Origin of the sequence: Pseudoxanthomonas sp. USHLN014, assembly GCF_037153335.1 — a bacterium.
Lineage (GTDB): Bacteria > Pseudomonadota > Gammaproteobacteria > Xanthomonadales > Xanthomonadaceae > Pseudoxanthomonas_A > Pseudoxanthomonas_A winnipegensis.
On sequence record NZ_JBBCKO010000002.1, the window covers coordinates 570448 to 681560 of the forward strand.

106 protein-coding genes, 1 tRNA gene and 1 pseudogene (2 of these 108 only partly in view) are annotated in these 111113 nt (G+C 70.4%); 43 read left to right on the forward strand and 65 right to left on the reverse strand.

The window, feature by feature from the left end:
* The 7 genes from WFQ05_RS06435 to WFQ05_RS06465 form a co-directional block, all read left to right on the forward strand.
* Positions 1 to 1090: the 3' portion of a cytochrome c gene (locus WFQ05_RS06435; protein WP_337053150.1), read on the forward strand. It extends 143 nt beyond the left edge of the window; the window shows 1090 of its 1233 coding nt (coding positions 144-1233); the start codon falls outside the window, past its left edge; it ends in the stop codon at positions 1088 to 1090.
* Positions 1091 to 1384: 294 nt separating this feature from the next.
* Positions 1385 to 2563, forward strand: coding sequence for a porin (locus WFQ05_RS06440; RefSeq protein WP_337053151.1), 1179 nt, complete (start codon positions 1385 to 1387; stop codon positions 2561 to 2563).
* A gap of 110 nt (positions 2564 to 2673) precedes the next feature.
* Positions 2674 to 3126, forward strand: a complete 453-nt coding sequence (gene azu / locus WFQ05_RS06445) for an azurin (protein ID WP_130532263.1) — start codon at positions 2674 to 2676, stop codon at positions 3124 to 3126.
* Between the two features lie 122 nt (positions 3127 to 3248).
* Entirely contained in the window at positions 3249 to 4277 is a 1029-nt protein-coding gene (gene adhP, locus WFQ05_RS06450; RefSeq protein ID WP_130532262.1) for an alcohol dehydrogenase AdhP, read from the forward strand.
* Positions 4278 to 4462: 185 nt separating this feature from the next.
* Positions 4463 to 6601, forward strand: coding sequence for a TonB-dependent receptor (locus tag WFQ05_RS06455; RefSeq protein WP_337053152.1), 2139 nt, complete (start codon positions 4463 to 4465; stop codon positions 6599 to 6601).
* A 32-nt stretch (positions 6602 to 6633) separates the two neighbouring features.
* Positions 6634 to 7005 (forward strand): DUF779 domain-containing protein, encoded by a 372-nt coding sequence (locus WFQ05_RS06460; protein ID WP_337053153.1) that lies wholly within the window; start codon positions 6634 to 6636, stop codon positions 7003 to 7005.
* A 432-nt stretch (positions 7006 to 7437) separates the two neighbouring features.
* Positions 7438 to 7596 carry a hypothetical protein gene (locus tag WFQ05_RS06465; RefSeq protein WP_337053154.1) on the forward strand — a complete coding sequence of 53 codons (159 nt, stop codon included), beginning with the start codon at positions 7438 to 7440 and terminating at the stop codon, positions 7594 to 7596.
* Positions 7597 to 7811: 215 nt separating this feature from the next.
* On the opposite strand, the gene WFQ05_RS06470 is transcribed toward WFQ05_RS06465, so the two are convergent.
* Positions 7812 to 8015: a hypothetical protein gene (locus tag WFQ05_RS06470; RefSeq protein WP_337053156.1), complete on the reverse strand. Its 204-nt coding sequence runs from the start codon at positions 8013 to 8015 to the stop codon at positions 7812 to 7814.
* Between the two features lie 13 nt (positions 8016 to 8028).
* Complete coding sequence (locus WFQ05_RS06475; protein ID WP_130532259.1) at positions 8029 to 8331, reverse strand: YciI-like protein; 303 nt, start codon at positions 8329 to 8331, stop codon at positions 8029 to 8031.
* 243 nt (positions 8332 to 8574) lie between these two features.
* Between WFQ05_RS06475 and WFQ05_RS06480 the strand changes: the two genes are divergently transcribed.
* Entirely contained in the window at positions 8575 to 9777 is a 1203-nt protein-coding gene (locus WFQ05_RS06480) for an amino acid aminotransferase (protein WP_130524103.1), read from the forward strand.
* A gap of 515 nt (positions 9778 to 10292) precedes the next feature.
* Here the strand turns inward: WFQ05_RS06480 and dld are convergent.
* The 5 genes from dld to WFQ05_RS06505 form a co-directional block, all read right to left on the reverse strand.
* Positions 10293 to 11984, reverse strand: a complete 1692-nt coding sequence (dld, locus tag WFQ05_RS06485) for a D-lactate dehydrogenase (RefSeq protein WP_337053159.1) — start codon at positions 11982 to 11984, stop codon at positions 10293 to 10295.
* Positions 11981 to 13144, reverse strand: a complete 1164-nt coding sequence (gene lldD / locus WFQ05_RS06490; RefSeq protein WP_337053160.1) for an FMN-dependent L-lactate dehydrogenase LldD — start codon at positions 13142 to 13144, stop codon at positions 11981 to 11983. The genes dld and lldD overlap by 4 nt, the downstream gene beginning before the upstream one ends.
* On the reverse strand, positions 13141 to 13956 hold the full coding sequence (gene lldR / locus WFQ05_RS06495; protein WP_337053162.1) for a transcriptional regulator LldR: 816 nt from the start codon (positions 13954 to 13956) through the stop codon (positions 13141 to 13143). The genes lldD and lldR overlap by 4 nt, the downstream gene beginning before the upstream one ends.
* 182 nt (positions 13957 to 14138) lie before the next feature.
* On the reverse strand, positions 14139 to 14714 hold the full coding sequence (locus WFQ05_RS06500) for an isoprenylcysteine carboxylmethyltransferase family protein (RefSeq protein WP_337053164.1): 576 nt from the start codon (positions 14712 to 14714) through the stop codon (positions 14139 to 14141).
* An 18-nt stretch (positions 14715 to 14732) separates the two neighbouring features.
* Positions 14733 to 15431, reverse strand: coding sequence for a CPBP family intramembrane glutamic endopeptidase (locus tag WFQ05_RS06505; protein WP_337053165.1), 699 nt, complete (start codon positions 15429 to 15431; stop codon positions 14733 to 14735).
* Between the two features lie 63 nt (positions 15432 to 15494).
* Between WFQ05_RS06505 and WFQ05_RS06510 the strand changes: the two genes are divergently transcribed.
* The 6 genes from WFQ05_RS06510 to WFQ05_RS06535 all read left to right on the forward strand — a co-directional run bounded on the left by WFQ05_RS06510 (position 15495) and on the right by WFQ05_RS06535 (position 21496).
* Positions 15495 to 16685 carry a histidine kinase gene (locus WFQ05_RS06510; RefSeq protein ID WP_337053166.1) on the forward strand — a complete coding sequence of 397 codons (1191 nt, stop codon included), beginning with the start codon at positions 15495 to 15497 and terminating at the stop codon, positions 16683 to 16685.
* Positions 16682 to 17323, forward strand: a complete 642-nt coding sequence (locus tag WFQ05_RS06515) for a response regulator transcription factor (RefSeq protein WP_337053167.1) — start codon at positions 16682 to 16684, stop codon at positions 17321 to 17323. The genes WFQ05_RS06510 and WFQ05_RS06515 overlap by 4 nt, the downstream gene beginning before the upstream one ends.
* A 308-nt stretch (positions 17324 to 17631) precedes the next feature.
* Positions 17632 to 18633, forward strand: a complete 1002-nt coding sequence (locus tag WFQ05_RS06520) for a class 1 fructose-bisphosphatase (protein ID WP_130524111.1) — start codon at positions 17632 to 17634, stop codon at positions 18631 to 18633.
* Positions 18634 to 18746: 113 nt separating this feature from the next.
* Positions 18747 to 20339, forward strand: a complete 1593-nt coding sequence (locus WFQ05_RS06525) for an APC family permease (protein ID WP_337053168.1) — start codon at positions 18747 to 18749, stop codon at positions 20337 to 20339.
* Between the two features lie 20 nt (positions 20340 to 20359).
* Positions 20360 to 21058, forward strand: coding sequence for a 2OG-Fe(II) oxygenase (locus WFQ05_RS06530; protein WP_130524113.1), 699 nt, complete (start codon positions 20360 to 20362; stop codon positions 21056 to 21058).
* Between the two features lie 66 nt (positions 21059 to 21124).
* Positions 21125 to 21496 (forward strand): hypothetical protein, encoded by a 372-nt coding sequence (locus WFQ05_RS06535; RefSeq protein ID WP_337053169.1) that lies wholly within the window; start codon positions 21125 to 21127, stop codon positions 21494 to 21496.
* A 3-nt stretch (positions 21497 to 21499) separates the two neighbouring features.
* Here WFQ05_RS06535 and WFQ05_RS06540 read toward each other — a convergent pair whose 3' ends face one another.
* Complete coding sequence (locus tag WFQ05_RS06540) at positions 21500 to 21931, reverse strand: Lrp/AsnC family transcriptional regulator (protein ID WP_130524115.1); 432 nt, start codon at positions 21929 to 21931, stop codon at positions 21500 to 21502.
* 153 nt (positions 21932 to 22084) lie between these two features.
* On the opposite strand from WFQ05_RS06540, the gene WFQ05_RS06545 reads away from it, so the two are divergent.
* Positions 22085 to 22915, forward strand: a complete 831-nt coding sequence (locus WFQ05_RS06545) for a dimethylarginine dimethylaminohydrolase family protein (protein WP_337053170.1) — start codon at positions 22085 to 22087, stop codon at positions 22913 to 22915.
* Between the two features lie 115 nt (positions 22916 to 23030).
* Positions 23031 to 23417 (forward strand): BON domain-containing protein, encoded by a 387-nt coding sequence (locus WFQ05_RS06550; RefSeq protein ID WP_130520400.1) that lies wholly within the window; start codon positions 23031 to 23033, stop codon positions 23415 to 23417.
* An 88-nt stretch (positions 23418 to 23505) separates the two neighbouring features.
* Here the strand turns inward: WFQ05_RS06550 and WFQ05_RS06555 are convergent, their stop codons facing one another.
* Positions 23506 to 24426, reverse strand: coding sequence for a DMT family transporter (locus WFQ05_RS06555; protein WP_337053171.1), 921 nt, complete (start codon positions 24424 to 24426; stop codon positions 23506 to 23508).
* Between the two features lie 65 nt (positions 24427 to 24491).
* Here WFQ05_RS06555 and WFQ05_RS06560 point away from each other — a divergent pair, with 65 nt between their 5' ends.
* Complete coding sequence (locus WFQ05_RS06560) at positions 24492 to 25418, forward strand: LysR family transcriptional regulator (RefSeq protein ID WP_286575972.1); 927 nt, start codon at positions 24492 to 24494, stop codon at positions 25416 to 25418.
* Between the two features lie 165 nt (positions 25419 to 25583).
* Here the strand turns inward: WFQ05_RS06560 and WFQ05_RS06565 are convergent, their stop codons facing one another.
* The 17 genes from WFQ05_RS06565 to WFQ05_RS06645 form a co-directional block, all read right to left on the reverse strand.
* Positions 25584 to 26717 (reverse strand): porin, encoded by a 1134-nt coding sequence (locus tag WFQ05_RS06565; RefSeq protein WP_130524120.1) that lies wholly within the window; start codon positions 26715 to 26717, stop codon positions 25584 to 25586.
* A 233-nt stretch (positions 26718 to 26950) separates the two neighbouring features.
* On the reverse strand, positions 26951 to 29161 hold the full coding sequence (locus tag WFQ05_RS06570; RefSeq protein ID WP_337053172.1) for a helix-turn-helix domain-containing protein: 2211 nt from the start codon (positions 29159 to 29161) through the stop codon (positions 26951 to 26953).
* 29 nt (positions 29162 to 29190) lie between these two features.
* Positions 29191 to 31668 (reverse strand): pyruvate, phosphate dikinase, encoded by a 2478-nt coding sequence (locus WFQ05_RS06575; protein ID WP_337053173.1) that lies wholly within the window; start codon positions 31666 to 31668, stop codon positions 29191 to 29193.
* Entirely contained in the window at positions 31661 to 32269 is a 609-nt protein-coding gene (locus WFQ05_RS06580) for a hypothetical protein (protein WP_337053174.1), read from the reverse strand. Before WFQ05_RS06580 ends, WFQ05_RS06575 begins: the two co-directional genes overlap by 8 nt.
* A gap of 4 nt (positions 32270 to 32273) precedes the next feature.
* Positions 32274 to 33683, reverse strand: coding sequence for a hypothetical protein (locus tag WFQ05_RS06585; protein ID WP_130524123.1), 1410 nt, complete (start codon positions 33681 to 33683; stop codon positions 32274 to 32276).
* Between the two features lie 31 nt (positions 33684 to 33714).
* The gene (locus WFQ05_RS06590; protein ID WP_130524124.1) at positions 33715 to 34128 is read right to left on the reverse strand and encodes a PEP-utilizing enzyme; all 414 of its coding nucleotides are present in this window, start codon (positions 34126 to 34128) and stop codon (positions 33715 to 33717) included.
* Between the two features lie 52 nt (positions 34129 to 34180).
* Positions 34181 to 34981 carry an HAD family hydrolase gene (locus WFQ05_RS06595; protein WP_337053175.1) on the reverse strand — a complete coding sequence of 267 codons (801 nt, stop codon included), beginning with the start codon at positions 34979 to 34981 and terminating at the stop codon, positions 34181 to 34183.
* A gap of 21 nt (positions 34982 to 35002) precedes the next feature.
* A complete protein-coding gene (locus WFQ05_RS06600; protein WP_130532243.1) occupies positions 35003 to 36001 on the reverse strand; it encodes a hypothetical protein in 999 nt (332 codons plus the stop codon).
* A 384-nt stretch (positions 36002 to 36385) separates the two neighbouring features.
* Positions 36386 to 37024, reverse strand: a complete 639-nt coding sequence (locus WFQ05_RS06605; protein WP_130532242.1) for a 3-oxoacid CoA-transferase subunit B — start codon at positions 37022 to 37024, stop codon at positions 36386 to 36388.
* Positions 37025 to 37026: 2 nt separating this feature from the next.
* Positions 37027 to 37731 (reverse strand): CoA transferase subunit A, encoded by a 705-nt coding sequence (locus tag WFQ05_RS06610; protein WP_337053176.1) that lies wholly within the window; start codon positions 37729 to 37731, stop codon positions 37027 to 37029.
* On the reverse strand, positions 37731 to 38573 hold the full coding sequence (locus tag WFQ05_RS06615) for a CoA ester lyase (protein ID WP_337053177.1): 843 nt from the start codon (positions 38571 to 38573) through the stop codon (positions 37731 to 37733). The genes WFQ05_RS06610 and WFQ05_RS06615 overlap by 1 nt, the downstream gene beginning before the upstream one ends.
* Positions 38570 to 39034, reverse strand: coding sequence for a MaoC family dehydratase (locus WFQ05_RS06620; RefSeq protein ID WP_337053179.1), 465 nt, complete (start codon positions 39032 to 39034; stop codon positions 38570 to 38572). The genes WFQ05_RS06615 and WFQ05_RS06620 overlap by 4 nt, the downstream gene beginning before the upstream one ends.
* Positions 39031 to 40902 carry a biotin carboxylase N-terminal domain-containing protein gene (locus WFQ05_RS06625; RefSeq protein ID WP_337053180.1) on the reverse strand — a complete coding sequence of 624 codons (1872 nt, stop codon included), beginning with the start codon at positions 40900 to 40902 and terminating at the stop codon, positions 39031 to 39033. The genes WFQ05_RS06620 and WFQ05_RS06625 overlap by 4 nt, the downstream gene beginning before the upstream one ends.
* Before the next feature lie 16 nt (positions 40903 to 40918).
* Positions 40919 to 42514 carry a carboxyl transferase domain-containing protein gene (locus WFQ05_RS06630; protein ID WP_205954943.1) on the reverse strand — a complete coding sequence of 532 codons (1596 nt, stop codon included), beginning with the start codon at positions 42512 to 42514 and terminating at the stop codon, positions 40919 to 40921.
* Between the two features lie 125 nt (positions 42515 to 42639).
* The gene (locus tag WFQ05_RS06635; RefSeq protein ID WP_337053182.1) at positions 42640 to 44094 is read right to left on the reverse strand and encodes an aldehyde dehydrogenase family protein; all 1455 of its coding nucleotides are present in this window, start codon (positions 44092 to 44094) and stop codon (positions 42640 to 42642) included.
* A 48-nt stretch (positions 44095 to 44142) separates the two neighbouring features.
* Complete coding sequence (locus WFQ05_RS06640; RefSeq protein ID WP_337053183.1) at positions 44143 to 45642, reverse strand: AMP-binding protein; 1500 nt, start codon at positions 45640 to 45642, stop codon at positions 44143 to 44145.
* 5 nt (positions 45643 to 45647) lie between these two features.
* On the reverse strand, positions 45648 to 46760 hold the full coding sequence (locus tag WFQ05_RS06645) for an NAD(P)-dependent alcohol dehydrogenase (protein ID WP_337053184.1): 1113 nt from the start codon (positions 46758 to 46760) through the stop codon (positions 45648 to 45650).
* 188 nt (positions 46761 to 46948) lie between these two features.
* Between WFQ05_RS06645 and cls the strand changes: the two genes are divergently transcribed.
* The 3 genes from cls to WFQ05_RS06660 all read left to right on the forward strand — a co-directional run bounded on the left by cls (position 46949) and on the right by WFQ05_RS06660 (position 49511).
* The gene (gene cls, locus WFQ05_RS06650; protein WP_337053185.1) at positions 46949 to 48403 is read left to right on the forward strand and encodes a cardiolipin synthase; all 1455 of its coding nucleotides are present in this window, start codon (positions 46949 to 46951) and stop codon (positions 48401 to 48403) included.
* Positions 48404 to 48475: 72 nt separating this feature from the next.
* Positions 48476 to 48745: a hypothetical protein gene (locus tag WFQ05_RS06655; RefSeq protein WP_337053187.1), complete on the forward strand. Its 270-nt coding sequence runs from the start codon at positions 48476 to 48478 to the stop codon at positions 48743 to 48745.
* On the forward strand, positions 48735 to 49511 hold the full coding sequence (locus tag WFQ05_RS06660; RefSeq protein WP_130524136.1) for a pyridoxine 5'-phosphate synthase: 777 nt from the start codon (positions 48735 to 48737) through the stop codon (positions 49509 to 49511). The genes WFQ05_RS06655 and WFQ05_RS06660 overlap by 11 nt, the downstream gene beginning before the upstream one ends.
* A gap of 128 nt (positions 49512 to 49639) precedes the next feature.
* Here the strand turns inward: WFQ05_RS06660 and WFQ05_RS06665 are convergent, their stop codons facing one another.
* The 16 genes from WFQ05_RS06665 to dnaA form a co-directional block, all read right to left on the reverse strand.
* Positions 49640 to 49858 (reverse strand): hypothetical protein, encoded by a 219-nt coding sequence (locus WFQ05_RS06665; RefSeq protein ID WP_337053188.1) that lies wholly within the window; start codon positions 49856 to 49858, stop codon positions 49640 to 49642.
* A 147-nt stretch (positions 49859 to 50005) separates the two neighbouring features.
* Positions 50006 to 50128, reverse strand: coding sequence for a hypothetical protein (locus tag WFQ05_RS06670; RefSeq protein ID WP_268960389.1), 123 nt, complete (start codon positions 50126 to 50128; stop codon positions 50006 to 50008).
* Between the two features lie 33 nt (positions 50129 to 50161).
* Entirely contained in the window at positions 50162 to 50968 is an 807-nt protein-coding gene (locus WFQ05_RS06675) for a MetQ/NlpA family ABC transporter substrate-binding protein (protein ID WP_337053190.1), read from the reverse strand.
* Positions 50969 to 50996: 28 nt separating this feature from the next.
* A complete protein-coding gene (locus WFQ05_RS06680; RefSeq protein ID WP_235872797.1) occupies positions 50997 to 51686 on the reverse strand; it encodes a methionine ABC transporter permease in 690 nt (229 codons plus the stop codon).
* Positions 51683 to 52789, reverse strand: a complete 1107-nt coding sequence (locus WFQ05_RS06685) for an ATP-binding cassette domain-containing protein (RefSeq protein ID WP_337053191.1) — start codon at positions 52787 to 52789, stop codon at positions 51683 to 51685. The genes WFQ05_RS06680 and WFQ05_RS06685 overlap by 4 nt, the downstream gene beginning before the upstream one ends.
* A 130-nt stretch (positions 52790 to 52919) precedes the next feature.
* Positions 52920 to 53330: a biopolymer transporter ExbD gene (locus WFQ05_RS06690; RefSeq protein WP_130520376.1), complete on the reverse strand. Its 411-nt coding sequence runs from the start codon at positions 53328 to 53330 to the stop codon at positions 52920 to 52922.
* Positions 53331 to 53333: 3 nt separating this feature from the next.
* Entirely contained in the window at positions 53334 to 53765 is a 432-nt protein-coding gene (locus tag WFQ05_RS06695; protein ID WP_130520374.1) for a biopolymer transporter ExbD, read from the reverse strand.
* A gap of 43 nt (positions 53766 to 53808) precedes the next feature.
* Positions 53809 to 54564, reverse strand: coding sequence for a TonB-system energizer ExbB (exbB, locus tag WFQ05_RS06700; RefSeq protein WP_130524139.1), 756 nt, complete (start codon positions 54562 to 54564; stop codon positions 53809 to 53811).
* Between the two features lie 69 nt (positions 54565 to 54633).
* Positions 54634 to 55194: an energy transducer TonB gene (locus tag WFQ05_RS06705; RefSeq protein WP_171044570.1), complete on the reverse strand. Its 561-nt coding sequence runs from the start codon at positions 55192 to 55194 to the stop codon at positions 54634 to 54636.
* Between the two features lie 275 nt (positions 55195 to 55469).
* Positions 55470 to 56663, reverse strand: a complete 1194-nt coding sequence (locus WFQ05_RS06710; RefSeq protein WP_130520367.1) for a tetratricopeptide repeat protein — start codon at positions 56661 to 56663, stop codon at positions 55470 to 55472.
* A 148-nt stretch (positions 56664 to 56811) separates the two neighbouring features.
* A complete protein-coding gene (locus WFQ05_RS06715) occupies positions 56812 to 57603 on the reverse strand; it encodes a M48 family metallopeptidase (protein WP_205954243.1) in 792 nt (263 codons plus the stop codon).
* Between the two features lie 73 nt (positions 57604 to 57676).
* A complete protein-coding gene (locus WFQ05_RS06720) occupies positions 57677 to 58534 on the reverse strand; it encodes a type II CAAX endopeptidase family protein (RefSeq protein ID WP_337053194.1) in 858 nt (285 codons plus the stop codon).
* Positions 58535 to 58538: 4 nt separating this feature from the next.
* On the reverse strand, positions 58539 to 61007 hold the full coding sequence (gene gyrB, locus WFQ05_RS06725) for a DNA topoisomerase (ATP-hydrolyzing) subunit B (RefSeq protein ID WP_130561321.1): 2469 nt from the start codon (positions 61005 to 61007) through the stop codon (positions 58539 to 58541).
* A gap of 118 nt (positions 61008 to 61125) precedes the next feature.
* Entirely contained in the window at positions 61126 to 62208 is a 1083-nt protein-coding gene (recF, locus tag WFQ05_RS06730) for a DNA replication/repair protein RecF (RefSeq protein ID WP_337053195.1), read from the reverse strand.
* 76 nt (positions 62209 to 62284) lie between these two features.
* Positions 62285 to 63388, reverse strand: a complete 1104-nt coding sequence (gene dnaN / locus WFQ05_RS06735) for a DNA polymerase III subunit beta (RefSeq protein ID WP_130520359.1) — start codon at positions 63386 to 63388, stop codon at positions 62285 to 62287.
* A 288-nt stretch (positions 63389 to 63676) separates the two neighbouring features.
* A complete protein-coding gene (gene dnaA / locus WFQ05_RS06740; protein WP_130520358.1) occupies positions 63677 to 65017 on the reverse strand; it encodes a chromosomal replication initiator protein DnaA in 1341 nt (446 codons plus the stop codon).
* Positions 65018 to 65239: 222 nt separating this feature from the next.
* On the opposite strand from dnaA, the gene rpmH reads away from it, so the two are divergent.
* From rpmH to WFQ05_RS06765, 5 genes are all read left to right on the forward strand, one after another.
* A complete protein-coding gene (gene rpmH / locus WFQ05_RS06745) occupies positions 65240 to 65380 on the forward strand; it encodes a 50S ribosomal protein L34 (RefSeq protein WP_014162171.1) in 141 nt (46 codons plus the stop codon).
* A 93-nt stretch (positions 65381 to 65473) separates the two neighbouring features.
* The gene (gene rnpA / locus WFQ05_RS06750; protein WP_130520356.1) at positions 65474 to 65914 is read left to right on the forward strand and encodes a ribonuclease P protein component; all 441 of its coding nucleotides are present in this window, start codon (positions 65474 to 65476) and stop codon (positions 65912 to 65914) included.
* A 14-nt stretch (positions 65915 to 65928) separates the two neighbouring features.
* A complete protein-coding gene (yidC, locus tag WFQ05_RS06755; protein ID WP_337053196.1) occupies positions 65929 to 67686 on the forward strand; it encodes a membrane protein insertase YidC in 1758 nt (585 codons plus the stop codon).
* Between the two features lie 622 nt (positions 67687 to 68308).
* A complete protein-coding gene (gene mnmE / locus WFQ05_RS06760) occupies positions 68309 to 69658 on the forward strand; it encodes a tRNA uridine-5-carboxymethylaminomethyl(34) synthesis GTPase MnmE (RefSeq protein ID WP_337053197.1) in 1350 nt (449 codons plus the stop codon).
* A gap of 86 nt (positions 69659 to 69744) precedes the next feature.
* Complete coding sequence (locus WFQ05_RS06765) at positions 69745 to 70782, forward strand: energy transducer TonB (RefSeq protein ID WP_337053198.1); 1038 nt, start codon at positions 69745 to 69747, stop codon at positions 70780 to 70782.
* Positions 70783 to 70850: 68 nt separating this feature from the next.
* Here WFQ05_RS06765 and WFQ05_RS06770 read toward each other — a convergent pair whose 3' ends face one another.
* The 6 genes from WFQ05_RS06770 to WFQ05_RS06795 form a co-directional block, all read right to left on the reverse strand.
* Positions 70851 to 72032: an ABC transporter permease gene (locus WFQ05_RS06770; RefSeq protein WP_337053199.1), complete on the reverse strand. Its 1182-nt coding sequence runs from the start codon at positions 72030 to 72032 to the stop codon at positions 70851 to 70853.
* On the reverse strand, positions 72029 to 72775 hold the full coding sequence (locus WFQ05_RS06775) for an ATP-binding cassette domain-containing protein (RefSeq protein ID WP_130520347.1): 747 nt from the start codon (positions 72773 to 72775) through the stop codon (positions 72029 to 72031). Before WFQ05_RS06775 ends, WFQ05_RS06770 begins: the two co-directional genes overlap by 4 nt.
* On the reverse strand, positions 72772 to 74232 hold the full coding sequence (locus WFQ05_RS06780; RefSeq protein ID WP_131660223.1) for an alpha/beta hydrolase: 1461 nt from the start codon (positions 74230 to 74232) through the stop codon (positions 72772 to 72774). The genes WFQ05_RS06775 and WFQ05_RS06780 overlap by 4 nt, the downstream gene beginning before the upstream one ends.
* 88 nt (positions 74233 to 74320) lie before the next feature.
* Complete coding sequence (locus tag WFQ05_RS06785) at positions 74321 to 74515, reverse strand: helix-turn-helix transcriptional regulator (RefSeq protein ID WP_130534184.1); 195 nt, start codon at positions 74513 to 74515, stop codon at positions 74321 to 74323.
* The gene (locus WFQ05_RS06790) at positions 74512 to 75153 is read right to left on the reverse strand and encodes a hypothetical protein (RefSeq protein WP_130520341.1); all 642 of its coding nucleotides are present in this window, start codon (positions 75151 to 75153) and stop codon (positions 74512 to 74514) included. Before WFQ05_RS06790 ends, WFQ05_RS06785 begins: the two co-directional genes overlap by 4 nt.
* Positions 75154 to 75307: 154 nt before the next feature.
* The gene (locus tag WFQ05_RS06795) at positions 75308 to 76006 is read right to left on the reverse strand and encodes a ferredoxin--NADP reductase (protein ID WP_337053263.1); all 699 of its coding nucleotides are present in this window, start codon (positions 76004 to 76006) and stop codon (positions 75308 to 75310) included.
* Positions 76007 to 76145: 139 nt separating this feature from the next.
* Between WFQ05_RS06795 and WFQ05_RS06800 the strand changes: the two genes are divergently transcribed.
* The 5 genes from WFQ05_RS06800 to WFQ05_RS06820 all read left to right on the forward strand — a co-directional run bounded on the left by WFQ05_RS06800 (position 76146) and on the right by WFQ05_RS06820 (position 80688).
* Positions 76146 to 77114, forward strand: a complete 969-nt coding sequence (locus tag WFQ05_RS06800; RefSeq protein ID WP_130520337.1) for an ABC transporter ATP-binding protein — start codon at positions 76146 to 76148, stop codon at positions 77112 to 77114.
* A complete protein-coding gene (locus tag WFQ05_RS06805; protein ID WP_337053200.1) occupies positions 77111 to 77917 on the forward strand; it encodes an ABC transporter permease in 807 nt (268 codons plus the stop codon). The genes WFQ05_RS06800 and WFQ05_RS06805 overlap by 4 nt, the downstream gene beginning before the upstream one ends.
* Before the next feature lie 103 nt (positions 77918 to 78020).
* The gene (locus tag WFQ05_RS06810; protein ID WP_337053201.1) at positions 78021 to 79055 is read left to right on the forward strand and encodes an OmpA family protein; all 1035 of its coding nucleotides are present in this window, start codon (positions 78021 to 78023) and stop codon (positions 79053 to 79055) included.
* Positions 79056 to 79164: 109 nt separating this feature from the next.
* Entirely contained in the window at positions 79165 to 80100 is a 936-nt protein-coding gene (gene panE, locus WFQ05_RS06815; RefSeq protein ID WP_337053202.1) for a 2-dehydropantoate 2-reductase, read from the forward strand.
* A 69-nt stretch (positions 80101 to 80169) separates the two neighbouring features.
* Positions 80170 to 80688 (forward strand): hypothetical protein, encoded by a 519-nt coding sequence (locus WFQ05_RS06820; protein WP_337053203.1) that lies wholly within the window; start codon positions 80170 to 80172, stop codon positions 80686 to 80688.
* Here the strand turns inward: WFQ05_RS06820 and WFQ05_RS06825 are convergent.
* Complete coding sequence (locus WFQ05_RS06825; RefSeq protein WP_337053204.1) at positions 80685 to 81485, reverse strand: TatD family hydrolase; 801 nt, start codon at positions 81483 to 81485, stop codon at positions 80685 to 80687. The genes WFQ05_RS06820 and WFQ05_RS06825 overlap by 4 nt on opposite strands.
* 70 nt (positions 81486 to 81555) lie before the next feature.
* On the opposite strand from WFQ05_RS06825, the gene hrpB reads away from it, so the two are divergent.
* Complete coding sequence (hrpB, locus tag WFQ05_RS06830; protein WP_337053205.1) at positions 81556 to 84060, forward strand: ATP-dependent helicase HrpB; 2505 nt, start codon at positions 81556 to 81558, stop codon at positions 84058 to 84060.
* A 269-nt stretch (positions 84061 to 84329) separates the two neighbouring features.
* Positions 84330 to 84749, forward strand: a complete 420-nt coding sequence (locus tag WFQ05_RS06835; protein ID WP_337053206.1) for a hypothetical protein — start codon at positions 84330 to 84332, stop codon at positions 84747 to 84749.
* A 116-nt stretch (positions 84750 to 84865) separates the two neighbouring features.
* Here WFQ05_RS06835 and WFQ05_RS06840 read toward each other — a convergent pair whose 3' ends face one another.
* From WFQ05_RS06840 to WFQ05_RS06850, 3 genes are all read right to left on the reverse strand, one after another.
* On the reverse strand, positions 84866 to 85408 hold the full coding sequence (locus tag WFQ05_RS06840) for a pseudouridine synthase (RefSeq protein WP_337053207.1): 543 nt from the start codon (positions 85406 to 85408) through the stop codon (positions 84866 to 84868).
* An 84-nt stretch (positions 85409 to 85492) separates the two neighbouring features.
* Complete coding sequence (locus tag WFQ05_RS06845) at positions 85493 to 85747, reverse strand: DUF2164 domain-containing protein (RefSeq protein WP_130524155.1); 255 nt, start codon at positions 85745 to 85747, stop codon at positions 85493 to 85495.
* Between the two features lie 3 nt (positions 85748 to 85750).
* Positions 85751 to 86578 carry a methyltransferase gene (locus tag WFQ05_RS06850; RefSeq protein ID WP_337053208.1) on the reverse strand — a complete coding sequence of 276 codons (828 nt, stop codon included), beginning with the start codon at positions 86576 to 86578 and terminating at the stop codon, positions 85751 to 85753.
* Positions 86579 to 86717: 139 nt separating this feature from the next.
* Between WFQ05_RS06850 and WFQ05_RS06855 the strand changes: the two genes are divergently transcribed.
* From WFQ05_RS06855 to WFQ05_RS06880, 6 genes are all read left to right on the forward strand, one after another.
* Positions 86718 to 87674 (forward strand): aldo/keto reductase, encoded by a 957-nt coding sequence (locus WFQ05_RS06855; RefSeq protein WP_337053209.1) that lies wholly within the window; start codon positions 86718 to 86720, stop codon positions 87672 to 87674.
* 124 nt (positions 87675 to 87798) lie between these two features.
* Positions 87799 to 87957, forward strand: a complete 159-nt coding sequence (locus WFQ05_RS06860; protein WP_165394622.1) for a hypothetical protein — start codon at positions 87799 to 87801, stop codon at positions 87955 to 87957.
* 328 nt (positions 87958 to 88285) lie between these two features.
* The gene (gene bglX, locus WFQ05_RS06865; RefSeq protein WP_337053210.1) at positions 88286 to 90472 is read left to right on the forward strand and encodes a beta-glucosidase BglX; all 2187 of its coding nucleotides are present in this window, start codon (positions 88286 to 88288) and stop codon (positions 90470 to 90472) included.
* Between the two features lie 756 nt (positions 90473 to 91228).
* A tRNA-OTHER gene (locus WFQ05_RS06870) sits at positions 91229 to 91299 on the forward strand.
* A gap of 460 nt (positions 91300 to 91759) precedes the next feature.
* Positions 91760 to 92881 carry a slipin family protein gene (locus tag WFQ05_RS06875; protein ID WP_130520315.1) on the forward strand — a complete coding sequence of 374 codons (1122 nt, stop codon included), beginning with the start codon at positions 91760 to 91762 and terminating at the stop codon, positions 92879 to 92881.
* Between the two features lie 66 nt (positions 92882 to 92947).
* Positions 92948 to 94162, forward strand: coding sequence for an RtcB family protein (locus WFQ05_RS06880; protein WP_337053211.1), 1215 nt, complete (start codon positions 92948 to 92950; stop codon positions 94160 to 94162).
* Between the two features lie 91 nt (positions 94163 to 94253).
* Here the strand turns inward: WFQ05_RS06880 and WFQ05_RS06885 are convergent, their stop codons facing one another.
* The 4 genes from WFQ05_RS06885 to WFQ05_RS06900 form a co-directional block, all read right to left on the reverse strand.
* Complete coding sequence (locus WFQ05_RS06885) at positions 94254 to 94988, reverse strand: DUF4850 domain-containing protein (RefSeq protein WP_337053212.1); 735 nt, start codon at positions 94986 to 94988, stop codon at positions 94254 to 94256.
* Positions 94989 to 95065: 77 nt separating this feature from the next.
* The gene (locus WFQ05_RS06890) at positions 95066 to 95761 is read right to left on the reverse strand and encodes an alpha/beta fold hydrolase (RefSeq protein WP_337053213.1); all 696 of its coding nucleotides are present in this window, start codon (positions 95759 to 95761) and stop codon (positions 95066 to 95068) included.
* A complete protein-coding gene (locus tag WFQ05_RS06895; RefSeq protein WP_337053214.1) occupies positions 95758 to 96381 on the reverse strand; it encodes a flavin reductase family protein in 624 nt (207 codons plus the stop codon). The genes WFQ05_RS06890 and WFQ05_RS06895 overlap by 4 nt, the downstream gene beginning before the upstream one ends.
* Positions 96382 to 96465: 84 nt before the next feature.
* On the reverse strand, positions 96466 to 96738 hold the full coding sequence (locus tag WFQ05_RS06900) for a metal/formaldehyde-sensitive transcriptional repressor (protein ID WP_130520305.1): 273 nt from the start codon (positions 96736 to 96738) through the stop codon (positions 96466 to 96468).
* A gap of 54 nt (positions 96739 to 96792) precedes the next feature.
* Here WFQ05_RS06900 and dmeF point away from each other — a divergent pair, with 54 nt between their 5' ends.
* On the forward strand, positions 96793 to 97770 hold the full coding sequence (gene dmeF / locus WFQ05_RS06905; RefSeq protein ID WP_337053215.1) for a CDF family Co(II)/Ni(II) efflux transporter DmeF: 978 nt from the start codon (positions 96793 to 96795) through the stop codon (positions 97768 to 97770).
* Positions 97771 to 97930: 160 nt separating this feature from the next.
* Here the strand turns inward: dmeF and WFQ05_RS06910 are convergent, their stop codons facing one another.
* Both WFQ05_RS06910 and WFQ05_RS06915 read right to left on the reverse strand, forming a co-directional pair.
* Positions 97931 to 98677, reverse strand: a complete 747-nt coding sequence (locus WFQ05_RS06910) for an anti-sigma factor (RefSeq protein ID WP_130534167.1) — start codon at positions 98675 to 98677, stop codon at positions 97931 to 97933.
* A complete protein-coding gene (locus WFQ05_RS06915) occupies positions 98674 to 99201 on the reverse strand; it encodes an RNA polymerase sigma factor (RefSeq protein WP_337053216.1) in 528 nt (175 codons plus the stop codon). The genes WFQ05_RS06910 and WFQ05_RS06915 overlap by 4 nt, the downstream gene beginning before the upstream one ends.
* Positions 99202 to 99566: 365 nt before the next feature.
* On the opposite strand from WFQ05_RS06915, the pseudogene WFQ05_RS06920 reads away from it, so the two are divergent.
* Together WFQ05_RS06920 and WFQ05_RS06925 are read left to right on the forward strand one after the other, a co-directional pair.
* Positions 99567 to 100653: pseudogene (locus WFQ05_RS06920) on the forward strand (catalase family peroxidase).
* Positions 100650 to 101186, forward strand: a complete 537-nt coding sequence (locus tag WFQ05_RS06925; RefSeq protein ID WP_130532205.1) for a cytochrome b — start codon at positions 100650 to 100652, stop codon at positions 101184 to 101186. Before WFQ05_RS06920 ends, WFQ05_RS06925 begins: the two are co-directional and overlap by 4 nt.
* Before the next feature lie 209 nt (positions 101187 to 101395).
* Here the strand turns inward: WFQ05_RS06925 and queF are convergent, their stop codons facing one another.
* From queF to WFQ05_RS06945, 4 genes are all read right to left on the reverse strand, one after another.
* Positions 101396 to 102214 carry an NADPH-dependent 7-cyano-7-deazaguanine reductase QueF gene (gene queF, locus WFQ05_RS06930; protein WP_337053217.1) on the reverse strand — a complete coding sequence of 273 codons (819 nt, stop codon included), beginning with the start codon at positions 102212 to 102214 and terminating at the stop codon, positions 101396 to 101398.
* A gap of 256 nt (positions 102215 to 102470) precedes the next feature.
* Complete coding sequence (locus tag WFQ05_RS06935; RefSeq protein WP_337053218.1) at positions 102471 to 103463, reverse strand: aldo/keto reductase; 993 nt, start codon at positions 103461 to 103463, stop codon at positions 102471 to 102473.
* A gap of 175 nt (positions 103464 to 103638) precedes the next feature.
* Positions 103639 to 104676 (reverse strand): aldo/keto reductase, encoded by a 1038-nt coding sequence (locus tag WFQ05_RS06940; protein WP_337053219.1) that lies wholly within the window; start codon positions 104674 to 104676, stop codon positions 103639 to 103641.
* A gap of 33 nt (positions 104677 to 104709) precedes the next feature.
* Positions 104710 to 105789 (reverse strand): aldo/keto reductase, encoded by a 1080-nt coding sequence (locus tag WFQ05_RS06945; protein ID WP_337053221.1) that lies wholly within the window; start codon positions 105787 to 105789, stop codon positions 104710 to 104712.
* 96 nt (positions 105790 to 105885) lie between these two features.
* Here WFQ05_RS06945 and WFQ05_RS06950 point away from each other — a divergent pair, with 96 nt between their 5' ends.
* Complete coding sequence (locus WFQ05_RS06950; RefSeq protein WP_130524174.1) at positions 105886 to 106794, forward strand: LysR family transcriptional regulator; 909 nt, start codon at positions 105886 to 105888, stop codon at positions 106792 to 106794.
* A 31-nt stretch (positions 106795 to 106825) separates the two neighbouring features.
* Here WFQ05_RS06950 and WFQ05_RS06955 read toward each other — a convergent pair whose 3' ends face one another.
* Complete coding sequence (locus tag WFQ05_RS06955) at positions 106826 to 108046, reverse strand: serine hydrolase domain-containing protein (protein ID WP_337053222.1); 1221 nt, start codon at positions 108044 to 108046, stop codon at positions 106826 to 106828.
* A 163-nt stretch (positions 108047 to 108209) separates the two neighbouring features.
* Between WFQ05_RS06955 and WFQ05_RS06960 the strand changes: the two genes are divergently transcribed.
* A complete protein-coding gene (locus WFQ05_RS06960; RefSeq protein WP_130560879.1) occupies positions 108210 to 109544 on the forward strand; it encodes an APC family permease in 1335 nt (444 codons plus the stop codon).
* Between the two features lie 33 nt (positions 109545 to 109577).
* On the opposite strand, the gene WFQ05_RS06965 is transcribed toward WFQ05_RS06960, so the two are convergent.
* Both WFQ05_RS06965 and purU read right to left on the reverse strand, forming a co-directional pair.
* Positions 109578 to 110333, reverse strand: coding sequence for a glutathione S-transferase family protein (locus WFQ05_RS06965; protein ID WP_130532193.1), 756 nt, complete (start codon positions 110331 to 110333; stop codon positions 109578 to 109580).
* A gap of 296 nt (positions 110334 to 110629) precedes the next feature.
* A protein-coding gene (gene purU / locus WFQ05_RS06970) for a formyltetrahydrofolate deformylase (protein ID WP_130524177.1) crosses the window boundary here: on the reverse strand, positions 110630 to 111113 show its 3' portion. Its footprint extends 368 nt past the window's final position; only the last 484 of its 852 coding nucleotides appear in the window; the start codon falls outside the window, past its right edge — the gene reads right to left on this strand; the stop codon is at positions 110630 to 110632.

The following is a 111113-nucleotide window of genomic DNA, read 5'->3' on the forward strand; positions in this document are numbered from 1 at the left end:
CGCGGCCGTGGCCAAGCAGCAGAAGACCACCTTGTCGGTGCACGAGTTCGACGGCACCGGCGATGACGACGAAGGCTTCGACCTGAAGGAGTTCAACAAGCTGGCGGCCAAGGACTGCCAGCTGGTGCTCGGCTTCCCGGTCGATGCCAGCGCCTCGGGCGTGCCCGAGGGCCTCAAGGCCACCGCCGCCTACGGGCGCACTGGCTTCGTGCTGGTCACCCCGCACGGCAGCCAGGCCCGCTCGCTGGCCACGCTGCCGGCGGGCAGCCCGGTCGCGGTGACCTACCAGACCACGCCCAACCTGTACTTCGCCGATTACCCGAAGCTGCAGGCCGACGTGCACCTGACCAACGACGACGCCATCGAGGCGCTGGAGCAGCACAAGGTCGGTGCGGCCATGCTGTGGCGTCCGGCGGTGGTCGGCTGGCTGAGCGCGCACAAGGACGCCGCGCCGTTCGACTACGCCGAGCTGGACGAGCCGCATGCGCGCTGGAACCTGGTGGCCTTGTACGACCCGGCCAACGCCGCGGCCGCGCAGGCCTTCGAGGCCAGCGTCGCCACGCTCGGCGCCGACGGCACGCTGGGCAGGCTGCTGGATCCCTACGCGGTGCTGGCCACGCCACAAGGCAACGGCAAGGCGCAGGCCAACGCGACCACGCAGGCGATGTTCAGGCGCGGCGCGCAGTTGGCCTGGAATGGCGCCGGCCCAGGCCCCGCGGCGGCCGCTACGGCCGCGGCCGGCGATGCGCCCAAGCTGTTCACCGCCGCGCAGGCCGACAAGGGCAAGCAGGAATACGCCGACAACTGCGCGCTGTGCCACGGCGACACGCTGGGCGGCCGCGCCGGCCCGGCGCTGAAGGGCAAGCACTTCGCCAACCCGGCGGCGGGCTTCCACGTGGGCGACATCTTCACCATCGTCTCGCAGAACATGCCCGCCACCCAGCCGGCCAGCCTGGACCATGACACCTACGCCAACATCATGGCCTTCATCCTGCAGGAGAACGGCTACCCGGCCGGCGACAAGCCGCTGACCTTCGACGAGGCCAAGGCCTCCAAGGAGCCGCTGGTCTACCGCGGCAACGAGCCGTAAGCGCAACGCCGCCGCGACGGCCATCCCGTCGCGGCGGTCGCCTCACCGCCCCGTCGACGGCGCTCCCCGCGCTCCGTCGATCCCCGGCCCTGCGCCGGGCGAGCCGGGCAACGTCCGATCCCGACGGACGCACGCCACGCAGCACCCAGGCAGCCCGCACGACGCCAACGGCGACGTGCGCCAGCCGCCGCTTTGCCTGACGCCCGCTCGCCCTGCGGCCGTGCGCCAGGTCCAACCGACGCCGGCCGCGGCATCGACCGGCCCAACGACGTGCATCCCGGGGAGGGAACTGACATGAGCAAGCAAGCACACGCCCGCCAACACCGCCATCGCCACCTGCCGCTGCGCCTGCTGTCGGCCGGCCTGCTGGTGGCCGCGCTGCCGGCCGCCCAGGCGGTGGAGATGACCGCTGGCGACTGGAAGATCGATGTGGGCGGTTACATCAACGCGTACTACACCTCGGTCAGCTGCGGCAGTGAGACCGTCGGCGGCCTGGCACTGGCCGGCCGCGCGCTGGGCTGCGGCGGCGAATCCAGCCGCACCACGATCGGCAACGGCCTGCTGCCCAACGCGCTGGTGACCAAGTTCTCCACCGAGCAGGAGGGCTACCAGCTCGGCGGCACGATCGGGATCATGGCCCACACCGCCACCGACAGCGCCATCGACGCCAACAGCGGCGTGGACGTGCGCCAGGCCTTCTTCACCATCGGCAACGACCGGATCGGCAGCTTCAAGCTGGGCCGCGACTACGGCGTGTTCGGCTCCAACGCGATCCTGAGCGACATGACGCTGATGGGCGTGGGCGCGCCGGTGCAGGCGACCCAGCGCGGCCGCGTCTCGCTGGGCCATATCGGCGCCGGCTACACCTACCTGGGCAACTACGGCCAGATCGCCTGGACCTCGCCAGCGGCCGGCGGCTTCAGCGCCACCGTCGCGGTGGTGAGCCCGGTCGGCAACAACGGCGCCTACGAGGCCAAGTCGGTGCCGCAGGTGCAGGCGCAGCTGCTGTGGAAGAACGACAACTTCAAGGCCTGGGTCGGCGCCAAGACCCAGCGCTTCTACAACCGCCTGGACGAGGACGATCAGTTCACCATGCGCGGCTTCGAGGCCGGCGCCGCGGTGACGGCCGGGCGCTTCGGCGGGCTGGTCAACGTCCAGACCGGCACCGGCCTGGGCATCCTGGCCGATGGCGACCAGCAGGACACCAAGTCCACCAACTGGCTGGCGCAGGGCACCTTCGGCCTGACCGACAAGGTCAAGCTGGGCGCCAACTACGGCATCAGCCGCAACCGCGACCAGACGCCCGGCACCGGCGGGCTGAAGTCCAACGCCAATGCGACGCTGGGCGTGTACTGGCAGCTCACCAAGGCGGTGACGCTGGCCCTGGAGGGCGGGCGCACCCGTTCGGAAGCCTTCGACGGCACCACCGTGGACATGAACGGCGGTTCGGTCGGCGGCATCATCTTCTTCTAGCGTTCCACCCCACGCCGTGCGCATCCGCGGGGGGTGCGTGCGGCGTGGGTCCTACCGAGCGCAAGCCGCTCCATCCCCGCTTCCCCCGCACGACACGAGGACCCAACCCGATGCGCAAGCTGATCCCCACCCTGCTGTTGCTGTGCCTGGCCTGCCTAGCCCCGACCGCGTTCGCCAAGACCTGCAACGTCGCCATCAGCGGCGACGATGCGATGAAGTTCGACAAGACCGAGATCCGGATCGACGCGGCCTGCACCCAGGTGAGCGTGACCCTGACCCACACCGGCAAGCTGGCCGCCAACGTGATGGGCCACGACTGGGTGCTGGCCAAGACCGCCGACATGGCCGGCATCGATGCCGATGGCATGAAGGCCGGCATGGCCGCCGGGTTCATCAAGGCCGGCGACGAGCGCGTGATCGCCCACACCAAGGTGATCGGCGGCGGTCAGCGCGACACGGTGACCTTCTCCACGTCCAAGCTGACCAAGGGCGGCGACTACAGCTTCTTCTGCTCCTTCCCGGGCCACTCCACGCTGATGAAGGGCAAGTTCGTCTTCGGCTGAGCCGCGTTGCATGCACCAGGGTCGGGAATTGTCCGGTCGGGGAATTGACCGGGATCAAGGCGGGGGCCGATGCGTCGGCCTAGCCTGCGGCTGGAGACACCCCCACAGGAGCTGTGAATCCCATGAACAAGACGATGAAAGCCGCCGTGGTCCGCGCGTTCGGCCAGCCGCTGGCGATCGAGGAAGTGGCCGTGCCGCGGCCCAGGGCCGGCGATCTGCTGGTCAAGATCGAAGCCTGCGGCGTGTGCCACACCGACCTGCACGCGGCCGAGGGCGACTGGCCGGTCAAGCCCAACCCGCCCTTCATCCCCGGCCACGAGGGCGTGGGCCACGTCGTGGCCGTCGGCGAGGGCGTCACCCACGTCAAGGAAGGCGACCGCGTCGGCATCCCGTGGCTGTACTCGGCCTGCGGCCACTGCGAGCACTGCCTGGGCGGCTGGGAGACGCTGTGCGAGGCGCAGCAGAACACCGGCTACTCGGTCAACGGCGGCTTCGCCGAATACGCGTTGGCCAACGCCGGCTATGTCGGCCATCTGCCGAAGAACGTCGGCTTCGTCGAGGTCGCGCCGATCCTGTGCGCCGGCGTCACCGTGTACAAGGGCCTGAAGGTCACCGACACCCGGCCCGGCAACTGGGTGGTGATCTCCGGCATCGGCGGCCTGGGTCACATGGCGGTGCAGTACGCCAAGGCGATGGGGCTGAACGTGGCCGCGGTGGACGTGGACGACGCCAAGCTGGCGCTGGCCACGCGCCTGGGCGCGACGGTGACGGTCAACGCGCGCACCACCGATCCGGTGGCGTACCTGAAGAAGGAGATCGGCGGCGCGCACGGCGCACTGGTCACGGCGGTCTCGCCGAAGGCCTTCGAGCAGGCCATCGGCATGGTCCGCCGCGGCGGCACGGTCTCGCTCAACGGCCTGCCGCCGGGCCAGTTCCCGCTGGACATCTTCGGCATGGTGCTCAACGGGGTGACCGTGCGCGGCTCCATCGTCGGAACGCGCCTGGACCTGCAGGAGTCGCTGGAGTTCGCCCAGGCCGGCAAGGTCGCCGCGACGGTGACCACCGACACGCTGGACAACATCAACGCGGTGTTCGCCAGGATGCACGCCGGCCAGATCGAAGGCCGGGTGGTGCTGGACATGGCGGCATAACAGGCCATGCTTGCGCACCACGCGCGCCTGCCGGGATCCGCGTCGCGCACGCGGATCTTCACCCTTGCGGTGGACCGGCGTGTTCTCCTTGTCGCGTGCGCCCGGCCTGCCGACGCACGCGCCACCCGCGCAGCCCGAGGCTGCGCGGTGCGCCTTCTTTCCTTCCCCATGATGCCTTGACGTTGATGACCCGTTTTCGCCCGACTTCGCTGCACGCGGCCTGCCTGGCCGCGCTGTCCGCCTCCGCCCCTGCCCTGGCCGACGAGCCCGCCGCGCCAACCGATGCGCTCACCCTGGATCGCATCGTGGTGACCACGCGCCTGGAGCGCGTCCCGGCCTTCCGCGTGCCCGCGTCGGTGTCGAGCATCGACCTGGGCGAAGGCGGCCACAACGACGTCAACCTGTCCGACGAGCTGCAGGGCGTGCCCGGCATCCTGGCGCGCGACCGGCAGAACTACGCCCAGGACACGCAGCTGTCGGTGCGCGGCTTCGGCGCGCGCACCACCTTCGGCGTGCGCGGCATCCGCCTGTATGCCGACGGTATCCCGGCGGCGATGCCCGACGGCCAGGGCCAGGTCTCGCACTTCAACCTGCTCGGCGGCGGCCGCGTGGACGTGCTGCGCGGGCCGTTCTCGGCGCTGTACGGCAATTCCTCCGGCGGGGTGATCCAGCTGTGGAGCGCCGCGCCGACCCAGGCGCCCGAGCTCACGGTGCAGACCACCTATGGCCGCGACGACAGCTGGACCGCCGGCGCCCGCGTGCGCGGCACCGCCGGCGCGGTGGGCTACAACGTGGCCGTGCAGCGCTTCATGACCGACGGCTATCGCCAGCACAGCGCGGCAGACCGCGATTCGGGCAATGCCAAGTTCACCTTCGATCTGGGCGGCGCCGGCACGCTGGACCTGGTCGGCAACGCCTTCCGCAGCGATGCGCAGGATCCGCTGGGCCTGACCAAGGCGCAGGTCGACGCCGACCGCACCCAGGCCACGCCGCAGGCCGATCAGTACGACACCCGCAAGTCGGTGCAGCAGAACCAGCTTGGCGCGCTCTACACCCTGCCGCTGAGCGCGCAGCAGACCGTACGCGTGTCCGCCTGGGGCGGCAACCGCAAGGTGGTGCAGTACCAGTCCATTCCCGCCGCGACCCAGACCAATCCCCTGCAGGCCGGCGGCGTGATCGACCTGGACAGCGACTACGGCGGCACCGACGGGCGCTGGTCGTGGCAGGGCGAGGCGGCCGGGCGGCCGCTCGAGTTCACCGCCGGCACCAATTTCGAGAAGCAGCGCCAGCAGCGGCGCGGCTACGAGAACTTCGTCGGCAGCACGCTGGGCGTGCGCGGCCGGCTGCGCCGCAACGAGCGCGATGTGGTCGAGAACTTCGACCAGTACGCGCAGGCGTACTGGGAATTCGTGCCGCGCCTGTCGCTGCTGGCCGGCCTGCGCCATAGCCAGGTGCGCTTCTCCTCGCGCGACTTCTACATCACCGCCGGCAACCCGGACGACAGCGGCCGGCGCACCTATTCGGAGACCACGCCGGTGGCCGGCCTGAGCTTCGCCGCGCGCGAGGACCTGAGCCTGTACGTGTCGGCCGGGCGCGGCTTCGAGACGCCGACCTTCAACGAGATCGGCTACCGCGCCGATGGCGGCGCGGGGCTGGCCTTCGACCTGCAGCCCTCGATCAGCCGCAATGTCGAGCTGGGCGCCAAGTGGCATGCCCAGTCCGGCGCGCATGCCGAGCTGGCGCTGTTCCGCGCCAACACCGACGACGAGCTGGCCGTGGCCCGCAACGTCGGCGGCCGCAGCAGCTATCGCAACGTCGGCAGCGCGCGCCGCCAGGGCGTGGAGCTGAGCGCCGGCCTGCCGCTGGCGCAGGACTGGTCGCTGGACCTGGCCTATACCTATCTGGACGCCACCTTCCGCGACAGCTTCCCGATCTGCACCGCCGCCGGCTGCAACAACCCCACCACCCTGGTGGCCGCAGGCACGCGTATCCCCGGCACCTCGCGCAACCAGCTCAACGCGACCCTGGGCTGGCGCCACGGCGACTGGAGCGCGCAGCTGGACGGCGAAGGCGTGGGCGATGTCACCGTCAACGACGCCGGCACCGCGCGCGCGCCGGGGTACTTCCTGGTCGGGCTCGAGGCCGGCTATCGCTGGCGCTACGCCAGCGGCGCGCTGAAGGGCTTCGTGCGCGTGGACAATGCGCTGGACCAGCGCTACATCGGCTCGGTCATCGTCAACGAAGGCAATGGCCGCTACTACGAACCCGGCCCGGGCCGCGGCGTCATGGTCGGCGCACGCTGGACCTGGGGCGGCGACGGCTGATCGCCCCCCACCCAACCCATCAGGAGCCCGTCATGGACACCCGCCAGGTCATCGCCACCCTGCCCGCCCTGCAGCTGATCGAGCGGCTGCGGGGCCGCCACGGCCCGGTGCTGTTCCACCAGTCCGGCGGCTGCTGCGACGGCTCCTCGCCGATGTGCTACCCGGTCGACGACTTCATCGTCGGCGACCGCGACGTGCGTCTGGGCGAGATCGGCGGGGCGGATTTCTATATCAGCCCCTCGCAGTTCGAATACTGGAAGCACACCCAGCTGATCATCGATGTGGTGCCCGGGCGCGGCGGGATGTTCTCGCTGGACAACGGCGAAGGGGTGCGCTTCCTGGTGCGCTCGCGCCTGTTCGCGGATGAGGAGTTCGAGGCATTGCAGGCGGAGGGGAAGGTTTAGGTTCTGCCTGCTTTTTCGCGTAGGGGGGCAGCAAGCCCGCACGCGTGGGGTTTTTTTAGGGCAAGCGCTTTCGTGCCGCTTCGCGGCCCGACCTACTTTTCTTTGCTTGTGCAAAGAAAAGTAGGCAAAAGAAGCGCTTTTCCACAGACGAATGTCTGGTCAAGCACACCCCGGGTGGCACGCCCGCTTCGCGGGTCCGCTGCGGAGCGAGGGATTTTCCAAGGGGACATCCTGTCCCCTCGGAAAACGCCGCACATCCCTGTGCGGCGCCCCCGTATCAAGTCCGGGGCAGGCTCTACGGGTCTTGTCCTCGCCCCTCCGCCGTGCCTTACGGGGGGGTTTGAAGCCGCCAGCAAAAGCGAGGAGCGAACAGCAACGTCCCTGGATTCCCGCGTTCGCGGGAATGACGATCTGAAAGGATTGCTTCGGCTGTTGCTTCAGCTGTTGCTGTTGCTGTTGCTGTTGCTGTTGCTGTTGCTGTTGCTGTTGCTGTTGCTGTTGCTCGAGAGCTTGCGCTTCGCTCCACCTGTCCGAGCCGTAAAGCACGCCGAGCACCGCAGCGAAGCAGGGCCGAAGAGGCGCCCTGTTTGAGCGAAGCGAGTTTGGGCGCCGGGCCCTGCTTTGCGAGGAGCACAGGGGACCGACGCGTAGCGTCGGCGTGCGTCCGGCGAGAAGCGGTTTTGGCTACTTTTGACAAGACAAAAGTAGCTCGCGCCCGTAGGCGCGAAAGCCTTTGCATCAAGCGCGCCGCAGGCGCGTGCCCCTAAAACTCAAAACGCTGAAGGCATGTGCGCCCAAGCACGCCCTCAGAACCGCACAAAGTACGGCACCCCCATCAACACCACCCCCATCACGAACGTCACCCAAGCGCTATCCACAAACCACGTGAACACCCCCAGCGCCAAGCCACACAACGCCGGCACCAGCGCCCGCTGCCGCACCCCATACACCAGATAGCCGCTTCCGATCGCGCCGAACAGCAACCCCCACACCAGATTCGCGGTGTCCATGGCGCGCGCGCCGCTAGCCGAGCGGCACGCGATGCGCCGCGTCGGCGCCGACCACCGTGGTCCACGGCCTCACCGTCCAGCTCGCGACGATGCCCTCGACCACGTAGGGATCGCCTTCGGCGAAACGCCGCGCGGCACTGTCGTCCTCGCCCTGGAACAGCAGCAGCGCCGACTCGGGCGGATCGCCGACCGCGCCGCCCAGCACCAGCTCCCCGCGCGCCACCGCCTGGCGCGCATAGGCCAGATGGGCGGCCCGATGCAGCGGGCGGCGCTGCAGGTAGTCCGCGGCGGTCTGGTAGAACAGCAGGAAGTGCATGGGCGGCTCCGGCGGGGCGGGCGCCCAGTGTGGTCTCCGGCCAGGCCGGCTTCAATCGCGCCGCGCGGCTGAATGGTGTCGCCCGCAACCACCGCAGGATGGGACAAACCCGCGCCGTTGCGCGCTCTGCGCTTGCCCGCGCCTGCTACGATTGGCGCCCTTTCGCGCGCCGGGGGCCATCGCCGCCGGCACGCGGAACGCGCCGCGTCGCGCCCCCTTCCTCCCGCCATGTCGAGTCACGCCGTGTCTTCTTTTGCATCCGTTGAACAGGTCCCGGGCGATCCCATCCTGGGCCTGACCGAGGCCTACAACCACGATCCCCGCCCGGGCAAGGTCAATCTGGGCGTGGGCATCTACTACGACGAAACCGGCCGCATCCCGCTGCTCAAGGCCGTGGCCAAGGTCGAGGAAGCCCTGGCGCTGGAAGCCAAGCCGCGCGGCTACCTGCCGATCGACGGCCTGCCGGCCTACACCCAGGCCACCCGCGAGCTGCTGTTCGGCAAGGATTCGCCGCTGTTGGCCGCCGGCCGCGTGGCCACCACCCAGACCGTCGGCGGCAGCGGTGCGCTGCGCGTGGGCGCCGAGACCCTGCGCAAGCTGCTGCCGCACGCCACCCTGGCGCTGAGCAAGCCCTCGTGGGAGAACCACCGCGCCGTGTTCGAGGCCGCCGGCTTCGAGGTCGGCGAGTACACCTATTTCGACGCGGCCACCCACGGGGTGGACTTCGCCGGCATGCTCGCCGACCTGAAGGCGCTCAAGCCCAAGACCACCGTGCTGCTGCACGCGTGCTGCCACAACCCCACCGGCGCCGACCTCACCGTCGAGCAGTGGAAGCAGGTGGCGCAGGTGTTGAAGGACGGCGACCTGTTCCCCTTCATCGACCTGGCCTACCAGGGCTTCGACAAGGGCATCCGCGAGGACTCGGCCGCGCTGCAGGTGATCGTCGACGCCGGCATCAGCGACTTCATCGTCGCCAGCTCGTATTCCAAGTCGTTCTCGCTGTATGGCGAGCGCGTGGGCGCGCTGTCGATCGTGGCGGCCACCGCCGAGCAGGCCAAGGCCGTCCAGTCGCACGTCAAGCGCATCATCCGCACCATCTACTCCAGCCCGTCCACGCACGGCGCCGCCCTGGTGGCCGGCGTGCTGAACAACCCGGAGCTGCGCGCGGAGTGGGAAGACGAGCTGACCGCCATGCGCGAGCGCATCCATTCGCTGCGCGCGGGCCTGGTGCAGAAGCTGGCCGACGCCGGCGCCGGCGACTTCGGCTTCATCTCCAAGCAGGCCGGCATGTTCAGCTACTCGGGCCTGACCAAGGACCAGGTGGACCGCCTGCGCGAGGAACACGCCATCTACGCCATCGGCTCCGGCCGCATCTGCGTGGCCGCGCTCAACGCCGGCAACCTGGAGCGCGTCGCCCAGGCCATCGCCCAGGTTGTTAAGGGCTAGTCGTGCGTGGGTGGGGCGAGGAGTGAGGAGTGAGGAGTGAGCGGATGTCTCACTTCTCACCTCTCACTCACCGTCATTCCCGCGAAAGCGGGAATCCATGGACGTTAGCTGCCGCTTGAAAGGCACTGGGTTCCCGCGTTCGCGGGAATGACGGGGTTGAGCATCGCGCTTGGATGTCGGAAGCGAGCTCAGTCAGGAAGCGGGCGCCGAGTGGGAAGGTGCGCGCACGCGGGGCGCTTGCTCGCTCTTTTGCAATCTCAGCGCCACCTGCCCAGTGCCGCCTCGGAGCTCACCATCGTCGTTACCGCGAAAGCGGGAACCCAGGGACTTTCGCGCCGAAGCGCCAACGTCCATGGATTCCCGCGTTCGCGGGAATGGCGGCGTTGGGCATCGTGTTTGAATGTCGGAAGCAGGCGCTGAGGCGCGGAAGGCCACGCAGATTCGCGCACACGCGGCTCCTGCTCACTCCTCTCCACTCACTCCTCCCTTCAGCCCCCGCCCATCTCCGCCTACCCCTACACCCACCCGCGCCCTCGCGGCGTCTGGCCGATGCCGGGGTTGAAGCGGTTGGTCGGGTCGAGCTGGCGGTAGAAGGCGGCCAGCGCCGGCTTGGCGCGGTAGAGGTGGCCGACGTTGTGTTCGGCCGGGTACTCGGCGCCGCGCGCATCCAGGCGCTTCCACATCGCATGCTCGATCGCCAGCGGGTCGCTGCCCTTGCGCGCGATGTAGTCCTGGTGGAACACGTGGCAGAAGAAGTGGCCGTAGTAGAGCTTGGCGATGAGTTGGGCATCCAGCTGCGCGGGCAGGGTTTCGACCCAGTCGCGGTCGTCGCGGCGCAGGGCGATGTCGAGCGCGACGATGTCCTCGACGCGGTCGCGGTGCACCTGGCGGTAGCGGATCGCCGCGCCGGCGATGGCGAAGCGATGCAGGAAGGCCTTGCGGCCTTCCTCCGCATCGCACTGGAACCAGTCGCCCTCGCACGTGGCGAAGTAGACGCGCAGGAAGGCGGCGGTCGCCTCGGCGCTGTCGCGCGCCACGCGGATCAGCAGGTGGTGCTCGAAACGCGCGCGGAACTCGCTCATGCGCCGCGGCAGGTGAGGCGGCAGCAGGCCGGCCAGGCGCTGCAGCGCGCGGTCGCTGATCCCGTGCAGCCCGAGCCGCTCGAAGAACGCATCGACCCGGCTCTTCAGCGCGAACGCCCTGGGCACGCGCGCGGTGCCGAGGCGGTCGATCAGCAGGAAGGTGTCCTTGCCGTAGCGCTCGCCGATGTCGTAGGCGTCGCGATGGATGTACTCGCCGGCCACCGGCAGCGACGGCAGCGCGGTCAGCAGATGGCGGCGCACGGCGGTGAGGTCGTCCGGCGCGTTGCTGCCGACGTAGAACACCACCGTGTCCTCCATCGGGAAGGTATCCAGGCGCACGGCGAACAGCGCCAGCCTGCCGGCCGAGCCCGAGGCCTCGTGCAGCCGCGTCGGGTCGGCGTTGAAGCGCGCCGGCGTGGCGGCATCGACCTGGCGCACATGCGCGGCATAGGTGTGGTCCGAGGCGGCCCTGGTCGGATCGTTGACGATATCGGCCGCGGTGTAGCGCCCGGCCTGCAGCCGCGTGAGCATGTCCTCCGGGTCCTCGCCCAGCGCGATGCCTAAGTGGTTGACCAGGCGCAGCACGCCGTCGGCGCCCAGCTGCGCGTACAGGGCCAGCTCGGTATAGGCCGGGCCGCGCCGCACCAGCGCACCGCCGGAGTTGTTGCACACCCCGCCCAGCACCGAGGCGCCGATGCAGGACGAACCGATCACCGAATGCGGTTCGCGCCCCAGCGGCGCCAGCGCGCGCTCCAGCGCATCCAGCGTGGCGCCGGGCAGGCACACCACCTGGGCACCGTCGTTGATCAGCTGCACCCCGGTCAGGCGCAGCGTGCTGATCAGCAGGACCGGGCGCTCGTAGTCCTCACCATCGGGCGTCGAGCCGCCGGTCAGGCCGGTATTGGCGGCCTGCAGGATCACGATCACATCGGCGGCCACGGCGGCCTGCAGCACGCGCCACTGCTCGACCAGCGTGCCCGGCTGGACCACCGCCAGCACCGGCCCTTCGCCGAAGCGCTGGCCCTTGCGGAAGCGGCGCGTGCGCTTGTCGTCGGTCAGCACGTGGCGGCGGCAGACGATGCCGCGCAACGTGTCCAGCAGGGCCGCGTCGCCATGCGCGCTCACGGCAGGCGGTCGGCCGGCAGCGCGTCGGCGGGCACCAGCATGTGCGGGCCCATGTCGGCGATGCTGCGCGTGCTGGTGAGCGTCATGGCCACGCGCATTTCCTTCTCGATCAGGCCCAGCAGATGCTCCACGCCTGCGCCGCCGGCCGCGGCCAGCGCGTACAGCCAGGCCCGGCCCAGCAGCACCGCGTCGGCGCCCAGGGCGAGCATGCGCACCACGTCCAGGCCGGTGCGGATGCCGGAGTCGGCCAGCAGCTTGATGTCGCCCTTGACCGCATCGGCGATCGCCGGCAGCGCGCGTGCGCTGGACAGCACGCCGTCGAGCTGGCGCCCGCCGTGGTTGGACACCACGATGCCGTCGGCGCCGAAGCGCACCGCGTCGCGCGCGTCGTCCGCATCGAGGATGCCCTTGATCAGCATCGGGCCCTTCCAGAACTCGCGGATCCACTCCAGATCCTTCCACGAGATCGAAGGATCGAAGTTGGCCGCCAGCCAGCCGATGTAGTCCTCCAGCCCGGTCGGCTTGCCCAGGTAGCGCGAGACGTTGCCCAGGTCGTGCGGGCGGCCGTGCAGGCCCACGTCCCAGGCCCAGCGCGGATGGGTCAGCGATTGCCAGTAGCGGCGCAGCGCCGCGTGCGGCCCGCTCATGCCCGAGTGCATGTCGCGATAGCGCGCGCCGGGCACCGGCATGTCCACGGTGAACACCAGCGTCCTGACGCCGGCGGCCTGCGCGCGCTCCAGCGCGTGGCGCATGAAGCCGCGGTCCTTGAGCACGTACAGCTGGAACCACATCGGCCGCGTCAGCGTCGGCGCGACCTCCTCGATGGGGCACACCGAGACGGTGGACAGGGTGAAGGGGATGCCCTTGCGCGCGGCGGCCTGCGCGGCCTGGACCTCGCCGCGGCGGGCGAACATGCCGGTCAGGCCGACCGGCCCCAGCACCACGGGCATGGCGAGGGTCTCGCCGAACAGCGTGGTCGACAGGTCCAGCTGCGACATGTCCTTGAGCACGCGCTGGCGCAGCGCGATCTCGCCCAGGTCAGTCACGTTGCGCGCCAGCGTGCGCTCGGCGTAGGCGCCGCCGTCGGCGTAGTGGAACAGGAACGGCGGCAGCCGGCGCTGCGCGGCGGCGCGGTAATCGGTGGAGGAGGCGATGATCATGGCAGCGGGCGGTCCGGCGGGAGGCGCGAGGCGCGGGCGCGACGCGCCTCATCCTCGTCGAGGGTCTTGAGGGAGCCGTGCACGAAGGCCAGGTGCTCGTGCGCGGCATGGCGCGCGCGGTCGGCATCGCCGGCCAGCACCGCGTCCTTCAGCGCGCGGTGCTGGGCCAGCAGCGGTGCGAAGGTTTGCGGCGAGGTGTAGAGCTTCTCGCGGTTCTGCGAGATGTTGGACTGCAGCAGCCGGAACAGCGCGCGCATGACCTGCAGCAGCACCAGGTTGTGCGAGGCCTCGGCGATGGCCAGGTGGAAGTCCGCATCGGCCTGGGCCTGGCGGGCCGCGTCGCCCTGCTCGTGCGCGGCAAGCAGCGCCTCGAAGGCGGTAGCGATGCGCGCGCGATCGGACTCGGTCGCGCGCTGGGCGGCATGCCAGGCGGTCGCGCCTTCCAGCGCGTGGCGGATCTCCAGCACGTCGAAGCGGTATTCCGGGTCGCCCTGGAACAGCGGCAGATACGGCGCCAGCTGCGCATCCAGGGCCGCGTCCAGCGGCGCCGGCGCGCGCACATAGGTGCCGCCGCCGACCCGGCTGACCAGCAGGCCCTGGCTGGCCAGCTGGGCGATGCCCTCGCGCAGGGCCGAGCGCGAGACCGCCAGCTCGAGGGCCAGGGCGCGTTCGGCCGGCAGGCGTTCGCCGGGCTTGAGCCCGCGGCGGTCGATCAGCGCGCGCAGCTGGGCCGCCACGCGGTCGGGGACGCGCTCGGCCGGGCGCGTGGCGACGGGCAGGGCATCAGCGGACAGGGGGTGGGATCGGGGCATGGCAGGACTCGCGGCGGTGGCCGGGCGCCCTCGCCCGTCCCATCGGCCGGTGGCGCGCCGCACTTGCGTGCGATTGCCACTCAATTGGCCATACCAAATAGCGCTCGGCCTGGCCTAAATTAGGCGCTCACGACTCGATCGGTGTCAATCACGAAGATTGCTTTCTCAATAGGTCCGACCAATCACCATACTCCGGGCCACACCTTCCACGTCCGGCGGGCGTGCGCGTCCCAGGCCGCGCCGAAGGCCTGGGCCAGCACCGCTTCCTCCACCCGCATGCGGCGGGCGAAGGCCGCCGTCGCCGCCAGCGCGATCACCGCCAGCGAGGCCCAGCTGCCCAGGCCCACGCCCAGGCCGTAGAAGCACGCCAGCGCGCCGGTGTAGGACGGATGGCGCAGCCAGCGATACGGCCCGGCGGTGATCAGCGCATGGCCAGGCTGGATGCCGACGTCCACGGTGAACTGCCGCCCCAGCACCGCGATCGCCCACAGCCGGAACGCCAGCCCGCCGACCACCATCGCCGTGCCGGTCCACAGCAGCGGCACGCGCCAGTCCGGCGGCCAGCGGCCGATGCCCAGCACGCTCAGCACCACGCCGACGAAGATCGCCGCATACAGCACCGTCCACAGCATGCGCAGCGTGCCGGCATCGCGCGCCGGATCGTCCTGGCTGCGGCGCCGGTGGCTGATGAACACTTCCACCGCCCACCACGCGGCGCAGGCGATCCAGAACAGCAGCTGCGGCAGGTCGAGCCTCATCGTCTGATTCTCCTTCGGTCAGTGGGCTAGAACGGCGGGCAGTGCTGACAGAATGACCAGCCAGTGCAGGATGAGCCCCGGCCACAGTCGCCTGCAGATCAGAAACAGCGCGCAGAACACCAGACCCCAGGTGAAGAACCAGCCGAACTGGCTGACGGACTTCAGCCCATGCTGCGCAACGAACGCCAGCGAGGCCAGCACGCACGCAACCGCGATCCCCACACCGCGGCGACGCAGGCCCCGTAGCGCGAAGCCGCGATACACCAGCTCCTCGCACAGACCTCCCAGCAGCCCCATCACGACGTAGATCAGTCGCGCCTGCCATGTGCGCGGCGCCAGGTTCGCCAGATCGGACAACTGCGCCGGATCCACCGCGGGACCATGCCTCAGCGCCCACTCCACGCCGCCTACCAGCGCGAACGCGCACACCAGGTATGCCGCGATCAGCCAGGCCGTGGCGCGCCGGCCGAGTGCCCAGCCGATGTCGCGCCAGGACCAGCCCGCCTTCCCCAGGATCACCCGCAACAGCGCGATCTGCACCGCGTACCAGCAGGCGGCGACGGAGAAGACGACCGCCTGCGCATCCCAATGCGCGGCCTCCATCGCCGGCCGCTGCAACAGCAGCAGCGACACCAGGAACGACCCTAGCGGAAAACCCAGCAGGACGTAGACCATCGATGCGGTCGGCATGGTTGGGCGAGGCATGGCGGTCGCCATGTGAGACACCGGGGCGGTCTGCGAGAGGAGGACCCAGCATCGGCCGCAAATCGGATCCAGGGCATGGCCGGTCGTCATGACCAGGACCTGCCGGAAGTCACGACTTGTCGCCGGCCCATTGCCGGTGGCGCGGGGGCGGGCGAGCATCGGTCCATGCGACCGACCCTGCGCGAGTTCTTCGAGCCCCTCAACATCGCCGGCCTGATCACCATCGCCGCGGTGACGCTGTCGTTCGGCTTCGAGGCCGACGGCGGCGTGCTGCGCTGGTGGTTGCTGGGCGGCTTCGCCGGGCTGTTCATCGCCTACGACTGGATCAAGGGCCACGCGGTCCTGCGCGATGCGGCGCTGTGCGTGCAGGCGGCGCTGGCGCTGTGGCTGGTGTACCTGGAACCGCGCGCCGGCACCGCGCCGGTGCTGCTGGTGATGCTGGTGGCGCATGCGGCCATGTGCTGGCGGCCGGCGGTGGTGCTGGCCTTTGGCGTGGCGATCAATGTGGGCCTGTACCTGACGCTGGATGCGGTGGGCGTCAGGCGGCAGTGGCTGATGGTGGTCATCTACGCCAGCTTCCAGGCGTTCTCGGCGCTGGTGGCCTATTACGCGCGCAATGCCGAACGCACGCGCGACGCGCTGGCCCTGGTCAATGCCGACCTGCTGGCCACGCGCGCGCTGCTGGCCGACAGCGCGCGCGACGCCGAGCGCCTGCGCGTGGCGCGCGAGCTGCACGACGTGGCCGGGCACAAGCTCACCGCGATGAAGCTCAACCTGCGTGCGCTGGCGGGCGACCCCGCCTTGGCCGAACGCAGCGAGGTGCGCATCGCCCAGCAGCTGTCCAGCGAGCTGCTCGACGACATCCGCAGCGTGGTCCAGGCCCTGCGCGACACGCGCGGGCTGGACCTGCATACCGCGCTGCGCGCGCTGGCCGCGCCGCTGCCGCGCCCGGCGCTGGCGCTGGACATCGCCGCCGACGCCACCGTCACCGACCCGGCGCTGGCCGAGACCCTGCTGCGCGTGGTGCAGGAGGCCCTGACCAACACCGCCCGCCACACCGATGCCGACACGCTGCACGTGCGCCTGACGCGCGAAGGCGAGGCGCTGCTGCTGCGCATCGAGGACAACGGCCAGCGCGCCGCGCGCCTGCGCGAAGGCAACGGCCTGTCCGGCATGCGCGAGCGCATCGCCGCCGCGCGCGGCCGCCTGGACATCGATCTCAACCCCCACGGCGCGCTGCGCCTGACCGCCAGGATTCCCGCATGAGCCCCTCCGCTTCCATCACTGTCGCGTTGGCTGACGATCAGGCGCTGGTGCGCGCCGGCCTGCGCGCGCTGTTGCAGCAGCAGGGCATCGCGGTGGCGTTCGAGGTCAGCGATGGCGCCGAGCTGATCGAGCGCCTGGCCGCCCAGCCGGTGGACGTGGTGCTCAGCGACATCCGCATGCCCGGGGTGGACGGCATCGAGGCGCTGACCCGGCTGCGCGCGGCCGGCGATACCACCCCGCTGCTGCTGCTGACCACCTTCGACGATGCCGACCTGCTGCTGCGCGCGACCGAGGCCGGTGCGCAGGGCTTCCTGCTCAAGGACGCCGCGCCGGAGGATCTGCGCGATGCCATTGTGCGCGTGGCCGGCGGCGACACGCTGCTGCAGCCGGTCAGCACCGAGCCGGTGCGCGCGCGCTATGCCTACCGCGAGCAGGACGCCCCGCGCGAGCCGTTCAACGAGCGCGAGGTGGCGATCCTGCGGCTGCTGGCCGGCGGGTATTCCAACAAGGAGATCGCGCGCACGCTGTTCCTGGCCGAAGGCACGGTGAAGAACTACGTCTCGGTGATCCTGGACAAGCTCGGCACGCGCGACCGCACCCGGGCGGTGCTCAAGGCGATCACGCTGCGGGTGATTTGAGGCTGCATCGGGCGTCAGAGAGATCGGCAAGTACCGCTTCTGCCCCCTCCCTTGCGAAGCAGGGGAGGGCTTGGCTTTTGCTCTTTGCTTTTGCTGTCGCTGTTACCTGCGGCAAGATGCAACAGCAACACCAACCCCAACAGCAAAGGCCAACCCCTCCCCAGCCCTCCCCTTCGCTGCGCGAAAGGGAGGGGGCAAGAGCGACGGCGGGTGCGTCGCCAGACGACGAGATCCGTCGCTGACATATCCGCGGTCACACGATTGCGGCGACAATGCCGGCCCCACGTCGCCCGAAGGTCCCCACCACGATGCAGCCCGTCACCCTGACCCGCTACCTGGTCGAAGAACAGCGCGCCGGCCGTATCAGCGCCGAACTGCGCCAGCTGATTTCCGTCGTCGTGCGCGCCTGCACCAGCATCTCGGTGGCGGTGAGCAAGGGCGCGCTGGGCGGTGTGCTGGGCGAGGCCGGCACCGGCAACGTGCAGGGCGAGGCGCAGAAGAAGCTGGACGTGATCAGCAACGACATCCTGCTGGAAGCCAACGCCTGGGGCGGCCACCTGGCCGCCTGCGCCTCGGAGGAGATGGACCATGCCATGCCGGTGCCGGACGAGTATCCGCACGGCGAGTTCCTGCTGCTGTTCGACCCGCTGGACGGCAGCTCCAACATCGACGTCAACGTCTCGGTGGGCACCATCTTCTCGGTGCTGCGCTGCCCGAAGGATCATGTCGAATCGCCCACCGACGCCGACTTCCTGCAGCCCGGCCGCGACCAGGTCGCCGCCGGCTACTGCATCTACGGGCCGCAGACCATGCTCGTGCTGACCACCGGCCACGGCACCCACGGCTTCACCCTGGATCGCGAGCAGGGCCTGTTCGTGCTGACCCAGCCGCGCATGCAGGTGCCCGCGCAGACCGCCGAGTTCGCCGTCAACATGTCCAACCAGCGCCACTGGGAGCCGCAGATGCAGGCCTACGTGGCCGACCTGCTGGCCGGCCAGGATGGTCCGCGCGGCAAGGACTTCAACATGCGCTGGATCGCCTCGATGGTGGCCGACGTGCATCGCATCCTGACCCGCGGCGGGATCTTCATCTATCCGCGCGACCTCAAGGACCCGTCCAAGGCCGGCAAGCTGCGCCTGATGTACGAGGCCAACCCGATGGGCCTGCTGATCGAGCAGGCCGGCGGCCTGGCCAGCACCGGCCGCGCCCGCATCCTGGACCTGCAGCCCGAACAGCTGCACCAGCGCGTGCCGGTGTTCATCGGCTCGCGCGAGGAAGTCGAGGCGGCCGAGCGCTATCACGCCGACTGAGAGCCTTGCGCCGCGGGCCGCGGATGACCGCCACCTGACGTCGGCGTCAGCTTCCTGAGACAATCCCGGGCTTCCGGCCGCGTCCAGGCGGCGTCCGAACAGGTGTTGGTCCCATGGCTTCAGCTTCCCCGCGCCGCGATGTCGGCCCCTTCGCGCTCATGCTCACCGGCCTGGGCTCGATCATCGGCTCGGGCTGGCTGTTCGGCGCCTGGCGCGCGGCGGGCCTGGCCGGTCCGGGCGCGATCTGGGCCTGGGTGTTCGGCGCGGCGATCATCACCACCATCGCCCTGACCTACGCCGAGCTGGGCGCGATGTTCCCCGAATCCGGCGGCATGGTGCGCTACAGCCACTATTCGCACGGCGCCCTGGTGGGCTTCATCGCCGGCTGGGCCAACTGGATCGCCATCGTCTCGGTGATCCCGGTCGAGGCCGAGGCCTCGGTTCAGTACATGGCGTCCTGGCCCTATCCCTGGGCGCAGGCGCTCTACATGCATCTGCCCAACGGCCAGGGCGAGCTGGCCGAGCCCGGGCTGCTGATCGCCGCCGCGCTGGTGCTGGTGTACTTCTTCCTCAACTTCTGGAGCGTCAAGCTCTTCGCCCACTCCAACACGGCCATCACCGTGTTCAAGCTGGTGGTGCCGGCGGCCACCGGCGTGGCGCTGATCGCCAGCGGCTTCCACCAGGAGAACTTCTCGGTCGGCGTGCACGGCGGGCGCGACACGCTGGACCTGGCGGCGGTGCTGACCGCGGTGGCCACGGCCGGCATCGTGTTCAGCTTCAACGGCTTCCAGAGCCCGGTGAACCTGGCCGGCGAGGCGCGCAACCCGGGCCGCAGCATCCCCTTCGCCGTGCTCGGCTCGATCGCGCTGGCCACGGTGATCTACCTGATCCTGCAGGTGGCCTACCTGGGCGCGGTGCCGCCGGACCTGCTGGCCAAGGCCGGCTGGCACGGCATCGACTTCCGCTCGCCGTTCGCCGAGCTGGCGATCATCGTCAACCTGCACTGGCTGGCGATGCTGCTCTACGCCGATGCCTTCATCAGCCCCTCGGGCACCGGCATCACCTACACCGCCACCACCTCGCGCATGATCTACGGCATGGAGCGCAACGGCACCCTGCCGGCGCTGCTGGGCCGGCTGCATCCGCGCTGGGGCGTGCCGCGCCCGGCGATGTGGCTGAACCTGGTGGTGTCCTACCTGTTCCTGTTCTTCTTCCGCGGCTGGGGCACGCTGGCGGCGGTGATCTCGGTGGCGACGATCATCTCCTACCTCACCGGTCCGGTCAGCGCGATGGCGCTGCGCCGCAGCGCGCCGGACCTGCCGCGTCCGCTGCGCCTGCCCGGCCTGCCGCTGCTGGCCGGCGTGGCCTTCGTCATGGCCACCGAGCTGCTGTACTGGGCGCGCTGGCCGCTGACCGGGGAGATCATCCTGCTGATGGCCGTGGCCCTGCCGGTCTACGCCTGGTCGCAGCACCGCCGCGGCTGGCCGGACCTGCGCCGCCAGCTGCGCGGCGCGGCCTGGCTGCTGACCTACCTGCCGGCGGTGGCGCTGCTGTCCTGGGGCGGCAGCACCACCTTCGGCGGCCACGGCTACCTGAGCTACGGCATGGACCTGGCCGTGGTGGCGGTGGTGGGCGTGGTGTTCTACCTGTGGGGCGTGCGCGCCGGCTGGCGCACCCCGGCGCTGGGCGAGGCCACCAGCCGCTGAGCGCTGCTATCGTGCAGGCCATGCACGAACAGGATCTCATCGCGGTGATCGACGGGGCCGTCCCCGCCGACACCTGCGCCGCCATCGTCGCCCGCTTCGAAGCCAGCGGCCAGGAAGCGCCGGGCCGGGTCGGCGGCGGCCACTTCCCCGAGCTCAAGCGCTCCAGCGACATCGCCATCAGCGGCCAGCACGGCTGGGCCGACGTGGAGCAGGCGCTCAACCAGGCGGTGTTCGCCGGGCTCAAGGAATACCTGCGCACCTATCCCTTCGCGCTGATCGCGCCGGTGATGCTGCAGTACACCCCGCAGGGCGGCAGCGCGCGGCGCATCGGCTACGAAGACCTGGAGACGATCGACGACGCCACCCTGTCCGACCTGATGACGGCGGTGTTCCGCCCCGGGCGGATCAACCTGCAGCGCTACCGCGCCGGCGAAGGCGGCTACCCCTATTGGCACTGTGAGCTGTACCCGAAGGACAAGCAGGCCGAGACCCTGCACCGCCACCTGCTGTGGACGCTGTACCTCAACGATGGCTTCCAGGCCGGCGAGACCGAGTTCTTCCACCAGCAGCGCAAGATCGCCCCGCGCACCGGCAGCCTGCTGATCGCCCCGGCCGCCTTCACCCACACCCACCGCGGCAACCGTCCGCAGGGCGGCGACAAGTACATCGCCACCAGCTGGGTGCTGTTCCAGCCCGCGACCAAGCTCTACGGCGGCTAGGGCCGGCGGGCGCCAAAGGCGCATCACGCCGCTATCCTGAGGGCCTCCCTGACGCACGAGTCGGACATGGACGCCCCTCCCTTCCCGACCCCTCACCTCCGCGCAGCCGACCTGCCGCGCTGGCGACGCGAGCTGATCGCACAGCTCGTCGCGCGCCTGCAGCTGCCGGCGCCGCTGGTGCGCGAGATGGCCGCTGATGCCTTGCAGCAGGAGCTGCGTGGCGCGCGCTGGTCGTGGATCGGCCTGGGCGCCGTGGTTTCGGCGACGGTGCTGCTGCAGACCTTGGCTCACAGCGGCGAAGCGGCGCTGGTCGTGCTGTTCGTCGGTCTGCTCGTCTGGCAACTCGTGGGCCGGATCCGGACGCGACGCGCGCTGCTGCGTGCCGCAGGGCGCAAAGCCCGCAAGCTGGCGCATCTGCGGCGCCGCGCGACGAGCTAGGGCTTAGCGCTGTTCGGCCAGCAGCAGGCTGGTCTCGGAGGCGGCGATGCCTTCGATGTCGCGCAGGCGGCGCAGGGCCTGGTCGAAGCCGGCCAGGTCGTCGGTGCGCACCTCGGCCACCAGGTCCCAGCGGCCGTTGGTGGAATACACGCTCACCACCTCCGGCAGGCGGCGCAGGGCGGCCACGACCTTGTCGGTGGCGCCGCCGCGGACTTCGATCTGGGTGATGGCACGCACGCCGTGCAGGCCGTCCTCGTTGGCCAGGCGGATGGTGAAGCCCAGCAGCAGGCCGCTGCGCTGCAGGCGGGTGATGCGGTTCTGCACGGTGCTGCGCGAGACCTTGAGCTGCTTGGCCAGCAGCGCGGCGGGCGTGCGGCTGTCGGCCCGTAACAAGGCGATGAGATCCTGGTCCAGGGCGTCGAGGGCTTCGGCCATGGCGGGCCTCCGGAAGGCGAATGGAAGTCTGGCGATTCGCCAGCGTCTGTCATCGATTTGACAGAAATCCTGCAAACACTGGCGATCTGCGCGCTTCTTGCTGGTTTGCGCGCGGCCTAGGATGCCACAACGCCAATCACGAGACGCTTGCCCATGTCGACCTCGCCCCGCCCGCGCGTGCTGATGTGCCCGCCCACGCACTTCTCGGTGGACTACGACATCAACCCCTGGATGACCGGCAACCGCGACCAGGCCGACCGCGGCCGCGCGCAGCGCCAGTGGGAGAACCTGCACGCCTTGGTGGCCGATGCGGCCGACGTGGAACTGATCCCGCACGTGCCGGGCCTGCCGGATATGGTGTTCACCGCCAACGCCGGGCTGGTCTACCGCGACCTGGCCGTGCCCAGCCGCTTCCGCCATGCCGAGCGCGCCGGCGAGGAGCCGCATTTCACCCAGTGGTTCGCCGGGGCGCGCTTCGCGGTGGACCTGCTGGACGGGATCGAGTTCGAAGGCGCTGGCGATGCGCTGCTCGATCGCGCCGCGCCGCGGCTATGGTTCGGCTATGGCCACCGCAGCGATGCGCGCGCCGCCGCCGCGCTGCAGGAACGGCTGGGCCTCGAGGTGGTGCCGCTGCGGCTGGTCGACCCGCGCTTCTATCACCTGGACACCTGCCTGTGCCCGCTGTCCGGCGGCGAGCTGCTGTACTTCCCCGCGGCCTTCGACGAGACCGCACAGGCGGCCATCGCCGCACGCGTGCCGGAAGACAAGCGCATCGCGGTGTCCGAGGAAGACGCGCTGGCCTTCGCCTGCAACGCGGTCAACCTGGATAACGTGGTGATCCTCAACCGCGCCAGTTCCGCGCTGCGCCAGGCGCTGGCCGCGCACGGCTATCGCGTGCGGGAGACACCGCTGGATGAGTTCCTCAAGGCCGGCGGCTCGGCCAAGTGCCTGACGCTGCGGCTGGACGAGCCGGGGCTGAACTAGACCTGCCCGGCGCGTTCAGGCGGCGCGACGAAGCGCAAGCGCTTTCAGTCACTGGCGTTGAATGCGGGGGCGTGCACCGTGGCGCCACACCAAAGCGCCAACTAAGGAGCGCGCCATGAAACTCCGCAACCGTACTTCGCTCGCCATCGCCACCCTGCTCACCGTGAGCCTGTCGGCTCCGGTCTGGGCGCAGAGCGCGCAGACCGACAAGCCGATGGACCACGCCGGCATGCAGCACAGCGACGCCATGCCGCCGGACAAGTCCGACCAGCCGGGCACCGACACCTGGATCACCACCAAGGTCAAGGCCGATCTGCTGGCCAGCAAGGGCGTCTCGGGCACCGACGTGTCGGTGGAGACCAAGGACGGCGTGGTCTGGCTGAGCGGCACCACCGCCACCAAGGCCGAGAAGGACCGCACCGTTGCCAAGGCCAAGGCCATCGAAGGCGTCAAGAGCGTCAACGCGACCAAGCTGAAGGTCGTCGCGGCGACCAAGAAGTAAGCCGCGTCCATCAGCTTCGGACAAAGGACGGCGCCTTTCGGCGCCGTCTTTTTTGTGCAGCTGCACTGGGACGCGCGATTCGAGCCGTTCATGCTTTCCCGCTGCGCAGCGTCCACAGCGCCGCGCCGACGATCAGCACACCGCCCAGCCAGCCGGCCAGGGTGAGCCGTTCGCCCAGCCACACCACCGCGAACAGCGCGCCCCATACCGGCTCGGTGCCCATCAGCAGGCCCACGCGGCTGGGCGTGCCGCGGCGCAGCGCCCAGTTCTGCGCCACCAGGGCGAACACCGTGCAGCCCAGCGCCAGGTAGAGACAGGCCCACCAGAAGGCGCCGGCCTGCGGCAGTGCGGGCAGGCCGGCGGGCAGCAGGACCCACGCCAGCGCCAGGCAGCCGGTGCCGACCACGGCGGACTGCACGGCGGTCAGCAGCAGCATCGGTGCCTGCGCATGCCGGCGCGTGAGCCCGCTGGTGGCACAGGCCGTGACCGCCCGCAGCACGGCGGCGGCCAGCATCAGCGCATCGCCCCAGCCCCAGTGCATCCGCGGGCCGCCGGCGAGCAGGGCGGCGCCGGCCAGGGAGACCGCCGCACAGGCCACCACCACCGCGGCCGGCCGCCGGCCCAGCAATGCCCATTCGGCGAACGGCGTGAACACCACGCACAGGCTGATGAGGAAGGCCGCGTGGCTGGCCTGGGTGTGCGCCACGCCGTAGGTCTCGCACAGGAAGATCGCCAGCAGCAGCCCGCCCAGCGGCAGACCGGCGCGCACGGCGCCGCGCCACTGCGCCGGGGTGGCGCGCAGACACGCCGGCGCCAGCAGCGCGGTGGTCAGCAGGAAGCGCACGGCCAAAAAGCCCAGCACGGGGTAGAACGCCAGCGCGCCCTTGGCCACGCCGTAGCTGGTGCCCCAGACGATGGCGACCAGCAGCAGGGCGGCGTCGGCGGCACGCAGCAGCCTGGGCGCGGCTGGCGAGGGCGAGGATGCGAGGGTGGGAGCGGAAGTGGACATGGGCGCAGCGTATATTCGCGATCCTGCCGCGATAATCCGCCGCTCCAGCACAGGTTCTGTTCCCCATGCGCACGAATGAGGCCCTCGACAGCCTGTCCGACATGGCGGTGTTCGCACGCGTGGTGGCGGCCGGCAGCTTCTCCGCCGCAGCGCGCGGGCTGGGGCTGACGCCCTCGGCCGTGAGCCGGCAGGTCGCGCGGCTGGAACGCGCGCTGCGCGTGCGCCTGCTGGAGCGCTCCACGCGCCAGCTGCGCCTGACCGAGGCCGGACGCGCCGCCCATGCCCGCTGCCAGCAGCTGGAAAGCGCCGCGCGCGAGGTGTTCTCGCTGGCCGGCGATGCCGACGGCGCGCCGCGCGGGCTGGTGCGCATGAGCGCGCCCAAGGCCTATGGCCGGCTGCGCATCCATCCGCTGGTGCCGGCCTTCCTGGCCGCGCACCCGCAGGTGGACCTGCAGCTGGTGGTGACCGACCGCACGGTGGACCTGTTCGCCGAGGACATCGACCTGGCCGTGCGCATCACCGACACCCCGCCGCCGGGGTTGGCGGGCCGGCCGCTGGAGACCGTCGAGCACCTGGTCTGCGCCAGCCCGGCCTACCTGGCGCGGCGCGGCCTGCCGGAGCATCCGCGCGAGTTGGCGCAGCACGACTGCATCGTGCTGGGCGAGGACGAGCGCGACCGGCACTGGCGCTTCGAGCGCGCCGGCGGCGGCGAGGCGGCCAGCGCCAGCGTGGCGGTGCGCGGCCGCTACCAGGCCAACCACTCCGAGATGCGGCGCGAAGCGGCCTTGGCGGATCTGGGCATCGCCTCCCTGCCCGGCTTCACCGCCCGCCCCGCGCTGGAGGCCGGCACGCTGGTGCCGGTGCTGACCGGCTGGCGCCACGTCACGGCCTACTCCGGCACGGCCTGGCTGCTGTACCCGCCCAACCGCTTCCTGCCGGCGCGCGCACGCGCCTGGATCGACCACCTGGCCGCCGGCCTGGCCGCGTCCTGAGGCACGCCCTTGGCGTCCTGAATGCCGCGCCGGCCTGCGCCTCCGGCAGCCCGAGCACGCCCAAGCGGCCCGCCGAACCAGCTGGCGGCAGACCGCCCGGCCACAGCTGCACACCGAGGCCAAGGAGGAAAGCAGCGCGGGCAGTCCTTCGCCCGCGCCGTGATCCTAGAAACTGAAGACCAGACCGAAATCCACGCCGTTGACGCCGTAGCCGCCGGCATCGCCCGCGCCCTGGTCGGCCGAGGTCGCCTCGTTGCTGTAGGCGATGGTGCAGGTGCCGTTGCGGTCGTTGCGGATGTGGGCGTAGTCGGCATAGAGGTAGGTGCGCTTGTCCAGCGTGTGCTGGTAGCCGATGCCCCACTTGCTGCAGACGTTGTCCACTGCGGCGGAATCGCGCCTGTTCCAGGACGCCTTCCACAGCCCCTTCTCGCCCATCGGCACGGTCACGCCGAACAGGTAGCCGGTGTGGTCGTCGTAGAAGCCCAGCGCCGGCGACACCGGCGATTCCACCGTGGTGCGGTCGCGGTAGGCCCACAGCTTGAGCGGCCCGAAGTCGTAGCTGGCCGCGGCCACGTTGACCTTGAGCCGGGTCAGGCCGGGCACGCGGTTCCACCACTCTTCCTCGTGGTCCCAGGTCAGGCTCAGCGGGCCCTGCTTGTAGGCCAGGATCACCGCATACACCGGGCTGCGCGCGTCGTGGTCGCTGACGCCGTTGAGGTTGGGCGTGTAGGCCAAGGTGGCGTTGAGGCCCTTCCAGCTGGGCGTGACGTAGGCCACGGCCTCCTCGGCGCGCGAGGTCACCACCTGCAGGGCGCCGCCGGCGGCGACCGAGCGGCCCTGGAACGGGTCGAAGGCCTTGAGCACCGAGGCGCGGCCGCCGTCGATCTTGCCGGCCAGCAGCGTGCCCCACTTGCCGGTCGCGCCCAGCCAGGTGTGGCGGTTCCAGTAGGTGTCGCCGCCGCTGCCATAGTCGTGCTGCCCGGTGTAGTTGATGCCCAGCTCGGACTCGCCGATCAGGGTGACGCTGTCGTTGAGCGCGTAGGCCAGCTTCAGGCCGACGCGGCTGCCGTCGGAGCCGGCCGCGCTCTGGATGTCGTGTTCGGTGCCGTTGTCGGGCACCAGACCGTTGCCGCCGCCGCGGCCGACATAGCCGATATCCAGGGTGCCGTAGAAGGTGACGCTGGCCTTGCCGTCGCTCCATTTGAGGGCGGAGGCGTCTTCTTGCTGGGCGTGGGCCAGCGGGGCGGCCGACAGGCCGGCCAGCAGGGTGGTCAGGGCGCATGCGGTTCTGCTGTACATCGCGTTCTCTCCGGAAGATGGGCAAAGCGATCCCGTGGCACCGGCGCCAGGGCCGGACCAGGACGTGTGGGGGGCGGGGTGTCGTCCGGCGCGCAGGCGCGGACGCAACGCGGGGCCGCCCCGCGTGCGCGGGACGCAAAGACCTCCTCTGCGGCCTGCCGCGTGGGCGGGCCGGGCATGGGTGGGCGGGATGTGGTGGCCCGCGCGCGGTCAGCGGCGCGTGGGCGCGGCGGTCATTCCATTTCGAGCATGAAGTAGAGCCGGGTGCCGATATCGGCCAGCAATCGGTCCTGATGCCGGGCCAGCTTCAGCCCGGTCAGGCGGCCGATCTTGGACAGGCGGTAGGCGATGGTTTTCTGGTGGGTGCCCAGCGACAGCGCGGTGGCCGCCTGCGAGCAGTCGCATTCGAAGAAAGTGCGCAGCGTGCCCAGCAGCATCTGCCGCGAGGCGTCGGGTTCGGCCATCAGCTCGCCGAGGATCTCGCGCGTGACCCGACGCACGTCGGCCTCGCTGCGCAGGTTGATCAGCAGGCCGAGCACGCCGCTCTCGCTGTAGGCGGCGACCGCGCCGTTGCGGCGGTAGCGCGCCACTTCCAGCGCGATGGAGGCCTCGCGCAGATGCGAGGGCAGCTCGCGCATGTCCGCGCACGGGCCGCTGAGGCCTGCGGCCAGCGACAGGTGCGGCACGCGCGCGGTGACCTCGCCGATCATGCGCAGCGCCAGCACGCGCAGGCGGCCGGTGTCGCCGGCGCGACACAGCATGCGCAGCTGGTTGCCGCGCACGCCGTGCAGCAGGCTGGCGCGGCCCAGTTCGCTCTGCTGCACGGCCTCGAGCAGGGCGTCGCGATCCTCCTGGTCCAGGCTGTCGCTGTTGAGCGTGGCCAGCAGCACGCAGGCCGGGCCCTTGAGCGCCACGCGCAGCTCGCGCGCGCGGTCCAGCGCGGCGGCGCGCACCTCGTCGCTGCCCTCGAGCAGGTCCCACAGCACTTCCTGCAGGGTCTGGGCGCGGGCGCGGGCCATGTTGCGCCGCTCCAGCAGGTGCATGGCCACGGCCAGGCAGACGTGGCTGAGCACCAGGCGGGTGGACTCGACCGGCTCGGTAGCGCCGTACCAGGCGATCCAGCCCAGCATCTCGCCGCCGGCCAGGATCGGCTGGGCGTAGAGGTAGCCGTCCTGCAGCGGTTCGAGCACGCCGTTCTCCGGCGTGCCGGCCACGTCGCCGACGATGCGGCGCACGCCTTCGAGCAGGCGTTCGCCGCGCTCGCCCTGGCTGGGACGGGCGACTTCGACGGCCAGGTCGCGGTCGAGCACGATGATGGTGCCGCCGGTGTGCTGGGCGGTCTCGGTGGCCACCGCGGCCAGCGCGCCGCCGCCGAGCATGGTGTTGACGACCTGCTTCTGGAAACGCGCCGAGTCCTCGATGGCACGGATGCGCTGGGCCAGTTCGGTGTTGGCCTCGGCCAGGCGCGCGGCGGCGCGTGCGCGCGACTGCTGCAGCCGGGCGTTGTCGATGGCCAGCGCGGCCAGGCCGGACAGGGCCAGCAGCAGGCCGTGGTCCTGTTCGGTGTACAGCGAGGGGCGGCGGCGCCAGACCTCGAGCACGCCGATGATCGCCTCGCGCGCGGGGATCGGCACGGCCAGCGCCGAGCGCACCTTCTCCAGCCGCGCCAGCGGCATGAAGTCCTGGCTGATCGACTCGCTCTCGATGTAGTTCTCCACCCCGCACGGCGCATCGGTGGCCAACGCCTGGCCGGCCACGCCGACGCCGGCGTGCATGCGCAGCTTGGCCGTCTCCACCGAGAAGTGGCCCACGCTGCAGCGCATGACCAGCTCCTCGTCCTCCAGCATCAGCACGCCGCAGATGTCCGAGGCCAGCAGGCGCTTGGTCTCGTGGGTGACCAGCAGCAGGATCTCGTCCAGGTCGGCGCTGCGCAGGATGCGGGTGGCCACGTCCTGCAGCACCTGCAGTTCGTGGGCGTTGCGCGCGGCGCTCTCGTGGCGCTCGGCGATGGCGATGGCCAGGTCGACGTAGCGCGCGGCCAGGGCCATGGTCTGCAGGTCCGGTGCGGTGGCGATGCCCTCGATCCAGGCCACGATGCTGCCGGCGCGCACCGGCAGGGTGAGGCGATCGCCCTGCAGGGTCGGCTCGGACTGCGCGTCGCGCGGCGCGGCAGGCCAGCCTTCCTCGCGCGGGGAATCCAGCGCCACGTCCAGCTGGTGCCAGTCGCGCCAGCCCACCGCCGATTGCAGCAGGATGCGGCCGCTGCGCCCGCCGGCCAGTTCGGCCAGGCTGTGCTCGGCCTCGGCGAACACCGCCTGCAGCCCGTTGTCGTGCAGCGCCGACAGGCGCTGGGCGAACAGGTCCAGCCGCGCGATGTCGCCGGCCTGGCCGGCCTGGGGCATCCGGGTCCGCTGGCGCACCACTTTCAGCTCGGGCTTGCTCATCGTCGCCTCCCTCGGTTGCCAGGCCAGGCTCAGCCCTGGGCGGTGGCCTGCTGACCCAGCATCAGCCGGATCAGATCGCGCTGCTCATGCGGCACGCTGAAGCGATGCACGCCCAGGCGCAGCAGTTCGCCGGCCAGCTCCGGCAGCACCTGCGCGCCGCAGGCCGCGCCCAGCGGTTCGCCATTGTGCCCCCGGGCCTGCACAAGCGCCTGCACCAGCGTGCGCAGGAACGGGCGCAGCCGCGCGTCCGGCCGCGCGCTGATCGCGCCCTGGGCCACGTAGGCATCCAGCACCGCCCCGGCCACGTTGGGCACCGAGACCGAGCCATAGGCCGAATGCACCAGCTCGTCCATGTCCAGCCAGACCTGGGCGCCGCCGGCCAGCATGGCCGGGGCCTGTTCCAGCGCGGCCACGTTCTGCACCAGCACGCCGGGCTCGACCGCGGCGAAGGACGCGGCCGCCTCGCGGAACAGGCGCCATTCGCCGTCCTCGACCAGCCCGCCCAGCAGCACGGTGATGCGGCGCCCGGCCCCGCGCGCGGCCGCGTCCAGGCCGCTGAGCCAGGCGCGGATATAGGCCGGGTTGCCCATCGGCAGGAACAGGTGCGGGTCGAACTCCTCCCAGTCCGGCAGCAGCACCCGGGCGCGCGCCGAGGCGACCACCGGGATGCGCACGTGCAGCGGGCGTTGCCCGGCCGCGGCCAGGGCCGGCGCGGCCAGCGCCTGGGCGATGTCGGCCAGGGCCTGTTCGGCCTGGGCGCCGCCGCCGCGGCCGACATCGCGCACGCGCTGGGCCATGTCCTGCAGCCGGCCCAGGCTGCCGGCGATGTCGGTCAGCGACACCACGCCCAGGCCGGGTGCGGCGCTCGCGCCCAGGCCCTGGCTCCAGACCTGCGCGCCGCTGGCCGCCTCGGCCGCCAGCAGCAGGCGCTCCAGCCCGTCGCTGGCCTGCTCGGGCGCGGCCAGGGCGATGGCCTGCGCATAGACCTCGCCGCTGCCGCCGTCGATGGCGATGGCATCGCCTTCGTGCCAGGTGCGGCCGGCGGTGGAGAAAGTGCGCGCGTCCGGGTCGATGACCAGCGCCTCGCAGCCGACCACGCAGGGCTTGTCCAGCGCGCGCGAGACCACCGCGGCATGGCTCAGCGCGCCGCCGCGCGCGGTCAGCACGCCTTCGGCGGCGAGCATGCCGCGGATGTCCAGCGGGCTGGTGGTCGGGCGCAGCAGCACGACCTTCTCGCCGGCCGCGGCGCGTTCGGCGGCGCGGTCCGAGTCGAGCACCGCGATGCCGCTGGTCTGGCCCGGCGAGGAGCCGATGCCCCGCGCGATCGGCGTGGCCGCGGCCAGCTGGGCCGGATCGAACACCGGCCGCAGCAGCTTGCGCACCTGATCGGCGCTGACCCGCGACACCGCGGTGGCCGCGTCGATCATGCCCTGTTCGACCAGGTCGGCGGCGATGCGCACGGCGGCCTCGGCGGTACGCTTGGCCGGGCGCACCTGCAGCAGATAGAGCGTGCCGGCCTGCACGGTGAACTCGATATCCACCGCGTCGCGGTAGAGCGCCTCCAGCACGTCCGCGTAGCCGTCCAGGCGAAGGCGCAGCTCCTCGTAGCCCGGCTCGTCGCGCGACAGGTCCACCGGCGTGGCCGCGCCGGAGACGATGTCCTCGCCCTGGCGGCCGACCAGGTATTCGCCGTACAGCGCGGGGGTGCCGTCGTTGGGATTGCGCGAGAACGCCACGCCCGAGCCGGAGTCCGCGTCGGCGTTGCCGAACACCATCGCCTGCACGGTCACCGCAGTGCCCAGGTCGTGCGCGATGCCGTGGTGCTCGCGGTAGGCCTTGGCGCGCGGGCTGTCCCAGGAACGGAAGACCGCGGCGATCGCCTCGCGCAGCTGCTCGGCCGGTGCGGTGGCGGTGCTCTCGGCGCCCTGCTCCTCCAGCCAGGTCACCACGGCCTGCTCCAGGGCGGCCAGGTCGAGCGCGCCGGACTCGGCCCGGGCGCGCACCGGCGCCAGCGCCTCGACGAAGTCCTCGCCGTCCAGCCCCAGCACGATCTCCGAATACATCTTCCAGAAGCGCAGCCAGGTGTCGATGACGAAGCGCCGGTCGCTGCCCTGGGCGATCAGCCATTCGGCCGCGGCCGCGTCCAGGCCCAGATTGAGCACGGTGTCCATCATGCCCGGCATGCTGACCTGGGCGCCGGAGCGCACCGAGACCAGCAGCGGCTGCGCGCCGGCACCACCGCCGAAGCGGCGGCCCAGCGTTTCGCCCAGCGCGGCCACGGCCTGATCGACCTGCGCATGCAGGCCGCGCGGCAGGCGCCGGCCGCCTTCGGCGAAGGCGCGGAACGCGTCGGTGCTGACCACGAAGGCCGGCGGCACCGGGATGCCGGCGGCGACCATGCGCGCCAGGCCCGTGGCCTTGCCGCCGAAGCGCCGGCTGTCGCTGGCATCCAGCGCCGCGACGTCCCAGACGAAGGCGTCGGTGTGCATGACGGCGGCCTCAGACATCGCGCGGCCGCCCCACCACGGCCAGCACATCCTCGTGGAACTCGAACCAGATGTTGTGCATCGAATCGACCGTGGGCCGGCACACGAACTCGCTCTGGCCCTGGTCGGCCTTGGCCATCGCGCGGGCGAAGCGGTCGGCATAGCGCTGGTAGCGCGGGATGTCGTCGGTGACCTGGCCCAGCGCGCGGATCATGCGCTCGACCAGCTTGGTCATCTTCTCCTGTGCGCGCGCATCGCCGCCGGAGGTCTGCCAGTCCGAGACCGCCTTGATGAACTGCGGATTGAGCGTGGCCTCGAAACGCTCGTACCAGGCGATGATGTCGCCCTGCTCGCGCAGCGGCGCGTAGGTCTGCCGATAGAACGCCAGCACCTTGGCGGTGCCGGGTTCCATCAGCAGCCAGGACCCTTCCATCCCCAGCACCGCCTCGGCCTGCGCTTCCTGCGTCAGCGCCTGCTCGACCGACGCCAGCGGCTGCCCGGTGACCTCGGCCACGTGGGTGGCCGTGGCCATCTTGCGCAGGTAGATGGCGTTGAGCAGCTCGAAGCGATCCGCGTCGGGCACCGACGCGGCAGAGGTGGGAATGTCGGGTAACGCGTGCATCGCTTCAGCTCCAGAAGTACTTGGACCGGCGCAGGTCGGTGCCCTCGGGGAAGGGCAGATAGCCCTCGCCGGAGAAGATCTTCTGCGGCACCACCGCCTGGGCGAAGCCGCGCTTGTTGATCTCGTAGTAGTAGTTGGCCACGCGCTGGTCGATCTCCCAGAAGTCGTAGTCCACGCACGCCTTCTCGTAGGTCCCGGCCAGGCGTAGGTGCGGCAGGATCATGTCGATGTAGTAGGTGTACATGCCATTGGTGATCAGCTGCCGCCGCGACATCCGCGCCAGCTTGGAGTACAGGCCGAAGGTGGCCTGCTGGATGCCCTCCAGGCGCTTGCCCAGGTCCTTGATCGGCACCTGGTAGACCTCCTCCATCGGCGTGTTCCACTTCTCGCGGGCGAACACCGCGCCGCCGACGATGGCCTCGATGTAGTTCTTGGGCCGGGTGAAGGTGGTGGAGATGTCGTTGACGCGGATCTCGTCGAGCTTGAGCAGCGCCGGGTCGATCACCAGCAGCAGCGAATAGGCGTGCGGCACGCCGTTGGCGTCGCACACGTCGCTCCAGTGATAGATCTCCTCGTTGGTGAACAGGTCGCGGATGATCATCAGCTTGCCGTCGGGCAGCTCGTAGGGGCCGGTGTCGCCCAGGCCCAGGCGGTTGTCGAAGTGATCCAGGAACGCCAGCAGCTCGGCCGAGGCGTTGAACTGGGTGAACTGCGCGTGCTGGTCGCTCTCCGGCTCGAACCACTCCACCTGCGAGGCCAGGCGCTCGATCACGTCGGCGTCGTGGATGGCGCAGCGATAGCGATCCTGCGAATTGAGGATGTAGCCGTCCTGGCGCTTGCCCCACAGCACGCGCTGCATGAACTTGAGGATGGTGTTGCTCTCCTCGACGTAGTCGTTGGGCTTGATCGCCTCCAGCGCCAGCAGGCCGCAGCGGCCCATGCCGAAGCCGACCGCGCCGATGCACCAGTCGTGCACCGCGTTGACCTTGATGCCGATCTCGCGCTTGGCGGTGGCGCCGATCCGCATCACGCCCTCGGCGCCCACCTCGTCGGTGGTCATGCGCAGGATCTCCGGCCAGCGGTAGAACTCGTTCATGAAGGCCAGGATCTCGTACTCCTGGCGCGGGATCATGCCGGACACGCCCTCGGTGGCGCGCATCACCAGCACGTCCCAGATGTTCCAGGCCAGGTAGTTGTTGAGGTCGTTGAGTTCGTCCAGGGTGAACTGGTCGCGCAGCACGTCCTCGCGCGAGACCTTCTCCAGCACGCGGCTCTTGGCGCGGCTGCGCATCACGCGGTCGCCGATGATGCCATCGCGCACCGGCTCCATGCCCTTGAAGTTGCCGACGTAGGTCAGGTCCTGGAACCGCAGGCCGTCGTCGTCGGGGGTGTAGCGCTTCTTGTAGTTGCTCATGTGTGGATCCTCCCGGATACCGGCGATGGGGTCAGGCTTCGACGACGCGGCCGAACTCGGCGTCGGTCACGTCCAGGCGCACGCGCTTGCCTTCCAGGCGCTCGATCATGGCCTTGAAGTGCGCGTCGTTGTCGCCGCCGGTGACGTAGCGGGCATCGCTGTCGAGCAGGTAGGTGGTCATGATGCAAGGCATCTGGAACTCGCGTGACAGGATCCCCAGGTGCGACTCGGGCGCGCCGGACAGGGTGATCACGCCGATGGCGCCCATGCTGATGGCCGGCGAGAGGAAGGTCGTGGTGCCGCCCTGGACCAGCAGGATGTGCTGCTTGAGCTTGCCGCTCTGGATCAGCTTGATCACCGACTGCGGATTGGGCAGGTAGATCACCTCGCCCTCGGGCGACTTCTTGCTCTCGAAGCTGTTGTAACCCTGTGCGATGACACTCATCGTTGTTCCCTCCCAGGAACGCGTATTGGGATCGGCCGCCCGCGAGGGCGTCCTACGAAGTGGGGTGTTTCTTGCCGGCGATGCGGGTGACGGTGGCGCCGCCGTCGGTCGGCGCGGGCGAGGCATGGCCGGCGGCGTCCTGCGCCTGGATGGCGCGGATGGAAGGGGCCAGCCAGGACAGCAGCTCCTGCGGCCAGTGCGCGATGGTCTCGGCCCCGGCGTCGCGCAGCGCGCCGGCCTCGTGCAGGCCCCAGGTCACGCCGATCACGCGCACGCCGCATTCGCGCGCATGCAACGTGTCGCCGACGGTGTCGGTGACCAGCACCACCTCGTCCGGCGCCAGGCCGCGCGGCGACTTCTCCTCGTAGGCATCGTGGCCCTGGCGGCGCGTGGCATAGGATGGGTCGGTGAGGAACTTGCGGATCGCCTCGCGCTTGTCCGGCTCGATGTCGCCGCCGAAGATGTGGGCGAAGTACGACTCCAGCCCCGATTCGCGCACCACCCGCGCAATGGCCTCGGTGCTGTTGGTCGAGACGATGCCCAGCACCATGGTCTGGGCCAGCGTCTTGACCACATCGGCGATGCCCGGCACCAGCGGCGGCGCGTACTCGCGGCGCAGCAGCTCCAGGAAGTGGGCGATGGCCGCATCGCGCTTGGCCTGGTCCGGCACCAGCTTGGCCAGCGAGACGAACATGTTCTCCTTGAACACCGCGAAGTATTCCTCGCGCGTGTCGATGCCCAGCGCGAACTCGCGGTTGGTACGCTCGAACAGCACCCAGGACGACTCCCGCGTCTGCACCAGCGTGCCGTCGAGGTCGAACAGGACGGCGCGGACGGGGGTGGGAGCGTTCATGGGCCTGGGCGTCCTCAAGGCTCAGGCGTGGATCAGGCGGCGGGTGCGCGCATCGGCGTTGAGCCGGGTCAGCGCGGGCAGTTCGAAGAACTCCTGCAGCTCGCCATAGCCCACCTCGCCATTGACGTCCCAGCGCGCCAGCACGTTGAAGCCCACCGTATTGGCGTAGCACTGCCACGGGAAACTGGTCATGCCCTTGCCGCGCAGCTTCCAGACCCGATCCTGGCTGTCGGTCAGCTCCAGCTCGACGGTGTCGGCATAGCGGTCGACCTTGCGCAGCACCTTGCCCTTGCCGGCCTTGAAGCCGAAGACCTGGCCCCGCTCGACCACATAGCCATGGGTCAGCGACAGCGCGCCATCGTCCACAGCCGGGTCGAAGCCGAAGATCGCGTGCACGGCCAGGTCCTTGGACACGTGCGCGTGCAGCCAGGACATGTTGGGCGCGCCGCGCTCCGGGCGCGGGCCCCAGCTGTGGTCCATGGTCGACACGCAGTCGATCGGGATCTGCTCGCCGCGCAGCACCACCTGGCCTTCGAAGTGCCCGCTCTGGTCGAAGTGGCCGTTGTAGGCCGTGCCCCAGGCGAACTTGCCGGCCGCACTGGCGGCGGCCACCATCGGATCCTGCTCCGGATCGTGGATGTCGAAGGGCGGCATGATCGCGCGGTAGGTCACGTCGATCTTCAGCTGATCGGCATCGTCGAAGCGGATGTGCCAGGCCATGTTGGGCTCCAGCGTCTTCACCCGCAGGCCGTTGGGCAGGCTGTAGTCGAGCAGGTCGCAGTCGGCCGGCATCGGGATCGAGGCCTGCCAGTCCACGTAGTCCGCTTCCCACGGCGTCACCGCGAAGCGGCTGCTCACGCAGATCGAGGAATTGACCGTGCGCAGCTGGGTGCGGAACAGCGCGTAGACGCCGATGTTGATCCCACGCTGCGCATTGTAGAAACCGAAGTAGTTGGTCTCTGCCCACAGCGGCTTGTCGGCGTCGGGGGCGTGGAAGCGGGCGTCTTCGGGCTTGATCATGGGGCAGGCTGGGTACGGTTGCGGCGTGGGATCAGGCTATGGGTTGCTTGCGCGGCTGCACATGGCTGGTGGGGACAAAAACGCGCGCGTGGCTTGCCGTGGTGGATTGTGCTGTGCAGCGTGGGATCGCGTTTCCGCATCGGGAGACAGCGCGGGATGTCCCTCTCCCACCCAAAGGCGGCGCTGGATTTGCGTTGGCGCATCGGGATGGCGGCATGGGGCTTTCCTCGCCATCGAAAAGCGGCGGCAGATGTCCCTTCTCCCATCGGAAGAAGGTGCCCCGAAGGGGCGGATGAGGGTCCGGGCGAAACCCGCCCCTTCTTCGACCGCATGAGGCTTCGCCCGCGCCCCAACCCCTCTCCCAACGGGAGAGAGGCACAAAGCTCACAGCGCCAGGTCGTAATGCGCGGTGGTGCGCTCGCGCACGTCCTGGGCGCTGACGCCCGGCGCCAGCTCGACCAGCGCGAAGCGCCCGCCGCGCTCGCGCGCGAACACGCACAGGTCGGTGACGATCATGTCCACCACGTCCTGGCCGGTCAGCGGCAGCGTGCAGTGGGTCAGGAACTTGGGATCGCCGTTGCGCGCGGTGTGCTCCATCACCACCACGATGCGCTTGACCCCGGCGACCAGGTCCATCGCGCCGCCCATGCCCTTGACCATCTTGCCGGGGATCATCCAGTTGGCGATGTCGCCGGTCTCGGAGACTTCCATCGCGCCGAGCACGGCTAGGTCGATATGGCCACCGCGGATCATGGCGAAGCTGTCGGAGGAGGAGAAATAGCTGCTGGACGGCAGCTGGCTCACGGTCTGCTTGCCGGCGTTGATCAGGTCGGCATCCACCTCATCCGGATACGGGAACGGGCCGATGCCGAGCATGCCGTTTTCCGACTGCAGGGTGACCTCGATGCCGGCGGGCACGAAGTTGGCCACCAGCGTGGGAATGCCGATGCCCAGGTTGACGTAATCGCCATCGCGCAGCTCGCGCGCGGCGCGCGCGGCCATCTGCTCGCGGGTCCAGGCCATGCTCAGTCCTCCCTGGCGCGGGTGGTGACGAATTCGATCCGCTTCTCGTAAGGCGCACCCACGATCAGGCGTTCGACGTAGAGGCCGGGCAGGTGGATCGCATCCGGGTCCAGCGTGCCGACCGGCACCAGTTCCTCGACCTCGACCACGGTGTGGTGGCTGGCCGTGGCCACCGGCGGATTGAAGTTGCGCGCGGTCTTGCGGAACACCAGGTTGCCGGCGGTGTCGGCCTTCCATGCCTTGACCAGCGACAGGTCGGCGCGGATGCCGCGCTCCATCACATAGCGCTTGCCGTCGAACTCGCGCACTTCCTTGCCCTGGGCCACTTGCGTGCCGACGCCGGTGGCGGTGTAGAAGGCGGGAATGCCCGCGCCGCCGGCGCGCAGGCGCTCGGCCAGCGTGCCCTGCGGGCAGAACTCCACCTCCAGCTCGCCGGACAGGTACTGGCGCTCGAATTCCTTGTTCTCGCCCACGTAGGAAGCCACCATCTTGCGCACCTGGCGCGTGCGCAGCAGCTTGCCCAGGCCTTGGCCGTCGATGCCGGCGTTGTTGGACACGCAGGTCAGGCCCTGCACGCCGGTGTCGCGCAGCGCGTCGATCAGGCGTTCGGGGATGCCGCACAGGCCGAAGCCACCGGCCGCGACGGTCATGCCATCGAACACCAACCCCTGCAGCGCCGCTGCGGCGCTGTCGTAGACCTTGCCCATCAACCCTCTCCCGCCTGCGCGAGGAGGCGCCGGGCCTGCTTGAGATGCGGCGCATCGACCATGCGCCCGTCGACCTGCAATGCGCCGGCGCCGGGCGCGGCGGCGAACGCGGCGACGATGCGGCGCGCGTGCGCCACGGCCTGCGCATCGGGGGTGAAGGCGCGGTTGATGATCGGCACCTGCGCCGGATGCAGGGCCAGCATGCCGGTGAAGCCGTCGCGCGCCGCGCGCGCGGCGTAGGCGGTCAGGCCGGCCTCGTCCTGCAGCGCCGGATACACCGTGTCGATGGCCGGCACGCCGGCGGCATGCGCGGCGAACAGCGCCAGCGCGCGCACGGTCTGGTAGGGCGGCGTGTACTGGCCGTCGGCCTCGCGGCTGGCGGCCGCGCCGATGGCCGCCGGCAGGTCCTCGGCGCCCCAGGTCAGCCCGAACAGGCGCTCGGCGACCTGCGCATAGCTGCCCAGCTGGAAGATGGCGGCCGGCGTCTCGGTGGCGATGGGCAGGATCGGCACGGGCGCATCGCCCAGATGCGCGGCCAGCGCGCGCACCGTGGCTGCGCCTTCGGCCTTGGGCAGCACCAGCGCATCGGCGCCGTGCGCGGCGGCCAGATCGCGCGCCAGGGCGTCGCCGTCGATGGGATTGATCCGCACCAGCACCGTGCCGCCCTGCGCGGTCGCGCGCGCCTGCAGGAACGCGGCCACCGCCGCGCGCGCAGTGTCCTTGTTCTCCGGCGCGACGGCGTCTTCCAGGTCCAGGATGATCGCGTCGGCGCCGCTGGCCTGCGCCTTGGCGAAGCGCTCCGGGCGGTCGCCGGGCACGAACAGCAGCGAGCGCAGCCTCATGCCGGCGCCTGATCCGAGCGCGTCAGCAGCGCGGTGCGCAGGCATTCGCATACCACCTCGTCGCGCTGGTTGAGCATGCGGTGGCGGAAGGTCACCAGCCCCGCCTCGGGCCGCGAGCGGCTGGGCCGCAGGTCCACCACTTCGGTCTGCGCGCGCAGCGTGTCGCCGATGAACACCGGCTTGGGCATCACCACCTTGTCGTAGCCCAGGTTGGCCACCAGCGTGCCCAGCGTGGTGTCGCCCACCGACAGCCCGATCATCAGCGCGAAGGTGAAGGTGCCATTGACCAGGATCCGGCCGAACTCGCTGGCGCGCGCGGCCTCGGCGTCCAGGTGCAGCGGCTGTGGGTTGTGGGTCATGGTGGAGAACAGCAGGTTGTCGGTCTCGGTGACCGTCCTGCGCATCACGTGGTCGATGCGATCGCCGATCGCCCACTGCTCAAAGTGCCGTCCGCCGCTCACGCCGCCTGCTCCTGTTCGATCACCAGCAACACCTTGCCCTCGCTCACCTGCGCGCCGACCTGCACGCTCAGCTCGCGCACCGTGCCGGCGAAGGGCGCCTGCAGGGTCTGCTCCATCTTCATCGCCTCCAGCACCACCAGCGCCTGTCCGCGCTTCACCTGCTCGCCCTGCGCCACCTGCACCGCGACGATGCGTCCGGGCATCGGCGCCAGCAGCGCGCCGTCGCCGGTCTCGCCCGCCGCGCCGGCCTCGCCCAGCGTCGGCACCGCCACCGGCCAGGCCTGGCCGGCGTCGAACAGCAGCTGCGTGCCCTCTACCGTCACCAGCGCAGGCGCGGGGCCGGCGTGCCACTGCGCCAGGTGGATCGCCTCGCCCACGCGCATCGCGGCGCGATGCTCGCGCGGCGCATTGGCGCGGAAGCCGCGCAGCGCCGTCCACGGACTGCCGCCCGGCGCCGGCAGCAGCGCACTGGCGGCCTGGTCCAGCAGCGCCGGCGGCGGCACGGCCGGCGGCAGCAGCGCGTCCAGATGCCGCGCGATGAAGCCGGTATCGACCTGCCCCGCCACGAACTGCGGATGCGCCGCGGTGCGCGCCAGGAACGCCGCGTTGGTGCGCACCGGCCACACCTGCACCTGGGCGCAGGCCTGCGCCAGGCGGCGCGCGGCCTGCGCGCGCGTGGGCGCATGGGCGATGAGCTTGGCGATCATCGGGTCGTAGAACGGGCTGACCTCGCCGCCCTCCTCCACACCGCTGTCCACGCGGATGCCCTCGGGCAGACGCAGGCGCTCGAGCGGACCGATCGACGGCAGGAAGCCGTTGGACGGGTTCTCGGCGTACAGCCGCGCCTCCATCGCCCAGCCATGGATCGCCAGCTGATCCTGCGCCAGCGGCAGCGCCTCGCCCGAGGCCACGCGCAGCTGCCACTCCACCAGGTCCTGGCCGGTGATCGACTCGGTCACCGGATGCTCCACCTGCAGCCGGGTGTTCATTTCCATGAACCAGATCGCGTCGGCGCGCAGCCCCTGCGAGCCATCGGCGATGAACTCGATGGTGCCGGCGCCCACGTAATCCACCGCGCGCGCGGCCTTCACCGCCGCCGCGCACAGCGCCTGGCGCGTGGCCGCGTCCATGCCCGGCGCGGGCGCTTCCTCGATCACCTTCTGGTGGCGGCGCTGCAGCGAGCAGTCGCGTTCGAACAGGTGCACCACGTTGCCGTGCGTGTCGCCGAACACCTGCACCTCGATGTGGCGCGGATTGCTGACGTACTTCTCCAGCAGCACGCGGTCGTCGCCGAAGGCCGCGGCGGCCTCGCGCCGGCAGCTGTCCAGCGCGGCGGCGAAGTCGGCCGCCGCATCGACCTTGCGCATGCCCTTGCCGCCGCCGCCGGACACGGCCTTGATCAGCACCGGATAGCCGATGGCATCGGCCTCGCGCTGCAGGCGCGGCGCCGACTGGTCCTCGCCCAGATAGCCCGGCGTGACCGGCACGCCGGCCGCCTGCATGCGCGCCTTGGCCGCGTCCTTGCGCCCCATCGCGCGGATCGACGCCGGCGGCGCGCCCACCCAGACCAGCCCGGCGGCGATCACCGCGTCGGCGAATTCGGCGTTCTCCGACAGGAAGCCGTAGCCGGGATGGATCGCGGCCGCGCCGGTCTGGCGCGCCGCGGCGAGCAGCTTGTCGGCGGACAGATAGCTCTCGCGCGCCGGCGCCGGGCCGATGCACACGGCCTGGTCGGCCTCGCGCACGAACGGCAGGCCGGCATCGGCCTCGGAATACACGGCGATGGTGCGCACGCCCAGGCGCTGGGCGGTGCGGAGGATGCGGCGGGCGATCTCGCCGCGGTTGGCGATCAGCAGGCTCTCGATCATGGGACTCTCCTGGCGATCACATGCGGAACACGCCGAAGCGTGCGGCCTGCGGAATGGGTGCGTTCAAGGTGGCCGAGAACGCCAGCCCCAGCACGTCGCGGGTCTGCGCCGGGTCGATGATGCCGTCGTCCCACAGGCGCGCGGTGGCGAAGTACGGATTGCCCTCGCGCTCGTAGACCTCGCGGATGGGCGTCTTGAAGGCCTCCAGCTGCTCGGGCGTCCAGCTGGCCGCGTCGCGGTGCACGGTGGCCAGCACCGAGGCGGCCTGCTCGCCGCCCATCACCGAGATGCGCGCATTGGGCCAGGTGAACAAAAAGCGCGGGCTGTAGGCGCGCCCGCACATGCCGTAGTTGCCCGCGCCGAAGCTGCCGCCGATCAGCACGGTGATCTTGGGCACGCTGGCGGTGGCCACCGCGGTGACCAGCTTGGCGCCGTGCTTGGCGATGCCCTCGGCCTCGTACTTGCCGCCGACCATGAAGCCGGAGATGTTCTGCAGGAACAGCAGCGGCACCCGGCGCTGGCAGGCCAGTTCGATGAAGTGCGCGCCCTTCTGCGCGCTTTCGGAGAACAGCACGCCGTTGTTGGCCAGGATCGCCACCGGGATGCCCCAGATGCGCGCGAAGCCGCACACCAGCGTGGTGCCGTACAGCGGCTTGAACTCGTGCAGCTCCGAGCCATCGACCAGGCGCGCGATCACCTCGTGCACGTCGTAGGGCGCGCGCACGTCCTGCGGAATGATCGAGTACAGGTCCTCGGCCGGCAGGCGCGGCGGCCGCGGCGGCTGCAGGTCGATGTCCACCGTCTTGGGATGGTTGAGCGTGGCCACGATCTGGCGCACCAGCAGCAGCGCGTGTTCGTCGTCCTCGGCGACGTGGTCGACCACGCCCGAACGCCGGCCGTGGGTGTCGGCCCCGCCCAGCTCCTCGGCCGAGATCTCCTCGCCGGTGGCCGCCTTCACCAGCGGCGGGCCGGCCAGGAAGATCGTGCCCTGGCCGCGCACGATGATGGTCTCATCGCTCATCGCCGGCACATAGGCGCCGCCGGCGGTGCAGCTGCCCATCACGCAGGCGATCTGGGCGATGCCCTTGGACGACATCTGCGCCTGGTTGTAGAAGATGCGGCCGAAGTGCTCGCGGTCGGGGAACACCTCGGACTGGTGCGGCAGGTTGGCGCCGCCCGAATCGACCAGGTAGATGCACGGCAGGTGGTTCTCCAGCGCGATCTCCTGCGCGCGCAGGTGCTTCTTGACCGTCATCGGGAAGTAAGCGCCGCCCTTCACCGTCGAATCGTTGGCCAGGATCATCACCTCGCGCCCGCTGACCCGGCCGATGCCGCCGATCACCCCGGCGCCGGGCGCGCTGTCCTCGTACATGCCGTTGGCCGCCAGCGCGCCGATCTCCAGGAAGGGCGAGCCCGGGTCGAGCAGGCGGTTGACCCGTTCGCGCGGCAGCAGCTTGCCGCGGGCCAGATGGCGCTCGCGCGCCTGCGCCGAGCCGCCCAGGGCGGCGCTGGCCACGCGCTCCCGCAGCTGCTGGGCCAGGGCGCGGTTGTGCTGGGCATTGGCTTGGCTGGAGGCGGCGTCCAGGTCGATCAGGCTGGTGAGGACAGTCACATCGGGTCTCGTGTTGCAAAACGTGCGGGCACGCGCAGGGTGGCAGCGGCGCGAGGCAAGACGCATCGCGCACTGCACAACAAACGCATCGATGCCCGGCCTGGCGGCGCCGGGCGTGGCCGCCCTCAGGCGGCCTTGCGCCCTGCGTCGCTGGCCTGCGCGCGATTGATGGCCAGGGTCTGCACCGCAGTGTATTCGGCCAGGCCTTCCAGCGCGTTCTCGATGCCGATGCCGGACTGCTTGCGCCCGCCGAAGGCCACGTGCGGGGAGAAGGTGTGGATCTCGTTGATCCACACCGTGCCGGCGTCGATGCGCTCGGCCACCTGGCGCGCGGCCTCCACGTCGCGCGACCAGACCGAGGCGGCCAGGCCGTATTCGGTGTCGTTGGCGCGCGCGACCACCTCGTCCACGTCCTTGAACTTCAGCAGCGGCAACACCGGGCCGAAGGCCTCCTCGCGCACCACGCGGCTGTCGTCGGGCGGGTTGTCGATCAGGGTGATCGGCACCAGGTAGCCCGGCTGGTCGGGGATGTCGCCGCCGAGCAGGAAGCGCAGCTTGTTGGCCTTGGCGTCGGCCAGCAGGTTCTTGAGCTTTTCGAACTGCATGCGGTTCTGGATCGGGCCCAGCTGGGTCTGCGGCAACGCGCCGTCGCCGACCTGCACCGTCTTGGCGTAGGCCACCAGCGCCTTGGCCAGGTCGTCGTAGATGTCCTCGTGCACGTACAGGCGCTTGGCCGCCACGCAGAACTGCGCGCTGTTCTGGAAGCTCGCCCAGAACAGCTTCTCGGCCACCTCCTCCACGTCCACGTCCGGCAGCACGATGGCCGGGTCGTTGCCGCCCAGCTCCAGGGTGATGCGCTTGAGGTTGCCCGAGGCCGATTCCATGATCTTGCGCCCGGTCGCGGTCGAGCCGGTGAAGCTGACCTTGGCGATGTCCGGGTGCGCGGTGATCCAGGCGCCCAGTTCGTTGCCGCCGGAGACGATGTTGAGCACGCCGTCGGGCAGCACGCCGCGCAGCAGCTCGCCCAGCTTGAGCGTGGTCAGCGGGGTGTAGGGCGAGGGCTTGAGCACCATGGTGTTGCCGGCCACCAGCGCCGGGGCGATCTTCCAGATCGCCAGCAGCACCGGGAAGTTCCACGGGGTGATGCCGCCGACCACGCCCAGCGGCACGCGGCGCGTCTCCACCCGGCGCGTGCCGCTGTCCTCGACCACGTGCAGCGGCAGCTCCTGCTTGGCGATCTCGTGGCACCAGATCGCCGAGCCGCCGATCTCCCATTCGGCGCCCTGGCGCGCCTTGCCCTGCTCCAGGGTGAGCAGCTTCATGAAGTCCTCGGCGTGGCGCTCGATCGCATCGCCGATGCGCGCAACGTAGCGCTGGCGCTCGGCCAGCGGCAGCGCGCTCCACGCCGGGAAGGCGCGCTTGGCCGCGGCCACCGCGGCGTCCAATTGTTCGCGGCTGGCGTCGGGCACGCGAGCGATCACCTGCTCGTTGGCCGGGTTGATCACCTCCAGCGTCGCGGCCGAGGTCGCGGCCTGGCCGTCGATGGTCAGGGTGTAGTCCTTGAAGAAGTCGATGGGCATGTCAGGTCACCTCGTGCGGGGATGTGTGCGGAACGGGAAGGAGCGCCGTCAGGCGATGTCGGCCAGCGCACGGCGCATCAGCTTGCCGGTGCTGGTCTTGGGCAGGTCGTGGACGAAGCGCACCGAGCGCGGCACCTTGTAGGCGGCCAGGTGGCGGCGGCAGTGGCTCAGCAGCGTGGCCTCGTCCAGGGCCGCGCCCTGACGGCGCACGACGAAGGCCACGGCGATCTCGCCCTTCTCCTCGTCGGGAAAGCCGGCCACGGCGGTCATCACCACGTCCGGGTGCATGGCCACCACCTGCTCCAGCTCGGCCGGGTACACGTTGTAGCCGGCGGTGATGATCATGTCCTTCTTGCGGTCGACCACGAACAGATAGCCGTCCGCGTCGGCGTAGGCGATGTCGCCGGTGGCCAGCCAACCCTGCGCGTCCAGCGCCTGCGCGGTGGCGGCCGGGTTGTTGTAGTAGCCGGTGGTGACCAGCGGGCCGCGCACCAGCAGCTCGCCGGGCGTGCCGGGCGCGGCATCACGGCCGGGTTCGTCCAGGTCGGCGATGCGCGCCTGCATGCCGGGAAACGGCAGCCCGATCGAGCCGGGCCGCGGCGCCCAGTACGGCGAATGGCTGGTGGCCGGCCCGGCCAGCTCGGTCATGCCCCACAGCTCCAGCAGCGGGCAGCCGAACCTGCGCACCACCGCCTCGAGCTTGGCCACCGGCATGGTCTGCCCGCCCACCGTGCAGCGGGTCAGGCTGGACAGGTCGGCGCGGCCGATGTCCGCGTGCGCCAGCAGCTGGTAGTACATGGTCGGCACGCCTTCGAACAGCGTCACCCGCTCGCTGGCGATCAGCGCCAGCGCCGTGCCGGGGTCGAACTTCGGCGTGGCCACCAGCCGCGTGCCGGCCAGGAACATCGCGTTCATCACGATGTTGCCGTACACGTGCGGGAACGGCAGGCAGGACAGCACCACATCGTGCTCATGGCGCACGTGCACGGTGGCCGTGCCGGACAGGCTGGCGAACAGGCAGCGATGGGTCAGCATCGCGCCCTTGGGCTTGCCGGTGGTGCCGGAGGTGTAGCCGATGGTGAACAGATCCTCGGGGTCGCGTTCCACCGGCAACCGGTAGACGCCATCCAGGACCTCGTCGAAGGAATGCGCGCCCTCGGCCCGGCCCAGCGCGATGCGGAGCACCGCCGCGTCCAGGCTCACCTCCGCGTTGCGCTCGGCCGGCAGGATCACCGCCACCGCCTGCGCATCGCTGGCCATGTAGGACACCTCCTGCGCGCTGAGCAGGATGTTGGCCGGCACCACCACCGCGCCGAGCCGCGCGATGGCGTGGTAGGCGGCGATCCACTGCCAGCCATTGGGCAGATACAGCACCACCCGATCGCCGGCACCGACGCCCAGCGCCGCCAGCCCCCCGGCGAAGCGCCCGGCCAGGTCATCGAGCTGGCCGTAGGTGTACTGGCCCTCGCCGGGCAGGGTCAGGGCCACGCGCTGGCCGAAACGTTCGGCCGCCGCGCGCACCAGATGGGTCATGGTCGGCCGCAGCATGGCCTTCAGGCTCCCGCGCCCTCGGGGATCAGCACCGCCTTGAGCACCTCACCGGATTCGGAGGCGTGCGCGGCCGCGTCGATCTGCGACAGCGGGTACTTGCGGATCAGCCGATCGAACGGGAAGCGGCCCTGCTTCCAAAGATCCACCAGCTGCGGGATGAACAAGTCCGGCACGCTGTCGCCTTCGATGATGCCGCGCACCGTGCGGCCGAACAGCAGGCCGTTGATGTCCAGCGACACCTCGGTGCCCAGCGGCGCCACGCCGATGATCCCGCACACGCCGGTCAGGCGCAGGCTGTCCACCGCCTGGCGCAGCACCTTGGGCAGGCCGGTGCATTCGAGCGAGTACTGCACGCCCTCGCCGGTGATGGCCTGGATCGCGGCCACCGCGTCCTCGCGGCCGTTAATCGCGTGCGTGGCGCCCAGTTCCTTGGCCAGGGACAGGCGGCCTTCGTTGAGGTCCACCGCGATGATCGTGGTGCAGCCCACCACCTTGGCCGCCATCACCGCGGCCAGGCCGACCGAACCGGCGCCGAAGATCGCGATCGAGGTGCCCGCGCCGGGCTTGAGCGCATTGATCACCGCGCCGGCGCCGGTCTGGATGCCGCAGCCCAGCGGGCCCATGATCTCCACCGGCACATCGTCGGGGATCTTCACCACGTTGCGCTCGGTCGCCAGGGCGTACTCGCCGAAGGAGGACTGGGCGAAGAAGTAGGCGCTCACGCGCTGGCCGTGCGCATCGCAGCACGGGCTGGAGCCGTCCGGGCGGCCGCCGCTGAAGTTGCGCCCGTACAGGTCCGGGCAGTAGCCGTACAGGCCCTTCTGGCAGTTCGCGCAGACCCCGCAGCTGGCGTAGCTGAGCACCACGTGGTCGCCCGGCTTGACCTTGGTCACCCCCGCGCCGACCTGTTCGACCACACCCGCGCCCTCGTGCCCGAGCACGGCCGGCAGCGGCGTGGGGAAGTACTGGTCGCGCACCACCAGATCGGTGTGGCACATGCCCACGCCCAGGATCCGCACCAGCACCTCGTTGTCGCGCGGCGCCTCCAGCTGGATCTGCTCGATGGCGAAGCTGCCGCCCTGCTCCCGCACCACTGCCGCCTTCATCGTGACCATCGATCAAGCTCCGTCGAGATGGCCGGGCAGCGCCCGACCGTGGCAGGCACGCTACAAAGAAGGCCTGCCGCCCGACACGGCCGGCGGGGACAAAGAACCGCGGCCGGCCTATCCGCCGTGCTGGCGCGGCGCAACAAAGATCCGCGCTCGGTCGTCTGCGCGTCGCATGCGCCTTCTACAATCGCCCGATGCTCGACGCACTCGCCACGCTGTGGCACGACATCGCGGACATCCCGCACCTGAAGACCTACCTCACCACCGCCTGGGTGGTGTACCTGCTGGTGCTGGCCGGCTGGATCATCCTGCAGAAGCGCGAGCCGGCGGCCACGCTCAGCTGGCTGCTGTCGCTGGCCGCCCTGCCCTACATCGGCTTCCTGATCTACTTCGCGCTGGGCCCGCAGAAGATCAAGCGCCAGCGCCTGCGCCGCCACCGCTCGCGCGACGGCATGGACGCGCACGAGGCGATCTGCCCGCCCGACCAGCTGTGCACCGAGCTGGCCCTGCTCGGCCAGGCGGTGACCGGCCTGCCGCCCTCCTCGGCCACGCGCGCGGACCTGCTGGTCGATGGCGCGGCCACCTACGAGGCGCTGCTGGCGGCCATCGCCGCCGCCACCAACCACGTGCACCTGGAGTACTACATCTTCGAGCGCGACCGCACCGGCACGCGCGTGCGCGATGCGCTGATCGAACGCGCCCGCGCCGGCGTGCGCGTGCGCCTGCTGCTCGACGCGGTCGGCGCCGGCAAGGCCAACCGGCGCTTCCTCAAGCCGCTGCTGGACGCCGGTGGCGAGCAGTGCTGGTTCCATCCGACCCAGTTCAAGCCCTTCAGCCGGCCCTGGGTCAACCTGCGCACGCACCGCAAGATCGTGGTGATCGACGGCACGGTCGGCTTCGCCGGCGGCATCAACATCACCGACGAGGAGAACGACGCCCTGCGCGCCGACGCCTACCGCGACCTGCACCTGCGCGTGGAGGGCGAAGTCGTGCGCGGCCTGCAGCAGGTGTTCGTCGAGGACTGGATCTACGCCAGCGGCCAGGGCCGCGCCGACTTCGCCGGCACCGTGCTGTGGGCGCCGAAGGAAGACGCGCCACCGGGCGAGATTCCCGTGCAGGTGCTGACCTCCGGGCCGGACTCGGACTGGGAAGCCATCCACCGCCTGCAGGTCGGCGCGATCCACGACGCCGACGAGCGCGTCTGGCTGGTGACGCCCTACTTCGTGCCCGGCGAGGCGGCGATGATGGCGCTGACCTCGGCCGCGCTGGCCGGCCTGGACGTGCGCCTGCTGGTACCCAAGCTCAGCGACTCGCGCTTCGTCACCTATGCGGCGCGCTCCTACTTCGACGAGCTGCTGGCCGCCGGGGTCAAGGTCTACGAATACGGTCCGCGCATGCTGCATACCAAGGCCCTGCTGTGCGACGAGCGCCTGGCCGTGCTGGGCAGCGCCAACTTCGACCACCGCAGCTTCCGGCTGAACTTCGAGGTCGGCCTGCTGTTCCGCGACGAGGGCTTCGGCCGCCGCCTGGCCGCGCTGCTGGAAGGCGAGTTCGCCAGCGCCACGCCCGTGCACAACGCCCGCAACCGCTCGCTGTGGCGCAACCGCCTGCCTGAGGCCCTGGCCCGCCTGGCCTCGCCGCTGCTGTAGCGCGGCCGCAGCGCCCGCCGCGCGCACGGGACGGTAGAATCCAGGCCGTCCTCCCGGCCTGCGCGGTATCCCATGTACTGGCTCTTTCTGCTGCTTTCGCTGGGCGCGATGGGCGTGGCCCTGCGCACCACGTCGATGGCGCTGATGGTGGTGATGCTGCTGACCGCGCTCGGCCTGCTGGTGGCCTGGGCGCTGGGCTGGTACGCCGCCCGCGCCGGCAACGGCAGCGCCGATGGCCGCGGCATGATCGACCCGGTCGAACTGCACCGCCTGCGCGAACAGGCCAAGGCGCGCAAGGCCGCCGAACAGGCCTCCACCGCGGACCCGCGCAATGGCCCCTGAGCCGCGCACCGCCCTGAGCGTCAACGTCAACAAGATCGCCGTGTTGCGCAACTCGCGCGGCGGCGAGGAGCCCGACGTGCTGCGCGCCGCGCGCACCTGCCTGTCGGCCGGCGCCCAGGGCATCACCGTGCATCCGCGCCCCGACCGGCGCCACATCACCGCCGAGGACGTCATCGCCCTGGCCGCGCTGACCGCGCAGTTCCAGGTCGAGTTCAACGTCGAGGGCAATCCCTTCGCGCCCCCCAGGCCCGGCTATCCCGGCCTGGTCGCGCTGTGCGAACAGGTCCGTCCGGCCCAGGTCACCCTGGTGCCAGATGCCGACGGCCAGCTCACCTCCGACCACGGCTTCGATTTCGCCCGGGACGGGGCGCGCCTGGCGCCGCTGGTGGCCCAGTTCAAGGCACTGGGTTGCCGGGTCAGCCTGTTCGTCGACGCCGGCTGCCGCGAACTGGCGCAGGCCGCCGCGATGGGCGCCGACCGCATCGAGCTCTACACCGGCCCCTACGCCGAGGCCTGCGCCGCAGGCACGCCGCAGCCGGCGCTCGACGCCTTCGCCGCCACCGCCCGCGCCGCCCAGGCACTCGGCCTGGGCGTCAACGCCGGCCACGACCTGAGCCAGGACAACCTGGGCCTGTTCCTGGACACCGTGCCCCACGTGCAGGAAGTCTCCATCGGCCACGCCCTGATCTCCGAAGCCCTCTACGACGGCCTGGACACCACCGTGCGCCGCTACCTCGCCATCACCGGCGCCACCCCGCAGCCCTGACACCGCCAAGCACGCACGCGCCAATGGATCGAGGCTTCTTCGCGCCGAAGTCCCCTGACGTAACGCGCGCGGCAGTGGGCTGGCGGGCGGTGGCCGCGACGAGCGAGGCAGGAAGCCGAGCGCCCGAGTCAGGGCAGGATGCCCTGACCGAGGGATAAGCGGCCGCCGCCCGCCGGACCGCTGCCCCCAACGAAGCCGGCACGCACCCGCGCCGTGATCATCGATCGCGAGAAGCGCCCGAGGTCGCACCGACCAGACACGCCGATCGTCGCGGCACAGCCGCCGCACGATTTCGAACAGACGAAGGAGAAATCCACGGAGCTCAGCAGCACGACAGCCTGCTGCACCAGCCGCCACCTCCCACAAGGCGACGACTGGTGCAGCCCTTCCCCCAACCCAAGGGGCGCGTCACGTGGATCGCAGCTCCAGTAAACCCTGAGGCACGCGCCGCGACAAATTCCGAGCACGCATGAGCTCATGGCAAACCGCGCGACTCAGTCGAGCCTGACCATCCGCTTGCCGAACTTCTTCCCGTCCAGGACATCCGCCAGCGCCAGACTCATGCGATCGGGCGCAAGATCCGCGCTTTCCATCCGCTGACGCGGGTTTCGCTGCACGCTTATTCCATCACCTCGATGGGCCGGCGCCCTTCAGAACGCCGGCAGCACCGCGCCCTTGTACTTGGACTCGATGAAGGCGCGCACCTCCGGCCCGGTCAGCGCCTTGGCCAGCTTCTGCACGCGCGGATCGTCCTTGGCGGCGGGCAGGCCGACCAGGAAATTGACGTAGGGCGAGTCGCGGCTTTCGATGGCCAGCGCATCGCGCGTGGGGTCCAGGCCCGCGTCCAGCGCGTAGTTGGTGTTGATCAGCGCCAGGTCCACCTGGTCCAGCACGCGCGGCAGCATCGCCGAGTCCAGCTCGCGGAACTTGAGCTGCTTGGGGTTGGACACGATATCGCGCAGCGTGGACAGCGGATTGCCCGGATCCTTGAGTTTGATCACGCCGAACTTGTCCAGCAGGATCAGCGCCCGGCTGTTGTTGCTGGGGTCGTTGGGGATCACGACATCGGCGCCGTTGGGAAGCGCATCGAGCGACTTGAAGCGCCGCGAATACGCGCCGAACGGCTCGATGTGCACGCCGACGATGGTCTGCAGATCGGTGCCGCGATCCTTGTTGTAGGCCGCCAGATACGGCTCGGTCTGGAAGTAGTTCACGTCGATGTGCCCCTGCACGACCTGGTCGTTGGGCTGGACGTAGTCGTTGAAGACCTTGATGTCCAACGCCACGCCTTCCTTGGCCAGGAGCGGCTTGACGACCTCCAGGATCTCCGCGTGCGGCACCGCCGTGGCGGCGACGGTGAGCGGCGCGCTGTGCGCTTCACCGGTGGAGGGCGTGCCGTTGCCGCAGCCGGCCAGCGCCAGGGTGGTCAGCACGCCAAGGAGTCGCAGGAGGTTCATGGAGATTCCAGGGTTGAGGGAGAAGATCTCAGCGATGGTTGAAGCGCGCGGCCAGGCGCTCACCGGCGACCTGGACCAGCTGCACCATCGCCACCAGCAGCACGACGGTGACCACGGCCACGTCGGTGTGCGAGCGCAGATAGCCCTCGCGATAAGCCAGGTCGCCCAGACCGCCCGAGCCGATCGCACCGCCCATCGCGGTGAAGCCGATCAGCGCGATCGCGGTGACGGTGGCGCCGGCGATCAGGCCCGGCAGCGCCTCGGGCAGCAGCACGCGCAGGATCAGCTGGCGCGTGGTCGCGCCCATGGCCTGGCTGGCCTCCAGCACGCCGCGGTCCACTTCGCTCAAGGCCGATTCCACCAGGCGCGCGTAGAACGGCGCGGCGCCCACCACCAGCGGCAGGATGGCGCCCTTGACGCCCAGCGACGTGCCGGCCACCCACAGCGTGATCGGGATCAGGCAGATCATCAGCAGGATGAAGGGCACCGAGCGCAGCACGTTGACCACGAAGGCGACGACGGCGTTGAGCACCGGTCGCGCGCCTGGCTGCTGGCGCCCGGTCAGGAACAGCACCAGCCCCAGCGGGATGCCCACAGCCAGCGTCAGCGGGAACGCGAGCCCGAGCATCACCAGCGTGTCCTTCAGCGCAATGGCGATCTCGCCCCACTTCTGCGCATCCAGATGCGAGAACCAGCCGGCCGGCAGCAGCCCGATCACGGCGTCACCGCTTGGGCGTGGACGCCCTGCTCGGCCAGCCGCTGCACGACCGCGTCGCTCAGCTGCGCGTCCACCGACAGCGTGACCTGGCCATACGGCAGGTGCTTGAGCGTATCGATGCGACCGGAGGTGATGAAGTACTCGGCGCCCAGCGCGCGCAGGGTCGCGCCCAGCACCGGGGAATGGACCTGCTCGCCCACCAGGGTCACCCGCAGCAGCTGCTGCCCCTCGCCAGCGCGGATGCGCTCGACCCCGGCCGCATCGTCGTTCAGGAAGGTCCGCGTCGTCGGATGCTGCGGATGCAGGAACACCTCGCTGACCGCACCCTCCTCCACCACGCGGCCGCCATCCAGCACGACCACGCGGTCGCAGATGCGGCGCACCACTTCCATCTCGTGGGTGATCAGCACGATGGTGAGCCCGAGCTCGCGATTGAGGTCGGACAGCAGGTCCAGCACCGAGGCGGTGGTCTGCGGATCCAGCGCACTGGTCGCCTCGTCGCACAGCAGGATCGAAGGGCCGGTCGCCAGCGCACGCGCGATGCCGACCCGCTGCTTCTGCCCGCCGGACAGCTGCGCCGGATACGCCGTGGCCTGCTGCTCCAGCCCGACCCGCGCCAGCAGCTCGCGCACCCGCGCCTGGACCTGGGCCTGCGGCAGGCCCGCCAGGCGCAGCGGAAACGCGACATTGCCCGCGGCGGTCTGCGCGCTGAGCAGGTTGAAGTGCTGGAAGATCATCCCGATCCGGCGTCGCAGCGCGATCAGCGCGGCCTTGGCCTTCGGGTCCACGGCCTGCCCTTCGACCAGCACCGAGCCAGAGGTCGGCGTTTCCAGCCCGTTGATCAGGCGCAGCAGCGACGACTTGCCCGCGCCCGAGTGGCCGATCACGCCCAGCACCTCGCCACGGTGGACTTCCAGATCGATGCCGCGCAGGGCGTGGATCTCGCGGCCGCCGCTGCGGTAGGACTTGCTGACGTGCTGGAAGGAAATCACGGGCTGCGCAGGCGGAAGGGCCGAAAAGTAGAAGGGCGAAATTTCATTCTGGCAAATGGCCCGTGGTGATGTGCTGATATCCCGGCGGGGCTCGACGCCCATGCATCGCATCGCGTCTCTTGCCGCACACCCGGCGGGAACAGATCCGACCGGACGCAACTTGCAGCCGCGCGCCGCAAAAACGACGACGCCGCCCCTTGCGGAGCGGCGTCGAAGCGAACTGGCGAACGAAGCCGATCGATTACTGCTGCATGAAACCGATCTTCATCATCTGCGCGTTCTTGGCGGCGGCGAGCACCTGGGCCATCGTCTCGTACTGGGAGTCCGGGTTGGCGTCGATGCGCAGCTGCGGCTGGTTGGTCGGGTCCTTCTGGACCTCGTTCTCCATCATGCTCTGCAACGCGCTCACGGCCACCGGATTGTTATTCCAGTAGATCGTGTTGGACGCGTCGATCCGCAGGTCGATCGGCGGCGGCGGCTCTGTCGTCGGCGGCGGCGTCTGCGACCGCTGCGGCAGGGCGACGTCGATCGGGTAGGTCATGATCGGCGCGGTCACGATGAAGATGATCAACAGCACCAGCATGACGTCGATCAACGGCGTCACGTTGATCTCGGCCATGGCGCCCTTGCCACTTCCACTGCTAAAGGCCATGGATCAGCCCCCCTTCTTCGGCTTCGTGGAAACGAACCCGACGTCCAACATGCCCTGACCCTGCGCGATGCGGGTGATCTCGTTGATCGTGGACATCTTGGTGGTCTTGTCACCACGCAGGTTGATCGACGGCTGCGGCGTCTGCTGGGCCGCCGAGGAGAAGCGCGACTCGAGCACATCCTTGGTGACCGGCTCGTCGTTCCAGTAGATCGAGCCGTCCTCGGTGACCGCGATGTTCACTGGCGGCGCACGCTTGGCCAGTTCGTCCGGGTTCGGCAGGAAGGTGGTCTCGGGCAACTGCACCTTGACCTTCTGCTGCATCAGCGGCGTGGTGATGATGAAGATGATCAGCAGCACCAGCATGACGTCCACCAAGGGCGTCACGTTGATGTCTACCATGGGGCCGCCACTGCCGCCCCCGCTACTGAATGCCATGTGGCCTCCGGATACCTGTCGGTAAGTTCGTGTCTAGGCCGGATCAGCGCACGCGGGCGCCGGTGGCGAAGAAGTCGTGCAGGTCGTGCGCGAACGTGTCGAACTTGGCGATGGTGGTCGCGTTGAGCTTGCTGAAGAAGTTGTAGGCGAACACGGCCGGGATCGCGACGAACAGACCGATGGCGGTCATGATCAGCGCCTCACCCACCGGGCCGGCCACCGCGTCGATGCCGGCGTTGCCGGTGGCGCCGATGCGGATCAGGGCGCCGTAGATGCCCCACACCGTACCCAGCAGACCCACGAACGGGGCGGTCGCGCCGACGGTCGCCAGCCAGATCATGCCGCTCTGGATCTTGGTGCTCTCGCGGGTGACGGCCTGGCGCAGGGCGCGGTCGACGAATTCCGAACGGCTCAGCGTCTCACCGGCACCGGTGGACTCGGCGCGCTGGTGGTGCGCGGCGGCCTGGGCGGCGTCCAGGGCGATCTTGGAGAACGGCTCGTTACGCGGCTGCTCTTCCATCACGCGGATCGCGTCCTGCGCGTTGGGGGTTTCCCAGAACGCGGTGGTCACGCGGTCGGCCTGCGAACGCAGACGCACGGCCTTGATGATGTTGACGATGGTCCAGTACCAGGAACCGGCCGACATGAAGACCAGCGTCAGCAGCACCACCCACGACACCACGAAGGCGCCCGGGTTGGAGGTCATTTCGTGGATCAGGTGGGAGAAGCCCATCTGGTTCAGGGCAGCAGCGGCGTTGTTGCCCCCCGAAGCGGCGGCGATCAGAGTTTCCTGCAGCATGACGCTTACCTTTGTTGAAAATTGAATGGAGAGGTGGTGGTGACGCTAAATGGGTGAAACGGGTCCGGCTCAGCCGCCCATGCTGAAGTCGACCGGGACGCGGACGCGACCGGCCACCTTCTGGCCATTGGACTGGCCGGCGTTGAAGCGCCACTTGCGTGCTGCTTCCATCGCGGCGCGGTCGAGATCGCGGTTGCGACTGGACTTCTCGACCGAGACGTTGGTGACGTTGCCACTGGCATCGACATCAATGATCAGCACCACGGTGCCCTCGATGCCCGAACGTGCGGCCGACGGCGGGTAGCGCGGCGGATTCATGTTCTTGGACGAGATGTCCACGCTGGCGCCGATGTCAGGCGACGGGGCCGGCGGAGCGGGCGGGGCAGGCGGGGTGTAGGTATCCACCGGACGCGGATCGGGCACTTCCACGGGCGGCGCTTCCGGCGGCGGCGGGACCGGCGTCGGCTTGGGCGGGGACAGCTCCTTGACCGGCGGCGGCGGCGTGTCCTGCTTCGGCGGCGGCGGCGGCGGAGGGGGCGGCGGCGGCGGCGGATCGACGATCTGCACCAGCATCTTCTGCTCCTCCTCCTTCTGGGCCGGCGGTGCGACGGCGGGAATCAGCAGCAGCAGGAAGACCGCGACATGCAGGGCGATGACGAAGGCATAGCCGATGATGCGCGACCAGTTCAGACCGGAGTCTTCTTCCTGATCCTTGTAACGGTTGATGACAAGTTGTTCAGCCATGCGCCAGTGGACTCGATGGAAACGGGGTGTGCGCCGCGACGCACACCGATGTCGGTTCGTAGGATTCCACCGCGAGAAAACGCAGGGGAATCGTGAGCTTAACCCAATCCTTCACCGCTTTCATAGCAGTTATCCACTGCTTTGTAAGCGCTTCCAAGCGATCACTTGGAGCCGATGATCGCCTTCGCGTCCTGCGGTTTTTTGACCCCCTTGTCCAGCGCCGACTGAGCGGCCTTCTTGGCCTCGGCGGGACGATTCTCCTGCATCAGGACACGCGCGAGATTGAGATACGTCTCGCCGGTGGTGTCCAGAGGTGCCGCCTTCTGCCAGGCGTCGATAGCCTGAGCGATCTGGGGCGGTTCCGAATAGTAGTACGACTGGGCCAGGATCTGATACACCTCGAGGTTCGGCTTGAGGATGCCCTTGGCCAGGCCGTCGTTGATGACCTCGATGGTGTCCTTCTCGTGCTTGTCCATGTTGGAGAAGGTCGCGTACAGCTGGCGATATTCCTTGTCCGTGGTCAGCTGGCCGGAGGCGCGCAGCTTGTTGAGGATCTCGGCGGCCTTTTCCGGCTGGTCGTTCTGCGAGTAGACCACCGCCAGGTTCATCTGCGCGGTCTTGTCGTTGGGCGCCTTGGCAGCCATGTCCTGGGCGAGCTTGAGCGCCTCGCCGGACTGGTTGCTGGCCTCGTAGCTGGCCATCAGCACCTGGCTCCACTGCGGCTTGGGATCCGACGAGGTGGCGATGGCCTGCTTGAGCGGCTCGATCGCCTCGGCGTAGCGCTCGGCCTGGTACAGGGCCTGGCCCTTGAGCGCCAGGTCCTCGGGCTTCTTGGACTTGGTCTCGGCCAGGTACTTGTCCAGCGTGGCCAGGCCGTCGGCGTACTGCTCGTCCTGCAGCTGCAGCTGGGCCAGCATGAACATGGCCTGGTAGTGGCCGTTGTTGTCCAGCGCGTTGAGGTCGATGGCCTGCTTGAGATAGGCCTTGGCGGCGGCCTCGTCGTCGGTGCTGTAGGCGGCCTGCGAGGCGATCTGCGCGGCCAGGGCCTTGTCGTAGTCGTTGGAATCGGGGCTGGCGATCAGCGCATCGGCGTCGGCACGCGCCTTGGCCCAGTCCTGATCGTTGTAGGCCTTGATCATCTTCTCGGCCATCGGGCCGCCCTTGCGCGAATTCTTGCCTTCCGGCGCGACGCGGGTCGCATCCGGATAGAGCACCTGCTGCTTGGCGTCGTCGCCCTTGTTGCGGCCGGCGCGCTCACGCGTCTGCTGGGCCGAGGCTTCGACGGACACCGTGCCGGCCAGCAGGCCGATGACGGCCAGGGACAGCAGGGCACGCTTGGGGGTGCGCAACAACATGGATCACCTCGTGTGGATCGGTCTTGCGTGAGTGCGGGGGGCTGAACAGCAGGCCAACAAGTGACCGGGTCGGCGAAACTAGCAGAATCGCCAGCGCAATGTGTGCGGATTTCGTTGTCCCGGGCCTACAAATGGCCGGTTTCGCTGTTCAACCGCAGCGGGGCTTGCGGCCGGCGGCGCGCGCGGCCTCGTAATCGGGCACCAGCGTGTCGGCGCGCGTGGACAGTTCGCGGATGCGCGACTGCGGATCGGGATGGGTGGAGAGCCACTGCGGCGGACGGGCGCCGCCGGCGGAGAGCATGTTCTGCCACAGGTTCACCGCCTGGCGCGGGTCGAAGCCGGCCTGCGCCATCAGCCGCTGGCCGACCACGTCGGCCTCGCTTTCCTGGCGGCGCGAGTTGGGCAGCAGAAAGCCGGCATTGGCCGCCATGCCGCCGCCTTCGGTCACCAGCTGGCCGTAGTCGCCGGCCAGCGCGCCGAGGATGGCCAGCGCCTGCGAGGTGCGGACCTGATTGGTGATGCGCTCGTCGAAGTGATGTTCCACGACGTGGCCGATCTCGTGGCCGATCACCGCCGCCAGCTGGTCCTGGTTCTTGGCCACGGTGAAGATGCCGGTGTTGACGCCGACCTTGCCGCCGGGCAGGGCGAAGGCGTTGGGCTCCTTGTCCTCGAACACCGCCGTTTCCCAGGCGATGCCGCGCTCGCTGGCCGGAAGCTGGGCGACCAGGGCGTTGACCACGCAGCGCACGTAGGCGATCTGCTTGGGGTCCTTGCTCAGCGGCTGCTTCTGCTTGGCCTCGGCGAAGGCCTGGGCGCCGAGCTGGTCCAGCTCGGCCTGGGAGACGGCGCCGACATTCTGCCGGCGGCCGGTCGAGGAGGTCGTGGTGGCGCAGGCCGCCAGCAGCGCGGCCATCAGGCCGGCACAGAGCGGGGCGAGCAGGGCGCGGGGACGGCTGGTCATGGGGCGGGAGTCTTGCCGGCGTCGGGTGACGCCCTTGTCAAGCGCGGCACACTCAGGCATCGATCCCGAACAGCAGCAGCATGCCAATGGCGAAGGCGTTGTTGAGCGCATGCGCGAGCACCGCGGCCCACAGCGAGCCGGTGCGCCGGTAGACCCAGGCGAACGCGATGCCCATGCCGGTGTAGACCAGCCACAGCGGCGCGGCGGCGATCAGCGGCTTGCCGCCCAGGATCGGCGGCTCATGCATCAGGGCGAACAGCACGCCGCTGAGCACCATGCCCAGGCGCGGCCAGCCATCGCGCCACAGGCGCCGGAACAGCACCCGCCGGAACAGCACTTCCTCGTACAGCGGCGCCAGCACCACCGCGAACAGCACCAGCAGCAGCGGATGGCGGCCCACGGTGCCGCGCACCAGCTCCAGATTGCTCGGCTGCAGGGTCTCCTGGAAGGCGACGGCGAGCTGGGCCCCGACGATGCTGCAGGTGATCGTGGCCGCGGCGGTGAACAGCACCAGCAGCCAGGTCGGGACACGGCGCAGGGCGGCGGCGGCGGCCTGGCGCTCGCCCTTGCGCGCCGGGGCGCGCCAGGCCATCGCCAGCAGCGCCGTGCCGCCGACGGACAGCACGCTCATGGCCATCACCGCCAGCGGGCCGGGCCGGCCGATGGCCTGCATCATCGCCGCCGCATCGGCCGGCGCCGTGCCGTGGACGGCCAGCATCAGCCCGCGCCAGAAGCCCCAGGCGACCGCGCCCACCAGCGAGAGCAGGGCGAACAGCACGCCCATGATCAGCACTTCCAGCCCGAACCGGCGCAGCGCGGACGCCAGGGGCAGGGGAGCCGGGACCGCCGCCGCGGGCAGCGGCGGTGGGGCGCCGGGCAGGGCGGGCGCCTCCGTGCGCGCGTTCGTCACGGCGTCAGATGTCGAGATTGGTGACCTTGAGGGCGTTGGCGTCGATGAACTCGCGCCGCGGCTCGACCACATCGCCCATCAGCGTGCTGAAGATCTCGTCGGCGGCGACCGCGTCCTCGATCCGCACCTGCAGCATGCGGCGCGTGTCCGGGTTCACGGTGGTATCCCACAGCTGCTCGGGGTTCATTTCGCCCAGGCCCTTGAAGCGCTGGATCTGGCGGCCCTTCTTGGCTTCCTCCAGCAGCCAGGCCTGGGCCTGGGCGAAGCTGGAGACTTCCTGGCTGCGGGTGCCGCGCTGGATCTGCGCGCCTTCGCGCACCAGGCCGTACAGCTGGGCTGCGACATCGCGCACCGCGCGCAGTTCACCGGTCTCAAACGAGGACAGCGGCAGCACCTGGGTCAGCTCTTCGCCCATGTGGCGGCGATGCGAGAGCAGGGCCGCAGGACGCTGGTCGTTGGCCGGCTGCAGCTCCAGAGTGTAACGAGGACTTCCGATGCTGCTGCTGTTGAGGGCCGCTTCCAGCTTGCCCAGTTCGCTGCGGAGGGCATCGTCGGCCAGGCCGACCAGCGCGTCGACCGGCGCGGCGTCGATCAGCGCTTCCAGCAGCGTGGTATCGAAGCGATGGGCGTTGCGGCCGATCGCCTCACGCGCGTTGGCATAGAGGATCAGCAGCCGCTCCAGCACTTCGCCGGAGATCGGCGGCTCGCCGGTGGCCGGAATCAACGAGGCGCCTTCGACCGCGCTGTTGGCCAAGTACGCGTTGAGCGCCGCGTCGTCCTTCAGGTACAGCTCCTGCTTGCCCTGCTTGAGCTTGTACAGCGGCGGCAGGCCGATGTAGACATGGCCGCGCTCGATCAGCTCGGGCATCTGCCGGTAGAAGAAGGTCAGCAGCAGGGTGCGGATGTGCGCGCCGTCCACGTCCGCGTCGGTCATGATGATGATGCGGTGGTAGCGCAGCTTGTCCGGGTTGTACTCGTCCTTGCCGATGCCGGTGCCCAGCGCGGTGATCAGCGTGCCGACCTGATCGGAGGAGAGCATGCGGTCGAAGCGCGCGCGCTCGACGTTGAGGATCTTGCCGCGCAGCGGCAGCACCGCCTGGTTCTTGCGGTTGCGGCCCTGCTTGGCCGAGCCGCCGGCCGAGTCGCCCTCGACGATGAACAGCTCGGACAGTGCCGGATCCTTCTCCTGGCAGTCGGCCAGCTTGCCGGGCAGGCCGGCGATGTCCAGCGCGCCCTTGCGGCGGGTCAGGTCGCGCGCCTTGCGCGCGGCCTCGCGGGCGCGGGCGGCATCGACGATCTTGCCGGCGATGGCCTTGGCCTCGTTCGGGTTCTCCTGCAGGAACTCCTCCAGGCGCGCGCCGAAGGCGTTCTCGACCGCCGGGCGCACGTCCGAGCTGACCAGCTTTTCCTTGGTCTGGCTGGAGAAGCTGGGGTCGGGCACCTTCACCGACAGCACCGCGATCATGCCTTCGCGCATGTCGTCGCCGGTCAGGTTGATCTTGGCCTGCTTGGCGATGCCGTTCTGCTCGATGTAGGTGTTGAGCACGCGGGTCAGCGCGCCGCGGAAGCCGGCCAGGTGGGTGCCGCCGTCCTTCTGCGGGATGTTGTTGGTGAAGCAGTACATCGTCTCCTGGTAGGAGTCGGTCCACTGCAGCGCCACCTCCACGGTGATGCCGTTGTGCTCGCCGGTCACCGAGATCACGTTGGGGTGCAGCGGGGTCTTCAGCTGGGCCAGGTGCTCGACGAAGCTACGGATGCCGCCCTCGTAGTGGAAATCGTCGCGGCGGCCCTCGCCGCGCTCGTCGGCGAGGACGATCTTGACGCCGGAATTGAGGAAGGACAGCTCGCGCAGGCGCCGGGCCAGGATGTCGTAGTGGAATTCCACGTTGTTGTGGAAGGCCACGACCGAGGGCCAGAAGCGCACGGTGGTGCCGCGCTTGGTGGTCTCGCCCAGCTGCTGCAGCGGGGCCACCGCCGCGCCGTTGCTGAATTCCTGCTGGTAGTGGGCGCCATTCTGGAACACGTCCAGCAGCAGCTTTTCCGACAGCGCGTTGACCACGCTGACGCCCACGCCGTGCAGGCCGCCGGAGACCTTGTAGCTGTTGTCGTCGAACTTGCCGCCGGCATGCAGCACGGTCATCACCACCTCGGCGGCGGAGACCTCGCGGCCCAGCTTGGCGCTCATCTGCGCGTGCTTGCCGACCGGGATGCCACGGCCGTTGTCGGACACCGACACCGAGCCGTCGGCGTGGATGGTCACGGCCACATGGTCGGCGTGGCCGGCCAGCGCCTCGTCGATGGAGTTGTCGACGACCTCGAAGACCATGTGGTGCAGGCCGGTGCCGTCGTGCACGTCGCCGATGTACATGCCGGGGCGCTTGCGCACTGCCTCCAGGCCTTCCAGGGCCGTGATGCTGTTGGCGTCGTAGTTGCCGTTCTGGCCGGGAGTGGTCGGCGGGTTCTGCTCGGTCATTCGCGTATCGATTGCCTGCACGGCCGGTCCGCCACGCAGCATGCGCAGGCGCGACCGGCACTGGGAAAGGACGCGAATTATAGCATTGGCCGGGGTTGGCCCCCTGATGGCCCCTGTCCTAGCGAGGCGCCACCGCGCCGTGTTCCACGTGGAACCAGGCCCCGGGCGTGCGCTCTCCGAGCCCGGCCGGCGGCTCGGTCCCGGTGAGGAAGATCTGGGCGCCGCTGCCGAGCAGGCGGTCCAGCACGCGCTGCTGATGGCGACGGTCCAGCTCCGAGGCGAGGTCGTCCAGCGCGATCACCGGCCATTCCCCGCGCTGGACGGCGTAGTCCTGCGCCTGGGCCAGCAGGCAGGACAGGGCGGTGAGCTTGGCCTGGCCGCGGGACAGGGTTTCACGCTGGGGCAGGGCGGCGTAGTCGACGCGCCAGTCGGCGCGATGCGGCCCCACGCCGGTATGGCCGAACTGCCGGTCGCGATCCCGCGTCACCAGCAGCGCGTCGGCCAACGACAGCTCCTGGCGCTTCCAGCCTGGCGCAAAAGCCAGCTGCGCGCGCCCCAGCATGGGCACCAGCGCGTCCGCGGCCTCCGAGAGCTGCGTCTGCAGACGGTCGAGGTAGGCCAGACGGTGCGCGGTGACCGCTTCCCCGGCATCGGCCAGCTCCGCATCCCATGCGTCCAGCTGGGCCAGGCTGCCGCCGGACTTCAGCAGGGCGTTGCGCTGCTTGAGGGCGCGGTTGTAGCGCCGCCAGGTCGGCAGGAAGTCCTGTTCCACGTGGAACAGGCCCCAATCCAGGAAGCGCCGTCGCGGCTCGCCGCTGCCTGTCACCAGGGCATGGCTGCCCGGTTCGAAGCTCACCACGGCCAGCGCAGCGCACAGATCGCCGAGCTGGGCCACGTTGTTGCCGTCCAGGCGCCCCTGCCACTCCTGACCGCTGTGGCGCAGGCCGGCCTTGCGCAGCCGCTCGTGGCCGGCTTCGGTCCATTCGACGAAGACCTCGACCGCGTCGCTGCCCGTCCGGATCAGCCCGTCACGAACGCGGCCCCGGAAGCTGCGCCCCCAGGCCATCAGGTGCAGGGCTTCGAGCAGGCTGGTCTTGCCGGCGCCGTTGTCGCCGGTGATGAGGTTCAGACCCGGCGCGGGCGCCAGTTCGACCCGCTCGAACCTGCGTAACCCGCCTACGACCAGCCGCGTCACGTCCAAGGTCGAACGCTCCCAAACGGCGACGCCCGGAAAACTCCGGGCGTCGCGTCGTGTTTCACGTGGAACAGCACTGGGGTCAGAGGCGCAGCGGCATGACGACGTGGCGCGAACGCTGGCTGCCGGCCTCACGCACCAGCGCCGAGGAATTCGCATCGCGCAGCTGGATCACGATGTGCTCGTCGCGCAGGGCGGACAGGGCATCGAGCAGGTAGTTGACGTTGAAGCCGATCGCCAGCGATTCGACCTTGGTGTCGGCCTCGATCTCTTCCTGCGCCTCTTCCTGCTCGGGGTTGTGCGCGCTGACCTTGAGCTGGCCGGGCGAGAGCTCCACGCGCACACCGCGGTACTTCTCGTTGGACAGGATCGCGGCGCGCTGCAGGGCGGCACGCAGGACCTCGCGGTCGAGCTTGACCTCGATATCGGCGCCGATCGGGATCACCGCCTCGTAGTCGGGGAAGCGGCCGTCGATCAGCTTGGAAGTGAAGGTGACATCGTCGCGCTTGACGCGAATGTGGCTGCGGCCGACTTCCAGCTCCAGCACGCGGTCGCCGCCTTCCAGCAGGCGCTGCAGCTCGGTCACGCCCTTGCGCGGGACGATGATCTGACGCTTGGTCAGGCTGCCGCCGGTTTCCAGGCCGGATTCGCACAGCGCCAGGCGGTGGCCGTCGGTGGCCACGCAGCGCAGCGAGGTGTCGCGCAGGTCGAACAGCAGGCCATTGAGGTAATAGCGCACGTCCTGCTGGGCCATGGCGAACGCGGTGCGCTCGATCAGCTCCTTCAGCGCCGCCTCCGGCACGGTGACGCGCTCGGTGGCCTCGACCTCGTCGACCGACGGGAAATCGTTGGCCGGCAGCGTGGCCAGGGTGAAGCGGCTGCGCCCTGCGGCGACGCTGACCTTGTCGCCGGTCTGGCTGACGGTGATGCGGCTGCCATCGGGCAGGGCGCGCACGATTTCGAACAGCTTGCGTGCCGGGATCGTGGTCTCGCCGTCCTGGGCGTCCTCGACCGCGCTGCGCGCAATCATTTCGACTTCCAGATCGGTGCCGGTCAGCGAGAGCTGGCCGTTGTTCACCTGCACCAGGAAATTGGCCAGCACGGGCAGGGTCTGGCGACGCTCCACCACATTGACCACTTGCGCCAGGGGTTTGAGGAAAGCTTCTCGCTGCAGGCTGAAACGCATCGTGGGTGTCCCGGTGCTCTAGGTTTTTAGAAGTGTATAAATCTTAAAAGCTGATGGTGATGGTTGCCGCGGATTTCCGGGAAAACCGATCTAAACCATTGATCAGCCTCGTTTTTATTCGCTTGAAACCCGGTGGATGGCGTGTCGGTTTGCTGCGGGAAAAACTGTGGACAACTTTCATCGTCAAATCGATCCACGCCTTATCCACAGCTTCGACCCCCTACCGCCCACCGGATATTCCATGAATGCGGCGACCCGCACAGCATAGCCACCGCGGGGCCCGCCCGCTCACTCGCTGAGCTTGCGGATCAACTTGTCCCAGTCTTCCTTGAGCTTGCCGTCGGACTCCATCAGCGTGCGGATCTGCCGGCAGGCGTGCAGCACGGTGGTGTGGTCGCGTCCGGCGAAGGCGTCGCCGATCTCGGGCAGGCTGTGTTCGGTCAGCTCCTTGGTCAGGGCCATAGCCACCTGGCGCGGGCGCGCCAGCGAGCGGGTGCGGCGCTTGGACAGCAGATCCTTGATCTGCAGGCCGTAGTAGTCGGCCACGGTCTTCTGGATGTTGGGGATGCCGATGGCCTGCTGCTGGGCGCGCAGCAGGTCGCGCAGGGTCTCCTGGGCGAACTCCGGCGTGATCGCCCGGCCCAGGAAGTTGGCGCGCGCGGCCAGCGTGTTGAGCGCCCCTTCCAGGTCGCGCACGTTGGAGCGCATCTTCTTGGCCAGCAGGAAGGCCACATCGTCGGGGATGTGGGTGCCGCGCTCGGCCGCCTTGGACAGCACGATGGCCGCGCGGGTCTCGAAGTCAGGCGGGTCGATGGCCACCGACAGGCCCCAGGCCAGGCGCGACTTCAGCCGCGGCTCCAGGCCCTCCACCTCGCGCGGGTAGCGGTCGCAGGTCAGGATGATCTGCTGGCGACCGTCGAACAGCGCGTTGAAGGTGTGGAAGAACTCTTCCTGGGTGCGGTCCTTGCCGGCGAAGAACTGGATGTCGTCGATCAGCAGCGCGTCGACCTGCTGGAAACGGCGCTTGAACTGATCCATGGTCCGCTCGATCAGCGCCTTGGTCATGGCGCTGAAGAACTGCTCCGAGCGCAGGTACAGCACGCGCGCGGCCGGGTTCTGCCGGCGCATCTCGTTGCCGGCCGCGAACATCAGGTGCGTCTTGCCCAGGCCAGTGCCGCCGTACAGCAGCAGCGGGTTGTGGGCGCGATCGCCAGGCTTCTGCGCGGCCTGCCAGGCGGCGGCGCGGCCGAGCTGGTTGCTGCGCCCTTCGACGAAGTTGTCGAAGGTGTAGTGCGTATCGAGGTTGCCGGCGAAGGGCTCGACCGGCGCGGTGGCCGCGGTGGTCAGCGAGGCGCTCGCACCGTTGCCCGAGGCGGCGGCCGGCTCGGCCGCCTTGGCCCGCGAGCCCACCGCCAGCGAGACCTGGTCGAAGCCTGCGTAATGGTCGATCAGCTCACGGATGCGCGGCAGGTAGCGCTCGCGCACCTGGTCGACGATGAAGGCGTTGGGCGCATAGAGCACGACCGCGTCGGGACGCTGTTCGGCCTGCAGCGGCTTGAGCCAGGTGTGGACATCTTCGGCCGGCAGTTCGGCTTCCAGGCGTTCTAGGCAGCGGGGCCAGGCATCCATCTTTGAGAGATCGGTCATCCAGCGCCGGGCCAGCTCGCGCAGCCCGACGGCACGTGGAAAAGAGGGTCGGGCAGGGTACCACGTCGTCCGCTTTGCCCACCGTCCGACCACCGCTCATCCACAGTTCCATCCACAGGCCGGGCACACGCAAGCTTGACGCGCGCTTTGGCCGCCCCGTAGAATTTCCGGTTCTTTCCACCCCTTATCGCCTGAGAGTGCCCCATGGCCACCAAGCGCACCTACCAGCCCAGCAACCTCAAGCGCAAGCGCGACCACGGCTTCCGTGCCCGCATGAAGACCGCTGACGGTCGCAAGATCCTCGCCCGTCGCCGCGCGAAGGGCCGCAAGACGCTCTGCGCCTGATGCCTCGCGCCGCGCCTGGCGCGCGGCCGGTCATCACAGCATGCGTTTGCACACCAAGCCCGCGCCGCGCAACGGCGCGGGCTTTGTCGTGCCATGAGTCCTGACGTTTCGTCCAAGACCTTTCCCCGCCGGGCGCGCGTGCGCACCTCGGCCGAGTACACCCGGGTCTTCGGCCTCGCCCGCCGCCACGCCACGCCGCTGATCGCCCTGCACCTGGCGGCCGGTGGCGAACAGGCGCGCCTGGGCCTGGCGGTCTCGCGCAAGGTCGACAAGCGCGCGGTCGGACGCAACCGCATCAAGCGTGTGCTGCGCGACCACTTCCGTGCGCTGCGCCTGGCGCTGCCGGCCGGCGACTACGTGCTGGTGGCACGCCCGGCGGCCGCGCAGGCCTCGGCCGCGCAGCTGCGCGCGGCCTTCGACCAGCTGCTGCAGCGCGCCGGCGCGTTGCCCGCCCCGGATGCGGGCGGCACAATGCGCCCCGCGCCAGCGCGCCCCTCCTCTTCCCTTTCCACGCCGGACGCTGCAACCGGCTGAGACTGCCTGCTTCCATGAACCAGACCCGTGTTTTCCTGATCTTCGCCTGGCTGATGGTGGCGACCCTGTTGTGGATGGAGTGGGGCAAGTGGAAGACCGCCCAGGACCATCCGGCCACCCCGGTGGCGGCGGCCACGACGACGCCTGCGGCCGATGCCGGCGGCAGCGGCGTGCCCAGCACCGAGGGGCTGGCGACCACGCCGTCGCCCGGCACCGCCGCGGCCACGACCGCACCGGCCAATTCCGCCGCCGCTGCGCCGGCCGCGGCTTCGACCCAGGTCACCGTCACCACCGACACGCTCAAGCTGGTCATCGACGGCAGCAAGGTGCTGCGCGCGCAGCTGCTGCAATACCCGCAGAGCCGTGATCCCGGCGCGCCGCCGGTGGAACTATTCAACCAGAACCCCGCCCAGCTCTACACCGCCGGACTGGCCTGGACCAGCCAGGGCAGCGCCGCGCCGGGCCCGGGCGCGGTGTTCCGCCCCGAGCAGCCGCAGCGCGATTACGTGCTGGCCAGCGGCCAGGACAGCTTGCGCATTCCCTTCGTCTGGGAAGGCAACGGCGTGCGCATCGTGCGCACCTTCACCATCACCCGCGGCGCCTATCTGGTCGGCGTCTCCGACCAGGTCACCAACACCGGCAGTGCGCCGTGGACGGCGGTGATCTATCGCCAGCTCGAGCGCACGCCGCCGCCGCCGGTCAAGGGCGGCATCACCAACCCGCATGCCTTCAGCCTGGTCGGCGCGGCCTGGCGCACCGCCAGCGGGGCCTACGAGCGCCGCAAGTTCGGCGACGACTACCTGGAAGACGGCAAGCTCAACCAGGACATGAAGGGCGGCTGGATCGCGATGCTGGAGCATCACTTCCTTAGCGCCTGGGTGCCCGATCCGCAGCAGCCGGCGCTGGTGTCGCTGGATGAGCGCACCGTCGGCGGCGTGCGCCGCTATCTGGTCAGCGAGACCGGCCCCAGCCTGACCGTGGCGCCGGGCCAGACCGGCACCACCGATGCGCGGCTGTGGGTCGGCCCGAAGCTGGTCAAGGCGATCAAGGCCTCCGGCATCCCCGGCCTGGACAGCGCGGTGGACTACAGCCGCTTCGCGCCGCTGGCGGTGATCGGCTCGGGCCTGTTCTGGATCCTGAGCCATCTGCACGATCTGCTCGGCAACTGGGGCTGGTCGATCATCGGTCTGGTGGTGGTGGTCAAGCTGGTGCTGTTCCCGCTGTCCTCGGCCCAGTACAAGTCCATGGCCAAGATGCGCAAGTTCCAGCCGCGCATGCAGCAGCTCAAGGAGCGCTACGGCGAGGATCGGGCCAAGCTGCAGCAGGCCATGATGGAGCTGTACAAGAAGGAGAAGATCAACCCGATGGGCGGCTGTCTGCCGATCCTGGTGCAGATGCCGATCTTCCTGTGCCTGTACTGGGTGCTCAACGAGTCGGTCGAGCTGCGCCAGGCGCCGTGGATCCTGTGGATCCATGACCTCACCGCGCGCGATCCCTACTTCATCCTGCCGGTGCTCAACGTGCTGGTGATGTGGCTGACGCAGAAGCTCTCGCCGACCACGGGCATGGACCCGACCCAGGCCAAGATGATGCAGTTCATGCCGCTGATCTTCGGCGCGACCATGGCCTTCTTCCCCTCCGGCCTGGTGCTGTACTGGGTGACCAACGGCAGCCTGGGCCTGTTGCAGCAGTGGTGGATGGGCCGCGTCCACGGCCAGCCCTCGCTGGGCAAGCCGGAGAGCGACAAGCCGGACAAGACGGTCCGCAAGTAAGTCGCTCGACGCTTCACCGCAAAAGCCCGCCGTCTTCGGCGGGCTTTTGTTTTGTCTCTCTCACGGTGATGGATCGCGGCGTGTGGGCGTTGCGGCTTCGGATGGGCAGGGGCGACTCGCGTCAAGTCACAACGCTTCGGTTTGCGCGGTCGTTCAAGCCTCTCCCTCCCAACCAATGCGATCAGCGACGGGAAGGCATCGACTTGAGGCCCCCTCCCTTGCGCGCAGCGCGGGGGAGGGATGGGGAGGGGGCGGGGCTTTACAGGGCAAGCCACAGAAGCGAAGAGCAAAGGCACCCCACCCCGGCCCTCCCCTTCGCCTGCGGCGAAAGGGAGGGGGCAGAGCGCTTGCTCGACGCCTTGGGGTCGGAAGGAGCCCTGGTCTATCCGCCGCGAAAGCCTCGACCCTGGCGGATGTGTGGAGAGCGGGCCAGGAATTGCGGACCGAGCCGAGGAGCCGCGCCCGGCCGGGTCGAGGCTGCTCGGCGAAGTCCGCTCTACACCACCGCGCTCATGTCATCAACACGCGTGCCCTCCGCACTCCGGCGAAGCTTTTTTTGTTTTTGCGCGGCGGCACGGGCACGATGCCGGGCGCCGCACTGTCCTCATCGAATCCGCACGCCATGCACGCATCGCCCTCGCACACCGACACCATCGCCGCCGTGGCCACTGCGGCCGGCGCGGGCGGGGTGGGCATCGTGCGCCTGTCGGGCCCGCGTGCGAGGCAGATCGCCCAGGCGATGGGCGCGGGCGAGTTGGCGCCGCGGCAGGCGCGCTATGCGCGCTTCGTCGATGGTGCGGGCGAGGTCATCGACGATGGCATCGCGCTGGCTTTCGTCGCGCCGGCCAGCTTCACCGGCGAGGACGTGGTCGAACTGCAGGCGCACGGCAGCCCGGTGGTGCTGCGTGCGCTGGTGGCGCGCGCCTGCGCGCTGGGTGCGCGCCAGGCGCGGCCGGGCGAGTTCTCCGAACGCGCCTTCCTCAACGGCAAGCTCGACCTGGCCCAGGCCGAGGCGGTGGCCGACCTGATCGCCGCCGGCGATGCGCGCGCGGCGCGTGCGGCGCGGCGTTCGCTCGATGGCGTGTTCTCGCGCCGCGTCGAAGCCCTGGCCGAGCAGCTGCTGCGGCTGCGGGTCCACGTGGAGGCGGCGATCGACTTCGCCGACGAGCCGCTGGAGACCCTGGGCGGCGCGGCTGTGCATGCCGGCGTGCAGGCGCTGCTGGCCGACCTCGAGCAGCTGCTGGACGAAGCCCAGCGCGGTCGCCGGCTGCGCGATGGCCTGCACGTGGTGATCGTCGGGCCGCCCAACGCCGGCAAGAGCTCGCTGCTCAACGCGCTGGCCGGGCGCGAACGCGCCATCGTCACCGACACCGCCGGCACCACGCGCGACACGCTGCACGAAGTGATCCGCATCGATGGCGTCGAACTGACCCTGGTCGACACCGCCGGTCTGCGCGAAGGCGGCGATGCGATCGAACGCGAGGGCATGCGCCGCGCCGGCGACGAACTGCGCCGCGCCGATGTGGCGCTGGTGATGCTCGATGCGCGCGATCCGCAGGCCGGCCGCGCCGCGGTGGCCGATGTGCTGGATCCGGCCACGCCCAAGCTGTGGCTGCACAACAAGCTCGACCTGTTGCCCGACGCGCCGCGCCTGGACCAGGACGCGCTGGCGCTGTCCACGCGCACCGGCGCCGGCCTCGATGCGCTGGTCGCGCGTCTGCAGGCCCTGGCGCTGGGCCAGGCCGGCGCCGCGGTGGAGGGAGAATTCTCGGCGCGCGCCCGCCACGTGCAGGCGCTGGAAGACGCACGCGAGCACGCGACGCTGGCAAAACGCGAGCTCGATCACGAATCCCTGGCGCTGGCCGCCGAAGAACTGCGCCTGGCCCACGACGCGCTGGGCGAGATCACGGGCAGGATCTCGCCCGACGCCTTGCTGGGCCGGATCTTTTCCACGTTCTGCATCGGCAAGTGACCCGCCCGGGCAGTTGACAACCGCGACGCTTGACGCGAGTTTCGCCACTTGGTCTGCGCCATGCGGACCCTTCAGGGGAACCATCGATGTCCAAGCTCACACCGACCGCCCTGCGGCCCGTGGCCGCCTTTGCGCTGCTGGGACTGCTCACCGCCTGCTCGCAGCAGCCTGCTTCCACGCCGGCCGCCAGCACGCCGCCGCCGGCCGACCCGCAGAGCGCCGCGCAGGCCATCGCCGCCGATGCCGCGCCCAAGGGCGCGGTGGCGGCCAGCGTGCAGGCCATGAGCACCGACGATCTGCGCGCCGCCGCCACGCGTGCGATCGGCCAGAACCGTCTGTACGCACCGGCTGGCGACAATGCGGTGGAGTACTACCTGGCCCTGCGCGACAAGCAGCCCGACGATCCGGCGGTGACCAGCGCGCTGACCGACTTCATGCCCTACACGGTGATCGCCGCCGAGCAGAGCATCGGCCGCAAGGACTTCGACGAGGCACGGCGCCTGCAGGCGCTGATCCGCAAGGCCGATCCGAACGCGCCGTCCCTGCCACGCCTGGCGGCGGCCACCGAGGCCGGCGAGAAGCTGCTGGCCCAGCAGAGCAGCGACGAGGTGGCCAAGGCCAAGGCCGCCGCCGAAGCCAAGACCAGGGAGGCCCAGCGCCTGGCCGAACAGGCGGCCCAGCAGAAGCAGGCGACCCAAGCCCAGGCCGCCCAGCCGCGCGCCGCGCGCGAGGACAGCGCCCGCGATGCACCGGCCGCACCGGCGTCCGCGCCGGCGCCGCGCCCGCAGGCGGCCGCAGAACGTCCTACGCCGGTTGCGGCAGCGCCAGCCGAGCCATCGGGATCGCCCTCGTCTGGGTCGGCCGCCTCCAGCGGCGAGCGGCGCCTGCTCAGCGCGCCGCCGCCGCGTTATCCGATGGATGCGCTGCGCGCCGGCACCAGCGGCCAGGTGGTGGTGGAGATCACCATCGGCGGCGATGGCGATGTCAGCAACGTGCGCGTGGTCCAGGCCACGCCGCCGCGCGTGTTCGATCGCGCCGCGCTGACCGCGGTCAAGCGCTGGAAGTTCGAGCCCACCGGCGCCACCAGCACCACGCGCCGCACGATCGCCTTCAACCCCGGCTGAGCGCGCCCGGCAACGCAAAAAAAAAGGGCCGGCATTGCCGGCCCTTGTTCGTTGTGGGCGATGCAGGCTCAGCCGGAGATCGCCAGCTGCTCGCCGCGGTAGCGGCGCACCGCCAGGAACCACATCAGCCCGGCCAGGGCGAAGCTGGCGCCCAGATAGATGCCCCACTGCGCCGGCGAGACGACCTCGCCACGCACGACCTTCAGGATCAGCTGGTTCTGCGCCAGGAACGGCACAGCGAACTGCCACAGCTGGGTCTTGACCGGGTTCACCATCAGCACGATCGAGGGCAGCATCGGCAGCAGCATCAGCCAGCTCATGTGGCTCTGCGCTTCCTTCATGCTCTTGGCCGTGGCCGACAGGTAGGTCAGCAGCGTGGTGCCGATGAACACCATCGGCATCAGGATCAGCAGCAGCAGCGCGATGGTGGAAAAACTCACCGCCATCTGCCGGCCGACCGTGGGCGAGATCACCGCGGTGAGCTTGAACATCAGCAAGGTCAGCGCCAGCGACAGCAGTGCCACCGCGCAGGCCGCGGCGACCTTGCCGCTGACCACCGCGCCGCGCGGGGCGGGCGTGGCCAGCAGCGGCTCCAGCGACTGGCGTTCGCGCTCGCCGGCGGTGCCGTCCATGATCAGATAGGCACCGCCGATGAAGGCGCTGAGGATCAGCAGGTACGGCAGCAGCACGCCCACCAGCCGGCCGCGCTTGGCTTCCTCGGAGGCCATGTCGGTGTCGCTGATCTGCAGCGGCGCGGCGGCCGCAGGGCTGATGCCGCGCGCGAGCAGGCGCAGCGCGCCGACCTGGCTGTTGTAGGCGCGCAGCAAGGCCTGCACGCGCTTGACCGGCACCTCGGCGTTCTGCCGGGTCGAATCGCTCAGGACCTCCACCGGCGCCGGTTCGCTCTTGCGCCACTTCTCACCGTAGTCATCGCCGATGCGCAGGATCACGTCGGCCTTCTGCTCGGCGATGGCCGCGGCGACATCGGCCGGGGGATCGACGATGGTGACGTTCTGGCCTTCCAGCCAGGCGATCAGATTGGGCGCGTGCTGCTTGCCGATCACCGGCAGCTCCAGCGGCTTGTCGGTCAGGTCGCGGATGCGGTTCTCGGTCAGGGTGAACAGCCCGATCAGCAGCACCGGCACCAGCACCGGACTCAGCAGCAGCGAGAGCGCCACGGTGCGGCGATCGCGGAAGAAGTCGAGCAACTCCTTGCGCATCACCACCCACAGGGTCTTGAGACTGTTCATGCCAGCAGGCCCTCCTCCGAACCGATCGCTTCGACGAAGGCGTCCTCCAGGTTGTCCCGGCCGTACAGCGCGCGCAGTTCATCGGGCGTGCCGGCGGCCACCACCGTGCCCTTGGCGATGATCACGATGCGATCGCACAGCGCGGCCACCTCCTGCATGATGTGGCTGGAGAACACCACGCAGCGACCTTCGCCGCGCAGCTGCTTGAGAAATTCGCGCAGGCCGCGGGTGGTCATCACGTCCAGGCCGTTGGTCGGTTCGTCCAGCACCACGTTGCGCGGGTCGTGCACCAGCGCGCGGGCGATGGCGGTCTTGGTGCGCTGGCCCTGGCTGAAACCTTCGGTGCGCCGGTCCAGGAAGTCGGTCATGTTCAGCGCGTGCGCCAGGCGCTCGGTGCGCGCGGCGATGGTGGCCTTGTCCAGGCCGTGCAGCGCGCCGAAGTAGGCGATGTTCTCGCGTGCGGTCAGGCGCTTGTACACGCCGCGCGCGTCGGGCAGCACGCCCAGTGCGCGCCGCGCGGCCTGCGGATCGGCGGCCACGTCCAGCCCGTCGATCAGCACCTGCCCCTGGTCGGGCTGCATCAGCGTATAGAGCATGCGCAGGGTGGTGGTCTTGCCGGCGCCGTTGGGACCGAGCAGGCCGGTGATCTGGCCGTCGGCGGCGGTGAAGTCCACCCCGCTCACGGCCTTGACCACGGTCTTCTTCGATTGGAAGGTCTTGTGGAGATTCTGCAGGGCGATCATGGGTCCCATCCGTAGAAGCCGGTGAAGGGCGGGGTGTCGGTGAGGCGGTCCAGGCACGTGGCGTCGAGCGACTTGGCGTCGGCCTTGTCCAGGAACTGGCCCAGCAGCTGCGGCGCGCAGCCCACGGCGATGACGTTGTGGCCCTGGCCCTTGAGCACCAGATGCCGCGCGTTGGGCAGCGACTTGGCGACTTCCGCGCCGTAGCGCGGCGGGGTCACCGGATCGAACTGACCGCTCAGCAGCAGCGCCGGCACGTCGGTGGACAGCGGCTTGCGGAAGTTCGCCGCGCGCGTGCCCTTGGGCCACACCGCGCACTGCGCCTTGAGCCCCTCGACGATGGCGTTGCCCAGCAGCGAGCCGTCCTGCCTGGGATCGGGTGCGAGCTCGCTGCCGTCCTCGGCGCAGATCACCGACAGCTGCATGCCCATGGCCATCGAATCGGAGAGCGAGCCGCCGATCAGGCTGGCCGTGGCCGCCAGCGTGTCGTAGCGGCCCTGCGCGGCTTCGGCGAACTGCAGGGGCAGGGTGGCGGTCATCAGCGGCATGTAGGCCGACATGCGCACCAGCCCGGCCACATCGCCGGCGTGCAGGGTTTCCTGGCGCGCCGCGCCGGTGACCGGGTCGCGGAAGTTCACCGTCGGCGGCTGCGTGCGCAGGGTCTGCATCAGCGCGTTGAGGCGCTGGCGCGGGTTGCCCAGCTTGTCGGCGCAGGCCTTGTCGTTGGCGCAGCGGGCGAACTGCAGGTCCAGCGCGCTTTCCAGGTTCTGCGCGAACTCGTTGCCCAGCACCAGCGAATTGGGCGCCACGCCGTCGAGCACGATGGCGCGCGTGTGCTGCGGATAGGTGGCCGCGTACTGCTGGGCCACGCGCGTGCCGTAGGACACGCCGACCAGATCGATCTTGGCCGCGCCGATGGCCTGGCGCACCGCATCCAGGTCGGCGATCGCATCGCCGGTGGTGTAGAAACGCGGGTCGGCCTTCTTCTCCAGCTGCGCCAGGCAGCTGCGCGCATAGGCGCCGGCGGCATCGGGTGTGTCGATGTCCTGCGCCTTGTCCGGCTGCGGGCATTGCAGCGGATTGGAGCCGCCGGTGCCGCGCTGGTCGACCAGGATCACGTGGCGCTTGGCGTTGACCTTGGCGAAGGCGGTCTGCAGCTGCGGATAGGTGTCCAGCGCCGACTGGCCCGGGCCGCCGGCCAGCATGAACACCGGATCGGGCTCGGCCGAGGTGTCGTTCTGCGCCGGCACCCAGCCGATGCGCAGGGCGATCTTGCGTCCACCCGGGGCGGCGCGGTTCTCCGGCACCTGCAGCGTGGCGCACTGGGCCTCCACCGAGGCGGGCATCAGCGGCGCGCTGAGCGTGCAGGGCTTGAACTCCAGCGTGCCCAGCGTGCGCGCCTGCGCCGCCGGGACACTGGCCGCCAGCAGCAGGGCTGGCCACCACCATCGTTGTTGCATGGGACTCTCCTTGGAAGGCATCCGTGGTCCGGATGTGGATGCTGACATGACGCGCGGCGCCGGCCGATGTGACCGGGTGCGGCGCCGCTTACGGTTCGAACAGGAAGATCGCCTCGATCGGCTCGCCGAACAGCCGGGCGATCTGGAAGGCCAGCGGCAGGCTCGGGTCGTACTTGCCGGTCTCGATCGAGTTGATGGTCTGGCGCGACACGCCCAGGCGCTCGCCCAGCGCCGCCTGCGACCAGCCGCGCGCCTCGCGCAGCTCGCGCACGCGGCTGTTCACAGGTACTTGCGCAGCTGCCAGGTGTAGACCACCAGCTGCACCACCATCAGCCATACGCCCACCCACAGCAGGGCGTTGCCGGCGTCGATCCGCACCAGCCCCAGGCGCAGCAGCAGCCAGACGGCGAAATAGCCCTGCGAGACCAGCAGCGCCGCAAGCGCCCAGCTCTCCACCTCCAGCTTGCGCATCAGCTCGTCCAGCTGGCGCAGGCGCAGCACCGTGGCCGCAACGAACAGCCCCATTGCCAGCAGCGGCAACGCGCCCAGGACCAGCACCTGCAGCGGCGAGGCGGTCTGCGGCACGCCCCAGCGCGCCAGCAGCACCAGCAGCACGTACAGCGCCAGGGCGATGCCGCTGAACCAGCGCACGCGCCGGTCGGCGCAGGCGCCCTGTTCGCGGGCCTCCAGCAGCAGGAAGTAGGTGCGGCGGGCACCGGGGATCAGCAGCACCAGCAGCAGCACGGCCAGCGCGGTGCCCATGCCCGCCGCCATGCCCAGCAGCGTCTGCCGCCCCTCGGCGCTAAGCGTGGGCAGCAGGCCCGGCACCAGCGCCAGCACCGCCACCGCGGCGGCCAGGGCCGCGATCAGCGGCAGGCGCCAGCGCAGCGAGCGCGGCGGGGGTGTGGTCTGGTCATTCATCGGCGTGCCCGGCCTGCGGCGGGAGGCGGCGCGCCTGGGCGCGGTCGTGCAACGGAAGCGGTGTCCATGCGAAGCGCGATGTCAAGGAAGGTTGACACCATCCTGCGCGCGGCAGCGGCGTCGTGTCAAGCACGCTTTACATCGCGGCCAGGCGCTATTTCGAGCTGACGTATTTCTCGCGACGGATCTGCGGGATCGGCAGGCCTTCGCCCTTCAGCGCCTCGAAGCAGGCGTCGACCATGTCCGGGTTGCCGCACAGGTAGGCGATGTCGCGGGCCGGGTCGGGCGCGATGCCCGGCAGGGCCTGCTGCACATAGCCGTGGTGCGCGCCGGCCTGCTGCTCGCGCGAGAGGCAGGGCAGGTAGGAGAAGCCCGGGTGCGCGGCGGCGAAGGCGGCGAACTCGTCGTGGTAGAGCAGCTCGCCCAGGGTGCGCGCGCCCTGCAGCAGCACCACCTCGACGCCGCGTCCGGCCATGGCCGCGGCCAGCGCCGGCAGCATGGACCGGTACGGCGTCACGCCGGTGCCGGTGGCGATCAGCACATAGCGCGCATTGGCATCGCCCGGCTGCAGGGTGAAGCGGCCGAACGGCCCGCTGGCCTGCACCACCTGGCCCGGCGTCAGCGCCTCGAACAGCGCCGTGGCCGCTCCGCCCGGCACATAGCTCACCGCCATCTCCACCGTGTCTTCGGCCGCCGCGCCGGGCGTGCGCACGTTGGCCAGCGAATAGCTGCGCCGCGCCGCGCTGCCGTCGGCCATGGTGAAGTGCACCTGGATGAACTGCCCGGGGATGAAATCCAGCGCGGCCTGGTCGGCGCGGCGGAACACGTAATGGCCCACGCTCGGGGCCAGCATGCGGCGGGCGATGAATTCCAGCGGAAACTGCGCGATGGCCAAGGCGTTGGAACGGTGTGATGCCCGGGCTGCCGGGACGGGGCACCTATAATAGGGCTCTGTCTGTCATGCGGGCTCAACGCCCGCGCCAAGGCCTTCCATGACCTCGCTCTCCCCTGTCGCCGGTCCCGTGCCGGCGCTATCCATCGTCGATCTGAAAAAGCGCTACGACAACGGCGTCGAAGCGCTCAAGGGCGTGTCGCTGAGCGTGGAGCCCGGCGATTTCTTCGCCCTGCTCGGGCCCAACGGCGCCGGCAAGTCCACGCTGATCGGCATCATCTCCTCGCTGGTCAACAAGACCTCCGGGCAGGTGCAGGTGTTCGGCACCGACCTGGTCGCGCACCGCGACGCGGCCATGCGCCTGATCGGCCTGGTGCCGCAGGAGATCAACTTCAACCTGTTCGAGAAGCCCTTCGACATCCTGGTCAACTACGCCGGCTTCTACGGCATCCCGCGCGATGAGGCCGTTCCGCGCGCCGAGGAGGAGCTCAAGCGCGCGCAGCTGTGGGACAAGGCCTTCCTGATGAGCCGCACGCTCTCCGGCGGCATGAAGCGGCGGCTGATGATCGCCCGCGCCATGATGACCCGCCCGCGCCTGCTGATCCTGGACGAACCCACCGCCGGGGTGGACATCGAGATCCGCCGCGGCATGTGGAAGACGCTGCGCGAGATCAACGCCGCCGGCACCACGATCATCCTCACCACCCATTACCTGGAGGAAGCCGAGAGCCTGTGCCGCAACCTGGCGATCATCAACCACGGCCGCATCGTCCAGCAGGGCCCGATGCGCGCCCTGCTGGCGCAGCTGGACGTGGAAGGCTTCCTGCTGGACATCGACGGCGAGTTGCCCGCGCAGCTGCCGGTGATCGAGGGCGCCACGCTGCTGGCCGCCGACCCGCATACGCTGGACCTGGACATGCCGCGGCAGATGGAACTCAACCGCGTGTTCGACGCACTCGATGAGGCCGGCATCCGCGTGCGCTCGATGCGCACCAAGTCCAACCGGCTCGAAGAGCTGTTCGTCCGCATGACCGCTGCGCCCGCCGCCGCGCAGGAGACCTCCGCATGAGCAGCCCCCCGACCCTGGTGCCGACCACCAGCAACGCCCGCCGCAACCTGACCGCGCTGTGGACCATCACCCGCCGCGAGATCGCCCGCATCCTGCGCATCTGGGGCCAGACCCTGGTGCCCCCGGCGATCACGATGACGCTGTACTTCCTGATCTTCGGCGGCCTGATCGGCTCGAAGATCGGCGACATGGGCGGCTTTTCCTACATGCAGTTCATCGTGCCGGGCCTGGTGATGATGAGCGTGATCCAGAACAGCTACGGCAACATCTCCTCCAGCTTCTTCGGCGCCAAGTTCGGGCGCCACGTCGAGGAGCTGCTGGTCAGCCCGATGCCCAACTGGGTGATCCTGCTGGGCTACGTGGCCGGCGCGGTGCTGCGCGGGCTGATGGTCGGCGCCATCGTGCTGGCGATCGCGATGTTCTTCACCCCGGTACGCGTGCCGCATCCGCTGGTGACGCTGAGCACGGTGCTGCTGGGCGCGACCATCTTCTCGCTGGCCGGCTTCGTCAACGCGGCCTATGCCAAGAAGTTCGACGACATCGCCATCGTGCCGACCTTCATCCTGACCCCGCTGACCTATCTGGGCGGCGTGTTCTATTCGGTCAAGCTGCTGCCGGGCTGGGCCGAGGCCGCCACGCACCTCAACCCCATCTTCTACATGGTCAACGCCTTCCGCTACGGCCTGCTGGGCAGTTCGGACGTGCCGCTGTGGGTGGCCTATGCGCTGATGCTGGGCTTCGTCGTCGCCCTGGCCGCGCTGGGCCTCTACCTGCTCAAGCGCGGCGTGGGGCTGCGCAGCTGACGGCCGCATCGGGCCCTGCGTCAGCGACGCACGGCCCGGCCGGTGCGGCGGTCCACCGCCGCGCACTACACTTGCCGGCCATCCCCAGGCAAAGGAGTGCGACATGAGGCAGGTGGTCATGACCGTGGCGGTGCTGAGCGGCACGTTGGCGCTGGTGGCGTGCAAGCCGCAGCCGCAGCCGCCCTCGGCGCAGGACGCCGCCGCGCCCGCGGCGAGCGCGCCGGCCGATTCGGCGCCCGCGGCGGCCAAGGACACCGCGCCGGCCGCGGTCAAGGGCTTCGATCCGGCCAGCCTGCCGATGTCGAGCGTGGCGCTGGGCGACTTCCCCTACCTCAAGCTGCCCGATGGCTACGTGCCGACCAACAAGGCTGAGCTGGCCGAGTTCGACCAGGTGCCGCTGTGGACGGGCGACCGGCTCGAGCCGGTGGAAGGCCGGATCTGGTGGACCAATGTCAGCGCGGCGCAGGGCAAGACGTTCTCGCAGTTGGAGCTGACCCGCAACATCGAGGCGGCGGTGGCGGCCATGGGCGGGCGCAAGATCTTCGACGGGCAGATCCCCGCCGAGGCGCGCGACCAACTCAAGACCTGGCGCGGCGATCCGGCCACCCGCTTCGTCGATGGCCTGGGCGATTTCTACAACAACCCCGTTCAGGTGTTCGTGGTCCATCGCGCCGACCGCGACATCTGGATCCACCTGTGCAGCTATCAGTTTGGCGCCGGGCTGCTGATCGCCGAGACCAAGCCGCTGCAGATCACTGCCGGCCTGCTGCCGGCCAGCGCGCTGAAGGCGCAGATCGACAAGGCCGGCAAGGTCGCGCTGCACGTCAACTTCGCCACTGACAAGACCGAGATCCTGCCCGACTCGCAGCCGCAGATCGCCCAGGTCGTGCAGCTGCTCAAGGACGATCCGGCGCTGAAGCTGGCCGTCAACGGTTACACCGACAACACCGGCGAGCCGGCGCACAACAAGGCGCTGTCCGAAGGCCGGGCCAAGGCGGTGGTGGCCGCGCTGACCGCGCAGGGCGTGGAGGCCGCGCGCCTGTCCGCCGCCGGCTTCGGCCAGGCCGACCCGGTTGCCGACAACAGCAGCGAGGACGGCAAGGCCAGCAACCGCCGGGTCGAGCTGGTCAAGCAATGACCGCAACGTCCGCCTGCGCCGCCCTCGGCGCAGGTGCGCGTCGCGCGCGATGGCGCAGCACGCGCCTGCGTGCTTACATGCCTGCCGTTGACCGAGTAAGAGGCAAGGCATGCGCATCTTGGTATTGGGGGCCGGCGGCACCGGCGGCTACTTCGGCGGTCGCCTGGCGCAGGCCGGGGTCAATGTGACCTTCCTGGTGCGCCCGGCGCGCGCCGAGCAGCTGGCCCGCGACGGGCTGGTGATCGAGAGCCCGCTGGGCGACGCGCAGCTGGCCGTGGCCTGCGTCACCGCCGAGGCGCTGCCGGCGCTGGCGGCGCAGCGGCCCTTCGACCTGGTGCTGCTGAGCTGCAAGGCCTACGACCTGGACAGCTCGCTCGACGCCATCGCCCCCGCGGTCGGCCCGGACACCACCGTGCTGCCGATCCTCAACGGCCTGCTGCACTACGCGGCACTGGATGCGCGCTTCGGCGCGGACAGGGTGCTGGGCGGGCTGTGCTTCATCAGCGCGATGAAGGGCGAGCGGGGCCAGATCGTGCACCTGGGCAAGGCGGCCTCGATCACCTTCGGCGAGCGCGACGGCAGCGGCGACACACCGCGCGTGCAGGCCCTGGCCGCGGTGCTGGCGCAGGCCGGGGTGCAGTACGAGGCGCGCAGCGACATCGCCGTGGCGCAGTGGACCAAGTACAGCTTCCTCACCGCGCTGGCGGGGGCGACCTGCCTGATGCGCGGCAGCGTCGGTGCGATCGAGGCCTGCGAGGGCGGGCGCGATTTCATGACCGGCCTGTACCGCGAGTGCCTGGACGTGGCCGCCGCGGCGGGCGCCAAGGTGCCCGAGACCGCGCAGGCCTCGATGCTGGAGGTGCTCACCCAGCCCGGCTCGTCGCTGACCGCCTCGATGCTGCGCGACCTGCAGGCCGGCCAGCGCGTGGAAGCCGCGCACATCGTCGGCGACATGGCCCATCGTGCCGCCCACTTTGGCCTGCGCGTGCCGCGCCTGGACACGGCCTGGATCCACCTGCAGGTCTACGCCGCGCAGCTCGGCTGAGTCCTTCGCGCCGCCGCCACGCGCCGCTGCCGATGCTGCGCGGCGTTGCGTCCTAGGGGAGCGGTGCCGATGAAGGGCTTGTCCGGGTTGTTCAAGGCCGGCCACGTGCTGGTGATCCTCATGTTCGTGCTGTGCGGCGTGGCCCTGCTGTGGCTGGCCGCGCAGGAGCTGTGGCACGGCCTGGTCCAGGCGCCGGCCGGGGCGGACATGCGCGCGCGCTTCAACACCGTGCTCGAGTGCGTGGGCCTGCTGACCATCGCGCTGGTGTCGATCGAGCTGGGCCAGACGATCTTCGAGGAGGAGGTGTTGCGCGACGTCAAGGTCAGCGGGCCCACGCGCGTGCGCCGCTACCTGTCGCGCTTCCTGGTGGTGGTGGTGATCGCGCTGTCGATCGAGACGCTGGTGTCGGTGTTCGAGATGGCGCACGAGGCGCCCAGCCAGCTGCCCTATGCGGCGTCCATCGGCGCCACCGCCGCGCTGCTGCTGGTGTCCTGGGGCGTGTTCGTGCGCTTCAACCGCGCCGCCGAGGAGCTGGAGCCCGAGGCGATGGCCGATGCCAAGCGCGAGGACGACAAGGTCGAGTCCTAGACCGCTTGGCCAGGCAGGCCGAAGAACGCGCGCGCGGTCGCGGTGGTGGCCTGGGCGATGCGATCCGCGTCCTCGCCGCGGTCGCGCGCCAGTTCCTCGGCGATGTGCGGCAGGAAGGCCGGCTCGTTGCGCCGGTCCTTCGGCAGCGGCCTGAGCGTGCGCGGCAGCAGGTAGGGCGCGTCGGTCTCGATCATCAGCCGCTGCGCCGGGATGCTGGGGACCAGCTCGCGCAGGTGCGCGCCGCGGCGCTCGTCGCACAGCCAGCCGGTGATGCCGATATGCCAGTCCTGGTCGAGGTAGTCGAACAGCTCCTCGCGCGTGCCGGTGAAGCAATGCACCACCGCCGCGGGCAGCCGGCCGTCGAACTGCTTCATGATCGCCATGAAGTCCGCATGCGCATCGCGCTGGTGCAGGAACAGCGGCTTGCCGGTGTCCACCGCGGTCTGCAGCTGGCGCTCGAACGCGCGCCGCTGCGCCGGGCGCGGCGAGAAGTCGCGGTTGTAGTCCAGCCCGCATTCGCCCACGGCCACCACTTCCGGCTGCGCGAGCAGGGCGCGCATCTCGGCATCGCATTCCTCGGTGTATTCGACCGCGTGGTGCGGATGCACGCCGGCGGTGGCGAACAGCACGCCCGGGTGCGCGCGCGCCAGGTCCAGCGCCTTGGGCGAATGCTCGCGGCTGGCGCCGGTGATCACCAGCTGGGCCACACCGGCTGCGCGCGCGCGCTGCAGCACCGCGTCGCGGTCGCGGTCGAAGGACTCGTGGGTGAGGTTGGCACCGATGTCGATCAGCTGCATGGAGCGTGGCGCACGAACGTGGGGGCGGCCATTGTAGGGCGTGGCCGACGCGCGCCTTATCCTGTGCGCGATGTCCGCACCTTCCTTCCCCATCGCTTCGCTGCTGCCGCAGATCACCGCCTCGCTGGCCGACCATCCGCGCCTGGTGCTCGAGGCCCCGCCCGGCGCCGGCAAGACCACCCAGGTGCCGCTGGCCCTGCTCGACGCGCCGTGGCTGGAAGGCCGCAGGATCGTGATGCTCGAACCGCGCCGCGTGGCCGCGCGCGCCGCCGCCGGCTTCATGGCCCGGCAGCTGGGCGAGGCGGTGGGCGAGACCGTCGGCTATCGCATCCGCTTCGAGAACAAGGTCGGCCCGCGCACGCGGATCGAGGTCGTGACCGAAGGCATCCTCACCCGCATGCTGCAGGACGACCCGCTGCTGGATGGCGTCGGCGCGCTGCTGTTCGACGAATTCCACGAACGCCACCTGGCCGGCGACCTCGGCCTGGCCCTGGCCCTGGACGTGCAGGCCGGCCTGCGTGAAGACCTGCGCATCGTGGTGATGTCGGCGACGCTGGATGGCGAGCGCCTGTCGCAATGGCTGGATGCGCCGCGCCTGACCAGCGCCGGCCGCAGCTTCCCGGTGGCGGTGTCGCATTTCCCCGCGCGCCGCGACGAGGCGCTGGAGTCGCAGGTGCGCCGCGCGATCGAACAGGCGCTGGCCGAGCAGCCCGGCGACCTGCTGGTGTTCCTGCCCGGGCAGCGCGAGATCGGCAAGGTCGAAGCCGCGCTGGGCCACAGCCCGGCGCTGGGCCAGGCGCGCGTGCTGGCCCTGCACGGCGAGCTGCCGGTCGAGCGCCAGTCCGAGGTGCTGCAGCCCGATCCCGACGGCCGCCGCCGCGTGGTGCTGGCCACCAACGTGGCCGAGTCGTCGGTGACGCTGCCTGGCGTGCGTGTGGTGATCGACAGCGGCCTGGCGCGCGAGCCGCGCTTCGACCCCAACAGCGGCTTCTCGCGGCTGGATGTGGTGAGCATCGCCCAGGCCTCGGCCGACCAGCGCGCCGGCCGCGCCGGGCGCGTGGCCGAGGGCGTCGCCTGGCGGCTGTGGCCGGCCTCGCAGCGGCTCGAACCGCAGCGCCGCCCCGAGCTGGCCCAGGTCGAGCTGGCCGCGCTGGCGCTGGAGCTGGCCGCCTGGGGCAGCAACGCGCTGCGCTTCCCCGATCCACCGCCGGCCGGCGCGCTGGCCGCCGCGCGCGACCTGCTGCGCAAGCTCGGCGCGCTGGGCCAGGCCGGCACCATCACCGAGACCGGGCGGCGGATGCTGCGCCTGGGCACGCATCCGCGCCTGGCCGCGATGCTGCTGGCCGCGCCGGCCGGACCGCTGCGCGCCGTGGCCTGCGACCTGGCCGCCCTGATCGAGGCGCGCGATCCGCTGCGCCAGGCCGGCGACGGCCTGGCCGCGCGCTGGCGTGCCTTGGCGGCGTTCCGCAACGGACGCGTGCCGGGCGATGCGCACCGCGGCGGCCTGGCGGCCATCGACGCCGCCGCGCGCCAGTGGCGCCGCCGCGTGCGCGAGGACGCCAGCGCCCCGGCCGAACTGGACGCGCACGTGCTCGGCGATCTGCTCATCCACGCCTTCCCCGACCGCATCGGCTTCCGCCACGCGACCGATCCGCTGCGCTACGCGCTGAGCAACGGCCGCACCGCGCGCCTGTTCGACGACAGCAGCCTGCGCGGCGAGCCGTGGATCGTGGCCAGCGAGCTGCGCTTCGAGGCGCGCGACGGCCTGATCCTGCGCGGCGCGCCGGTGGACGAGGCCGCGCTGCGCCAGGCCTTCGCCGCGCGCTTCTCCACCGGCGACCACGTGCGCTGGGACGCGGATCGGCGCGCGCTGGTGGCTCAGCGCGAGACGCGCTTCGACGCCATCGTGCTGGACGCGCGCCCGGCCGGCCGCGTCGACCCGGCGCAGGCCGCCGGCGCGCTGACCGAGGCGGTGCGCGAACTCGGCCTGGACGCGCTGCCGTGGACGCCGGGCCTGCGCCAATGGCAGGCGCGCGTGCAGAGCCTGCGCGCCTGGATGCCCGAGCTGGCGCTGCCCGACCGCTCCGATGCGGCCCTGCTGGCCACGCTGGACCACTGGCTCAAGCCCGCCTTCGCCGGCAAGACGCGCCTGGACGCGCTGGACGAGGCCACGCTGGGCGAGGCGCTCAAGTCCGGCCTGGACTGGCCCCTGCGCCAGCGCATCGACGCCCTGGCGCCCACCCGCATCGCCGTGCCTTCCGGCCTGGAGCGGCCCATCGACTACGGCCTGGAACACGACGGCAGCCCGCGCGCGCCGGTGCTGGCGGTCAAGCTGCAGGAGCTGTTCGGCCTGGGCGATACCCCGCGCATCGCCGACGGGCGCGTGCCGCTGACCCTGCACCTGCTCTCGCCGGGCGGCAAGCCGCTGCAGGTCACCCAGGACCTGCGCAGCTTCTGGGCCAACACCTATGCCGAGGTGCGCAAGGAAATGAAGGGCCGCTATCCCCGCCATCCCTGGCCCGACGACCCCTGGAGCGCCACCGCCACCCACCGCGCCAAGCCGCGCGGCACCTGAGCCCCTTCTTCTCGCGTTCGCGCCCACCTGTAGAGCGGAGCTTGCTCCGCTGGGGCTTTCCCTACGACCCGAACGAAGAGCAGCGGAGCAAGCTCCGCTCTACAGGCAGGCCGCTGCGAGATTTGTCGAGACGGTTGCTCCTACCCGAGAGCCAATCCCAAGCGAATCCCGGCATTCAGCCTGCGGCAGGCCTCGCGGCGTGGCGCACACAAGCCTTCCACACCGTGGCCGGGACACTGGCCGCCTGTCATCACCCAAGGGGGTCCCCCATGAGCAAGTTCTCCGACATCAGCGATCGCGCCCTGGAAACCGCCCTGGATCTGGTCCACCAGGCAGGCGACGGCCTGCGTCATGCCGGCAGCAGCGCGCGCGACCTGTTGCCCTCGCGCAGCTCCAGGGCCGCCAAGCTGTTCAAGAGCAGCGCCGCGCTGGGTGCGGTGCGCACCGGCGGCAAGGTCGCCGGCAACTTCGTCAAGCGCAATCCGGTGGCCGTGGGCGCCGCCGCCGCGGTGGGCGTGGGCCTGATCGGCTATGCCGTCTATCGCAAGTACAAGGAAAAGCAGGGCGAGCCGCTCAACGGCAGCGCCCGGCGTCTGGAGCCGGCGACCACCCGCGGCAATGCCGGCGTGCGTTCGCGCTCGACCCGCTACAGCCGCGTGGCGCCGAAGGCGACCCCGGCCAAGGACTAAAGGTTTCACGCTGAGTCCTCGGCCGTCGCGCCGCAACGGCGGTAGCGGCGGCCGAGCCAGCTTCTCACCGACACCCGGCCCTTCGCCGGGTGTTCGCGTTTTGGGCGTTGTCTGCTTCAGCCCTGCACGACGCGCCATTGCCCCGGCTGCAGGCCATCCAGCGCGATGCCGCCCATCGCCACGCGCACCAGCCGCAAGGTGGGCAGCCCCACCGCCGCGGTCATGCGCCGCACCTGCCGGTTGCGGCCCTCGCGCAGGGTCAGCGCCAGCCACGCATCGGGCACGGTCTTGCGCACCCGCACCGGCGGATCGCGCGGCCACAGCGCCGGCGGCGGATCGAGCCGGGCCGCGCGCGCGGGCAGGGTGGGGCCATCGTTCAACACCACGCCCTCACGCAGTGCCTGCAGCTGCGCGGGCTGCGGCGTGCCTTCCACCTGCACCCAGTAGGTCTTGTCCTGCTTGTGGCGCGGATCGGTCAGCCGATGCGCCAGTGCGCCGTCATCTGTGAGCAGCAGCAGGCCTTCGCTGTCGTAGTCGAGCCGGCCGGCGGCATAGACGTCTTTGGGCAGCCCGAAGCCGGCCAGCGTCGGCCGCGGCGTGGCGCTGCGGTCGGTGAACTGGCACAGCACGTTGAACGGCTTGTTGAAGGCGATCAGCACGGCGAAGCGGCGCGGGGGTGCGGGGGCCGCGCATTATCTCCCCTGCGCAGCGACCCCATCACGAGGATCGCAGCGCGGGTGCCGCTACCTGCGGAACTCGGTCGGCTTCTCGAGCTGCACGATGGCCTCGTTGAGATCGTCCACGCGCGCGGCCAACACGGCCTGCGCGTCGTACAGGCCGCGGTTGTAGAAGTAACCGCCGATCTCCTCGGCGAAGAAGTCCAGCAGGAACTCCGCATCGAAGCGGCCGATCTCCTGTCGCAGCTCCTGATCGAAATACAGCTGGATCCGGCGCACGATCGCCGCCTTCTCCTCGGCCTCGAACCGGATCGCGGCCACCGCTCAGGGCTTGATGAAGCGCAGCGTCATGCGGTCGCTTTCGCCGATGGCGCGGTACTTGGCGTCGTCGGCCGGCGGATGCTTGTTGGTCGGCGGCAGGGTCCACACGCCACCGGGATAGTCCTTGGTGTCGCGCGGGTTGGCGTTGATCTCGCTCTGCCCCTCCAGCCGGAAGCCGGCCGCGGTGGCCAGCGCGATCACCTGCGCCTGGCCGACATAGCCGCTCTTGTCGTCGTCGGCCACGTCGCCCTTGGCGCGATGCTCGACCACGCCCAGCGTGCCGCCGGGCTTGAGTACGGCATAGAAGCCCTTGAACATCGCCTCGGCGTTGTCGGCCATGCGCCAGTTGTGCACGTTGCGGAAGGTGAGCACCACATCGGCCGAGCCGGGCGGGCCGAACACCGGGGCGGCCGGCGAGTAGCGCACCAGCCTGGCCTTGCCGTAATGCGCCGGATCGGCGTCGAACAGCGCCTGCAGGCTATCGGCGGCCTTCTGCTGGTAGGCGCGCGAGGATTCGGCCACCGCCGCCGGGTCGACCACTGCGGCGATGTACTGGCCTTCGGCCTGCAGGTAGGGCGCCAGGATTTCCGAGTACCAGCCGTTGCCCGGGGTGATCTCGATCACCGTGTCATGCGGCTGCACGCCGAAGAAGGTCAGCGTCTGGCCCGGATGGCGGTACTTGTCGCGTTCGACATTGTCCGGCTTGCGCCAGCTGCCATCGATGCTGGCCTGCAGCGCGGGCGCCACAGAGGACGGCGGACTCGACTGCTGTGCGAGGGCCACCGGCGCCAGCGCGGCGCACAGGGTGAGAACGGCAAGCGATCTGCGCATGAGCACATCCCATCAGCGAAGGTGCGCGCGAGCCTAGCATGTCGTGTGGACGTCACCAGGCGTGGACGCGGCGTTAAACGCCCGCGGCCTACCGTGGGCTGTCCTTGTTGTTTCCCCACGTTCAGGACAGGAGTGCCACATGACCATTTCGCAACGTCCGCTCGGCAGGAGCGGCCTCACCGTCGCGCCGCTGGCCTTCGGCGGCAACGTGTTCGGCTGGAGCGTCAAGGACGCGGCCGGGACGGCGAAGCTGCTCGATGCCTTCGTCGACGGCGGCTTCAACCTCATCGACACCGCCGACGTGTATCCGGCCTGGGTGCCGGGTAACCGGGGCGGCGAATCGGAGACGCTGATCGGCCAGTGGCTCAGGTCCAGCGGCAAGCGCGACCAGGTGGTGATCGCCACCAAGGTCGGCAAGTGGGACGAGCTGCCCGGCCTGTCGCCGGACAATATCGAGACCGCGGTGGACCAGTCGCTCAAGCGCCTGGGCGTGGACACCATCGACCTCTACCAAGCGCATGCCGACGACCCCTCGATCCCGCTGGAGGCCACGCTGGGCGCCTTCGCGCGGCTGATCGAGAAGGGCAAGGTCCGCGCGATCGGCGCCTCCAACTACAGTGGCGAGCGCCTGGCCGAGGCGCTCGAGGTGGCGCAGGCCCAGGGCCTGCCGCGCTACGAGACGCTGCAGCCGGAGTACAACCTCTACGACCGGGCCGATTACGAGCAGACGCTGGAGCCGCTGGCCAAGGCGCATGGGCTGGGCGTGATCAACTACTACGCGCTGGCATCGGGCTTTCTGACCGGCAAGTACCGCGACCCGGCGGATGCGTCCAAGAGCCCGCGTGGCGAAGCCGCGGTCAAAAAGTATCTCAACGAGCGCGGCCGCCGGATCCTGGCGGCGCTGGACGAAGTGGCCGCCCAGCAGCGCGCCAAGCCCGCGCAGATCGCGCTGGCCTGGCTGATGGCGCGCGACTCGATCACCGCGCCGATCGCCAGCGCCAGCAGCGTCGAGCAGCTGCACGAGATCCTGCACGCGGCGCAGCTAACCCTGACCCCGGAGCAGATCCAGGCGCTGGACCAGGCCAGTGCGCCCTGACGCGGGCGTAAACCGTTGCGCGGCGTGAAGGTTTGCCGGCACCGCGTCCACCCGCGCATGACGAGGCCGGATGGACATTCCGCAGCGCGCCGCCGCCTTAGCATCGCGGCGCGAGGAGGCCGTCGTGAGCGTTGCGCATCGCTGGTTCATCCAGCCCGGACCGTCCCACGAGTCCGAGGATTTCCTGCCGCTGCCGCCGGGCAGCGGCGAACCGCCGTGTCCGGTCCAGGCCGGTGACCCGCCCGAGCGCCGCGAAGACGAAGGCCCGCCGCAGCTGCATTAGCGTGGGCGCCATCGCCGCTTTCGATCGCGTCGCCGCCTTTTTGTAGAGCGGAGCTTGCTCCGCTGCATTTCGGTTGGAGCATTGGGAAGGCCCCAGCGGAGCAAGCTCCGCTCTACAGGGGGGCCTTTGGGGGCGGTTGCAGCGCGCTTCCCGGGTTCAGGCGCGCCATTCCGAACCACTGCCGGCCGCCGCCCGTGACCGCGCGCTCACTCGTGTCTCGACAGATGGCACCGACCGGGTGCAGCCTTGGCTGTTTGGAGCCCCCGAGGGCTTGGCATCCCCGGGGCATGGCCTAGAATGGCTGTAAACGTTTTCATGGCGAGACCGGATGTCGAATTCCGAACGGATTGAAGCCCTCATCGCGCAGATGACGGTCGAAGAGAAAGTGGGCCAGCTGGGAATCTTTGCCGACGCGCTGCGGCCGTTCGCCCCGGACGTGAACCCGGAGGCCAACGCGCTGGACGCCGCGCAGGTGCGCGAAGGCATCCGCGCCGGGCGCATCGGCGCGCTGTTCAACGGCGTCGGCGCGGCGCAGGGGCGCGAGGCCCAGCGCATCGCGCTGGAGGAGTCGCGCCTGGGCATCCCGCTGCTGTTCGGCTCGGACGTGATCCACGGCATGCGCACGGTGTTCCCGATCCCGCTGGGCGAGGCGGCCAGCTTCGAGCCCGACCTGGCCCGGCGCACCGCGCGCGCCACCGCCGTGGAAGCCACCGCCGCCGGCATCCACTGGACCTTCGCCCCGGCCGTGGACATCGCCCGCGACCAGCGCTGGGGCCGCGGCGCCGAGGGCGCCGGCGAGGACGTGGTGCTGGGCTGCGCCTTCGCCGCCGCGCGCGTGCAGGGCTTCCAGGGCCAGGCCGGGCTGCAGGCCGAGGACTGCCTGCTGGCCACGCCCAAGCACTTCGCCGCCTACGGCGCGGTGGCCGGCGGCCTGGAATACGCCAGCGTGGACATCTCCGAGCAGACCCTGCGCGATGTGCACCTGCCGCCGTTCAAGGCCGCCTTCGATGCCGGCGCGATCACGGTGATGAGCGCCTTCAACGACATCAACGGCGTGCCGGCCAGCGCCAACCGCTGGCTGATGACCGACCTGCTGCGCGGCGCCTGGCAGTTCCCCGGCCTGGTGGTGTCCGACTACACCGCCGACATGGAACTGATCGCGCACGGCTATGCCGCCGACGAACGCGACGCCACGCGCCGCGCGTTCACCGCCGGCCTGGACGTGAGCATGCAGAGCGGCTTCTACCAGCGCCACCTGGGCGCGCTGGTGGAGAGCGGCGAGGTGTCGATGGCGCAGCTGGACGAGGGCGTGCGCCGCGTGCTGTGGGTGAAGGAGCAGATCGGCCTGTTCGACAATCCCTACCGCTCGCTCGATGCCGCGCGCGAGGCCGACACCACGCACCTGGCCGAGCACGAAGCGCTGGCGCGCGACGCGGCGCGGCGTTCCATCGTGCTGCTGAAGAACGACGATGCGCTGCTGCCGCTGCGCAAGCAGGGTCAGAAGATCGCGCTGATCGGCCCGTTCGTGCGCGACCGCGACAACATCGAGGGCTGCTGGACGCTGTTCGGCGACAAGTCGCGCTACGTCACCCTCGAGGCCGGCGTGCGCGCCGCGCTGGGCGGGCAGGCGCAGCTGATCGTCGAAGACGGCTGCGCGCTGGAAGCGGCGATCGAGGGCGGCATCGAGGCCGCCGTCGCCGCGGCGCAGGCCAGCGACGTGGTGGTGCTGGCCATCGGTGAGCCGCAGCGCTACAGCGGCGAGGCGCAGTCGCGCACGCAGATCGTCGTGCCGGCCGCGCAGCAGGCCCTGGCCGAAGCGCTGGCGGCGACCGGCAAGCCGCTGGTGGTGCTGCTGCGCAACGGCCGCGCGCTGGCGCTGCAGGGCGCCGTGCGCGACGCGCAGGCCATCGCGGTGACCTGGTTCCTGGGCAGCCAGACCGGGCATGGCGTGGCCGACGTGCTGTTCGGCGACTACAACCCCTCGGCCTGCCTGCCGGTGAGCTTCCCGCAGGACTCTGGCCAGCAGCCGCTGTTCTACAACCACCCGCGCACCGGCCGTCCCGAGCTGCCCGACGTGCACGAGTACAAGTCGCGCTGGCGCGAGTTCACCGCCGACGCGCTGTATCCCTTCGGCCACGGCCTGTCCTACACGTCCTTCGCCTACGGCACGCCGCAGCTGTCCACGGCGCAGCTGGGCTGGGACGAGACGCTGGTGATCACCACCACCGTCACCAACACCGGTGCGGTGGCGGGCGAAACGGTGGTGCAGCTGTACGTGCACGACCGCGTCGCCAGCCGCGTGCGCCCGGTGCGCGAGCTCAAGGGCTTCAACAAGATCGCGCTGCTGGCCGGCGAATCGGCGCAGGTGCAGTTCCAGCTGGACCGCCATCTGCTGGCCTTCACCGGCACCGACCTGGTGTTCGGCGCCGAGCCCGGGCTGTTCGACCTGTGGGTCACCGACTCGTCGGCCAACGGCAGCGCGGTGCAGTTCGAGCTGCTGGCGCCGAAAGGCTGATCGATCCGCCGGGCGCCGTCATGGCGGCGCCCGGCGATGACGCAACGGCAATCGCGGATCGCGCCGATTATCTCGGCGCCCCGATTATCTTTAAAAAGTGCTTGCGCACCGATTATGTGCGGTGTATCGTGCGCGCCCATCGCAGGACGCTCCTGCGTTTTAATCCAGTCAATCCAAGCTCATGAACTTCCAGCCCCGCCACCAGATCATCCGCATGACGCAGCTGCTGCGCGTCGCGGGCCTGCGTGCGCTGGAAGCGGCGCACGGCGCGCACAAGGCGGACAACCGCTGACGCCGGTCGACTCCACGGGAGATCGGCCACCGGCGATCTCCCGAGGCACTGCGAATGCCCTCGGGTCTTGAAAACCCGGGGGTTTTTTCTTTCCAGGCATTCGCAAAGGCTTTTGCGTGCGACCTCGCACAACCCACCAACATGGCTTTCCGATCCGGAACCGACAGGTTCTGCCCTGGAGCATCCAGGGCGTGCTGGCGCACGCCCTGAGGCAAGGGCGCGGCTGCAACCGGCGCATGTGCGCCGCGTGGTGATGCTCCAGCGCGGGTGGCGCGGGGCGGGAATTCATCATTAACTCGTCCGATTAACTGGATCGGACGCACCACATTATCCGCGGATCTGCGCGGGTAATCGGGGACGTATTGCCTGATGTTTCCAGCGGCCCGGATTTTGATTCCGGCCGGTGCGCGCGGCGCTGCCGTGGCGTATGCCGGAAGCACGCAGGAATGCGGCCACGACGATGCGGGCGGTAGCTCACCTGGAGAGAGCGCCGGGGCGACCCGGAGGGTCAGGTTCGACACCTGGACGCCCACCACTGGATAGCTCAGTTGGGTAGAGCAACGGACTTGTAATCCGTCAGTCGCGGGTTCGAATCCCGCTCCACGCTCGCAAGAGCACATGACCTTTCACGTCATGACACCGGGCGCAAGCCCATCAGGAAACACCCCGTGCGCAAGCGGGGTCGCCCCGGTGAAGGACCGCCGGGCGACAGGCGCGGCGCAGCGGCGGTCGCACCGGGCCGGGGCCCGCGTGGGTCGCGGCGACGGAGGTCGGAACGTGCGCATCGCAATGCATCGCGGTGCGTGCGCTGCGGCGCCGTCGGCCCCGGCACACCGCGCGCCTCACGCTCCGTGCGGTCGACGTCCAGGGGTGTTTCCACCTTCTTCCTTCTGCCTGCGGCGCGGTGCCGCAGGCGCCGTCCGCGCGTCTTCGTCGATCTGCGCGCGGGCCTGCCTCCTTCGATCGACGACACCAGACCACAAGGAGAAAGTGCCATGTTCTGGACCAAGCGGGTCGTGATCGGTGACGGCGAACGCGGCCTGGTGTTTGCGGATCGTCAGTTCCAGCGGGTGCTCGGCCCGGGCGTGTACCGCCTGTTCGACGCCTTCAACAAGATCGAGGTGCGCGTGCATCCCACCGTGCCGGCCGAGTACGCCGGCAAGGACAGCGAGGTGCTGAGCGCCGCGCTGGGTGCGCGCCTGGACGCGAGCTTCGTGCTGGCCGACCTGGGCGCCGATGAGGTCGGCCTGGTCATGAAGAACGGCAAGCTCGAAGACGTGCTGCCGCCCGGCACGCGCAAGCTGTACTGGCGCGGTCCGGTCGACGTCGAAGTGCGCGCGCTGCCGCTGACCGCCGGCCTGGAAGTCCCGGCCGAGGTCATGCGGCGCCTGCGCCAGCTCGGCGCGCTGTCCAGGCAGGCGGTGGTGGCCGATGTGCCGGCGGAGTTCGCCGGCCTGGTGTTCATCGACGGCAAGCTGGCGCGCACGCTGGCGCCGGGCAGCACGGCCTTCTGGAACTTCCAGAAGAACGTGGTCGTGGATCTGATCGACCTGCGCGTGCAGGCGATCGAGGTGCAGGGCCAGGAGCTGCTGACCCGCGACAAGGTCTCGCTGCGCGTCAACCTGGCCGCCAGCGTGCGCGTGACCGACCCGGTCGCCGCGCGCACCAAGGTGGCCAAGTACGTCGACCAGCTGTACCGCGAGCTGCAGCACGGGCTGCGCAAGGTGGTCTCGTCCAGGACCCTGGACGAACTGCTGGGCGACAAGGCCGGGCTGGATGCGGAGATCTTCGCCGCCGTGCGCGGCAAGCTCGACGCGTTCGGCGTGGAGGTGCTGGGCGTGGGTATCAAGGACGTGATCCTGCCCGGCGAGATGCGTCAGATCCTCAACGGGGTCGTGCAGGCGGAGAAGCAGGCCCAGGCCAACCTCATCCGCCGTCGCGAGGAGGCCAACGCGACGCGTTCGCTGCTCAACACCGCCAGGCTTGTGGACGAGAGCCCGGTGCTGATGCGCCTGAAGGAGCTGGAGGCATTGGAGAAGGTGACCGAGAAGATCGATCGCCTGACCGTGTTCGGCGGCCTGGATGGCGTGCTCAAGCAACTGGTCACGCTGAAGTAGCAACACCCCGGGCGCGCCGCAAGGACGCGGCGCGTGCGGGTTCAACCAAGGATCGAGGTGAAACAGATGAGTACATTCGAATTGCTGCACGCCGAGGGCAGCGCCACGCCGATCAAGGGCTGGGTGCGCGGTGTGCCGCTGGAGGAACAGGCCCACGCGCAGCTGCGCAACATCGCCGCCATGCCCTTCGTCGGGCCATGGGTGGCGGTGATGCCGGACGTGCACCTGGGCAAGGGCGCGACGGTCGGCTCGGTCATTCCCACGCAGGGCGCGATCATCCCGGCGGCGGTCGGCGTGGACATCGGCTGCGGCATGGCGGCCGTGCGCACCACGCTGCGCGCCGAGGACCTGCCCGACAGCCTGGCCCAGTTGCGCAACAGCATCGAGCGCAGCGTGCCGGTCGGCAATGGCCGCGGCGGCGAACACCACAGGCTGCCCGACAGCATCGGCACGCGTGTGGCGCAGTCGGGCTTGGCCGCGCGCCTGGATGCGATCAAGGCCAGGCACCGCAAGATCCGCACCGACAAGCTGGACGGTCAGCTGGGCACGCTGGGCGGCGGCAACCACTTCATCGAGCTGTGCCTGGACGAGACCGGCGCGGTGTGGGTGATGCTGCACAGCGGCTCGCGCGGCACCGGCAACCTCATCGGCACGTACTTCATCGAACGTGCGCGCGAGCAGCTGGCGCATCGCGTGCTCGGCTACCACGTGCCGGACAAGGACCTGGCCTTCTTCATGGAAGGCGAGCCGCTGTTCGACGACTACGTGGAGGCGGTGTCGTGGGCGCAGGACTACGCCCGCGAGAACCGCGAGGCGATGATGGCGCGGGTGCTGGCCGAGATGCGTCACCGTCTGCCGAAGTTCCAGTTGCAGGCACTGGCGGTGAACTGCCACCACAACTACGTGCAGAAGGAGACGCACGCAGGGCAGGAGCTGCTAGTGACCCGCAAGGGCGCGGTCAGCGCCAAGGCGGGCGAGCTGGGCATCATCCCGGGCAGCATGGGCACGCGCAGCTACATCGTGCGTGGCCGCGGCAATGGCGAGAGCTTCCACAGCTGCAGCCACGGCGCCGGCCGCGTCATGAGCCGCACCCAGGCACGCGCCAGCATCACCTTGGCCGAGCACCGCCAGGCCACCGCCCACGTCGAATGCCGCAAGGACCAGGGCGTGATCGACGAATCGCCCGCCGCCTACAAGGACATCGACGCGGTGATGGCGGCCCAGGCGGATCTGGTGGAGGTGGTCCACACGCTGCGCCAGGTGTTGTGCATCAAGGGCTGACGCGTATCGTCGGCCCACTGAACGGCTGCCGCGAGGCGGCCGTTCTTTTTTGCGCCTTCCTGCCGCTACCAACGCGGCCCGTGGTCCGCGCTCAGCGCGCGTCCTTCTCCGGCAGGCGCCAGTCGAGGATGGCGCGGGCCAGGGCATGCTGGTCCGGCGGCAGGCGCACGCGCAGGTCGTGGTAGGGCAGGTCAGCCTTGCCGTCGAACCAGGCCAGCCCGTCCACCGACAGGGCGCCGGCCTGGCTGTGGTAGCCCAGGGTGTGCGGGCCCAGCACGGTGGTCTTCAGGTCCGGGCCCGCGCCTTCGTAGACGAAGAAGTCTTCCTTGCGCCCCTGCTCGCGGGCCTGGGGGAAGAAGGCGCTGGCCGCGCCGACCGCGCAGCCCACGCAGGCGCCGGCGTCGTACAGCGAAACCTCGCCCTGGCCGTCCTCGGCAAGGAAGGCGATCGAAGCCGAGCCGTCCACGCCCAGCGCGCCGCGTACCGGCTGCCAGCCGCGTGGCACCAGCAGCCAGCCGCGCGGGGTGGACCAGGCGGTGAGCCGGGCGGCCAGAGCGGGAGCCAGCGTGGCGTCCAGGGTCAGCGGCGGCGCGTCCGCGGTGCTCCAGCCGCTGTCTTCCATCGGATCGACCGCGATGAGCAGCATCGCCGGCAGGCGCACGCCGTTGTTCAGCGCCAGCTCGCCCAGCGCGCGGCTGCGCGGCGTGGCGTCGGCGGGCGCGCGTTCGGGCGGGGTGTCCAGGCGATAGATCTCGGCCTGGGCCAGGCCGGCCAGGAGCAGCAACAGCAGCCCGCTGCAGGGGCGCAGGAAGGACGGGAGCGACATCGGCATCGACTCACAGGGGCGGCGTGCGCGGAGCATAGGCAGCCGGTTTGGCGGGCGTGTGTCGCCCGCGGTGGCTGCTAGCGCAACAGCCAGTCGCGCAGAGCGCGGCTGACCGCGTCGGGCTGCTCCAGCGGGCTCAGGTGCCCGCACTGCGCCACCCGCACCAGGGTGGCGTCGGGCAGCAGGGCGGCCATCTGTTCGTGCACCGCCGGCGGGGTGATCGCGTCGTGCTCGCCGACCAGCACCAGCGCCGGCCCGGCGAAGGCGCGCAGCACCGCGCTGCCATCGACACGCGCGAACGCGCTCTGGCGCAGGAAGACCTCGGCGCCCAGGCGCTGGGTCATGCCGCGGACGCGCGCCAGCAGCGCGGCATCGCCGTGGTGCGAAGGATCGGTATAGGCCCGCATCAGCGCCTCGCCGAAGCCATGGAAGGCGCCGCGCCGGACCGCGGCCTGCTGCGCGCGACGTTGCTCGGCGCGGGCCGGCGTGTCGGGCAGGTAGGAGGTGTCCAGCAGCGCCAGTCGCGTGACCCGCTGCGGGGCGATGCGCAGGATCTCCTGCGCCACGTAGCCGCCCAGCGAGAAGCCGGCCAGGGCGAACGCCGGCGGCGCGGCCGCCAGCACCTGCTGCGCCACCGCGTGCAGGCTCTCGCCCTGGGTCAGGTCGCCGACCTGGCAGTCGGCCAGGTCGGCCAGTGCCTCCAGCTGCGCATGCCACAGCTCGGCATCGTTGAGCAGGCCGGGCAACAGCAGCAGCGACTCGCGTGCGCTCATGCCTTGGTCGGACGGCGCATGTCGAACATGGCCTCCGGGCCCACGCGCACATACGCGCCGGGTCCGCCGGCGCGCAGGATCGGCGTGGCCGCGGCGGTGTCGTACACGCCATCGACCAGGAAGCGCCGGTCGATGTGCACGCCGACCACCTCGCCGAGCACCAGCCACTGCGGCAGCGCCTGGCCCTGCGCGTCGTTGAGCTGGATCAGTTGGGTCAGCCGGCACTCGAAGGCGGCCGGCGTGCCGGCCACGAACGGCGCATCGACCACGCGCCCGGGCAGGGCCTCCAGGCCGCTGCGTTCGAACTCGTCGACCTCGGCCGGGAACGGCGCCGAGCTCTGGTTCATCTGCGTGGCCTGCGCGGCGGTGGCCAGGTTCCAGGTGAACACCCCGGTGGCCTGGATGTTGCGCACGCTGTCCTTCCAGCCCGAGCTGCTGAAGCCGATGAGCGGCGGCGTGTCGCCGAAGGCGTTGAAGAAGCTGTAGGGCGCCAGGTTGCGCACGCCTTCGGGCGAGACCGAGCCGATCCAGCCGATCGGCCGCGGCGCGACGATGGCCTTGAAGGGATCGTGCGCCAGGCCGTGGCCGTCGGCGGGGCGATAGAAATGCAGGTCGGGCACGCGCGGGTCCAGGACGACACCAGGGACGCACAGCATGCCTGCGCGCGCGTGCCGATGCCGGCAACGCCCGCGCCCGGCGTCCCGCTATTTGAGATACGAGCGCAGGATCTTGTTCACGGCGGCGACCTCGGCGCGGCGCGCGGCGGGGTTCTTCTCCTCGGCCACGTGCGACTGCATATGGCCTTCCAGCACCTCCAGCAGCAGGCTCTGCGCCGCGCCGCGGATGGCGGCGATCTGGGTCAGCACGGCCAGGCATTCCGGTTCGCCGGCCAACGCCTTTTCCAGGGCGGCGACCTGGCCTTTGAGGCGCTTCACGCGCGGGGTCAGGCGCGGGGCGTCGTGGATCACATGCGACATGGGGCCGGGCTCGTGTATACCATGGGGGGGTATCCTACACCCCGGACCCGGCCCATGTCCCTCGATCACGCGCTGCATGCGCATCGCCACGACCACCAGTTCGTCACCGGCAATGCCGCCGGCGAGCGCAACACCCGCCGCGCGGTGGTGCTGACCGCGCTGATGATGGTGGCCGAGATCGCCGGCGGCTGGCTCTTCAACTCGATGGCGTTGCTGGCCGATGGCTGGCACATGAGTTCGCACGCGCTGGCGCTGGGCCTGTCGCTGCTGGCCTACGCGGCGGCGCGGCGCTATGCGCGCGACGCGCGCTTCGCCTTCGGCACCTGGAAGATCGAGATCCTCGGCGGCTACACCAGCGCGGTGCTGCTGCTGTGCGTGGCGCTGCTGATGGCCTGGCAGTCGGTGCAGCGCCTGGTCGATCCGCTGCCGATCCGCTACGACCAGGCCATCGTGCTGGCGGTGCTGGGCCTGGCGGTCAACCTGGTCTGCGCGTGGTGGCTGAAGGACGACCACACCCATCACCACCACGGGCACGACCACGGCCACGCGCATCACCACGACGACCACCATGCGCATGCCCACGGCGATCACGACCATCACGCCGACCTCAACCTGCGCGCCGCCTACCTGCATGTGCTGGCCGACGCGGCCACCTCGGTGCTGGCGATCGCCGCGCTGCTGGCCGGGCGCTTCTTCGGCGCGGCCTGGCTGGACCCGGTGATGGGCATCGCCGGCGCGGTGCTGGTCACGGTGTGGGCCGTGGGCCTGCTGCGCGCCACCGGCCGGGTGCTGCTGGATGCGGAGATGGACGCGCCGGTGGTGGAGGAAGTGCGCGAGGTGGTCGCCGCGCTGCCGCAGCCGACGGCGATCAGCGACCTGCATGTGTGGCGCGTCGGCCGCGGCCAGTATGCGGCGATCGTCTCCCTGGTCAGCGCTGCCGGGCTGTCGCCGCAGGCGGTGCGCGCGGCGCTGGCCGTGCATGAGGAGCTGGTGCACGTCACGGTGGAGATCAATGCCGCGCAGGTCGCCTGATCCGCAGGCTGTGTGTCGCTGGCAGCAATCGCCACCCAAATCTCGGTAGAGCGGAGCTTGCTCCGCTGCTCTTCGTTCGGGTTCGTGGGGAAGGCCCTAGCGGAGCGAGCTCCGCTCTACAGGGGGAGCCATCGCGATGACTTCCACAACCGTGCAAGCCTCAGCCGCGCGGGGCCAGTGCCGAGGCCACGCTGCGGGCGCGCGGATCGTCGAACGGGCTGACCACCGCGAAGCTGGCATCGCCGCGCGACCAGTACTGGGCGAGCAGGTCGCCGTCGCGGCGCTGTCCGGGCCGGCGGAACCAGCCGCCCGGGCGCACGTACAGGCCCAGGCGCGTGCCCTGTGCGTCGGCGTAGACCAGCATGGCCGCCGCGCCCTGTTCGGTGGACAGGCGCTGGCCGCCGACCAGGTGGAAGCCCTGAGCCGAGAGATCGGGCACCCGGTCGAGCGCGCCGAAGTGCAGGGCCAGCCAGTCGCGCAGCTGCGCGGGCGAGGCGCTGTCCAGCGAGGCCAGGGTGTCGCTGGTGGCGAACAGCCGGTAGGCGGCCACCGCATCGGCCATCGGCAGGCGCGCGACCGGGTTCTGCGCCTGCTTCGCCTGCCAGCCCAGGCCGACGCCGACGCACAGCGACAGCGCCATCGCCGCGGCCATGCCCAATCGGGTGCGGCGCCGCGCGCGGACCTGGCGGCGCAGGCGGGCCGGGTCCAGCAGCGGATTGGCCGGCCAGTGTTCGGGCAGCGCCTGCTGCACGCGCAGGCGTTCGGCATCGCGCTTCCAGTCGGCCACCACCGCCGCACGCTCGGGGTGGGCGGCCAGCCAGCGCTCGATTTCGGCGCGCGCGCTCGCGTCGAGCTGGCCGTCGACATAGGCGTGCAGGTCCGCTTCGCTGGGCGCCAGATGGATCATCGCAGCACCTTCAGCGCCGGCCGCGCCGGCTTGGGTTCGGTATCGCTGGCCGCGCGCAGCGCCTGGCGCGCGCGGGCCAGGCGCGACATGACCGTGCCGATCGGCACGCCCAGCGTGTCGGCGACCTCGCGATAGCTGAAGCCCTCCACGCTGACCAGCAGCAACAGCGCGCGCTGTTCGGCCGGCAGGGTGTCGAAGGCCGCCAGCGTGGCGTGCCAGGCGGCCACGCGTTCGGCCGAGGGCGCGGTCTCGGCATCGTCACTGCCGAACAGCTGCGCCAGCCGCCGCCAGCGCTGGCCGCGGCGGTGTTCGTCGATGAACTGCCGGTAGAGGATCGAGAACAGCCAGGCCTGCAGCGCATCGGGCGTATGCCGGCGGCGGGCGTGGAGCAGTGCGCGTTCCAGCGTGGCCTGGACCAGATCGTCGGCCGCGGCGGGCTCGTGCACCAGCGAGCGCGCGAACCGGCGCAGACGCGGGATCAGCGTGCGCAGCGTGGCGTCGTCGAGATCGGTGGGGGTGGGCATGGCGGCCAGGCGTCGCGGGGATCTGGGTAGGACGAACCAGAGCGCAGGGTATTCCCGAATGGCAGGCTTTGCGTGAGCAGCGGGTCTGGAGCTGCATGGACCTCCAGACCCGCTGCGAACCGCCCCCTCCCTTTCGCGCAGCGAAGGGGAGGGCTGGGGAGGGGTGCTTTTGCCTTTGCTGACGTCTGCAGCGAGAAGCAACAACAAGAGCACCCCACCCCCTCAGTCGCTAGGTCGCGACTTCGAGCTCCCCTTCACGCTGCGCGCGAAAGGGAGGGAGCAAAAGAACGCTGCGGCGCGATGCGGGAATAAATCCCCCGCCGCGACGTCCTACCTGCACTCCCCAGCCATCGCCAGGTCCGCCCATGTCCCAGCCCCCTGCTCCCCCGCCCAAGCGCAGCGCCGTGCCCGCGCTGGCCGGGATCGCCGCCATCGTCGCCGTCCTGGCCGTGGCCTTCGCCTGGGTCGGCGGCTGGTTCGGCCGCGGCCTGACGCCGCAGCAGATGACCGACACCATCGAGGCCGGCAAGCCGCATCCAGGCTTCCGCCGTGCCCATACCAAGGGCGTGTGCGTGGCCGGCGCGTTCACGCCCAGCGCGCAGGCGCCGCAGCTGTCCAAGGCGCGCGTGTTCACCCAGCCCAGCACGCCGATCCTGGGGCGGCTATCGATCGGCGGCGGCGATCCGCATGGCGCCGACAGCCAGGCCCGGGTGCGCAGCGTCGCGCTGCTGCTCAAGACTGATGACGGCCAGGAATGGCGCACGGCGATGAACAGCTTTCCGTTCTTCGTGGTCGCCACACCGGAAGGCTTCCAGGCGCAGAACCGCCTCGGCGCCCGATCCGGCCACCGGCAAGCCGGACCCGGCCAAGATGGCCGCGTTCCTGGCGCAGTATCCGGAAGCCAAGAAGTTCCTGGCCTGGGCCAAGTCGGCGCCGTGGTCTAACAGCTGGGCCAATACCCAGTTCAACGGCGTCAACAGTTTCTGGTTCACCAATGCGCAAGGCGAGCGTCATGCCGTGCGCTGGTCGTTGCGGCCGCAGGCGCCGTTCGAGGCGCTCAGCGAAGCGCAGCGCGCGCAGTCCGACGCGGACTTCCTCAGCGAGGAGTTCGATACGCGTCTGGCCAAGGGCCCGGTGAAGTGGGATCTGGTCGTCACCGAGGCCGGCGACGGCGATCCGATCGACGATCCCTCACAGCCCTGGCCCGACGACCGCACCCAGGTCGTGGCCGGCACGGTGACCTTCACCGCCACCTCGCCGCAGGACACCGGCGCCTGCCGCGACATCAATTACGACCCGACGGTGCTGCCCGATGGCATGGCGCCGTCGAAGGATCCGATCCTGGCGGCGCGCTCGGCGGTGTATTCGGTCTCGTTCAACCGCCGCGAGCACGAAATCGGCACGGGCCAGGCGCCCGAAGCCACCGGCGCCGCGAAAGGAGACGCGAAATGAACCGCTACGGGCACTTCGACGCGCTGGCGCGCGCGCTGCACTGGCTGATGGCCGCGATGATCCTGGCGATGCTGTTCATCGGCGCCGGCATGGTGGTCTCGCTGGCCTGGCGGCCGACGCTGCTGGACCTGCACCGGCCGCTGGGCATCGCGATCCTGCTGCTGGTGATCGTGCGGCTGATCAACCGGCTGCGCAGCCCGCCACCGCCGCTGCCGGCCGACCTGCCGGCCATCCAGAAGCTGGCCGCGCACGCCTCGCACTGGCTGCTGTATGGGCTGATGTTCGCCATGCCGCTGATCGGCTGGGGGATGCTGTCGGCCGGCGGCTATCCGATCGTGCTGTTCGGCGGCGTGCATCTGCCGCCGATCGCGCCGCACAGCGCCGACCTGTATGCGCTGCTGCGCCCGGCGCACACGGTGCTGGCCTATGTGCTGTTCGCCACCGTGCTGGGCCATCTGGCCGCCGCGCTGTTCCACGCCTGGGTGCGCCGCGATGGCGTGTTCGCCAGCATGGCGCGCAGCGGGAAGCGGTAAGCGGTGAATGGTGTGGTGGAGCAACTGTCTCCGCAGGCGTCGGAGATGCGAGCTTGGCCGCCTCCCTTTGGCCGCAGGCCAAGGGGAGGGCTGGGGAGGGCTGGGGAGGGGTTGCTCTTCGCGGGAAAGCTGAAAAGCACCCCCTCCCAGCCTCCCCCTTCGCTACGCGAAAGGGGAGGGGCCGATCATGGCGGCTCCCACCCAGCGAGTCACTGCCGCAGTTCGCGGATCGGCGCGGTGATGCCGGCGTCCCAGCCGGGCGTGATGCGCCAGGGATTGATGTCCAGGCCGCCGCGGCGGGTGTAGCGCGCCTCCACCGACAGGCGCTGCGGGGCGCAGCGCGCGGACACGTCGGCGAAGATGCGCTCCACGCACTGCTCGTGGAAGCCGGCGTGGTCGCGGAAGCTCACCAGGTAGCGCAGCAGGCCGGCGTGGTCGATGCGCGGGCCATCGTAGCGCAGCACCACCGTGCCCCAGTCCGGCTGGCCGGTGACCGGGCAGTTGGACTTGAGCAGGTGCGAGACGAGCGTCTCGCTGGCCAAGTCGTCCGCATCGGCCGACAGGTGCGCAGGGTTGGGCGGGCCGTAGTCGTCGATGTCCAGCTCCAGCGCATCCAGCAGCGTGCCCGGCTGCTCGCCGAAAGGCGGCAGGCCAGCCTGCACCGTCACCGCGCCGCCGGCGCGCGCGGACAGGTCGGCCGCCACGCGTTCGCAGACCGCCTCGAGGGTCTTGAAGCGCTCGGCATTGAGCGAGTTGAGGTAGAGCTTGAGCGACTTGGACTCGATCAGGTTCGGCGCATCGGCCGGCACGGTCAACGTGGCGGTGGCGACCTGCGGCTTGCCGCGCGTGTCCAGCCACGCCAGTTCATAGGCATGCCAGCGGTCGTGGCCGGTGAAGGGCAGGGCGGCCGTGTCCAGGCCGATCTCGGCGCGGGCGGCCGCGCGTGGGATCGGGAACAGCAGGGCCGGGTCGTAGTGCGAGGGATAGGCGACCTCGCGACCGAGCAGGGACTCTTGTGGGGTGTTCATGCGGGCATTTTAAGCCCGACGCCGGAACCCTACTGCGCGGCCGCCGGCGCCTGCCACCGGATCTTGCGGTGCAACGTGCTTTCGCCCTGGGCGACGTACTCCCGCATCGACGCGGCGTACTGTCACGGCAGCGGTGGGCATACAGGGCCGCTCTCGTGCGGAGCAGTAGAAGTCGCGAGCGGTCGCCTTTCGCAAGGCGCCGCTCGTCGTCGGCCAAGCGCCCCTGCGCAAAGACAGAGGCGCCCGCCCGAGTCCCTCAGCGATGCACGGCCGCCATGCTCTGCTCGGGATAACGCGTGCCCGCCGCGGCGCCGACGGGGAACACCGCATCGATCGCGGCCAGGTCGGCCGCATCCAGCACCAGATCGATCGCGCCCAGGTTCTCCTCCAGGTTGGCGATGCGACGGGTGCCGGGGATGGGCACCAGGTCCTCGCCCTGGGCCAGCACCCAGGCCAGCGCCAGCTGGCTGGCGCTGACGCCCTTGGCCTCGGCCAGCGCGCGCACCTTGTCCACCAGCGCCAGGTTCCTGGCGAAGTTCTCGCCCTGGAAGCGCGGGTTGTGGCGGCGGAAATCGTCGGCGTCGAAGTCCTCCGGCCGCTTGATCGCGCCGCTCAGGAAGCCGCGTCCCAGCGGCGAGTACGGCACGAAGCCGATGCCCAGTTCGCGCACGGTGGCCAGCACGCCGTTCTCTTCCGGATCGCGGGTCCACAGCGAATACTCGGTCTGCAGCGCGGTGATCGTGTGCACGGCATGCGCGCGGCGCAGGGTGTCCGGCGCGGCCTCGGACAGGCCGAGGTAGCGCACCTTGCCCTCCTCCACCAGGCGCGCCATCGCGCCCACGGTGTCCTCGATCGGCACGGTCGGGTCCACGCGGTGCTGGTAGTACAGATCCACGTGGTCGGTACCCAGGCGGCGCAGGCTGCCTTCGATGGAGGCGCGCACGTACTCGGGGCGGCCGTTGATGCCGCGCGCCTGCGGGTTGGCCGGGTCGCGCACGATGCCGAACTTGGTGGCGACGAACACCGCCTCGCGGCGCCCCTGGATCGCCTTGCCCACCAGTTCCTCGTTGGTGCGCGGGCCGTACATGTCGGCGGTGTCCAGCAGGGTCACGCCCAGGTCCAGGGCGCGGTGGATGGTGGCGATCGAGGTCGCGTCGTCGCGCGCGCCGTAGAAATCGCTCATGCCCATGCAGCCCAGGCCGAGGGCGGAGACGGTGGGGCCATTGCGGCCGAGGGTGCGGGTCTTCATGGAATGCTCCTGTGGAGAAAAGTCGGTGCAGCGGCCGCGCGCGCGCGGCGATCTATCGTCATTGTCTGGTGCGGATGCGTAGGCGACGGTGCACATCGATGCGCTGGACTGTTTCCTGCGCGCCGATGCCCCGCTCTGCGGGACGCGTCCTGGGCACAGGGTCTGCGACGGGCGATCAAGGGGCCCGGTCCACCATCGCCGCCTCGGTCGCGCCGTAGCGCGGGCCGGCCACGTCGGGCACGAACACCGCCTCCAGCCTGGCCAGCGCGTCGGCGTCCAGCTGCACGTCCACCGCGCCGGCGTTGTCCTCCAGGTACTTGCGGCGCTTGGTGCCGGGGATGGGGACGATGTGGAGTTCGTTGCGGCCGTCCGCGGCGCGCGCAGGCTCGCCCTGTGCCAGCACCCAGGCCAGCGCGACCTGGGCGGGGGTGGCGCCGACGTCGGCGGCCACCGCCTTGACCGTGTCGGCCAGGCGCAGGTTGGCGGCCAGCGCTTCGGCCTGGAAGCGCGGGTTCTTGCGGCGGAAGTCGTCCTCGTCCAGCTGATCCGGCGTGGCGATGGCGCCGGTGAGGAAGCCGCGCCCCAGCGGCGAGAACGGCACCAGGCCGATGCCCAGTTCGCGCACGGCCTCGAGCACGCCGTTGCCTTCCAGCTCGCGCGTCCACAGCGAGTACTCGCTCTGCAGCGCGGTGATCGGATGCACGGCCTGCGCCCGGCGCAGGGTGTGCGCGGAGACTTCCGACAGCCCCAGATGGCGCACCTTGCCTTCCTCCACCAGGCGCGCCATGGCGCCCACGGTGTCCTCGATCGGCGTGGCCGGGTCGAGCCGGTGCAGGTAGTACAGGTCGATGTGGTCGGTGCCCAGGCGCGCCAGGCTGGCCTCGACCGCCTGGCGCACATAGGCCGGCGAGCCGTCCACCCGTGGGCCCTGCCCGGCGCCGAACTGGCCGCTGCCCGCGACGAAGCCGAACTTGGTGGCCAGGAACACCCGATCGCGCCGGCCCTTGAGCGCGCGGCCGAGCAGGGTCTCGTTGGTGTGCGGGCCGTAGATGTCGGCGGTGTCCCAGAAGTCGATGCCGAGCTCCAGCGCGCGATCGAGCGTGGCCAGCGATTCGGCGTCGTCGCCGGTGCCGTAGGCGTGGCTCATGCCCATGCAGCCCAGGCCGAGGGCGGAGACGGTGGGGCCGTTGCGGCCGAGGGTGCGGGTCTTCATGGGGGAACTCCTGTCGTCTTGTAGGGAGGGAACTCAGGCCGCGCGCGGCTGGACCCGCGTGCCGCCGAACACCAGCTGCTGCGGGATCGGGCTGCGCGCGAAGTCGTGCGGGAAGCCCAGCGCCACCGCGCTGACCTCGTCCAGGCGCTGCAGCTGGGACGCGTCCAGGCGCACGTCGAGCGCGCCCAGGTTGTCCTGCAGCTGCTGCGACGTGCGCGCGCCGATGATCGGGATCGGCGCGTCCGGGCGCTGCAGCAGCCAGGCCAGCGCCACCTGCGCGGCCGAATGCCCGGTCTCGCCGGCCACGGCCTTGACCACCTCGGCGATGGCCAGGGTGCGCTCGTCGAACATCGCATGGGAATAGGCCACCGCGCCGCGGCCGCCCTCGCCGCCGGGCGTGCTGCCGCTGCCCTGGGCGCGGGCGCGCTCCAGGTCGGCATGGGTGTACTTGCCGGTGAGGATGCCCATGGCCAGCGGCGACCAGGCCAGCACCGACAGGCCCAGGCCGGCGGCCATCGGCACCAGCTCGCGTTCGACCGTGCGCTGGGCCAGCGAGTATTCGATCTGCAGGGCGACCAGCGGCGCCCAGCCGCGCAGCTCGGCCAGGGTCTGCATGCGTGCGACCTGCCAGGCCGGCGTGTCGGAGATGCCGGCGTAGAGCAGCTTGCCGGCGCGCACCAGATCGTCGAAGCCGCGCATCACTTCTTCCACCGGCGTGGTGCCGTCCCAGATGTGCAGGTAGAGCAGGTCCAGGTAGTCGGTGCCCAGCCGTTTGAGGCTGGCCTCCACCGACTGCATCAGCGCCTTGCGGTGGTTGCCGCCGCCGTTGGGATCGCCGGGGAAGGGGTTGAGCGTGTACTTGCTGGCGATCACCAGCCGGTCGCGCCGGCCGGCGGCGAAGCGGCCCAGCAGGGTCTCCGAACTGCCGTCGGTGTAGATGTTGGCGGTGTCGAGGAAGTTGCCGCCGGCATCGACATAGGTGTCGAACAGACGGCGTGCGTCGGCCTCGTCGGCGCCCCAGCCCCAGTCGGCGCCGAAGGTCATGGTGCCCAGGCACAGCGGGCTGACGCGCAGGCCGGAGCGGCCGAGCAGACGGTAGTGGTCCAGGGACATGGCAGGGCCTCGTTGGGGGGAGGGCGACAGTCTGGAACTGGCGGACCTGCGGATAAACCGGGATGATCCGGATCGTCCTTGAAGCAAGACTTCACAATGGCCGCTTATCCGCTGCCCGCCGTCGTCGCCTTCGCCTGCGTGGCCCGGCACGGCAACTTCACCCGCGCCGCCGCCGAGCTGGGCGTGTCCACCTCGGCGCTGTCGCAGAGCGTGCGCGCGCTGGAGGGCCAGCTGGGCGTGCGCCTGCTGGCCCGCACCACGCGCCGGGTGGGCCTGACCGAGCACGGCGAGCGCTTCCTGCAGCGGGTCGCGCCCGGCCTGCAGCAGATCGACGCCGCCTTCGCCGACCTGGACTTCCTGCGCGACCGGCCCGCCGGGACGCTGCGCATCAACCTGGCCGCGGTGGCGGCCGAACAGCTGGTGTGCCCGTATCTGCCCGAGTTCCTGGCGCGCTACCCGGAGGTGACGGTGGAGCTGTTCGTCGACCGCCGCCTGGCCGACATTGTCGAGGGCCATTTCGACGCCGGCATCCGCCTGGGCGAATGCCTGCAGCGCGACATGGTGGCCCTGCCGCTGGGCCCGCTGCAGCGCCAGACCATCGTGGGCACGCCGGCCTATCTGGAGCGGCACGGCGTGCCGGCCACGCCCGATGACCTGGCTGGGCACGCCTGCCTGCGCTGGCGCCGCAGCGACGGCCGGATGCAGCCCTGGGAGTTCACCCGCGACGGCCGCGATTTCGAGATGGAAGTCGATGGCCCGCTGGTGGTCAACGACACCGTGCTCGGCCTGGACGCGCTGCGGCGCGGGCTGGGGCTGGGGCAGGTGTTCGCCTGGCAGGTGCGCGAGGACATCGCCGCCGGCCGCCTGCGCAGCGTGCTGGACGACTGGCAGGCGCCGTTCCCGGGCTGGTACGTCTACTACCCACAGCGCGAGCACCTGGCGCCCAAGCTGCGGGTATTCATCGACTTCCTGCGCGAGCGGCTGGCTGGCGCGCCGTGCCCGTAGCCGCGCCGGCCGCGCTCGCGCGCCGCCGCCCTTAGGGCTGGGAAGACGGCACCGTGCGGCCGTACACCGCATCGCGCACCTGGCCGACCAGCGGGCCGGACATGCCTTCGAAGGCGGTGTCGGTCAGCAGGATCACGCTGAGCCTGTTGGCCGGGTCGACGAACCAGTTGTGCCCGTAGGCGCCGCCCCACTGCAGCGTCCCCTTGCCCTGCGGGCTGTGCGCGGCGGCCGGATCGTCCAGCACCGCCCAACCGTAGCCGAAGCCCCAGCCGGGGCCCTGCGTCTGCGCCTGGGCGCCGACCTGGTCGCGGCGCGCGTCGGCCAGCGTGGCGGGCTTGAGCAGGCCGCCGCTGCCGGTGCGCACGAACTCCAGCAGGCGCAGATAGTCGTCGGCGGTGCCGATCATGCCGGCGCCGCCGGACGGGAAGGCCTTGGCGTCGAAGGCGCGCCTGGGCGAGAAGCGCACCGCCGACCCCAGGCCTTCGGGCAGGGGCACGTCCATGTTCTCCGTCATCCGCAGTGGCGGGTGGCCATCGGCATAGGGCACGGCCAGCGGCGTGCCGGGCGCGGCGACGAAGGCGAGGTGATCCAGCCGCAGCGGCCCGGTCACCAGGGCGTGCACGGCCTCCGGCAACGGCGTTCCGGTGACCTGTTCGATCACCGCGCCGACCACGTCGATGCCCAGCGAATAGCGCCAGCCCTGGCCCGGCGGGAAGTACAGCGGCGCCTGTGCCAGGCGCTTGAGGTTGTCCTCCAGGCCCAGGCCCGCATCGTCCAGGCCGTCGGACACGCCCAGCCGCGCGTAGACGCCATCGGCCGGTTCCTCGAAGCGATAGCCCAGCCCGGCGGTGTGGGTGAGCAGCTGGGCCAGGGTGATGGCCGGCGCGGTGCCATCGGCCAGCCGCGGTCGGAACCACGGCAGGTAGCGCGTCACCGGCGCCTGCAGCTCCAGCTTGCCTTGTTCGGCCAGGCGCAGCGCGGCCAGCGTCACCACCGGCTTGGTCATAGACGCCAGTCGGAACGGCGTGTCCGGCGTCATCGGCCTGCCCGCCTCGCGGTCGGCCTGGCCCACCGCGCGTCGATACACCACCTGTCCGTCGCGGGCCACCAGCACCACCGCGCCGACGATGCGCTGTTCGGCCACGGCCGTGTCGAGCACGGCGTCCAGGCGTTTGGCCAGCGCGGGATCGGGCGGCGCAGGCGTCGGCGTGGCGAGCATCCCGCCCAGCAGCAGACCGGTCAGTGCAAGCATCGGACACCTCTCGACTCGCAACGGAAGCGGGCCGATCATGCGCGCCGCGTTCGGGCCCGCTCAACGACGCCCGGGCAACGCGGTATTCCATGCGGGGGCACGTGGCCCATGGCGTGGCGCGGGCGGGCATGCGACGCTGCCGCGTCTTCCCAGCGCCGCGCCCATGTCCGCCCCCACCCCGACCAAACCCCTGCAGGGCGACGCCGCCCTGATCCGCGCCGTGGGCGCCTTCGCCCTGACCGCGGCGGTGATCAACATCATCGTCGGCGGCGGCATCTTCCGCATGCCGGCCGCGCTGTCGCTGCAGATGGGGCCGACCGCGCCGCTGGCCCTGCTGGTCGGCGCGCTGGCGGTGATCCCGGTGACGCTGTGCTTCGCCGCCATCGGCAGCCGCGCCAGCGCCACCGGTGGACCGTACACCTATGTGGGCACCGCGTTCGGCCCGTTCGCCGGCTTCATCACCGGCGCGCTGATGTGGATCGGCAACGTGGCCTCCAGCGCGGGCGTGGCCGCGGCCTTCGCCACCCAGGTCGCCAACTTGGTGCCGGCGCTTGCCGGCCCGGGCGCGCGCATGGGGCTGATCGCGGCGCTGTATGCGGTGCTGTTCGCGCTCAACGCCTTCGGCGTCAAGCTCGGCGCGCGCGCGATCGCGGTGCTGGCCACGGTCAAGCTGACGCCCTTGTTCGCGCTGGTGGCGTGCGGGATCTGGTTCGTGGACTGGAGCCAGGTCAGCTTCCTGCCGGGCGAGGTGCCGTCGTGGAGCGCGCTGGGCATGTCGATGGTGCTGGTGATCTTCGCCTACTCGGGCGTGGAGACCGCGCTGATCCCCTCGGGCGAGGTGCGCGACCCGTCGCGCAACGTGCCGCGCGCCACGCTGGCGGCCATTCTTCTGGTGGTCGTGCTGTACCTGGGCCTGCAGATCGTCAGCCAGGGCCTGCTCGGGCCCGCGCTGGCGCACAGCGGCGTGCCGCTGGCCGACACCGCCGCGGCCCTGTGGGCGCCGGCGCGCGCGCTGCTGCTGATCACCGCCTGCGTGTCGATGGCCGGTTTCGTGCTGGGCAATCTGCTGGCGTCCTCGCGCTCGCTGTTCGCGCTGGGGCGCGACGGCTTCCTGCCGTCTGCCTTCGCCCGGGTCAGCGCGCGCCACCGCGTGCCGCTGCTGGCGCTGGCGGTGCACGCGGCGATCGCGCTGGCGCTGGCCCTGGGCGGCAGCTTCGATGCGCTGGTGCTGGTCTCCGGCGGCGCCAACTGCCTGGTCTATCTGCTGGTCTCCATCGCCGCCTGGCAGGCCCAGCGCCTGGACCTGCGCGAGCGCGGCGAACCCTTCGTGCTGTGGGGCGGCCCGCTGGTGCCGGTGCTGGCCGTCGGATCGATGGCGGCCATCGTCACCACGCTGACGCGCAAGGAATGGCAGGCCATCGGCGTGGCGCTGCTGATCCTGGTGCTGATCTATGCCGTGCTGCGCGCGATGGGGCGCAAGGTGCGCGCGCCGGAATGACGGGCCCAGGCCCGTCGACGATTCCGGACGGGCCTAGTCCAGCCGCATCACGCCCTTGCGCGCCACCTCGGTGCCCAGCGTGGCCTCGCTGAGCGGTTCGCCGAGCGAACGCAGCAGTGCGCGCTGCTCGCTCAAGGGCGTGCGGGCGATGGTGTCCTCGATGCCGGCCAGGCGCGCGAACTCCGGCAGCGTCAGCACCCGCCGCAGCCAGGCCGCGGTGCGCGGCCACCGAGCGGCGTCCACTTCCACGCGCACCATCGCCGCGTTGCGGAAGAACGCGGCGATGGCGATGTCGGCGATCGACAGCGCGCCGAGCAGGAAGCCGTCCTGCGGCATCTGCGCCTCCAGCCAGTCCAGGCTGGCGGGCAGGGCCACGTCGCGGGCGTGGTTGAAACGCGCCTCGTCCACCGGCTCCTTGAACAGGAAGCGCTTGGGCCCGCGCTGATAGAACAGGTCGGCGACGATCACCTCGCCCAGGCGGGCATCGGCGTACTCCTCCAGCCAGCGCGCCTGCGCGCGTTCGCCGATGTCGGCCGGGTACACCGAGGGGCTGGGGTGGCGATCCTCCAGGTACTGGCAGATCACGCTGGAGTCGTTGATCACGCGCGCGCCGTCGATCAGCACCGGGATGCGGCGCAGCGGGCTGATGCGCTGGAAGGCGTCGCCGCCGACGAACGGGGCGATCGGGTCGATGGTGTAGCGCAGGCCCTTGAGCGCCATCACCACCAGCACCTTGCGCACGTAGGGCGACACATAGCTGCCCACCACGTGATAGATCGGATCGCTCATCGCACCCTCCCGGATCGAAGCAGAAGCGCAAGCGTACCGGCTTGTGGTGGTGGTTGTTGCCACCTGTAGAGCGGAGCTTGCTCCGCTGGGGCCTTCTCTACGAACCGAACGAAGGGCAGCGGAGCAAGCTCCGCTCTACGAGGAGGGCGCGAGGTGAGCGGGAGAGAAGTTTGTCCCAGAAAGCTGGAAGCCTCAGCGCTTGCGCTTCTCCAGCAGCAGCTTGATGCCCACCGCGACCAGCGCGATCACGAAACCCGCCGCCAGCGCGATCAGGATCAGCAGCAGCCACGCGCCCATCAGCGGAACACCACGGTGCGGTGGCCGTTGAGCAGGATGCGGTGCTCGACATGGCGGCGCACCGCGCGCGCCAGCACCAGCGATTCGGTATCGCTGCCCAGGCGCACCAGCTCGCGCGGCGTCATGGCATGGTCCACGCGCGCCACGTCCTGCTCGATGATCGGGCCCTCGTCCAGGTCCGGGGTGACGTAGTGCGCGGTGGCGCCGATGATCTTGACCCCGCGCGCGTGCGCCTGGTGATACGGCTGGGCGCCCTTGAAGCTGGGCAGGAAGCTGTGGTGGATGTTGATCGCGCGTCCGGCCAGCGCCGCGCACAGCGCCGGCGAGAGGATCTGCATGTAGCGCGCCAGCACCACCAGGTCGATGCGCTCGCGTTCGACCAGGTCCAGGATCGCGCGCTCCTGTGTGGCGCGCGTGGCCGCATCGACCGGCAGGTAGTGGAACGGCACGTCATAGGACGCCGCCAGCGGGGCGAAGTCCTCG

Bases quoted from the DNA above. Each gene is read 5' to 3' on its own strand.
- WFQ05_RS06655 (WP_337053187.1), top strand. From the start codon at position 48,476: ATGTACTGGCTCTTTCTGCTGCTTTCGCTGGGCGCGATGGGCGTGGCC.
- WFQ05_RS06515 (WP_337053167.1), top strand. From the start codon at position 16,682: ATGAGCCCCTCCGCTTCCATCACTGTCGCGTTGGCTGACGATCAGGCG.
- WFQ05_RS06555 (WP_337053171.1), bottom strand. From the start codon at position 24,426: ATGTCCACTTCCGCTCCCACCCTCGCATCCTCGCCCTCGCCAGCCGCG.
- WFQ05_RS06695 (WP_130520374.1), bottom strand. From the start codon at position 53,765: ATGGCATTCAGTAGCGGGGGCGGCAGTGGCGGCCCCATGGTAGACATC.
- WFQ05_RS06800 (WP_130520337.1), top strand. From the start codon at position 76,146: ATGACCTCGCTCTCCCCTGTCGCCGGTCCCGTGCCGGCGCTATCCATC.
- WFQ05_RS06510 (WP_337053166.1), top strand. From the start codon at position 15,495: ATGGCCGGTCGTCATGACCAGGACCTGCCGGAAGTCACGACTTGTCGC.
- WFQ05_RS06455 (WP_337053152.1), top strand. From the start codon at position 4,463: ATGACCCGTTTTCGCCCGACTTCGCTGCACGCGGCCTGCCTGGCCGCG.
- WFQ05_RS06790 (WP_130520341.1), bottom strand. From the start codon at position 75,153: ATGAATGACCAGACCACACCCCCGCCGCGCTCGCTGCGCTGGCGCCTG.
- WFQ05_RS06690 (WP_130520376.1), bottom strand. From the start codon at position 53,330: ATGGCCTTTAGCAGTGGAAGTGGCAAGGGCGCCATGGCCGAGATCAAC.
- WFQ05_RS06640 (WP_337053183.1), bottom strand. From the start codon at position 45,642: ATGCTGCGGCCGACCATGACCCATCTGGTGCGCGCGGCGGCCGAACGT.
- WFQ05_RS06535 (WP_337053169.1), top strand. From the start codon at position 21,125: ATGGACGCCCCTCCCTTCCCGACCCCTCACCTCCGCGCAGCCGACCTG.
- WFQ05_RS06710 (WP_130520367.1), bottom strand. From the start codon at position 56,663: ATGTTGTTGCGCACCCCCAAGCGTGCCCTGCTGTCCCTGGCCGTCATC.
- WFQ05_RS06625 (WP_337053180.1), bottom strand. From the start codon at position 40,902: ATGATCGAGAGCCTGCTGATCGCCAACCGCGGCGAGATCGCCCGCCGC.
- WFQ05_RS06955 (WP_337053222.1), bottom strand. From the start codon at position 108,046: ATGCTTGCACTGACCGGTCTGCTGCTGGGCGGGATGCTCGCCACGCCG.
- WFQ05_RS06810 (WP_337053201.1), top strand. From the start codon at position 78,021: ATGAGGCAGGTGGTCATGACCGTGGCGGTGCTGAGCGGCACGTTGGCG.
- WFQ05_RS06635 (WP_337053182.1), bottom strand. From the start codon at position 44,094: ATGCCCATCGACTTCTTCAAGGACTACACCCTGACCATCGACGGCCAG.
- queF (WP_337053217.1), bottom strand. From the start codon at position 102,214: ATGAACACCCCACAAGAGTCCCTGCTCGGTCGCGAGGTCGCCTATCCC.
- WFQ05_RS06855 (WP_337053209.1), top strand. From the start codon at position 86,718: ATGACCATTTCGCAACGTCCGCTCGGCAGGAGCGGCCTCACCGTCGCG.
- WFQ05_RS06520 (WP_130524111.1), top strand. From the start codon at position 17,632: ATGCAGCCCGTCACCCTGACCCGCTACCTGGTCGAAGAACAGCGCGCC.
- lldD (WP_337053160.1), bottom strand. From the start codon at position 13,144: ATGATCATCGCCTCCTCCACCGATTACCGCGCCGCCGCGCAGCGCCGG.
- gyrB (WP_130561321.1), bottom strand. From the start codon at position 61,007: ATGACCGAGCAGAACCCGCCGACCACTCCCGGCCAGAACGGCAACTAC.
- exbB (WP_130524139.1), bottom strand. From the start codon at position 54,564: ATGCTGCAGGAAACTCTGATCGCCGCCGCTTCGGGGGGCAACAACGCC.
- adhP (WP_130532262.1), top strand. From the start codon at position 3,249: ATGAACAAGACGATGAAAGCCGCCGTGGTCCGCGCGTTCGGCCAGCCG.
- WFQ05_RS06460 (WP_337053153.1), top strand. From the start codon at position 6,634: ATGGACACCCGCCAGGTCATCGCCACCCTGCCCGCCCTGCAGCTGATC.
- WFQ05_RS06610 (WP_337053176.1), bottom strand. From the start codon at position 37,731: ATGGGCAAGGTCTACGACAGCGCCGCAGCGGCGCTGCAGGGGTTGGTG.
- mnmE (WP_337053197.1), top strand. From the start codon at position 68,309: ATGCACGCATCGCCCTCGCACACCGACACCATCGCCGCCGTGGCCACT.
- panE (WP_337053202.1), top strand. From the start codon at position 79,165: ATGCGCATCTTGGTATTGGGGGCCGGCGGCACCGGCGGCTACTTCGGC.
- WFQ05_RS06605 (WP_130532242.1), bottom strand. From the start codon at position 37,024: ATGGCCTGGACCCGCGAGCAGATGGCCGCGCGCGCCGCGCGCGAGCTG.
- WFQ05_RS06500 (WP_337053164.1), bottom strand. From the start codon at position 14,714: ATGAGGCTCGACCTGCCGCAGCTGCTGTTCTGGATCGCCTGCGCCGCG.
- WFQ05_RS06835 (WP_337053206.1), top strand. From the start codon at position 84,330: ATGAGCAAGTTCTCCGACATCAGCGATCGCGCCCTGGAAACCGCCCTG.
- WFQ05_RS06590 (WP_130524124.1), bottom strand. From the start codon at position 34,128: ATGAGTGTCATCGCACAGGGTTACAACAGCTTCGAGAGCAAGAAGTCG.
- WFQ05_RS06820 (WP_337053203.1), top strand. From the start codon at position 80,170: ATGAAGGGCTTGTCCGGGTTGTTCAAGGCCGGCCACGTGCTGGTGATC.
- azu (WP_130532263.1), top strand. From the start codon at position 2,674: ATGCGCAAGCTGATCCCCACCCTGCTGTTGCTGTGCCTGGCCTGCCTA.
- lldR (WP_337053162.1), bottom strand. From the start codon at position 13,956: ATGCCCCGATCCCACCCCCTGTCCGCTGATGCCCTGCCCGTCGCCACG.
- WFQ05_RS06850 (WP_337053208.1), bottom strand. From the start codon at position 86,578: ATGCGCAGATCGCTTGCCGTTCTCACCCTGTGCGCCGCGCTGGCGCCG.
- hrpB (WP_337053205.1), top strand. From the start codon at position 81,556: ATGTCCGCACCTTCCTTCCCCATCGCTTCGCTGCTGCCGCAGATCACC.
- WFQ05_RS06965 (WP_130532193.1), bottom strand. From the start codon at position 110,333: ATGAGCGATCCGATCTATCACGTGGTGGGCAGCTATGTGTCGCCCTAC.
- WFQ05_RS06765 (WP_337053198.1), top strand. From the start codon at position 69,745: ATGTCCAAGCTCACACCGACCGCCCTGCGGCCCGTGGCCGCCTTTGCG.
- WFQ05_RS06600 (WP_130532243.1), bottom strand. From the start codon at position 36,001: ATGATCAAGCCCGAAGACGCCCGCTTCCACGCCCCCGACGCCGACAAG.
- WFQ05_RS06805 (WP_337053200.1), top strand. From the start codon at position 77,111: ATGAGCAGCCCCCCGACCCTGGTGCCGACCACCAGCAACGCCCGCCGC.
- WFQ05_RS06565 (WP_130524120.1), bottom strand. From the start codon at position 26,717: ATGTACAGCAGAACCGCATGCGCCCTGACCACCCTGCTGGCCGGCCTG.
- bglX (WP_337053210.1), top strand. From the start codon at position 88,286: ATGTCGAATTCCGAACGGATTGAAGCCCTCATCGCGCAGATGACGGTC.
- WFQ05_RS06780 (WP_131660223.1), bottom strand. From the start codon at position 74,232: ATGCAACAACGATGGTGGTGGCCAGCCCTGCTGCTGGCGGCCAGTGTC.
- WFQ05_RS06960 (WP_130560879.1), top strand. From the start codon at position 108,210: ATGTCCGCCCCCACCCCGACCAAACCCCTGCAGGGCGACGCCGCCCTG.
- WFQ05_RS06900 (WP_130520305.1), bottom strand. From the start codon at position 96,738: ATGTCGCATGTGATCCACGACGCCCCGCGCCTGACCCCGCGCGTGAAG.
- WFQ05_RS06475 (WP_130532259.1), bottom strand. From the start codon at position 8,331: ATGCACTTCCTGCTGTTCTACCAGACCGCCGCGGACTACCTGCAGCGC.
- WFQ05_RS06585 (WP_130524123.1), bottom strand. From the start codon at position 33,683: ATGAGCAACTACAAGAAGCGCTACACCCCCGACGACGACGGCCTGCGG.
- WFQ05_RS06950 (WP_130524174.1), top strand. From the start codon at position 105,886: ATGGCCGCTTATCCGCTGCCCGCCGTCGTCGCCTTCGCCTGCGTGGCC.
- WFQ05_RS06935 (WP_337053218.1), bottom strand. From the start codon at position 103,463: ATGAAGACCCGCACCCTCGGCCGCAATGGCCCCACCGTCTCCGCCCTC.
- WFQ05_RS06885 (WP_337053212.1), bottom strand. From the start codon at position 94,988: ATGTCGCTCCCGTCCTTCCTGCGCCCCTGCAGCGGGCTGCTGTTGCTG.
- WFQ05_RS06615 (WP_337053177.1), bottom strand. From the start codon at position 38,573: ATGAGGCTGCGCTCGCTGCTGTTCGTGCCCGGCGACCGCCCGGAGCGC.
- WFQ05_RS06940 (WP_337053219.1), bottom strand. From the start codon at position 104,676: ATGAAGACCCGCACCCTCGGCCGCAACGGCCCCACCGTCTCCGCCCTC.
- WFQ05_RS06770 (WP_337053199.1), bottom strand. From the start codon at position 72,032: ATGAACAGTCTCAAGACCCTGTGGGTGGTGATGCGCAAGGAGTTGCTC.
- rpmH (WP_014162171.1), top strand. From the start codon at position 65,240: ATGGCCACCAAGCGCACCTACCAGCCCAGCAACCTCAAGCGCAAGCGC.
- WFQ05_RS06685 (WP_337053191.1), bottom strand. From the start codon at position 52,789: ATGCGATGCATGGGCGTCGAGCCCCGCCGGGATATCAGCACATCACCA.
- WFQ05_RS06440 (WP_337053151.1), top strand. From the start codon at position 1,385: ATGAGCAAGCAAGCACACGCCCGCCAACACCGCCATCGCCACCTGCCG.
- WFQ05_RS06890 (WP_337053213.1), bottom strand. From the start codon at position 95,761: ATGAGCGCACGCGAGTCGCTGCTGCTGTTGCCCGGCCTGCTCAACGAT.
- yidC (WP_337053196.1), top strand. From the start codon at position 65,929: ATGAACCAGACCCGTGTTTTCCTGATCTTCGCCTGGCTGATGGTGGCG.
- WFQ05_RS06915 (WP_337053216.1), bottom strand. From the start codon at position 99,201: ATGCCCACCCCCACCGATCTCGACGACGCCACGCTGCGCACGCTGATC.
- WFQ05_RS06575 (WP_337053173.1), bottom strand. From the start codon at position 31,668: ATGTCTGAGGCCGCCGTCATGCACACCGACGCCTTCGTCTGGGACGTC.
- WFQ05_RS06525 (WP_337053168.1), top strand. From the start codon at position 18,747: ATGGCTTCAGCTTCCCCGCGCCGCGATGTCGGCCCCTTCGCGCTCATG.
- WFQ05_RS06570 (WP_337053172.1), bottom strand. From the start codon at position 29,161: ATGAGCAAGCCCGAGCTGAAAGTGGTGCGCCAGCGGACCCGGATGCCC.
- WFQ05_RS06945 (WP_337053221.1), bottom strand. From the start codon at position 105,789: ATGTCCCTGGACCACTACCGTCTGCTCGGCCGCTCCGGCCTGCGCGTC.
- WFQ05_RS06580 (WP_337053174.1), bottom strand. From the start codon at position 32,269: ATGCACGCGTTACCCGACATTCCCACCTCTGCCGCGTCGGTGCCCGAC.
- cls (WP_337053185.1), top strand. From the start codon at position 46,949: ATGCTCGACGCACTCGCCACGCTGTGGCACGACATCGCGGACATCCCG.
- WFQ05_RS06660 (WP_130524136.1), top strand. From the start codon at position 48,735: ATGGCCCCTGAGCCGCGCACCGCCCTGAGCGTCAACGTCAACAAGATC.
- WFQ05_RS06910 (WP_130534167.1), bottom strand. From the start codon at position 98,677: ATGATCCATCTGGCGCCCAGCGAAGCGGACCTGCACGCCTATGTCGAC.
- rnpA (WP_130520356.1), top strand. From the start codon at position 65,474: ATGAGTCCTGACGTTTCGTCCAAGACCTTTCCCCGCCGGGCGCGCGTG.
- WFQ05_RS06925 (WP_130532205.1), top strand. From the start codon at position 100,650: ATGAACCGCTACGGGCACTTCGACGCGCTGGCGCGCGCGCTGCACTGG.
- dnaA (WP_130520358.1), bottom strand. From the start codon at position 65,017: ATGGATGCCTGGCCCCGCTGCCTAGAACGCCTGGAAGCCGAACTGCCG.
- WFQ05_RS06880 (WP_337053211.1), top strand. From the start codon at position 92,948: ATGAGTACATTCGAATTGCTGCACGCCGAGGGCAGCGCCACGCCGATC.
- WFQ05_RS06775 (WP_130520347.1), bottom strand. From the start codon at position 72,775: ATGATCGCCCTGCAGAATCTCCACAAGACCTTCCAATCGAAGAAGACC.
- WFQ05_RS06470 (WP_337053156.1), bottom strand. From the start codon at position 8,015: ATGGACACCGCGAATCTGGTGTGGGGGTTGCTGTTCGGCGCGATCGGA.
- WFQ05_RS06875 (WP_130520315.1), top strand. From the start codon at position 91,760: ATGTTCTGGACCAAGCGGGTCGTGATCGGTGACGGCGAACGCGGCCTG.
- WFQ05_RS06545 (WP_337053170.1), top strand. From the start codon at position 22,085: ATGTCGACCTCGCCCCGCCCGCGCGTGCTGATGTGCCCGCCCACGCAC.
- WFQ05_RS06530 (WP_130524113.1), top strand. From the start codon at position 20,360: ATGCACGAACAGGATCTCATCGCGGTGATCGACGGGGCCGTCCCCGCC.
- WFQ05_RS06645 (WP_337053184.1), bottom strand. From the start codon at position 46,760: ATGGTCACGATGAAGGCGGCAGTGGTGCGGGAGCAGGGCGGCAGCTTC.
- WFQ05_RS06825 (WP_337053204.1), bottom strand. From the start codon at position 81,485: ATGCAGCTGATCGACATCGGTGCCAACCTCACCCACGAGTCCTTCGAC.
- WFQ05_RS06795 (WP_337053263.1), bottom strand. From the start codon at position 76,006: ATGCTGGCCCCGAGCGTGGGCCATTACGTGTTCCGCCGCGCCGACCAG.
- WFQ05_RS06560 (WP_286575972.1), top strand. From the start codon at position 24,492: ATGCGCACGAATGAGGCCCTCGACAGCCTGTCCGACATGGCGGTGTTC.
- WFQ05_RS06505 (WP_337053165.1), bottom strand. From the start codon at position 15,431: ATGGCGACCGCCATGCCTCGCCCAACCATGCCGACCGCATCGATGGTC.
- WFQ05_RS06595 (WP_337053175.1), bottom strand. From the start codon at position 34,981: ATGAACGCTCCCACCCCCGTCCGCGCCGTCCTGTTCGACCTCGACGGC.
- dnaN (WP_130520359.1), bottom strand. From the start codon at position 63,388: ATGCGTTTCAGCCTGCAGCGAGAAGCTTTCCTCAAACCCCTGGCGCAA.
- WFQ05_RS06550 (WP_130520400.1), top strand. From the start codon at position 23,031: ATGAAACTCCGCAACCGTACTTCGCTCGCCATCGCCACCCTGCTCACC.
- WFQ05_RS06540 (WP_130524115.1), bottom strand. From the start codon at position 21,931: ATGGCCGAAGCCCTCGACGCCCTGGACCAGGATCTCATCGCCTTGTTA.
- dmeF (WP_337053215.1), top strand. From the start codon at position 96,793: ATGTCCCTCGATCACGCGCTGCATGCGCATCGCCACGACCACCAGTTC.
- WFQ05_RS06675 (WP_337053190.1), bottom strand. From the start codon at position 50,968: ATGAACCTCCTGCGACTCCTTGGCGTGCTGACCACCCTGGCGCTGGCC.